Annotated in this window: 92 protein-coding genes and 11 pseudogenes (2 of these 103 running past the window's edge); 45 read left to right on the plus strand and 58 right to left on the minus strand. The window is 70.8% G+C overall.

Going from position 1 to position 114786, the window contains the following annotated elements; all coding sequences use genetic code 11:
• The 8 genes from pyk to Pflav_RS01835 form a co-directional block, all read left to right on the plus strand.
• On the plus strand, positions 1-915 hold the 3' portion of the coding sequence (gene pyk / locus Pflav_RS01800) for a pyruvate kinase (RefSeq protein ID WP_173033213.1). The gene continues 540 nt to the left of window position 1, outside the view; 915 of the gene's 1455 nt are visible here — the last part of the coding sequence; the start codon falls outside the window, past its left edge; its stop codon occupies positions 913-915.
• Positions 912-1790 carry an acyl-CoA thioesterase gene (locus Pflav_RS01805; protein ID WP_173033215.1) on the plus strand — a complete coding sequence of 293 codons (879 nt, stop codon included), beginning with the start codon at positions 912-914 and terminating at the stop codon, positions 1788-1790. Before pyk ends, Pflav_RS01805 begins: the two co-directional genes overlap by 4 nt.
• 49 nt (positions 1791-1839) lie before the next feature.
• Complete coding sequence (locus Pflav_RS01810) at positions 1840-2289, plus strand: RrF2 family transcriptional regulator (RefSeq protein WP_173033217.1); 450 nt, start codon at positions 1840-1842, stop codon at positions 2287-2289.
• 91 nt (positions 2290-2380) lie between these two features.
• Positions 2381-3295: a sulfite exporter TauE/SafE family protein gene (locus Pflav_RS01815; protein WP_173033219.1), complete on the plus strand. Its 915-nt coding sequence runs from the start codon at positions 2381-2383 to the stop codon at positions 3293-3295.
• Between the two features lie 633 nt (positions 3296-3928).
• Positions 3929-4270: an ArsR/SmtB family transcription factor gene (locus Pflav_RS01820; protein ID WP_173033221.1), complete on the plus strand. Its 342-nt coding sequence runs from the start codon at positions 3929-3931 to the stop codon at positions 4268-4270.
• Positions 4267-4542: a hypothetical protein gene (locus tag Pflav_RS01825; RefSeq protein ID WP_173033223.1), complete on the plus strand. Its 276-nt coding sequence runs from the start codon at positions 4267-4269 to the stop codon at positions 4540-4542. The genes Pflav_RS01820 and Pflav_RS01825 overlap by 4 nt, the downstream gene beginning before the upstream one ends.
• Positions 4530-5246, plus strand: coding sequence for an ABC transporter ATP-binding protein (locus Pflav_RS01830; RefSeq protein ID WP_173033225.1), 717 nt, complete (start codon positions 4530-4532; stop codon positions 5244-5246). The genes Pflav_RS01825 and Pflav_RS01830 overlap by 13 nt, the downstream gene beginning before the upstream one ends.
• Entirely contained in the window at positions 5243-5998 is a 756-nt protein-coding gene (locus Pflav_RS01835) for a hypothetical protein (protein WP_173033227.1), read from the plus strand. Before Pflav_RS01830 ends, Pflav_RS01835 begins: the two co-directional genes overlap by 4 nt.
• Before the next feature lie 266 nt (positions 5999-6264).
• Here the strand turns inward: Pflav_RS01835 and Pflav_RS01840 are convergent, their stop codons facing one another.
• From Pflav_RS01840 to Pflav_RS44620, 4 genes and pseudogenes are all read right to left on the minus strand, one after another.
• Positions 6265-7269 (minus strand): LacI family DNA-binding transcriptional regulator, encoded by a 1005-nt coding sequence (locus tag Pflav_RS01840; RefSeq protein WP_232070916.1) that lies wholly within the window; start codon positions 7267-7269, stop codon positions 6265-6267.
• On the minus strand, positions 7262-10114 hold the full coding sequence (locus Pflav_RS01845) for a glycoside hydrolase family 3 protein (RefSeq protein ID WP_232070917.1): 2853 nt from the start codon (positions 10112-10114) through the stop codon (positions 7262-7264). The genes Pflav_RS01840 and Pflav_RS01845 overlap by 8 nt, the downstream gene beginning before the upstream one ends.
• A gap of 414 nt (positions 10115-10528) precedes the next feature.
• Positions 10529-11656, minus strand: coding sequence for an ROK family protein (locus Pflav_RS47780; protein WP_332107850.1), 1128 nt, complete (start codon positions 11654-11656; stop codon positions 10529-10531).
• Positions 11602-11745 (minus strand): annotated as a pseudogene (locus Pflav_RS44620) (sugar kinase); the annotation flags it as partial. The pseudogene Pflav_RS44620 and the gene Pflav_RS47780, both read right to left, overlap by 55 nt.
• Positions 11746-11939: 194 nt before the next feature.
• Between Pflav_RS44620 and Pflav_RS01855 the strand changes: the two are divergent.
• From Pflav_RS01855 to Pflav_RS01865, 3 genes are all read left to right on the plus strand, one after another.
• Positions 11940-13598 (plus strand): extracellular solute-binding protein, encoded by a 1659-nt coding sequence (locus tag Pflav_RS01855; RefSeq protein WP_232070919.1) that lies wholly within the window; start codon positions 11940-11942, stop codon positions 13596-13598.
• Positions 13595-14617: an ABC transporter permease gene (locus tag Pflav_RS01860; RefSeq protein WP_173033231.1), complete on the plus strand. Its 1023-nt coding sequence runs from the start codon at positions 13595-13597 to the stop codon at positions 14615-14617. The genes Pflav_RS01855 and Pflav_RS01860 overlap by 4 nt, the downstream gene beginning before the upstream one ends.
• 67 nt (positions 14618-14684) lie before the next feature.
• Complete coding sequence (locus Pflav_RS01865; protein WP_173033233.1) at positions 14685-15572, plus strand: carbohydrate ABC transporter permease; 888 nt, start codon at positions 14685-14687, stop codon at positions 15570-15572.
• 845 nt (positions 15573-16417) lie between these two features.
• Here Pflav_RS01865 and Pflav_RS01870 read toward each other — a convergent pair.
• Positions 16418-17095, minus strand: coding sequence for a S1 family peptidase (locus Pflav_RS01870; RefSeq protein ID WP_173033235.1), 678 nt, complete (start codon positions 17093-17095; stop codon positions 16418-16420).
• 148 nt (positions 17096-17243) lie between these two features.
• A complete protein-coding gene (locus tag Pflav_RS01875) occupies positions 17244-19538 on the minus strand; it encodes a TIM-barrel domain-containing protein (protein WP_173033237.1) in 2295 nt (764 codons plus the stop codon).
• Positions 19539-19689: 151 nt separating this feature from the next.
• Here Pflav_RS01875 and Pflav_RS47785 point away from each other — a divergent pair.
• The 3 genes and pseudogenes from Pflav_RS47785 to Pflav_RS01885 all read left to right on the plus strand — a co-directional run.
• Positions 19690-20589, plus strand: a pseudogene (locus Pflav_RS47785) (beta-galactosidase); the annotation flags it as partial.
• A 185-nt stretch (positions 20590-20774) separates the two neighbouring features.
• On the plus strand, positions 20775-21494 hold the full coding sequence (locus Pflav_RS47790) for a beta-galactosidase (RefSeq protein WP_332107728.1): 720 nt from the start codon (positions 20775-20777) through the stop codon (positions 21492-21494).
• Positions 21495-21598: 104 nt separating this feature from the next.
• Entirely contained in the window at positions 21599-23830 is a 2232-nt protein-coding gene (locus tag Pflav_RS01885) for a rhamnogalacturonan lyase family protein (RefSeq protein WP_173033239.1), read from the plus strand.
• Between the two features lie 205 nt (positions 23831-24035).
• Here the strand turns inward: Pflav_RS01885 and Pflav_RS01890 are convergent, their stop codons facing one another.
• From Pflav_RS01890 to Pflav_RS01900, 3 genes are all read right to left on the minus strand, one after another.
• Complete coding sequence (locus tag Pflav_RS01890) at positions 24036-25031, minus strand: LLM class flavin-dependent oxidoreductase (protein ID WP_173033241.1); 996 nt, start codon at positions 25029-25031, stop codon at positions 24036-24038.
• Positions 25032-25212: 181 nt separating this feature from the next.
• Complete coding sequence (locus Pflav_RS01895; RefSeq protein WP_173033243.1) at positions 25213-25713, minus strand: hypothetical protein; 501 nt, start codon at positions 25711-25713, stop codon at positions 25213-25215.
• Complete coding sequence (locus Pflav_RS01900) at positions 25710-26195, minus strand: MarR family winged helix-turn-helix transcriptional regulator (protein ID WP_173033245.1); 486 nt, start codon at positions 26193-26195, stop codon at positions 25710-25712. Before Pflav_RS01900 ends, Pflav_RS01895 begins: the two co-directional genes overlap by 4 nt.
• A gap of 106 nt (positions 26196-26301) precedes the next feature.
• On the opposite strand from Pflav_RS01900, the gene Pflav_RS01905 reads away from it, so the two are divergent.
• Positions 26302-26877 (plus strand): class I SAM-dependent methyltransferase, encoded by a 576-nt coding sequence (locus Pflav_RS01905; protein ID WP_173033247.1) that lies wholly within the window; start codon positions 26302-26304, stop codon positions 26875-26877.
• A 14-nt stretch (positions 26878-26891) separates the two neighbouring features.
• Positions 26892-27431 carry an NUDIX hydrolase gene (locus Pflav_RS01910; RefSeq protein WP_232070920.1) on the plus strand — a complete coding sequence of 180 codons (540 nt, stop codon included), beginning with the start codon at positions 26892-26894 and terminating at the stop codon, positions 27429-27431.
• Here Pflav_RS01910 and Pflav_RS01915 read toward each other — a convergent pair.
• Genes Pflav_RS01915 through Pflav_RS01930 form a run of 4 tightly spaced genes read right to left on the minus strand, consistent with a single transcriptional unit; the run spans position 27420 to position 30285 of the window.
• Positions 27420-28364, minus strand: a complete 945-nt coding sequence (locus Pflav_RS01915; RefSeq protein WP_232070921.1) for an amidohydrolase family protein — start codon at positions 28362-28364, stop codon at positions 27420-27422. The two genes, Pflav_RS01910 and Pflav_RS01915, sit on opposite strands and share 12 nt — an antisense overlap.
• Positions 28333-28734: a RidA family protein gene (locus Pflav_RS01920; RefSeq protein ID WP_173033253.1), complete on the minus strand. Its 402-nt coding sequence runs from the start codon at positions 28732-28734 to the stop codon at positions 28333-28335. Before Pflav_RS01920 ends, Pflav_RS01915 begins: the two co-directional genes overlap by 32 nt.
• Position 28735: 1 nt before the next feature.
• On the minus strand, positions 28736-29191 hold the full coding sequence (locus Pflav_RS01925) for a cupin domain-containing protein (RefSeq protein ID WP_197937823.1): 456 nt from the start codon (positions 29189-29191) through the stop codon (positions 28736-28738).
• A complete protein-coding gene (locus Pflav_RS01930) occupies positions 29188-30285 on the minus strand; it encodes an Ldh family oxidoreductase (protein WP_173033255.1) in 1098 nt (365 codons plus the stop codon). Before Pflav_RS01930 ends, Pflav_RS01925 begins: the two co-directional genes overlap by 4 nt.
• Positions 30286-30449: 164 nt before the next feature.
• On the opposite strand from Pflav_RS01930, the gene Pflav_RS01935 reads away from it, so the two are divergent.
• A complete protein-coding gene (locus Pflav_RS01935) occupies positions 30450-31703 on the plus strand; it encodes an MFS transporter (protein ID WP_197937825.1) in 1254 nt (417 codons plus the stop codon).
• Here Pflav_RS01935 and Pflav_RS01940 read toward each other — a convergent pair.
• Positions 31687-31914 (minus strand): three-helix bundle dimerization domain-containing protein, encoded by a 228-nt coding sequence (locus Pflav_RS01940; RefSeq protein WP_173033259.1) that lies wholly within the window; start codon positions 31912-31914, stop codon positions 31687-31689. The genes Pflav_RS01935 and Pflav_RS01940 overlap by 17 nt on opposite strands.
• Before the next feature lie 276 nt (positions 31915-32190).
• On the opposite strand from Pflav_RS01940, the gene Pflav_RS01945 reads away from it, so the two are divergent.
• Positions 32191-33117 carry a diacylglycerol/lipid kinase family protein gene (locus Pflav_RS01945; RefSeq protein ID WP_173033262.1) on the plus strand — a complete coding sequence of 309 codons (927 nt, stop codon included), beginning with the start codon at positions 32191-32193 and terminating at the stop codon, positions 33115-33117.
• Positions 33118-34216: 1099 nt separating this feature from the next.
• Here the strand turns inward: Pflav_RS01945 and Pflav_RS01950 are convergent.
• The 4 genes from Pflav_RS01950 to Pflav_RS01965 are packed head-to-tail and all read right to left on the minus strand — an operon-like array spanning position 34217 to position 37110.
• Positions 34217-34495: a hypothetical protein gene (locus Pflav_RS01950; protein WP_173033264.1), complete on the minus strand. Its 279-nt coding sequence runs from the start codon at positions 34493-34495 to the stop codon at positions 34217-34219.
• Between the two features lie 42 nt (positions 34496-34537).
• Entirely contained in the window at positions 34538-35758 is a 1221-nt protein-coding gene (locus tag Pflav_RS01955; RefSeq protein ID WP_173033266.1) for an RNA polymerase sigma factor, read from the minus strand.
• A 15-nt stretch (positions 35759-35773) separates the two neighbouring features.
• Positions 35774-36124, minus strand: a complete 351-nt coding sequence (locus tag Pflav_RS01960) for a YciI family protein (protein ID WP_173033267.1) — start codon at positions 36122-36124, stop codon at positions 35774-35776.
• Between the two features lie 47 nt (positions 36125-36171).
• Positions 36172-37110 (minus strand): LysR family transcriptional regulator, encoded by a 939-nt coding sequence (locus Pflav_RS01965; protein ID WP_173033269.1) that lies wholly within the window; start codon positions 37108-37110, stop codon positions 36172-36174.
• A gap of 71 nt (positions 37111-37181) precedes the next feature.
• Here Pflav_RS01965 and Pflav_RS01970 point away from each other — a divergent pair, with 71 nt between their 5' ends.
• Positions 37182-38111, plus strand: coding sequence for a DMT family transporter (locus tag Pflav_RS01970; protein ID WP_197937827.1), 930 nt, complete (start codon positions 37182-37184; stop codon positions 38109-38111).
• 126 nt (positions 38112-38237) lie between these two features.
• On the opposite strand, the gene Pflav_RS01975 is transcribed toward Pflav_RS01970, so the two are convergent.
• The 10 genes from Pflav_RS01975 to Pflav_RS02020 form a co-directional block, all read right to left on the minus strand.
• Complete coding sequence (locus tag Pflav_RS01975) at positions 38238-39155, minus strand: PDDEXK family nuclease (protein ID WP_173033271.1); 918 nt, start codon at positions 39153-39155, stop codon at positions 38238-38240.
• A 106-nt stretch (positions 39156-39261) separates the two neighbouring features.
• Positions 39262-40287 (minus strand): ABC transporter permease, encoded by a 1026-nt coding sequence (locus Pflav_RS01980; protein WP_173033274.1) that lies wholly within the window; start codon positions 40285-40287, stop codon positions 39262-39264.
• A complete protein-coding gene (locus tag Pflav_RS01985) occupies positions 40284-41783 on the minus strand; it encodes a sugar ABC transporter ATP-binding protein (RefSeq protein WP_232070922.1) in 1500 nt (499 codons plus the stop codon). Before Pflav_RS01985 ends, Pflav_RS01980 begins: the two co-directional genes overlap by 4 nt.
• 50 nt (positions 41784-41833) lie before the next feature.
• A complete protein-coding gene (locus Pflav_RS01990; protein WP_173033278.1) occupies positions 41834-42889 on the minus strand; it encodes a sugar ABC transporter substrate-binding protein in 1056 nt (351 codons plus the stop codon).
• A 325-nt stretch (positions 42890-43214) separates the two neighbouring features.
• Positions 43215-44651: an RICIN domain-containing protein gene (locus Pflav_RS01995; RefSeq protein WP_197937829.1), complete on the minus strand. Its 1437-nt coding sequence runs from the start codon at positions 44649-44651 to the stop codon at positions 43215-43217.
• 47 nt (positions 44652-44698) lie between these two features.
• Complete coding sequence (locus tag Pflav_RS02000) at positions 44699-47527, minus strand: PQQ-dependent sugar dehydrogenase (protein WP_173033280.1); 2829 nt, start codon at positions 47525-47527, stop codon at positions 44699-44701.
• Positions 47528-47592: 65 nt separating this feature from the next.
• On the minus strand, positions 47593-49704 hold the full coding sequence (locus Pflav_RS02005; RefSeq protein WP_173033282.1) for a ThuA domain-containing protein: 2112 nt from the start codon (positions 49702-49704) through the stop codon (positions 47593-47595).
• Positions 49705-49784: 80 nt separating this feature from the next.
• Positions 49785-52634, minus strand: coding sequence for a ricin-type beta-trefoil lectin domain protein (locus Pflav_RS02010; protein ID WP_173033284.1), 2850 nt, complete (start codon positions 52632-52634; stop codon positions 49785-49787).
• Between the two features lie 84 nt (positions 52635-52718).
• The gene (locus Pflav_RS02015; RefSeq protein ID WP_232070923.1) at positions 52719-55511 is read right to left on the minus strand and encodes a glycosyl hydrolase family 95 catalytic domain-containing protein; all 2793 of its coding nucleotides are present in this window, start codon (positions 55509-55511) and stop codon (positions 52719-52721) included.
• Between the two features lie 309 nt (positions 55512-55820).
• On the minus strand, positions 55821-55988 hold the full coding sequence (locus Pflav_RS02020; protein WP_173033286.1) for a hypothetical protein: 168 nt from the start codon (positions 55986-55988) through the stop codon (positions 55821-55823).
• Positions 55989-56025: 37 nt separating this feature from the next.
• Here Pflav_RS02020 and Pflav_RS02025 point away from each other — a divergent pair.
• Positions 56026-56657 (plus strand): annotated as a pseudogene (locus tag Pflav_RS02025) (hypothetical protein).
• 854 nt (positions 56658-57511) lie between these two features.
• On the opposite strand, the gene Pflav_RS02030 reads toward Pflav_RS02025, so the two are convergent.
• From Pflav_RS02030 to Pflav_RS02045, 4 genes are read right to left on the minus strand one after another with little or no spacing between them, the layout of a single operon-like run.
• Positions 57512-58333, minus strand: a complete 822-nt coding sequence (locus Pflav_RS02030) for a PHP domain-containing protein (RefSeq protein ID WP_232070924.1) — start codon at positions 58331-58333, stop codon at positions 57512-57514.
• A 38-nt stretch (positions 58334-58371) separates the two neighbouring features.
• Entirely contained in the window at positions 58372-59484 is a 1113-nt protein-coding gene (locus tag Pflav_RS02035) for a hypothetical protein (RefSeq protein WP_180201253.1), read from the minus strand.
• A 51-nt stretch (positions 59485-59535) separates the two neighbouring features.
• On the minus strand, positions 59536-60567 hold the full coding sequence (locus Pflav_RS02040; protein ID WP_173033290.1) for a hypothetical protein: 1032 nt from the start codon (positions 60565-60567) through the stop codon (positions 59536-59538).
• Positions 60564-60941, minus strand: coding sequence for a PadR family transcriptional regulator (locus Pflav_RS02045; protein ID WP_197938900.1), 378 nt, complete (start codon positions 60939-60941; stop codon positions 60564-60566). The genes Pflav_RS02040 and Pflav_RS02045 overlap by 4 nt, the downstream gene beginning before the upstream one ends.
• A 106-nt stretch (positions 60942-61047) precedes the next feature.
• Between Pflav_RS02045 and Pflav_RS02050 the strand changes: the two genes are divergently transcribed.
• The gene (locus Pflav_RS02050; RefSeq protein WP_173033294.1) at positions 61048-61461 is read left to right on the plus strand and encodes a VOC family protein; all 414 of its coding nucleotides are present in this window, start codon (positions 61048-61050) and stop codon (positions 61459-61461) included.
• Between the two features lie 38 nt (positions 61462-61499).
• Here the strand turns inward: Pflav_RS02050 and Pflav_RS02055 are convergent, their stop codons facing one another.
• Together Pflav_RS02055 and Pflav_RS02060 are read right to left on the minus strand one after the other, a co-directional pair.
• Entirely contained in the window at positions 61500-62483 is a 984-nt protein-coding gene (locus tag Pflav_RS02055; protein WP_173033296.1) for a cellulose binding domain-containing protein, read from the minus strand.
• 66 nt (positions 62484-62549) lie between these two features.
• Entirely contained in the window at positions 62550-63242 is a 693-nt protein-coding gene (locus Pflav_RS02060; RefSeq protein ID WP_173033298.1) for a DUF4386 domain-containing protein, read from the minus strand.
• An 87-nt stretch (positions 63243-63329) separates the two neighbouring features.
• Between Pflav_RS02060 and Pflav_RS02065 the strand changes: the two genes are divergently transcribed.
• A complete protein-coding gene (locus Pflav_RS02065; RefSeq protein WP_232070925.1) occupies positions 63330-63881 on the plus strand; it encodes a TetR/AcrR family transcriptional regulator in 552 nt (183 codons plus the stop codon).
• A gap of 188 nt (positions 63882-64069) precedes the next feature.
• The gene (locus Pflav_RS02070; RefSeq protein WP_173033300.1) at positions 64070-64927 is read left to right on the plus strand and encodes a TIGR03619 family F420-dependent LLM class oxidoreductase; all 858 of its coding nucleotides are present in this window, start codon (positions 64070-64072) and stop codon (positions 64925-64927) included.
• Here Pflav_RS02070 and Pflav_RS02075 read toward each other — a convergent pair.
• Positions 64924-65556: a dihydrofolate reductase family protein gene (locus tag Pflav_RS02075; RefSeq protein WP_173033302.1), complete on the minus strand. Its 633-nt coding sequence runs from the start codon at positions 65554-65556 to the stop codon at positions 64924-64926. The genes Pflav_RS02070 and Pflav_RS02075 overlap by 4 nt on opposite strands.
• 2 nt (positions 65557-65558) lie before the next feature.
• Positions 65559-66110, minus strand: a complete 552-nt coding sequence (locus tag Pflav_RS02080) for a TIGR03086 family metal-binding protein (RefSeq protein WP_173033304.1) — start codon at positions 66108-66110, stop codon at positions 65559-65561.
• Between the two features lie 258 nt (positions 66111-66368).
• Between Pflav_RS02080 and Pflav_RS02085 the strand changes: the two genes are divergently transcribed.
• The 3 genes from Pflav_RS02085 to Pflav_RS02095 all read left to right on the plus strand — a co-directional run bounded on the left by Pflav_RS02085 (position 66369) and on the right by Pflav_RS02095 (position 71083).
• Positions 66369-68594: a peroxidase family protein gene (locus Pflav_RS02085; protein ID WP_232070926.1), complete on the plus strand. Its 2226-nt coding sequence runs from the start codon at positions 66369-66371 to the stop codon at positions 68592-68594.
• A gap of 33 nt (positions 68595-68627) precedes the next feature.
• Positions 68628-69851: a cytochrome P450 gene (locus Pflav_RS02090; protein ID WP_173033306.1), complete on the plus strand. Its 1224-nt coding sequence runs from the start codon at positions 68628-68630 to the stop codon at positions 69849-69851.
• Between the two features lie 98 nt (positions 69852-69949).
• Entirely contained in the window at positions 69950-71083 is a 1134-nt protein-coding gene (locus Pflav_RS02095) for an abortive infection protein (RefSeq protein ID WP_173033308.1), read from the plus strand.
• Between the two features lie 70 nt (positions 71084-71153).
• Here Pflav_RS02095 and Pflav_RS02100 read toward each other — a convergent pair whose 3' ends face one another.
• Positions 71154-72344 (minus strand): acyltransferase family protein, encoded by a 1191-nt coding sequence (locus Pflav_RS02100; protein ID WP_173033310.1) that lies wholly within the window; start codon positions 72342-72344, stop codon positions 71154-71156.
• A gap of 271 nt (positions 72345-72615) precedes the next feature.
• Between Pflav_RS02100 and Pflav_RS02105 the strand changes: the two genes are divergently transcribed.
• The 3 genes and pseudogenes from Pflav_RS02105 (at position 72616) to Pflav_RS02115 (ending at position 76812) form a co-directional block, all read left to right on the plus strand.
• Entirely contained in the window at positions 72616-73848 is a 1233-nt protein-coding gene (locus Pflav_RS02105; protein ID WP_173033311.1) for a cytochrome P450, read from the plus strand.
• Between the two features lie 19 nt (positions 73849-73867).
• Positions 73868-75087 (plus strand): annotated as a pseudogene (locus tag Pflav_RS47795) (cytochrome P450 family protein).
• A gap of 135 nt (positions 75088-75222) precedes the next feature.
• Positions 75223-76812 carry an MFS transporter gene (locus Pflav_RS02115; protein WP_173033313.1) on the plus strand — a complete coding sequence of 530 codons (1590 nt, stop codon included), beginning with the start codon at positions 75223-75225 and terminating at the stop codon, positions 76810-76812.
• A gap of 26 nt (positions 76813-76838) precedes the next feature.
• Here the strand turns inward: Pflav_RS02115 and Pflav_RS02120 are convergent.
• The 4 genes and pseudogenes from Pflav_RS02120 to Pflav_RS02135 form a co-directional block, all read right to left on the minus strand.
• Positions 76839-77860, minus strand: a pseudogene (locus Pflav_RS02120) (alcohol dehydrogenase catalytic domain-containing protein).
• Positions 77861-78049: 189 nt separating this feature from the next.
• Positions 78050-78595: a TIGR03086 family metal-binding protein gene (locus Pflav_RS02125; RefSeq protein ID WP_173033315.1), complete on the minus strand. Its 546-nt coding sequence runs from the start codon at positions 78593-78595 to the stop codon at positions 78050-78052.
• Positions 78596-78666: 71 nt separating this feature from the next.
• A pseudogene (locus Pflav_RS02130) lies at positions 78667-80051 on the minus strand (aminotransferase family protein).
• Positions 80052-80264: 213 nt separating this feature from the next.
• The gene (locus tag Pflav_RS02135; protein ID WP_173033317.1) at positions 80265-81632 is read right to left on the minus strand and encodes a cation:proton antiporter; all 1368 of its coding nucleotides are present in this window, start codon (positions 81630-81632) and stop codon (positions 80265-80267) included.
• Between the two features lie 248 nt (positions 81633-81880).
• On the opposite strand from Pflav_RS02135, the gene Pflav_RS02140 reads away from it, so the two are divergent.
• Complete coding sequence (locus Pflav_RS02140; protein WP_232070928.1) at positions 81881-82567, plus strand: O-methyltransferase; 687 nt, start codon at positions 81881-81883, stop codon at positions 82565-82567.
• 93 nt (positions 82568-82660) lie between these two features.
• Here the strand turns inward: Pflav_RS02140 and Pflav_RS02145 are convergent, their stop codons facing one another.
• Entirely contained in the window at positions 82661-82942 is a 282-nt protein-coding gene (locus Pflav_RS02145; RefSeq protein WP_173033319.1) for a phosphopantetheine-binding protein, read from the minus strand.
• A gap of 217 nt (positions 82943-83159) precedes the next feature.
• On the opposite strand from Pflav_RS02145, the gene Pflav_RS02150 reads away from it, so the two are divergent.
• The 6 genes and pseudogenes from Pflav_RS02150 (at position 83160) to Pflav_RS02175 (ending at position 93260) form a co-directional block, all read left to right on the plus strand.
• Positions 83160-86411, plus strand: a complete 3252-nt coding sequence (locus tag Pflav_RS02150) for a non-ribosomal peptide synthetase (protein WP_197939052.1) — start codon at positions 83160-83162, stop codon at positions 86409-86411.
• Between the two features lie 13 nt (positions 86412-86424).
• Positions 86425-88032 (plus strand): tyrosine 2,3-aminomutase, encoded by a 1608-nt coding sequence (gene cmdF, locus Pflav_RS02155; protein ID WP_173033321.1) that lies wholly within the window; start codon positions 86425-86427, stop codon positions 88030-88032.
• 45 nt (positions 88033-88077) lie between these two features.
• Positions 88078-89559: pseudogene (locus tag Pflav_RS02160) on the plus strand (tryptophan 7-halogenase); the annotation flags it as partial.
• 28 nt (positions 89560-89587) lie between these two features.
• Positions 89588-90946 (plus strand): condensation domain-containing protein, encoded by a 1359-nt coding sequence (locus Pflav_RS02165; protein ID WP_173033323.1) that lies wholly within the window; start codon positions 89588-89590, stop codon positions 90944-90946.
• 117 nt (positions 90947-91063) lie between these two features.
• Entirely contained in the window at positions 91064-91858 is a 795-nt protein-coding gene (locus tag Pflav_RS02170) for a hypothetical protein (RefSeq protein ID WP_173033325.1), read from the plus strand.
• Between the two features lie 46 nt (positions 91859-91904).
• Positions 91905-93260: an FAD-dependent oxidoreductase gene (locus Pflav_RS02175; RefSeq protein WP_173033327.1), complete on the plus strand. Its 1356-nt coding sequence runs from the start codon at positions 91905-91907 to the stop codon at positions 93258-93260.
• Between the two features lie 90 nt (positions 93261-93350).
• Here Pflav_RS02175 and Pflav_RS02180 read toward each other — a convergent pair whose 3' ends face one another.
• Positions 93351-94874 carry a 4-hydroxyphenylacetate 3-hydroxylase family protein gene (locus Pflav_RS02180; RefSeq protein ID WP_173033329.1) on the minus strand — a complete coding sequence of 508 codons (1524 nt, stop codon included), beginning with the start codon at positions 94872-94874 and terminating at the stop codon, positions 93351-93353.
• 329 nt (positions 94875-95203) lie between these two features.
• Here Pflav_RS02180 and Pflav_RS02185 point away from each other — a divergent pair, with 329 nt between their 5' ends.
• Positions 95204-96790: an MFS transporter gene (locus Pflav_RS02185; RefSeq protein ID WP_173033331.1), complete on the plus strand. Its 1587-nt coding sequence runs from the start codon at positions 95204-95206 to the stop codon at positions 96788-96790.
• A gap of 115 nt (positions 96791-96905) precedes the next feature.
• Here Pflav_RS02185 and Pflav_RS02190 read toward each other — a convergent pair.
• Positions 96906-98296: pseudogene (locus Pflav_RS02190) on the minus strand (FAD-dependent oxidoreductase).
• A 226-nt stretch (positions 98297-98522) separates the two neighbouring features.
• Here Pflav_RS02190 and Pflav_RS02195 point away from each other — a divergent pair.
• The 3 genes from Pflav_RS02195 (at position 98523) to Pflav_RS02205 (ending at position 101439) form a co-directional block, all read left to right on the plus strand.
• Complete coding sequence (locus tag Pflav_RS02195; protein ID WP_232070929.1) at positions 98523-99596, plus strand: RNA polymerase subunit sigma-70; 1074 nt, start codon at positions 98523-98525, stop codon at positions 99594-99596.
• Positions 99597-99795: 199 nt separating this feature from the next.
• Complete coding sequence (locus Pflav_RS02200) at positions 99796-100971, plus strand: acyl-CoA dehydrogenase family protein (protein WP_173042183.1); 1176 nt, start codon at positions 99796-99798, stop codon at positions 100969-100971.
• 39 nt (positions 100972-101010) lie between these two features.
• Positions 101011-101439 (plus strand): SgcJ/EcaC family oxidoreductase, encoded by a 429-nt coding sequence (locus tag Pflav_RS02205; RefSeq protein WP_173033333.1) that lies wholly within the window; start codon positions 101011-101013, stop codon positions 101437-101439.
• A gap of 69 nt (positions 101440-101508) precedes the next feature.
• On the opposite strand, the gene aroF is transcribed toward Pflav_RS02205, so the two are convergent.
• The 5 genes from aroF to Pflav_RS44630 all read right to left on the minus strand — a co-directional run bounded on the left by aroF (position 101509) and on the right by Pflav_RS44630 (position 104825).
• Positions 101509-102537 carry a 3-deoxy-7-phosphoheptulonate synthase gene (gene aroF / locus Pflav_RS02210; RefSeq protein ID WP_197937831.1) on the minus strand — a complete coding sequence of 343 codons (1029 nt, stop codon included), beginning with the start codon at positions 102535-102537 and terminating at the stop codon, positions 101509-101511.
• 60 nt (positions 102538-102597) lie between these two features.
• Positions 102598-102966: a chorismate mutase gene (gene aroH / locus Pflav_RS02215; RefSeq protein WP_173033337.1), complete on the minus strand. Its 369-nt coding sequence runs from the start codon at positions 102964-102966 to the stop codon at positions 102598-102600.
• Positions 102967-102978: 12 nt separating this feature from the next.
• Positions 102979-103782: a TIGR03084 family metal-binding protein gene (locus tag Pflav_RS02220; protein WP_173033339.1), complete on the minus strand. Its 804-nt coding sequence runs from the start codon at positions 103780-103782 to the stop codon at positions 102979-102981.
• 139 nt (positions 103783-103921) lie between these two features.
• Complete coding sequence (locus tag Pflav_RS02225) at positions 103922-104395, minus strand: SCP2 sterol-binding domain-containing protein (protein WP_173033340.1); 474 nt, start codon at positions 104393-104395, stop codon at positions 103922-103924.
• Positions 104396-104597: 202 nt separating this feature from the next.
• On the minus strand, positions 104598-104825 hold the full coding sequence (locus Pflav_RS44630) for a hypothetical protein (RefSeq protein ID WP_232072820.1): 228 nt from the start codon (positions 104823-104825) through the stop codon (positions 104598-104600).
• A 98-nt stretch (positions 104826-104923) separates the two neighbouring features.
• Between Pflav_RS44630 and Pflav_RS44635 the strand changes: the two genes are divergently transcribed.
• A complete protein-coding gene (locus Pflav_RS44635) occupies positions 104924-105166 on the plus strand; it encodes a hypothetical protein (protein ID WP_232072821.1) in 243 nt (80 codons plus the stop codon).
• On the opposite strand, the pseudogene Pflav_RS44640 reads toward Pflav_RS44635, so the two are convergent.
• The 4 genes and pseudogenes from Pflav_RS44640 to Pflav_RS02245 form a co-directional block, all read right to left on the minus strand.
• A pseudogene (locus Pflav_RS44640) lies at positions 105095-105241 on the minus strand (MerR family transcriptional regulator); the annotation flags it as partial. The gene Pflav_RS44635 and the pseudogene Pflav_RS44640 sit on opposite strands and share 72 nt — an antisense overlap.
• Positions 105242-105370: 129 nt before the next feature.
• A complete protein-coding gene (locus tag Pflav_RS02235; RefSeq protein WP_173033342.1) occupies positions 105371-106213 on the minus strand; it encodes a helix-turn-helix domain-containing protein in 843 nt (280 codons plus the stop codon).
• 412 nt (positions 106214-106625) lie between these two features.
• Complete coding sequence (locus tag Pflav_RS02240; protein ID WP_173033344.1) at positions 106626-108263, minus strand: FAD-dependent oxidoreductase; 1638 nt, start codon at positions 108261-108263, stop codon at positions 106626-106628.
• Positions 108260-108835, minus strand: a complete 576-nt coding sequence (locus tag Pflav_RS02245; RefSeq protein ID WP_377310875.1) for a DUF5987 family protein — start codon at positions 108833-108835, stop codon at positions 108260-108262. Before Pflav_RS02245 ends, Pflav_RS02240 begins: the two co-directional genes overlap by 4 nt.
• A 373-nt stretch (positions 108836-109208) precedes the next feature.
• On the opposite strand from Pflav_RS02245, the pseudogene Pflav_RS02250 reads away from it, so the two are divergent.
• Positions 109209-110200 (plus strand): annotated as a pseudogene (locus Pflav_RS02250) (DUF1702 family protein).
• Positions 110201-110231: 31 nt separating this feature from the next.
• Here the strand turns inward: Pflav_RS02250 and Pflav_RS02255 are convergent.
• The 5 genes and pseudogenes from Pflav_RS02255 to Pflav_RS02265 form a co-directional block, all read right to left on the minus strand.
• Positions 110232-110834, minus strand: a complete 603-nt coding sequence (locus tag Pflav_RS02255; protein WP_232070930.1) for a helix-turn-helix transcriptional regulator — start codon at positions 110832-110834, stop codon at positions 110232-110234.
• Positions 110762-110980, minus strand: a complete 219-nt coding sequence (locus Pflav_RS48335) for an AraC family transcriptional regulator (RefSeq protein WP_415624302.1) — start codon at positions 110978-110980, stop codon at positions 110762-110764. Before Pflav_RS48335 ends, Pflav_RS02255 begins: the two co-directional genes overlap by 73 nt.
• 240 nt (positions 110981-111220) lie before the next feature.
• A complete protein-coding gene (locus Pflav_RS44645) occupies positions 111221-111421 on the minus strand; it encodes a hypothetical protein (protein WP_232070931.1) in 201 nt (66 codons plus the stop codon).
• Positions 111422-111474: 53 nt separating this feature from the next.
• Positions 111475-111819, minus strand: a pseudogene (locus tag Pflav_RS48340) (copper resistance CopC family protein); the annotation flags it as partial.
• A gap of 1 nt (position 111820) precedes the next feature.
• The gene (locus tag Pflav_RS02265) at positions 111821-112414 is read right to left on the minus strand and encodes a hypothetical protein (protein WP_173033347.1); all 594 of its coding nucleotides are present in this window, start codon (positions 112412-112414) and stop codon (positions 111821-111823) included.
• Between the two features lie 202 nt (positions 112415-112616).
• On the opposite strand from Pflav_RS02265, the gene Pflav_RS02270 reads away from it, so the two are divergent.
• The 3 genes from Pflav_RS02270 to Pflav_RS44655 form a co-directional block, all read left to right on the plus strand.
• Complete coding sequence (locus Pflav_RS02270) at positions 112617-113744, plus strand: carboxymuconolactone decarboxylase family protein (protein ID WP_173033349.1); 1128 nt, start codon at positions 112617-112619, stop codon at positions 113742-113744.
• A 348-nt stretch (positions 113745-114092) separates the two neighbouring features.
• Complete coding sequence (locus tag Pflav_RS44650) at positions 114093-114389, plus strand: hypothetical protein (RefSeq protein WP_232070932.1); 297 nt, start codon at positions 114093-114095, stop codon at positions 114387-114389.
• Positions 114371-114786, plus strand: the 5' portion of a protein-coding gene (locus Pflav_RS44655; protein WP_232070933.1) for a hypothetical protein. It continues 46 nt past the right edge of the window; the window shows 416 of its 462 coding nt (coding positions 1-416); the start codon lies at positions 114371-114373; its stop codon lies beyond the right edge, outside the window. The genes Pflav_RS44650 and Pflav_RS44655 overlap by 19 nt, the downstream gene beginning before the upstream one ends.

The following is a 114786-nucleotide window of genomic DNA, read 5'->3' on the forward strand; positions in this document are numbered from 1 at the left end:
TTCGCGCTGGGCCTCGGTGTCGACATGGTGGCGCTCTCGTTCGTGCGCTCGCCCGAGGACATCAAGCTGGTCCACTCGATCATGGATGAGGAGGGCCTGCGTCGCCCGGTGCTCGCCAAGGTGGAAAAGCCGGAGGCGGTGACCCATCTGGAGGCGATCGTCGACGCGTTCGACGGCGTGATGGTGGCCCGTGGCGACCTCGGCGTGGAGCTGCCGCTCGACCAGGTGCCGCTGGTGCAGAAGCGGGCCGTGCAGCTCTGCCGGGAAAACGCGAAGCCGGTCATCGTCGCCACCCAGATGCTCGACTCGATGATCGAAAATTCGCGCCCCACCCGCGCCGAGGCCTCGGACGTGGCCAACGCGGTGCTCGACGGCGCCGACGCGGTCATGCTCTCCGGCGAGACGAGCGTGGGTAAGTACCCGGTGCTCACGGTCAGCACGATGGCCAAGATCGTGACGACCACCGAGTCCGGCTCGATCGCCGTGCCGCGCCTCCAGCACGACCCCCGCACCCACGGCGGCGCGCTCACCGTGGCCGCCTCGCAGATCGCCCGCAACATCGGGGCCAAGGCGCTCGTCGCGTTCTCGCAGACCGGCGACACCGTCCGCCGCCTCTCCCGGCTGCACTGCGAGCTGCCGCTGCTGGCCTTCACGCCGGTGCCCGAGGTGCGCAGCCAGCTTGCCCTCTCGTGGGGCGTGGAGACGTTCCTGGTGCCGTTCGTGCAGCACACCGACGACATGTTCCGGCAGGTCGACCTGGCCCTGCTGGGCATCGGCATGGCAAACCCGGGCGACTACGTGGTGGTCGTCGCGGGCAGCCCGCCCAACGCGCCCGGCTCGACCAACACGCTGCGGGTGCACCAGCTCGGCTCCCTCGTCGACGCCGCGACGGCGGCCCGAAGCAGCGGCCGGTGACGGAGCCCGTCGTCGGTCAGGCGGCGGTCGACCAGCTCCTTGAGGTGCTCGACCTGAAGGAGCTGGACCCGTTCAGGTTCCGTGGGGTCAGCCCGCGGGTCGGCCCCCAGCGGGTCTTCGGTGGCCAGGTGGCCGGTCAGGCGCTCGTCGCTGCCGGCCGCACGGTCGACCCGACCCGGCTGGTCCACTCGCTGCACGGCTATTTCGTGCGCCCGGGCGACCCGACCGAGCCGATCGAGTACCACGTGGAGAACATCCGCGACGGTCGCTCCTTCTCCGTCCGCCGCTCGGTGGCGCTACAGGGCGGCCGCACGATCTTCTTCATGTCGGCCTCGTTCCACCGGCAGGAGGAGGGGCTGGACCACCACGCGCCGGCCCCGCCCGGCGTGCCCGGCCCGGACGAGGTGCCGACGATGGCCGAGCGCCTCGCCCGGTACCCCGACCGCGCCGGCATCTGGGCGTCCATCCCGCGCCCGATCGACGTGCGCTACGTCGGCGAGCCGGGCTGGGTGCCGCCCGGCGACCGCCCCGCCGACCCGTACCAGCGGGTGTGGATGCGCATCGACGGCCGGCTTCCCGACGACCCGCTGCTGCACGCGTGCGCGCTGACGTACGCGTCGGACCTCACGCTCCTCGACTCCGTGCTCTCGGTACACGGCGAGGTGTGGGGGCCGGGCGGCGTCGTGGGGGCGAGCCTCGACCACGCGCTCTGGCTGCACCGGCCGTTCCGGGCCGACGAGTGGTTCCTGTACGACTGCTGGAGCCCGTCCGCCTCCGGCGCGCGCGGGTTGGCCACCGGTCGCATGTTCACCGAGGACGGGCGGCACGTCGCGACCGCCGTGCAGGAGGGTTTGCTCCGCCGCGTCGGTGCGTGACGCGCGGGTTGCGTCCCGGTCCGCATTCTCGACCGGGATAATGGGAATCATGCGATTGTCTGCCCGCGTCGACTACGCGCTGCGCGCCGTCGTCGAGCTCGCCACCGCCGTCGAGGGCCCGCTGACCGCCGAGCGGATCGCGAAGGCGCAGGAGATCCCGCCGAAGTTCCTCGAAAGCATCCTGCTCCAAATGCGCCGGGGCGGGGTGGTGCACGCCCAGCGTGGCCCGGAGGGCGGCTACTGGCTGGCCCGCCCGGCCGGCGAGATCACGCTCGCCGACGTCATCCGCATCATCGACGGGCCGCTCGCGCACGTGCGCGGCCAGCGTCCGGAGGACCTCGGATATCACGGCGCCGCCGTCGCCCTCCAGGAGGTGTGGATCGCGCTGCGGGCCAGTGAGCGGCAGATCCTCGAGTCCGTCACGGTGGCGGACGTGGCGACCGGCAAGCTTCCCGAGCGGGTCCGCGACCTCGTCGCCGATCCCAGCGCGTGGGCCTGACCAGGTCTCATTTTGCGGTACCGGCTTGACGCGGCCGGCCATCTCCCTGATTCTCGACTAAGTTGACCGGAATTACCGAGGAGGTGGACAAGTGCGGAAGCTGCTCGTCCTCGCCCTGGTCGGGCTCGCCGCACAGCTCGTCGACGGTGCGCTCGGTATGGCGTACGGGGTCACCTCCTCCTCGCTGCTCCTCGTCGCCGGCATCGCCCCCGCGTCCGCCTCGGCCTCGGTGCACCTCGCCGAGCTGGGCACCACCCTCGCCGCCGGCGCGGCACACTGGCGCTTCGGCAACGTCGACTGGCGGGTCGTACGCCGCATCGCCATCCCGGGCGGCATCGGCGCGTTCGCCGGCGCCACGTTCCTGAGCTCGATCGCCACCGACGCGGCCGCGCCGTGGATGGCCGGGATCCTGCTCGCCCTCGGCGTCTACCTGCTGATCCGCTTCACCCGCCCACTCGGCGAGCGCCGCTCCCGCCGCCCGCTGCGCACCCGCTTCCTGGCCCCGCTGGGCCTGGTGGCCGGCTTCGTCGACGCCACCGGCGGTGGCGGCTGGGGCCCGGTGGCCACGCCGTCGCTGCTGGTCTCCGGTCGCATGGAGCCGCGCAAGGTGATCGGGTCGGTGGACACGGCGGAGTTCGTGGTGGCGGGCGCGGCCAGCGCCGGCTTCCTGATCGGGCTGGGCTCCGAGGGCTTCCTGCTGCCGACCGTGGCCGCGCTGCTCGTGGGCGGCCTGATCGCCGCCCCGCTCGCCGCCTGGCTGGTGCGCATCGTGCCGGCCCAGCTGCTCGGCGCGGCGGTTGGCGGGCTGATCGTGCTGACCAACGCGCGCACCATCATGCGGGCGTTCGACGCGCCGGCTGACCTGCGCCCGGTCGTGTACCTGGCGATCGTGGCCGCCTGGGTCGCCGCGCTGTACCTGGCGGTGCGCGTGCTGCGCCGCACCCGCCGCGCCGCCGCGGCTTCTGTCGAAGCCGAAGAGCGGGTGCCGGCGCTCGACGCCGCCTGACGCCACCGCGCCGCCCGCCATGCGGGCGGGTAGAGCGCGCATCGCGGAGAGTGGGGCCGCGCGAGTGCCCCTGTGCGCCAAGGTCCCCGAATCGAGCGCGAGGCGCCCGACACCGATCCCGGACGCTGATCACGGGATCGGACCTCGATCCTGAAAGATCTGTAGATCCGTTTCAAGATATGGGTTTGCGCTGCCGCGATGTCCGCCGGGCACCGGACCGTCGCTCCCGCGGCCTCACCCTCCGCGGTTCACAGTCCAACCCCGGTCAGCCTGGCCGATGGCGAGGGCTGGGCGGGCCGCCCAGCCCTTGATCAGGGGGCGGCGCGCGGTTCGAGATGCGTCCGTGGCGAGAAATTGCCCCTGGAGGGGCTAGGGTCGCCACGGACGACGCGGGCCCGTCCGGAGCCGACCCGCGGTGCTCGGGGCGGGGCGCATCGGTGCGCCCAGCTTGAGAGCCCCGCGCAAAGCACGCCCTAGGCCTACCGGGCTGGTGCTGTTTGGTTGTGCGAACGCGGAGGGTGAGGCCGCGGGAGCAGCGGTCTGGACCACGACGGACATCGCGGTAGCTCAGAATTCGGTCTTTTGAATGGGGCCCTGGACACGCCGCGCTGAGGTACGTAAATTGTCATTGACATGGGTAACGAGACGTTGAACTTGACCGGCGACGAGCTGGTGCGGCTCCTGGCCGCACTGGCCAGTCCGCAGCGGCTGCGGATCCTCGCCGAGCTGGCCGGTGGGCGGCGATACGTCACCGAGCTGGCCCGGAAGGTCGGCCTCAGCCGCCCTCTCGTGCACGCCCACCTCGGCAAGCTGTCCGCGGCCGGGCTGGTGACAAGCCAGATGGAGCTGGCCGAGGAGGGGCACGCGATCCGCTACGTCGAGGCGACCCCGTTCGCGCTGCTGCTGACGCCGGACTCGATTGCCGCGGCGGTGCGGACGCTGACCATCCCAGACAACCCGAAGGAGTCGTCATGACCTGGCAGGAAGTGGTTATGGGGACCACGGCGATCCTGTTCACGCTGGTCATCGTCGTGGTAATGATCGTTCAGCTGGGCGCCACCTGGCGGGCGCGGCAGTCGGTGTCGCGCGAGGAGGCATACCGGCGCCTCGCCGAGGACGCCGCCACCGCCCAGCGGGACGTGGCGCAGCGGCTGGCCGCCGTGCAGGGCGAGCTGAGCGCGCTCCGGGAGCGTACGGATGCGCTGGAGCGCCTGCTCAAGGAGGTGGAGGAGCCGTGGACGCGGTGATCGAGGTCGACTCGCTGACAAAGCGGTTCGGCCGGACGGTCGCGGTCGACGGGCTGAGCTTCGCGGTGCCGCGAGGGAGCATCGTGGGGTTCCTAGGACCCAACGGGTCCGGAAAGACCACCACGCTCCGCACCGTGCTGGGGCTGACAGTGCCAACCGCCGGGCGGGCGATGGTGGAGGGCCGGCCGTACGCGGCACTGCCCGAGCCGGCCCGCGTGATCGGCGCGGTGCTCGACGCGGCACAGTTCCACCCGGGCCGCACCGGCCGCGACCACCTGCGGGTCTTCGCGAAGGCGGCGGGCGTCTCCCGGAGCCGCGTCGACGTGCTGCTGCGCCTGGTCGGGCTCGACGAGGCTGCGGGCCGGCGCGTGCGCGGGTATTCGCTGGGCATGCGGCAGCGCCTCAGCCTGGCGACCGCCCTGCTCGGCGACCCGCGCATCCTGATCCTCGACGAGCCGGCCAACGGTCTGGACCCGCAGGGCATCCGCTGGCTGCGCGACTTTCTGCGCGACCGCCGCGACGAGGGGCGTACGGTGCTCGTCTCCAGCCACGTCCTCTCCGAGGTCGCTCAGGTCGTCGACGAGGTGCTCGTGCTGCACCGGGGGCGGCTGGTGGCGCAGGGCCGGGTGGAGGAGCTGACGGCCCACCCGCGGCAGACGTTGGAGGACGTCTTCCTGGACCTGACGAGGGAGACCTCTCGATGAGCCGGCTGATCGCGGCGGAGCTGCTCAAGCTGCGCACCACCCGCGTCGTGCCGGGCCTGCTGGTCGCGTCGGTGGCGCTCAGCGTGCTGATGGCCGCCCTCATCGTGCTGCTCAGCTCCACATCGGACATCGGCGGCGGGACCGGCGGGCGCCTCGTGCTGTCGTCGGGCGGAATCGTCGCCGGGATCCTGGCGCTGCTGCTGGGCATCGTCACCACCGCCGGGGAGTACCGGCACGGCACCATCCTCCCCACCCTGCTCACCAACCCCGACCGGCTCCGGGTGACGGTCGCGCAGATCGTCGCCAACACCCTCGCCGGCGCGGTGCTGGGTCTGGCGAGCGTGGTGGGCACCGCCGCGGTGAGCTTCCCGCTGCTCGCCTCCCGAGACGTCGCCGTGGCGCTGTCGGCCGCGCAGGTGACCGGCATCTTCGTGGGCGGCGTGTGCTTCGCGGCGCTGTCCGGCACGCTGGGCGCGGCGTTCGGGGGGCTGATCCGCAACCAGGTGGTGGCGGTGTCGGCCGCGCTGCTCGTCCTCTTCGTCGTCGAGCCGCTCGTGACGAGCCTTGTCGACGGGTACCAGCGCTACTCCTTGACCGGCCTTCGGGTGGCGATCAGCGGGGGAGCGGCGGAGAGCGCGGGTGCCGCTTCGGGTGGGCTGCCTCCGGCGTGGCTGGCGGCGCTGCTCTGGACGGGGTACGCGCTGGCACTGGCCGTGGCGGCTGCCGCCGTGGGACGGCGCCGCGACATCTGAAACCCGGACGCGAGGGCCGCGGCGGTCCGGAGATCGAATCGCGGACCGCCGCGGCGGTGGGCAGGTGCGTTACCGGTCGCGCCTGACGGCTCTTCTCCAGCCAGAGGCCGCGTGGCCCGCCGTCGAACGGGCGTCGGCCATCACCCAATTAGAGAGCAGTATTCGCCCTGATTGCAGCCGAATCGCCGCACCTGCCGGTGCGGGTGTCTACGCCGTGGCGGGAGCGGCCGCGCCGGCCGAGGCAGAAGCTGTCGAGGCGCGCACCGTCAGGCGGGGGTCGAGCAGCGTGGCGGCCGGCACCTGCTGCCCTCGAGCTTGCGCATCAGCAGCGTGACCGCCTGGTGTCCCACGTCCTCGGCGGGGATGAGCACCGAGGTCAGCGCGGGGCTGGCCCGCTCGGCCACCTCGTCCGGGCAGATCGCGACCACCGAGATGTCGTGCGGCACCTGGCGGCCGAGCTGCGGGAGCGCGGCCAGCAGGTGGGCCACCGCCGCCTCGTTGTGCACCACCAGGCCGGTGAGGCCGGGGTGGCGGTCGAGCAGGCCGGCGAGCTCCTGCCGTACCGCGTCAAAGCTCTCCTCGCACGGCTGGGCGGTCGCCGCGATCCCGTACCGCTCGGCGGTTTCGGTGAAGCCCGCCCGGGTGCGGTGCGCGAAGCCGGTGTCCCGCTCGTACACCACCGCGGGCGCGCCGAGCAGCGCGATCTCGCGGTGGCCGAGCGCGGCGAGGTGGTCGACGCAGGCCGCGCCGGCGCGGTAGAAATCGAGGTCGACGCAGGTGAGGTTTTCCGCCTCGGCCGGGAAGCCGATCAGCACGCTGGGCCGCTCCAGGTCGCGCAGCAGCGGCACCCGCGGGTCGTACATCTCCACGTCCATCAGCACGATGCCGTCGACCATCGCGCTGGCCGCGATCCGGCGCAGCCCGTCCGGGCCCTCGTCGGCGGTCACCAGCAGCACGTCGTGGTCGAACTGTCTGGCCGTTGTCACCACCGCGGTCGCGAACTGCATCAGCACCGGCAGGTGCATGCCCGACCGCAGCGGCAGCACGAGCGCGATCACGTTGGCCCGCTTGCTCGCCAGCGCCCGCGCGCCCGCGTTCGGGTGGTAGCCGAGCGCCCGGATGCTCGCCAGCACGCGCTGGCGGGTGGTCGCGGAGATGGCCCGCTTGCCGCTCAACACATACGACACCGTGCTCACCGCGACGCCCGCGTGCCGCGCCACGTCCGTGATGGTGACCATGTCGGCACGCTTGGCGCCACCGTGTTCAGTCACTCGACGCCTCCATCCCGCCACTACTGAACGTCAGACAGCTCACCGTAGCGCCTGGCGCCTCGAACGACAGGTAAAGGTCCCGAACCCCGACCGCGCCGGTCACCGGGGCGCGCACCTCGGCCCAGTCCTGCCGGGCGTTGGCGGTCGGCACGACGATGATTCCGGCCACCGGCCCGGACAGCGGGTCGTCGAGGCGCAGCGTCACGCGGGCGCCGGCCGCTTCCCGGGTACGGCTGGTGACCCGGGCCGCCACCGCCGCCGCGCCCGCCCCGAAGTCCACCCGCCGAAACCCTATCCAGCCGGCCTGCTCGGCCGCGCCCACCGCGTCCGCCCGGCCCGGCTCGCCGTCCACCAGGACGGTGCCGGCGTAGTCGTCGTGGTCGATCGCCCACAAGGGACGGTCCAGTGGGCGGCGGGGGCCGACCTCCTCGCCGCGCACCGACAGCGTCGCGGTCAGCGCGATGTCCGAACTGGACCGTCCGATCTGGACGGTGTGGCGGGCGGTCTCGACCACCCTCGCGCCGCGGGTCACATCCCAGAACCAGAGGTCCGCGGCGCGCAAGGTGAACGTGACGGTCGCCCTCTCGCCGGGGTCCAGCGTGATTTTCCGGTACGCGCGAAGGCGGCGCAGCGGCTGCTTGACCGTGGACCGGCGCTGGCGCGTGTACAGCTGCACCACCTCCTCGCCGGCTCGACCGCCGGTGTTGGTGACGCTCACCGACACCTCGACCGTGCCGTCCGCGTCGACCTCCACAGTGGACAGCCGTAGGTCGTCGTACTCGAACGTCGTGTAGCTCAGCCCGTGCCCGAAGGGGTACAGCGGCGTGCCGCGGTAGTACTGGTACGTGGCGTCGCAGGCGATCACGTCGTAGTCGAGCAGGTCGGGCAGCTCGGCCGCGTCCCGGTACCAGGTCTGGGTGAGCCGCCCGCCCGGATCCGCCGTGCCGAGGAGCACGTCGGCGAGCGCGTTGCCGTACTCCTGGCCGCCGTGCGCCGACCACAGCACCGCCGGCACGTGCTCGTCCGCCCAGCCGATCCCGTACGGGTAGCCGCTGGTCACCACAAGTACCGTGCGCGGGTTCGCGGCGTGCACCGCGCGGATCAGTGCCTCCTGCGCGGGCGGCAGCGCGAGGCTGGCCCGGTCCTCGGTCTCCCGTCCGTTGATCATCGGGTGGTTGCCGACCACCACGACCGCCACGTCCGCGCCGGCGGCGGCCGCGGCGGCCTCCCGCGCGCCGTCCGCGACAAGCTCGACCGTGAACGGGGTGCCGCCCGCCACCTCCTCCGCGCTGGCCCGGAGCACACCGTCGGCGCCCGCGGCCACGTACCGGCCGGTGGCGAGGTGGTGGAGCACGACCTGCCCAGAGCCGTGCTCCACGAAGCGGAACGTCTCCCGCACCACCCAGCCGCCGGGCTGCGGGCGGTCGTCGACGAGTACCCCGTCGTCGTCCGCGCCCACGTGCATGGCGTTGGCCACGGCCCGCAGCGCGACCACGCCCTCGCCCCAGTCGAAGAGGTCGAAGTACGCCTGCCGGCCGGGCGCTGCGCCGTCCGCCCGCACCACCGCCCCGTCGTCCGCCCACGCGTACCCGTCCGGGCCGCGCAGCGCGATCCGGTCCACGCCCTCGTGGAAGGTGGCACGCACCCGCGCGGCCAGCCCGCCGTACGCGGTGACGGTGTAGGGCAGCGTGCCGCTGTACCAGTCTTCGTGCAGCGTGTCGGCGAGCGGCCCGATCACCGCGACCGTGCCTTCTCCGTCGAGGGGCAGCAGCCCGTCCGTGTTCTTCAGCATGACGATCGACTGCTGTGCCGCCTCCCGGGCCAGCTCCTGGTGCGCGGCGCAGTTGACGACGTCCGCGGTCACCGCCGCGTACGGGTTGCGCTCCGCCGGGTCGAACTCGCCGAGCCGGAACCGCGTGGTGAGCACCCGGCGTACGGCCCGGTCCACATCGGACTCGTCGAGCAGGCCGCGGTCGAGCGCCTCGGTGAGCCGCGCGACGGTGGGTGCCGAGTCGCCGTCGTCCTCGGTGAAGCTGTCGATGCCGGCCCGGACCGCCGCCGCGTACCCGGCCGCGTGGTCGGCGTGGTAGCCCTGGTCACCGGCGATGTTGGAGGCCGCGGCGGCGTCGCTGACCACCAGCACCTCGCCGCTGTCCCACCGGCGCAGCTCGTCGTTGATGAGTGGGCTGAGGTGGGCCGGCCGGCCGTTCACGAGGTTGTACGACGCCATCGCCGCCACCGCCGCGCCCGCCTCGATCGGCGCCCGGAACGCCGGCAGCTCGTACTCGTGCAGCACCCGCGGCGGCAGGTTGCTGGACGTGAGGTGCCGGTCGGTCTCGTTGTTGTACCCCAGGAAGTGCTTGAGCGTCGGCGCGGTGCGCAGGTAGGTGGGGTGGTCGCCGCGCAACCCGGACGCGTAGGCGGTGCCCATCACGCCGGTGAGCCAGGGGTCCTCGGCGTACCCCTCCTCGTTGCGGCCCCAGCGGGGGTCGCGCAGCGGGTTGACCACGGGCGCCCACACGTTGAGGCCGACCCGCGCCGGGTCCTTGTGGTGGAACCCGCGGACCTCGTCGCCCACGGCCGCGCCGACGGACCGGACCAGGTCCGGGTCCCACGTGCTGGCTAAGCCCAGGGCCTGGGGAAACACGGTGGCCGGGCCGACCCAGGCCAGGCCGTGCAGCGCCTCGGTGCCGGTACGAAAGGGGCCGACCCCCAGCCGGGGGACCGGCGGTTGGTGCTGGTGGAGCAGTGCGACCTTTTCGGCCAGGCTGAGGCGGCCCAGCAGGTCGGCCACCCGGTCGTCGAGTGGCCGGTCGGGGTCGCGAAACGCCTCTGTCATCGCCATCACCCGTCCTCTATGGATTTCGAAGCGCTTCGAGGAGCCAACGTCGCGGTGGGAGATCCGCGGAGGTCTGTCTGCTCGAAGCGCTTCGACAAGCCGTCGAAGAAAACTCCGCACGCGTTTCACGAGTGTTACGCCCGGAGCCATCTGAGACTCGCACCACACAATGGCCCAGGTCAATAGGAGCGCTCCCACGAAATCTGAGGAAAGCGCTAACCCGCAGCTCAGCCCCCGATGCGCGGCGCCGCTCCCGCTGCCACCCCGGAATCACGCAACTAGGGCAAATCGCGCACTCACGAAGGTCCCTTGGACCACAATGGACATCGCGGTAGCTCAATCCCAGATACGGGGTTGATCAGGGACTTTGTGGGGCGGCACGCCGGCGACACGCCCCGCAAACTCCCTGATCAACAGGGGCTAGGCGGGTAGGGGTGGGAGGTGGCCGGCGTCTACCGCGGCCAGGGCTCTCGCGGCGCCGCCGGTCGCCGCGGCGCCCGGGCCTAGCGCGGAGGCCACGAGCTTGCAGCCGCCGGCGTCTGGGGCTACGGCGCGGGCGGCCAGCTCGGACTCGGCGGCCGGGAGGAGCCAGGGGGACAGGGGGACGAAGTTGCCGCCCAGGACGACCACGTCCGGGTTGACCAGGTTTGCCAGGATGCTCACGCCGTGCCCGAGGTGCCGCCCGACCGCGGTGAGGGCGGCCAGCGTGGCGGCGTCGGCGCGTCGGGCGCGGCGCACGACCTCGTCGATCTCCGGCGCGAAGTCGGTCACCGGGCCGTCCGCCTCGGCGTCCGGCATTACCCGCGCGATGATCGCCCGTACGCCGGCCAGGGCCTCCAGGCAGCCGACCCGGCCGCAGGGACACAGTGGACCGGCCGGGTCGAGCTGGAGGTGCCCGATCTCGCCGCTGAACCCCCGCCCGCCCCGCAGCAGCCGCCCGTCGACCACCACGCCCGCGCCGATACCCAGCTCGCCGGTGAGGTAGACCAGGTTGGCCGTGCCGGCGTACGCCCCGTAGCGGTGCTCGGCCAGCGCGGACAGGTTGGCGTCGTTGTCGACCGCCACGTCGTACTTGGGGTCGCGCAGCGCGCGCACCAGGTCGGCGCGAAGCTCGACGTCGCGCCACCCGAGCCCGGGGAGAGCCGCACGGCGCCGTCGGCGTCGACAAGTCCCGGTATGCCCACGGTCAGGCCGAGCACCTGCCGGCCCTGGGCGGCGACGCGGGACGCGGCGCGGGAGGCGAGCGCGGCGATCGTGCTGACCGCCTTGCCGGCCGCCGTCTCCGTACCGGTGAAGGCGCGCCGCCAGGTGAGCAGCTGCTCCCCGGCGAGGTCGACCGCGACGGCGGTGAGGTGGTCCGCCGCCACCTCCATGCCGATCGCCGCGTACGGCTGGCCGTCCAGCACCAGCATCGTCGCCGGGCGCCCGATCCGGTGCTCGGCGAGCCCGGTCTCGCGCAGCAGCCGCCGCTCGATGAGGTCGGCGACAAGGCTCGAGACGGTGGCCTTGTTGAGCCCTGTCGCGGCCGCGATGTCGGCACGCGAGCACGGCGCGTGGGTGCGCACATGGCGCAGCACGACGGCGAGGTTGGTGGCTCGCACGTCGGCGAAGTCGGCCGGCTGCGGCCCGCTCTGCATCGTGATCAAAGTCAGCCCCGTTCCCGGCGTCGGTCAGGTGGTGCCCCGGGCTGGCCTGACCATCATGCCGTACCGGGCCCGCCCTTGTGGCGGCGGTCACCGTTGGTTTAGTTTGTCACTCGCGCGCCTTTGTTTAGTCGGCAGACTAACTAAGTACAGTCATACCACTTTCCGCCAGTAGAAGGGAGTGTGCCGTGGCCGACCGCAGAACGTTTCTCGGCCTCACGGGCCTCGGTGCCATGGCCATCGCCAGCGGTGGCCTGCTCAGCGCCTGCGGGGAAGGGGGCGGAAGCCAGGGCGCCGCGACCGATACCAACAAGGTCGCAGGAGTGCTGCCGGCGCAGGGCAAGCTCCCGGACGGCATCCCGCAGCCGGACATCGCGAGCACCCGGCCGATCCCGGACGGCTACAAGAAGTACCCCGCCAACCTCGTCGACGTGATCACCGACAAGCCGGGCAGCAGCGGCAAGGAGATCAGCGCGATGACCCCGGCGTGGGGCCCGGCCCCGCCCGGGCTGGGGCAGAACGCGTACCTCGCGGCGATCAACGAGGAGTTGGGCGTCCCGCTCAACTTTTCCATCCAGGACGGCCTCACCTACGCGGACAAGCTCAACGCGATGCTCGGCGCCCGCGACGTGCCCGAACTGCTCTGCGTCCCGCAGTGGGAGGTGGAGAAGCTGCCCCGCTTCGCAGACGCGGTCAAGGTGCTCTTCGAGGATCTCACCGACCACCTGTCCGGCGACAAGGTCAACGCGTACCCGATGCTCGCGACCTTCCCCACCGGCGCCTGGCAGAACGCGCTGTGGAACCAGCGCCTCATGGCCGTGCCCAACCCGACCGACGGCCCGTTTCCGTGGGGGCTCTTCTACCGCAAGGACCTGCTCGACGCGAAGGGGCTGACCTACCCCAAGTCCATCGACGAGCTGCTCGCGATCGGCAAGCAGGTGACCGACACCAGGGCCGGCGTGTGGGCGTTCAGCGACATCTTCGCGATGGTCCAGATGTTCCACAAATCGCCCGCCTCGGAGACCGGGTGGCGGCTCAAGGCGGACGGCACGCCGGAGCACAAGTACGAGACGCCCGAGTTCAAGCAGGCGCTCGAGGTGATGGCTCGGATCTACAAGGAGGGCCTGGTCCACCCCGACCTCGCGGCCAGCAAGGGCGGCGACGCGAAGAAGCTCATGGAGAGCGGCCGCATCCTCTTCATGCAGGACGGCATCGGCGCGTGGCAGGGCATGCAGGCGCAGCAGCAGAAGGTCACGCCCGGGTTCAACCTCCAGCCGGTGCCGGTCTTCTCGGCGACTGGCGGCGACCCGCTGGTGTGGGGCGACGACAAGCCGATCTCGTACACGTTCGTCAAGAAGGGCGTCGCCAAGGAGCGCGTCGAGGAGCTGCTTCGCGTGATCAACTGGTGCTCGGCGCCGTTCGGCACCAAGGAGTACCACTTCCGCGAGTACGGCATCGAGGGCAAGCACCACACGATGACCGCGGACGGCCCGGTCAAGACCGACCTGGGCTTCAAGGAGATAGCCAACCAGTACTTCTTCGTCAGCGGCCGCAGCCCGGTTGTGCAGCCCTGGCCGGAGACGCCGAACTACGTGGGTGACCTGCTGACCTACTCGAACGCGATGGTCAAGTTCATGGAGACCAACCCGTGGGACGGGATCAAGCTCGAGTTCCCGGCGACGTACAAGTCGCAGACGGTCCCGTTCGAGGACAAGATCACTGACATCGTGCGCGGGCGGCGGGCGCTGACCGAGTTCGACGGGCTCGTCAACGAATGGCGCTCGGCCGGCGGCGGCAACGAGGCCCGCGACTTCCTCGCCAAGGCGCGCAGCGACGCCGGGAAATGAGCACTGAAGTACCTGTGGCGGCCGGGCCGAGCGCAGAGCTCGCCCGGCCGCCGGCCCCGGAGCAGCCACCGGGGAAGCGGCGCCGGCCGCGGGTACCGCTGCGGGCCCGGCTCCGGCGCGACTGGCCGCTGCTGCTGATGACCGCGCCGGCCGCACTCCTGCTGCTGGTCTTCCACTACCTGCCCACGCTCGGCAACGTTGTCGCGTTCCAGGACTACAACCCGTACGCCGGCGACGGGCCGCTGTCCGCCTTCCTGGCCAGCGAGTGGATCGGTTTCGGCAACTTCGAGACGCTCTTCGGCGACCCGGCGTTCTGGGACGCGCTGTGGAACACGCTCAGCATCACCGCGTTCCAGCTGATCTTCTTCTTCCCGCTGCCGATCGCGCTCGCCATCCTGCTCAACAGCGTGATCTCCGGGAAGCTGCGCGGGTTCATCCAGACAGTCGTGTACCTGCCGCACTTCTTCAGCTGGGTGCTGGTGGTCACGTTCTTCGTGCAGATGCTGGGCGGGGCCGGGCTGCTCGCCCAGGAGCTGCGCCAGGCCGGCATCGAGCCGCCGAACATCATGACCAACCCGGACACGTTCATCGTTCTGGTCACGGCCGAGGCGGTGTGGAAGGACGCCGGCTGGGGGATGATCGTCTTCCTGGCAGCACTGGCGATGATCGACCCCAACCTGTACGAGCAGGCGGCGGTCGACGGTGCCGGCCGCTGGCGCCGGCTGTGGCACGTGACGCTCCCCGGGCTGCGGCCGGTCATCGTGCTGCTGCTCATCCTCCGCCTCGGCGACGCGCTCTCGGTCGGCTTCGAGCAGTTTCTGCTCCAGCGGGACGCGGTCGGCCGGGACGCCGCGGAGGTGCTCGACACGTACGTCTACTACCAGTCCATCACCACGGGCAACTTCGGCTTCGGCGCGGCCGCCGGCCTCTTCAAGGCCGCCGTCGGGCTGGTCCTGATCCTGGCCGCCAACCGGGTCGCCCACCTGATCGGCGAGCGGGGGTTGATCTCGCGGCAATGAGTGAGCGAATCATCGGGCGCAGCGCGTGTGGAGCCTCGTGGCCACCCGCAGCGGAGCGAGGACGGCCATGAGCGGCGCACGTCCCGTCTGGGAAGAGAAGCCGACGGCCGTAGGGCTGGCCGGCAAGGGCGCCGCCCTCACCGCGATGGCGCTGGTCGTATTGATTCCACTGTGGTCGGTGCTGGTCACAAGCCTCTCCTCGCGCCAGACCATCAACGCGGCCGGCGGCATGGTGATGGTGCCAAAGGGCATCGACGCCTCCGCGTACGTGACGATCTTCTCCGGCGGCATCGTCACCCGTGCACTGTGGGTGTCCACAATGGTCACCGTCGCCGGCACGGTGGTGAGCCTCACGCTGACCGTGCTCGCCGCGTACGGCCTGTCCCGCCCCGGCTCGGTCGGCCACCGTACGCTGCTGTTCTTCTTCCTGCTGACGTTCCTGATCTATCCGGGCCTGGTGCCCAGCTACCTCGTGGTCACCGGCGTCGGCCTCAAGGACAGCCTGTGGGCGCTGATCCTGCCGAGCGCGATCAGCGTCTTCAACCTCGTCGTGGTCCGCGGCTTCTTCCAGGGCCTGCCGCACGAACTGCTGGACAGCGCGCGCATCGACGGCGCGGGCGAGTTTCGCATCCTGTGGCGCATCGTGCTGCCGCTGAGCCGCCCGGTGATCGCGGTGGTCGGCCTCTTCTACGCGGTGGGCTACTGGAACGTCTGGTTCAACGCCCTGCTGTACATCGACAGCAACGACAAGTTTCCGATCCAGCGCATCCTGCAAAGCATGATCCTACAAGGCCAATCCCCCAGCTTTTCGGGCCAGTCGGTCGGCTCGCTCCCGCCCACCCAGGCCATCAAGATGGCGGTAGTGATGGTGACGGTAGCCCCGATCGTGCTGGTCTACCCGTTCATCCAGCGCCACTTCGTAAAGGGCGTAATCGTCGGCGCCATCAAGGGGTGACGGCGGGCGCCCGATCGGCCCCAGATCGCGAAACAAACAAAGAATCGAGCTACCGCGACGTCCGTGGTGGTCCGGACCGTCGCTCCCGCGGCCTCACCCTCCGTGCTTCACACCCCCACTGCCGACCTTGCGCCCGGCGGCGCGGACTTTCCTCGATCGACGCAAGCGGCGTTGTGTCGCGCTGCGATCGTGGCGAAAAGTTGCCTCTCCGGGGTCAATGAATCGCCACGGACGGCCAGAGCACGCACCGATCAAGGCCACGCCCCTTTCCGAGCGCCGGCTATCCACGGTGATCGCCTTGATCGGCGGGATGGGTCGGAGCGCGGAGCGATCGTGGTACAGATCTGCCCCCAGAGGGGCCGGTAAGTACCATGATCTGCCGGATTGCGTCCGGTCGCAGCGCTAGATCAAGGGATACAGGTGTTCGCGATTCGCCCGGCTTGGTGCGTCGCGGGACAGGCGGGCCGTGGCCGCACTGCGGGCCGGGCCGGCCAACTGCCGGCCGGGCCGGCCAGGGCTGGGGTTGTGAATCGCGGAGGGTGAGGCCGCGGGAGCAGCGGTCCGGACCACCGCGGACGTCGCGGTAGCTCACATCTTCATTGGGCAATGAATCTGCGGGTGACCATTGCGGACGGATCGCTGTGCTGGCGCATGAGCGGGCGTCAGAGCCAGCGGAAGGAGGCGTTGTCGTTCCGGGTCTGGACGAGGTTGCGCCAGCTGTACGGGCCGATCAGGTCGCGGGCCACGCCCGTGGTCGAGAAGAGCAGGGCGCCCACGACCTCCCCCGTGATGTCGCTTCGCGTTGTTGCGGCACCGCGGGGGAGGCATCAAGGTGCTTGCGGGCGTTAGACCCCTGCGACCGAGCGGATCCAAGCGCGGTTGGCGGCTACGCTGCCGTAGTTCTGGTACGTGGAGCCGTTGCCGGTCGAGCAGACGCCGACCTGCTGTCCATTGTAGAACTGCGGGCCGCCGGAGTCGCCGCGCCAGGCGACGCCGTTGCCGGGGGTGCTGCGGATGGCCGGGCCGCCGTACGCGTCCGTGGCGCTGAGGCTCGAAACCGTCACGGTGGCGGTCTTGAGCTGGCTGGAGGCGGGGCAGTTGGTGCAGGTGCGGCCCCAGCCGTAGATGCTGTTGGTCGAGCCGACCGGCGGGTTGCTGCTGGCCAGCGTCACGTACGTGGTCGAGACGCCAGAGCTGAGCCGGAGCAGCGCCAGGTCGTTCTGTGCCGAGGTAGAGCTGACGGTACGGGTCTGGCCGCCGGACGCGTAGTAGACGCTGCCGACGCGCACGGACATCGTGCCGCCCAGGCAGTGGCGGGCGGTGAGCACCCACTGGGACGCGATGATCGAGCCGGAGCAGGTGAACGAGCCGCCACTGAAGACGGCCGCGGCCCACGGGGCGGACGAGACGGTGCCGCCGCCGATGATGAAGGGCTGCGGCGTGGTGGCGGAGGCGGCGGCCGGGGCGACGAGCGCGCCGACGAGGGCGGTCGCGGCGGTGGCCAGAAGCAGACGGATGCGCACTGCGGGACTCCTTTTGGGAGGGCCGACGATGTGAGGCATCACGCTAGGCGGGTGCCATCGTATCCACAAATCCCGATTTGTTAATACCGGGCGGCTATGGGAGCGCAGGCGTGGCACCCCCACCATGGCACCACGCCTGCGCAAGCGATCAAGGCGTCAGTTCAATGTGCGGAACGCCCTGACCACGTCCAAACGCGAGGGTCGCGTCCCGTACCCGCAAAGGACCCGCACAGGTCACGCGGAGGGTGTCGCCCTCGCGGACGGCGACCACGACGGTGTCGCCATCCACGTCCCGCACGACGGTGCGGGCGTCCGTGCCGCCCCAGCTGACCAGCGTCACCCCGTCGAAGGGGCCGTCGCCGACGCTGTCCTGATCGGACAGTACCGGGATCAGCGCGCCGTGCCGCACGAAGAGCGGGATGCGTGAGAGCGGCGCCGCCACCCGCAGGTACCGCCCGCCCTCGTGGGTCTCGCCGGTCCAATGGTCCACCCACCGCCCGGCGGGCAGGTAGACGTCGCGCTCGCCGGACGGGTCGTGCATGGGCGCGACGAGCAGATCGGGGCCGAGCAGGTACTCAAGCTCGGCGCCCCACGCGGCCGGGTCGCCGGGTGAGTCGACGAGCAGCGCGCGCATCAACGGGATGCCGGTGCGGGCGGACTCGACGGCGGCGGAGTAGATGTACGGCAACAGCCGGTAGCGCAACCGCAGCGCCTCGACAACGAGCCGCTCGGCGCCGGCCGGGAAGTCCCACGGCAGCCGGCTCGTGGTGCCGTGGAAGCGGACCAGCGGGGAGAGCGCGGCGAACTGGGCCCACCGCACGTACAGGTCGGGCGCCGGCGTGCCGTGAAAGCCGCCCGCGTCGTGGCTCCAGAACGGTACGCCGGAGAGGCCGTGCGACAGGCCGCCGCGCAGTGTGCTGCCCATCGCCGGGTACGTGGCGTTGACGTCGCCGCCCCACTGGGCCGAGTGCCGCTGCCCGCCCAGGTACGACGAGCGGGCCCACACCAGCCCGTGCCCGGCGACCTCCCGGGTGACCGCCGAGACGGTGTCGTTGAAGAGCAGCGTGTACACGTTGTGCAGCTCGGCTCCGCTCATCCCGTTGTGTGCCACCGCGTCGGCCGGCACGCCCTCGGCGAAGTCCGTCTTGAACACGGCCACGCCCTGCTCCAGCAGCGGCCGCAGCAGCCCCACGAACCAGGCGACCGCGGCCGGGTTGGTGAAGTCGACGATCCCGGAGGCGGGGTGGGAACCGTGCCACACGTCCGCCACGTACGTCGAGCCGTCCGCCCGGCGCAGGAAGTAGCCGGCCTCGGCCGCCTCGGCGAAGGCGGGGGAGTGCTGGCTGACGTACGGGTTGGTCCAGAGGCACACCTTGAAGCCCTGGTCCCGCAGCACCCGCAGCATCCGCGCCGGGTCGGGGAAGTTGTCCGCGTCCCACCGCAGGTCGGACCAGTGCCCGGCCACCTGCCAGTAGCAGTCCAGGTGCAGCACGTCGGCGGGGATGCCGCGCTCGCGCAGCCGCCGGGCCCGCTCCAGCACCCGTTCCTCGGTGTCCACATAGAACCCCGACGACATCCACGCGCCGAACGCCCACTTCGGCGGCAGCAGCGGCCGGCAGGTGAGCCGGTTGTACCGATCGAGCACGTCCGCCGGCGCCGGCCCGGCGAGCACGTAGTAGTCGAGCACGTCGTCCGGCACCAGGATCTGCACGCAGCTGTGTGTGGACTGGCACATGTCGAACTCGACCGGCATCCCGCTGTCGACGAGCACCCCGTACCCGCGGCTGGAGATGTAGAGGGGCACGGTCTTGTGCGAGCGGTCGGACTCGGTGCCGAACGCGTCGAAGTTCCACATCAGGGCGCGCTGGCCGCGCTTGTCGAGCGGGGTGAACTTCTCCCCGAAGCCCACGAAGCGCTCGTCGGCGGGGGCGGTGAAGCTCTCGTGGTACGCCGCGACGGTGCCATCGGCCAGCGAGCGTCCGAAGGGGAGCGTGCGCATGCGGCCGCTGATGTCCCGCTCGCCCGGGTTTTCCTCCAGCAGCACGCGGCCGGCGGGGTCGACGAAGCGCAGGTGCCACGGGTCGAGCGTGAGCTCGGCGGTCACCGCGCCGGCGCTGACCCGCACGACCGGGCCGGCCACGGTGACGGTCGCCGGGTGCGCCTCGGGCCGTACCAGCGTGAGCGCGCGGGCCGCGCGGCCGCGTGCGTCGGGTGCCTCGCTCAGCCGTACCCGCAGGATGCCCTCGCCCGCCGCGCCGATCTGGATCGCGAGCGTCCCGCCGTCGGACGTCGTGGCCTTCACCGACACGCCGGAGGCGTCGGTGGTGACCAGCTCGGCCCTGGTCACGGCCGAGAGCCCCCGCTCGCCGGGGGAGCGGACGGGCAGGTCCGGCGGGTCGGCGACGAACGTCTCGTACGGCACGAGCGGCGGTCGGTAGGGCATGTGATTTAGTTTTTCTTCTAACCCAACAAACTGTCAACGCCTCGAGGAGCACCGGATGAAGTGGCCGCGCGGGGTCGACGGGCTGTGCTACGGCGGGGACTACAACCCGGAGCAGTGGCCCGAGGACGTCTGGCGGGAGGATGTCGCGCTGATGCGGCGGGCCGGCGTCAACCTGGTCAGCGTCGGTGTCTTCGCCTGGTCGCGGCTGGAGCCGGAGGAGGGGCGGTACACGTTCGACTGGCTGGACCGGGTGCTCGACCTGCTCGACGCCGGCGGGGTCAAGGTCGCGCTGGCCACGCCGACCGCCTCGCCGCCGCCGTGGTTCAGCCTGGCCCACCCCGACGCGCTCCCGGTACGCGCGGACGGCACCCGCCTCCTGCACGGCAGCCGGGACACGTACTGCGCCAGCGCCCCGGCCTATCGCGAGGCGTGCCGGCGGATCGCACGGGAGCTGGCCCGCCGGTACGCGGACCACCCGGCCGTCGCGCTCTGGCACGTGCACAACGAGTACGGGACGGTGTGCCACTGCGACCACGCGGCCGCCGCCTTCCGGGCCTGGCTGCGAGACCGCTACCGTACGCTCGACGCGCTCAACGACGCCTGGACCACGGCGTTCTGGAGCCAGCACTACGCCGACTGGGCGTACGTCTTCCCGCCCCGCGCCACGCAGTACCTGCCCAACCCGGGGCAGGTGCTCGACTTCCGGCGGTTCTGGTCGGACGAGCTGCTGGCCGCGTACGTCGAACAACGCGACGTGCTGCGCGCGGCCGGGCCGGACGTGCCGGTGACCACCAACTACGTCTTCGGCGCGTGGGTACCCGTCGACCACGCCCGCTGGGCCCGCGAGGTGGACCTCGTGGCGATCGACCACTACCCGTCCGACGCCGGGCCCGGGGCCGAGGAGGAGACCGCGTTCGCCGCCGACCTGGCCCGGTCGTGGGCCGGCGGGCGCCCGTGGCTGCTCATGGAGAGCGCGCCGAACCTCGTCTACACGGGCGGGCGCATGCACGCCAAGGAGCCCGGCCGGATGGCCCGGCACAGCCTGTCGCACGTGGCGCGCGGCTCGCGCGGCGCGATGTTCTTCCAGTGGCGGGCGCCGCGCGGCGGGCCGAACGCTTCCACTCGGCCCTCGTACCGCACGCCGGGCCGGACAGCCGGGTGTACCGGGAAGCCGTCGAACTGGGTGAGGCGCTCGGCGGCCTCTCCGAAGTGGACACCGGTGCGGTGGAGGCGTGCGTGGCCATCGCCTGGGGCGCCGCCTCGTGGTGGGCGCTGCAAGGGCCGGGACTGCCGTGGGACGGGATCGACTACCTGGCCGAGGTGCGGGCCGCGCACCGGGCCCTGTGGCGGGTGGGCATCACGGCCGACTTCGTGTCGCTGGACCGGGCCGGGCCGCTCCCGTACCAGCTGCTGGTCCTCCCCGCCCACTACCTGATGTCGGACGCGGCGGCCGCGGCGGTGCGGACCTATGTGGACGGTGGTGGGCGACTCGTCGCGACGTACCTCTCCGGGGTGGCCGACGAGTACGGGCGGGTGCGGCTCGGCGGCTACCCGGGCGCGCTGCGCGAGGTGCTGGGGGTACGGGTGGAGGAGTTCCGGCCGACGCCCGACGGGTGGGCCGAGGACGTGCACCTGGCCGGGGCGGTCGAAGTCCGTCCAGGCGTCACGCGGCACCGGTTCGGGGCGGGAACGGCCTGGTATGTGTCGAGCCCGCTCGGCGACGGGGTCTACGGGAAGCTGCTGGCCGAGGCGGCCGGGATACCGGTGCGCGAGGGCGCGGCCGAGCTGGAGCTGGTGCGGCGGCGGGACCGGCACGCGTCGTGGCTGTTCGCGTTCAACCACGGCACCTCGGCCCGCGAGGTCGAAGTTGCGGGGACCGACCTGATGACCGGGACGCCTGTCGAGGGCACCGTCGAGGTATCGGCCGGCGGGTGGGCGGTGATACGCGAGACCTAATTGTCTGGGGAAAGCCCTTGCCCTACGATCGGCGGTGACGCGGGGAGCCGACTCCTACCCCAGGTGGCGCTGGGCACGCCGCCCGCTCTCACTGGAGTCCTCGCATGCTCACTTCCAGGCGGCGCTTCGCGCTGCTCTCCTCCACGCTCGCCGGCACGGTGGCCGGCGCCGGCGTCCTCGCCGCCGTGGTCGCCACCGCCGCGTCCGCCGCCGCGGGCTGCCGGGTCGACTACGCCGTCACCAACCAGTGGCAAGGCGGCTTCGGCGCCAGCGTGACCATCACCAACCTCGGCGACCCGATCGACCGCTGGTCGCTGGTCTGGTCGTACACCGCCGGCCAGGCCGTCACCCAGGCATGGAACGCCACGGTCACCCAGAGCGGCGCCCAGGTCACCGCCGTCGACGCCGGCTACAACGGTGCGATCCCGACAAATGGCACCGCGTCGTTCGGTTTCAACGGCTCGTGGAACAACAGCTCCAATCCGGTACCCGCGTCGTTTGTCCTCAATGGAACAAGCTGCACCGGCGCGGTGGGCACGCCCACGACGGGCGCCCCGCCACCCACGACCACCGCGCCTCCGCCGCCGACCACCACGCCGCCGCCTCCGGCGGGGAATGCCAAGCAGATGGAGGACCTCAACCGCGGCCTCGTCAGCGTGCGCTCGGGGTCGGCCAACCTCGTGTCGTGGCGGCTGCTCGGCACCGAGGCGGCGAGCACCGGGTTCAACGTGTACCGGGGCGGCACAAAGGTGACCGCCACCCCGATCACCAACTCGACGAACTACCTGGACAGCGGCGCGGCGGCGAACGCCTCGTACACCGTGCGGGCGGTCGTGAACGGCACCGAGCAGGCCGCCTCCGAGGCGTCCCTCTCCTTCGCGAACGGGTACCTCGACGTGCCGATCCAGGCACCGGCCAGCGGGTACTCGGCGAACGACGCGTCCGTCGGCGACCTCGACGGCGACGGGCAGTACGAGATCGTGCTCAAGTGGGACCCGGACAACGCCAAGGACAACTCGCAGGCGGGCGTGACCGGCAACGTCTACGTCGACGCGTACCGGCTGGGCGGCTCCCGCCTGTGGCGGATCGACCTCGGCGTCAACATCCGCGCCGGCGCCCACTACACGCAGTTCCAGGTGTACGACTACGACGGTGACGGCGACGCCGAGGTGGCCATGAAGACCGCCGACGGTACCCGCTCCGGCACCGGCCAGGTGATCGGCAGCGGGTCGGCCAGCCACCGCAACTCCGACGGGTACATCCTGAGCGGTCCCGAGTTCCTCACGATGTTCGACGGGCGTACCGGCGCCGCGCTGTCCACTGTGAACTACGAGCCGCCGCGCGGGACCGTCTCGTCGTGGGGCGACTCGTACGGCAACCGCGTGGACCGCTTCCTCGCCGGCACCGCGTACCTGGACGGCCAGCGTCCCTCGCTCGTCATGGCCCGCGGCTACTACACCCGCGCGGTCGTCGTGGCGTGGGACTTCCGCAACGGCAGCCTGGTGCGGCGGTGGACGTACGACTCCGGCAACAGCAACAGCGGCGCCTACGGCCAGGGCAACCACAACCTGTCGATCGCGGACGTCGACAACGACGGCCGCCAGGAGGTCGTGTACGGGTCGGCGACGATCGACGACAACGGCGCGTTCATGTACCGCACCGGGTACGGGCACGGCGACGCGCTGCACGTCGGCGACCTCGTCCCGTCCCGGGCTGGTATCGAGGTCTTCACCGTCCACGAGTCGACCAGCCAGCCGGCGATGGACATCCACGCCGGTAACAACGGGCAGATCGTCTGGGCCGCGCCCTCCTGCGGCTGCGACAACGGCCGAGGGGTGGCCGGCGACGTCTACGCCGGCAACGCGGGCGCGGAGGTGTGGTCATCCGGCGTGGACGGGCTGCGCAGCACCAGCGGCGCCAACGTCGGGCGCAAGCCGTCCTCGGCGAACTTCCTGATCTGGTGGGACGCCGACCCGGTCCGCGAGCTGCTCGACCAGACCCGGATCGACAAGTACGGCACGTCGGCCGACACCCGGCTGCTCACCGCCTCGGGCGTGGCGTCGAACAACGGCACCAAGGCCACCCCGGCGCTCTCCGGCGACATCCTGGGCGACTGGCGGGAGGAGGTGATCTGGCGTACCTCCGACAACACCGCGCTGCGGATCTACGCCACCCCGACCGTCACCGACCGGCGGATCCACACGCTGATGCACGACGCGCAGTACCGGGTCGCGATCGCGTGGCAGAACACCGCGTACAACCAGCCGCCGCACCCGAGCTTCTTCATCGGGAACGGGATGGCCACGCCACCGCAGCCGAACGTCTACCTGCGGTAAACCGGGCATACAAAGTGCCGGCGGGGATGGGCACCTATCCCCGCCGGCACTGGCGGTGCTTTACGCACCGTGTTCGCGTATCGCCGGCCCCACGATTCCGGCGGCCCCGCGCCCACGTGTTCAAGAGTAGGGCCGTCCCTGGTGCGGGCCGGTGACGTATCGATGACGTTGTTGTTTCGGTGACGACCATCGTTGTCAAGGGCCGTCAGCTCTCGGTGATCGCCTTCTTCGCCAGCTCGAACGAGCGGATGCGGTCCTCCACGTCGTAGACCAGCGCGGTCAGCATCAGCTCATCGGCGTGCGTCTTTTCCTGGAGGTCCTCGAGCGCCCGGCGGACGGTCTCCGGCGACCCGATCGCCTGCCCCTCCCACCGCTCGGCCATGAATTCCCGCTCGATTTCGGTGTACGGGTACGCGGCCGCTTCCTCCGGCGTGGCGAGTGCCTGCGGGCGCCCCTGCCGCAGCCGCAGGAAGGAGAGCGCGCTCGGCCGGGCCAGCCACTGCGCCCGCTCGTCGGTGTCTGCACAGACGGTGGCGACCGCGACCATCGCGTACGGCTTGTCCAGCCAGCGCGAGGGGCGGAAGCTCTGCCGGTACAGGGCGAGGGCGGGGAGCGTGTTCGCGGCGCTGAAGTGGTGCGCGAACGAGAAGGGCAGCCCCAGCATCCCGGCCAGCTGCGCGCTGAACCCGCTCGACCCGAGCAGCCACACCACCGGGCTCTCGCCCAGGCCCGGCGTGGCCACGATCCGCCGCGGCTGCTCGCCGGTGAACATGTTCATCAGCTCGGCCAGCTCCTGCGGGAACTGCTCCGCCGAAAGCCCCTCGACCGTACGGCGCAGCGCCAGCGCGGTCGCCTGGTCGGTACCGGGCGCCCGCCCGATGCCGAGGTCGATCCGGCCGGGGTGGAGCGCGGAGAGCGTGCCGAACTGCTCGGCCACCACCAGCGGCGCGTGGTTGGGCAGCATCACGCCGCCCGAACCGATCCGCATCGTCGAGGTGGCGGCGGCGAGGTGGGCGATCAGCACGGCCGGCGCGGAACTCGCGATCGCCGGCATGTTGTGGTGTTCGGCCACCCAAAACCGCTGGTAGCCCATCCGCTCGACCGCGCGGGCAAGCTCGGTGGTGGCCCGCAGCGCGTCGCCGGAGGATGCGCCGGCGGCGACCGGCGCGACGTCGAGGACGGACAGAGGTACGTCGATCACAAGATCCTGTAACCCCGCCCGCCCCGCGTTTCTTCCAAGAAAAGATGTGAGCTACCGCGACGTCCGCGGTGGTCCAGACCGCCGCTCCCGCGGCCTCACCCTCCGCGTTCGCACAACCACACCCGCCTGCGGGGGTCCGGACCACCGCGGACGTCGCGGTAGCCCTGGTCTGAAGGGGTCTCTAGCTCTTGTAGGTCAGCCGCATCGTGTCGGTGTGGTCGGACCACTTGAGCTGGAGGTGCCAGCAGCCAGCCGTGGGCAGGTCGACGGTCGACGGGCCGGCGCCGCCGGAGATCTCGCGGGTTACGGGGTCGCCCTTGCCGTCGGGCCGCGCTTCGATGACGAGCGGGCTGGCCGGCTGCTGCGGCACCCGGGAGACCCACAGGATCTTGTTGCTGCGGTCGGGCAGGGTCGGCGCGTGCAGCGGGTAGCCGAAGATGATCGCCACGATGTCGCCCTGGTCGCCGAGCACGTGCGGAATCGAGGGTTCCGGGTCGCTGAACCCGGTCCGCGCCCACTCCGGCAGCACCCGGCTCGGCACGTCGGCCCCGCACCCGGGCTGCGCGGCGGCGGCCGGGGCTGCGGTGGCCGGCGCCGCGGGCTCGGCCGGTGCGGCGGCCTTGCCGGACTCGCAGGCCGCCAGCAGCAGGAGGGCGGCGGCGAGCGCCGCGATGCGTCTCATGTCCCGTCTGAGTCGTGCCCCCGGTCGTGGGTTCCCGCCCCGTCCCACGGCAGCGGACCGTCCCCCAGCACCCGGATGAACGCGGTCAGGCCGACGACGAGCGCCTCCCGCTCCGCCGGGGTCATCTCGCCGACCCACCGCACGTACTGGTCGTGGAACGCGCCGCGCATGCCGGCGTGCAGCGCCCGCCCGCGGTCGGTGAGGCGGAGCCGGTAGAGCCGCCGGTTGGTCGGGTCGCGCTCGCGGACCAGCCACCCTTTGCGCTCCATCTCGGACGCCAGCCGGCTGACCGAGCTCTTCTCCAGGCGGAGGCGCTCGGCGAGGTCGCGCTGGGAGAGGGGTGTCTCGGTGTCCAGCTCGTGCAGGGCGAACGCCTGGGACATCGAGATCGGATGGCCGGGGATCGTCTGGTCGGTCTGGAGCAGCCCACCGGTGCGGACGAGATCCATGAACAGCCCGTGCAGCCGCTCCGCCTCGTCCATACCACTCCAATGGTTGCGCCCTACAACTGTCCGAGCGTACCGTGGGCTGATAGTTGCAAGCTGCAACTGTGGGGAACGGGGGCCAACCATGAGCACGCACGGGCACATGCATCGGAACATGCCGCACGTCTTCGAGGGCCGGGGCAGCCGGTTGTACAACTTCGTCTCCCGGCGCGTGCTGCGCCGGATGTACCGGCGGCTGGCCAGGGACATCGCCGCCGCCGCACCCCAGGGCGCCGCGGTGCTCGACGTGGGGACCGGACCGGGGGTGCTGCTCCAGGAGCTGGCCCGCCTCCGCCCCGACCTGCGCCTGACCGGCGTCGACCTCTCCGCCGACATGGTCGCCAACGCCACCCGCAACCTGGCCGCCCACGACAACGCCACCGCGCAGGTCGGCGACGTGACCGCGCTGCCGTTCCCGGACGACTCGTTCGACCTGGTGGTCTCGTCGTTCAGCTCCCACCACTGGGACCACCCCGAGGCCGCGGTGCCCGAGCTGGCGCGGGTTCTCCGCCCGTCGGGGCGCGTCCGGGTGTACGACTTCCGCTTCGCCCCGTTCGACCAGCTCGCGACGACCGCCGGCGAGCGCGGCCTCTTCACCGCCGAGCCGCCCCGCCGCGACCCGGTGCCGACGGGGGTGCCGTTCTTCCGGCGCTGCACGCGGCTGGTGCTAGCCGCCTGACTAAGGTGGCGAGAGTGTTGGAGTCTCTCGCGGACGTCCTCGACCGCTACAAGCCGCGCACCGACGCCGAGGCCGCCGACGTGGCCCGCGTGCGTGACCTGCTCTCCGGTGACCCCTGGTCCAGGGCGACCCCGCTGCACGTCACCGCGTCCGCCGTCATCGTCCACCCGCCCACGCGCCGCGCGCTGCTGCGCTGGCACGCCCGCCAGCAGGCTTGGCTCCAGGTGGGCGGGCACGGCGACCCGGGCGAGACCGACCCGCTGGCGGTCGCGCTCCGCGAGGGTGAAGAGGAGACCGGCCTGGACGACCTCGTCCCGTGGCCCGACAGCCAGCTGGTGCACGTCGTGGTCGTGCCGGTCACCCCGTCCGCGACCGAGCCGGCGCACGAGCACGCCGACCTGCGCTTCGTGCTGGCCACCGGCACCCCGGACGCGGCCCGTCCGGAAAAGCCGGGCGCCGACCTGCGCTGGCTCTCCATCCCGGACGCCCAGCGGCTCGCCGGCCCGGACAACCTCCGCGAGACGCTGGCCCGCGTCGGGGAGCTACTCGCCTGACCAGCCGAAGGCCGCGGCCGCATTCGCGGTGGCGGCCTTCGCGGCGACGCTCGCGCCGGCGAGCGCCGGGCAGCCGTTGAGGGCGCCGGCCGGGTCGTCGGTGCCCATCGGGAAGGGCCAGTCGCTGCCCAGCAGGATCCGGTCGGCGCCGAAGAGCTCCACCAGGGCCCGGGCCATCATGGCGTCGTGGGTGAGGCCGTCGACCCAGAAGCGGCGCAGCGCGTCGCGGACGGCCAGCTCCTGCTCGGGTACGCCGGGCCGCGCGGTCTCCACGCCGCGGGCCCACCGGCCGGCCAGTGCGGGCACGACGCCGCCGCCGTGCACCAGGACCACCTTGAGGGCGGGGTGGCGGGCCAGGACGTTGCCGAAGACGAGCTGGGCGGCGGCCACTGCGGTCTCGACCGGGTTGCCCAGCAGGTTGTGCAGGTAGAAGTCGGCCAGGCGGTAGTCGGGCGACTGGGCCGGGTGCAGCATCAGCGCTCGGCCGTCCGCGTCGAGCGCCTGCCACAGCGGCTCGTAGCCCGGGTCGGCGAGGGACGGGCAGCGCCCGCCGGCGCCGGCCACCACGCCCACCCACTCGCCGTCGCCGATCGTCCGGTACACGCGCAGCGCCGCCGCGGGGTCGTGCAGTGGCAGGTAGGCCAGGGCGCGCAGGCGGGTGTGTCCCTTGATGCGGGAGGCGAGGCCGGTGTTGACCGCGGCGGCCCACTCCACGCCGTCGGCGCCCGTCAGGTCCTGGCGGTAGTACGGCGGGGGATCGAGACGATCGCGCCGGCCAGGCCGGCGGCGTCCAGGTGCGACTCCAGGCGGTCGGGATGGGCGAGGGCCGGCGGACCGTCCACCGTGTACACACGGTCGAGTGCCGGCGCCAGGTGCGTGTGGACGTCCACCCCACTGCCGGTCAAGCCCCACCCCCGAGCACGGCGATCGCATTGATCTCGATCAGGTAGTCGTCGTGTACGAACCTCGACACCTCGACCATTGTGGATGCTGGTGGCTCGCCCGTGAAGTACTGCCGTCGCACCTCGTGAATCGCGGCGAAATCGCGGATGTCGCGCACGTACACATCGACCCGGGCGATGTCGTCGAGCGTGCCGCCCGCCGCCTCGACCGCGGCGGCGAGGTTGCGGCACACCTGGTGGGTCTGCTCGGTGATGTCGCCGACGCCCGCGACCGTACCGTCCGCCCGGCGCGAGGTCATGCCGGAGATGAACACCATCCGGCCCGGCTCGGCCACCGTGGCCTGCGAGAAGTGGCCGTTGGGCGCGGCCAGGCCGGGCGCGACGAGCGGCTCCTTGGGCATGTCAGCGAGCGTCTTCTTCGCTCGTGTACCAGTCGGGCTGGGTCGGGTAGTGCGGCCCGTCGTAGACCTCGAGCAGCACCGACTCCTCCTCGGCCCGGGTCGGCCCGTGCACGCTCCCCTTCGGGTTCCAGTAGAACGAGCCGGGGGTGAGCGTGATGCCGGTGGGCTCGTACGTGTACCGGCCGCGCAGGCAGAACATGAACTGGTTGGAGGCGTGCGCGTGGGCGGACGGGATGCCCGCGCCCTTCTCGAAGCGGACCAGCGCGATCGAGGCGCCGCTCTCGTCGTCGCGCCACAGCATCTTGTGCGAGAGTCCCGCGAGCGTCTTGTCCACCCAGGACAGGTCGTCGGTCTGCACCATGATCTCGCGGAACCGGCGCAGCGCCCCGCCCTCGTCGCCGGCCACGGCCCGGTCCGGCAGCTCGCCCGAGTAGGCGGCGGGTTCGGAGAGGTTCACCTCGGCAGTCCTTCCGGTAAAGGAACGTCCAGGTCCGCCGCGAGGGCGCGCAGCCGGGCCAGCACACCCTGGTCCACCTCTACACCCCGCCGGGCGGCGTCGCGCAGCCGCTCGCCCGAGCGCTGTCCGGGCAGGAGCACCCGGTCCACGCCCGGCGCGTACGGCGGCGCGGTCACCGAGGCTTCCAGATCGGCCAGGCGGCTGGCAAACCCGTCCAGGTCGCCGAACGCCGCCACGTCCAGCGCGAGGAAGAAGTGCCCGCACTCGTTGGGTACGGCCGTGTCCGCGTACAGCCCGTTGACCCGCTCGCCGTAGCCGCCGCCGGCCAGCACGCCGGCGAGCACGTCGACCATGAGCGCCAGCCCGAACCCCTTGTGCCCGGCGGCCGGCAGCAGCATCCCGGCGAGCGCGGCGGCGGGGTCGGTGGTGGGGAGTCCCTCGGCGTCGGTGGCCCAGCCGTCCGGGATGCCGTTCCCGTTGCCGGCGGCGAGGCGGATGCGGCCGATGTTCACGGCGGAGAGGGCGATGTCGAGCACCAGCGGCTCCGGCCCGTCCGGGTCCGCGGTGTGCTCCTCGGATTGGGCGGCGCGCGGGCCGGGGACACCGATGGCGATCGGGTTGTTGCCGACCACTGGGTGGCCGCCGCCGGGCGCCGGCATCATCGGGCGGGTGTTGGCGGAGGCGATGCCGATGAAGCCTTCCCGTGCGGCGGCCCGCGCGTACCGGCCGGCGGCGCCGAAGTGGAACGCGTGCCGCACGGCGACCGCGCCGACCCCGTACTCACGGGCCTTGGCGATGGCGACCGCCATGGCCTGGTCGGCGGTGAGCACGCCGAGCGCGTGGCCGGCGTCGAGGACCGCGATGCCGCCGGCGTCGACCAGCACCTTCGGCTCGGTGCGGGTGCTCACCGAGCCCTGGCGGAGGCGCTCGACGTAGACCGGGACGAGGTGGCTGCCGTGTGAGGGGAGGCCGCGCAGGTCGGCCTCGACCAGGGCCTCGGCGACGGTGGCGGCGGCGTCCGCGGGCACGCCGGCGGCCTCGAAAAGTCTCGCCACCAGGGCGGACAGCGCCTCGGCGGGTACGAGGTCGGTCACGTCCTTCCCTCCATTGGGCGCTGGGCACGCTCGGCCGGTGGCTGGGTTCGCCGAGTAGTTCTATCAAATATCTGTTCTGCCGCGCCGGTCGGGCCCCCGGAGTGTGCTCATCGAGCAGATAGGGAGAAGCCAGTTTGACGGACCCCCGTGGTGAGGTAGGGGATGTGATCACGACGTCCACGGGTGTCCGCCGCACCTACTACGCCCTTGAGCTGGGCAATACGCTCGCCGCGTCGCTTATCTGGGGGATCAACACGATCTTCCTGCTTGACGCTGGTCTGTCGAACTTGGAGGCGTTCGCCGCCAATGCCTTCTTCACGGCTGGGATGGTGCTCTTCGAGGTGCCGACGGGTGTCGTCGCCGACCTGTGGGGGCGGCGCGCCTCGTTCCTGCTCGGCACGGTGACGCTGGCCGTCAGCACCGCGCTGTACGTGCTGCTGTGGCGGATCGAGGCGCCGTTCTGGCAGTGGGCGGTGGTGTCGCTGCTGATCGGCCTCGGCTTCACGTTCTTCTCCGGCGCGGTCGAGGCGTGGCTTGTCGACGCGCTCACCGCCACCGGATACGAGGGCCAGCTGGAGTCGGTCTTCGCCCGCGGCCAGGCGATCAGCGGTGCCGGCATGCTCGTCGGCTCGGTCGCCGGCGGCTACATCGCCCAGCTCGTCGACCTCGGCGCGCCGTTCGTGCTCCGGGCGGCGATCCTCGGGCTGATGTTCGTGGTGGCGGCGCTGCTCATGCGGGACATCGGCTTCACCCCGCGACGCGACGCCCGGCCGCTCGCCGAGATCCGCGAGATCGTGTCCAGCTCCGTCGAGTACGGCTGGCGCGTCCCCGCGGTGAAGTACCTGATGCTCGCGGCCCCGTTCAGCGGCGGCGTGGGTGTCTACGTCTTCTACGCGCTCCAGCCGCACCTGCTCGACCTGTACGGCGACCCGGGGGCGTACGGCGTCGCCGGCCTCGCCGCGGCGCTCGTGGCCGCCGCGCAGATCGTCGGCGGCCTGATCACGCCCAGCATCCGCCGCCTCTTCCACCGCCGCACCTCCGCCCTGATCGCGGTCGAGGCGGCCGGTACGGCGGTGATCCTGCTGCTCGGCCTGCTCGCGAGCTTCTGGGTCGCGCTCGTGCTGGTCGCCATCTGGGGCCTGCTCTTCGCCGCGGCGATGCCGATCCGGCAGGCGTACCTGAACGGGCTCATCCCGTCACAGCAGCGCGCCACGATCCTGTCGTTCGACTCGCTGATGTCGAACTCGGGCGGGATCGTGACGCAGCCGCTGCTGGGCCGGGCGGCGGACGTGTGGGGCTACCCGGCCTCGTTCGCGATCTCGTCGGTCGTGCAGGTGGCGGCGCTGCCCTTCGTGGCCCGCGCCCGGGCCGAGCGCGCGCCCGCCGACACGGACCTCGCCGCTACCCCGACTCCTTGAGGCGGTCGCGGGCGTCGCGCTCGACAAGGTTCGGCACGAAGTCCCGCACCGGGGCGTCCGCGTACTGCTCGCGCGCATCCTCGACGGCCTGCTCCACTTCGGTGGCCGGGTGGTCGTCGAAGTCGCTCGTGAGGGCCTGCTTCAGGTGGTCCACGGCGAACTGCTCGCGCAGCTCCTCGTCGATCAGGGGGCGGTCCTGCTCGCTCGTCATGCCCCCTGCTGTACCCAACCCGGACGGATTTCAAGTCGACTTTCGTAGGACGAGGGGTGAGCTTGCCCAACCGCGGAGGGCGAGGCCGCGGGAGCGACGGTCCGGACCACCGCGGACATCGCGGTAGCCCAACTTCCTTGAATTTGGATCTTTATCCGCGACGTGACACCGAGGCCACCCTGACTCCAAAAGCTCTCTGGACAGTCGACCGAAGACCTCCCGACCCCACCCGGTACCGTTGCGCAACGCAACCCGACACCCGACCGGCGGAAGCGCATGCGCAGCAAGACCGAGCTCCAGGAGGCGATCCGCCGCGACCGGCGTACCGTCCTCGTCGTCAACACGCACTCGCGGCGCGGTCGGCGGCTCTACGAGACGGTGCGCGCCCGGCTGGCGGCGGACGGATTCCACCTCCTCGAGACGTTTCCGATCGAGCGCCCCGACCAGCTGCCGGGGGTACTCGAGGCGGCGATCGCGCTGGGGCCCGACCTCCTCGTGGCCGGCGGCGGCGACGGCACGGTCAGCGAGGCGGCGCGGCACCTGGCGCACCGGGACATCGCGCTCGGCGTGCTGCCGCTCGGCACCACGAACAACTTCGCCCGCTCGCTCGCCGTCCCGCCCAACCCGGTCGGCGCGCTCGGCGTGCTCACCGGCGGCAAGGTGGCCGACGTCGACCTGGGGCAGGCCGGCGAGACGATCTTCGCGAACCACGCGAACGTCGGCCTCTCCGCCCAGGTGGGCCTGCGCGTGCCGGCCCGGCTGAAGCGGCACATCGGCAAGTCCGCGTACCCGTTGACGGCGGTCGCGCGGCTGGCGTGGCACCGGCCCTTCCGAGCCCGGATCACCTCGGCCGGCGGCGAGCTCGAGGTGGTCACCCACCAGCTGAACGTCGTCAACGGCCGCTTCCAGGCCGGGCAGCCGATCACCCGTGACGCCACTGTGGACGATCGCCTCCTGCACGTCTACCCGCTCGGCGGCCAGCGGCGGCGGCAGCTGCTCTCGGCGAGCCTGCGGCAGGCGCTCGCGGGGCGCCGCCGCCCCACCGCGCCACCGTTTCTGGCCACGGACGACCTGCTCGTGGAGACGGACCCGCCGCTGCCGCTGGACGTCGACGGCGAGGTGCACGGCCGCACCCCGGTCCGCATCCGCCTGCTGCCCAACGCGCTCCGCGTGCTCGCCGATCCGTCCTTCGTGGACAGCTGACGCCGGCGGTCAGCTAGAGACCCATTAGAGTCAGGGTCACAGTCGATTTCTTGAGTTGGGTATTTCCCCGGTCCGCGTCAGCGGCAGACCGTATGCGCGGGGTACCCGGGGAAACGTGGAGCGCAGCGGAGCGTTTTCTTGGGGTGCTTTCCCGCGGGCACCGCCCAGGTCGGCGGCTCGCTAGCGCTCCCCGACCCCCGATCTGCGCTGCCAGGTCCGCTGTCCAAGCCCAACCCCGCGTCGACCCGGGATCGCTGTCGGGCGAGGGTAAGAGGTGGGTGCGCAGCGGTCGGGTTGGTGCACGCGGCAGACGGCGTCCGCCGTAGCGCCGATCAAGGCAACGCGAGCGCCCCTTTGGGCGCGGGTCTGTCATGGATGGACCCCCGCCCAACCGCCGCGCTAGCTGGGCATTCTCCGAGGCCGCGGAGAGTGCCAGGTCCGGCCGGGTCCTTGAGGGCGTAGGGATTTCCTGCCGCCGTGGGGCGGCCCAGGGTGGGCCCGACCTTCATGATCGGCCTAAGCCGAGTGGCGTTGGTGTCCAGACCGTCGCTCCCGCAACCCCCACCCCTCCGCGCTTGACAACCCAGCACAACCCCAAGGTTTGTGAACGTTTCCTGCTGCTGGGGCAGCGGAAACCGTTCACAAAGGCAGAGGGGCCGCGCGGCTTTCTGGATCTAGTCGACTTTTTGTCGTCCTGGCGGCAGAAAGTCGACTAGATCCAGAGCTCTGCGGGGATGCCCGCGACGCGGGCGGCCGAAAATCGGGCCTGGATCGCCGGGTGCTGACACGCCGGGGCGACCACGCAGCGGCCCGGTCTGGCCAGGGGCCGGGTGAGTGGGCACCGCCGGGACCATCGGCGGGGCGCCCGCCCCCGGTCGGGGCGGGCACATCGGTGCGCCCAGCTCCAGAAGCCCGCCGACTGGCGGCCCGCCGCCGGTCGACCGGGCGCCCGCAGGCGGGGTGGGGTTGTGTGACGCGGAGGGTGAGGCCGCGGGAGCAGCGGTCTGGACCACGACGGGCGTCGCGGTAGCTCAATGTCCTTTGATTTGGATCTTTAGCCGCGACATGACGCCAAGGCCACCCCAACTCCCAAAGCTCTCTAGTTAGGCCCTAGCTCGGCGATGTGCCGCTGGATCAGCTCCTGGTCGGCGCCGGCCTCGATGAGCAGGTCGACGGCGACTATCGCGTACCAGTTGTCGGCCATCGCGTGTGCGGCCGCGGCCTCCGCCAGCAGGTCGGGATCGGACGAGGCGGTGGCCAGCTCGGCCAGGGCGTCCGCGCGGGTCAGGCCCGGCCGGTAGCCGCCGGCGTGATCGTCGGCGATGCGGTGCAGCCGGTCGACGGTGGCCTGCCGATTCTGGGTACGGGTATCGGGCACCCACTCACCCTATCGCACACGTGTTCGAATAACCGTCCCGACTCACCCGGGCAGCTCGGCCACCCGGCGGCGGAGGTGGGCCAGCTGCGGCTCGTTCAGGCCGAGCGTGATCGCCCGTTCGTACGCCGCCTTCGCCGCGTCCGGCCGGCCGTCGCGGCGCAGCAGCTCGGCGCGGGTGGCGTGCCACCACGGGTACCCGTCGAGCCCGCCGATGCCGTCGACGAGCGCGAGCCCGGCCGCCGGGCCGTCCCGCTCGGCCACCGCCACCGCGCGGTTGAGCCGCACGACCGGGCTGTCGCGCATGGTGAGCAGCACGTCGTACCAGGAGATGACGGCGTCCCAGTTGGTCTCGGCGTAGCTGGGCGCGAGCGCGTGGCAGGCGGCGATGGCGGCCTGCACCACGTACCCGTCGGGCCGGTCAGGGGTGCGGCGCAGCGCCCGGCCGACGAGCTCGACCCCCTCCTTGATCGCCCCCTGGTCCCACCGCGTGCGGTCCTGGTCGGCGAGCAGCACCTGGCCGCCCGCGCCGTCGAGGCGGGCGCCGCGGCGAGCGTCGTGCAGTAACAGCAGCGCGAGCAGCCCCAGCGCGGTCGGCTCGTCGGGCATCAGCTCGGCCAGCAGGCGGGCCAGGCGGACCGCCTCGGCGGTGAGCGCGACCCGCACGAGGTCGGCGCCGGCGCCGGCCGCGTACCCCTCGTTGAAGATGAGGTAGATCGTGGCGGCGACGCCGGTCAGCCGCGCGGGGAGCTGCTCCGCCGGCGGCACCCGGTAGGGGATGCCAGCCTGCGCGATCTTTTGCTTGGCGCGGGTGAGGCGCTTGGCCATCGTCGCCTCGGGCACGAGGAGGCCGCGCGCGACCTCCGCGGTGGACAACCCGCCGAGGGTACGGAGCGCGAGCGCGACCTGAGCCTCCAGCGAGAGCGCCGGGTGACAGCAGGTGAACACGAGCCGCAGCAGGTCGTCGCGCACCACCTCGGGCGGCTCGGGCTCGGCGCCAGCGAACATTGTCGCCTCGGCCTCCTTACCAGCGCGCCGCGCCTCCCGCCGGATGATGTCGACCGCCCGGCGCCGGGCGGTGAGTAGCAGCCAGGCGCGCGGATTCTCCGGCACGCCGTCGCGCGGCCACGTCTCGAGTGCCCGCACGACGGCGTCCTGTGCCGCGTCCTCGGCGAGGTCGATGCTGCCGGTGACGCGGGCGAGGGTGGCGAGGACGCGGGTGCCCTCCTCACGAACCAGCCGCGTGAGCGCGTCGTCCGCCACCATCGCCCGCCGCGCTCCCTAGGCGCCGAACTCGAGCACCGGACGCACCTCGACGGCGCCGTCCCAGGCCGCCGGGATCTTCGCCGCTACCGCCACGGCCTCGTCGAGGTCGGCGCACTCCATGACGTAGAAGCCGGTCAGGGCCTCCTTCGTCTCCGCGTACGGCCCGTCGGTGGTGACCACGTCGCCACCCTTGCCGCCGGTCACCCGGACGGTGGTAGCGCTGGACGTCGGGTACAGCACCTGGCCGCCGCGCAGCACCGCCGCGGCCGCCTCGCCGAACTCGGCGTAGTCATTCGTCGCCTCGGCGAACTCGGGCTGGCTCCAGTCGACGTCCGCGGAGTAGATGAGTGCGACATATTTCGGCATTGCTCGCTCCTACAGCTCTGTGCCGGCACTGCTCGCCGGCTTCCACTCTAGGGACGAACAGCCCCGCCGGGTTCTGGACAACCATCCGCGATCTTTTTCAGACCGTCTGGCCGAGGTCTGAGCGCCTCCACCAGGGCGCGCAGGGCGGGCTGGCCTGCGGCGGACTCGCGCACCGCGGCGTAGATGGCGCGCGACGGCTCCGGGCGGCGCAGGCGGCGGGCGACCACCGACGGGTGGCGGTTGCCCAGCCCGGTCTCCGGCATGACCGCGACCCCCAGCCCGGCCGCGACGAAGCCCTGCGCGGTGGCGTAGTCGTCGCTCTCCACCGCGACGCTCGGCGTGAACCCGGCCGCCGCGCACGCGTCGCGCACGATCTCGCGGCACGGGCCGGCCGGGCCCTCGCAGTCGACCCACGGCTCGGCGGCGAGGTCGGCCAGGTCGAGGACGCGCTTGGCGGCGAGCGGGTGACCCTTGGGGAGCACCGCGCGGTACGGGTCATCGAGCAGGTGCGTGAGGTGGACGCCCGGGCGCGGCACGGCGCGCACCACTATCGCGAGGTCGGCCTCGGCGCGCTCCACCTCGGGTAGCGGGTCGTCGGGGTCGGCGAGGCGCAGGTCGACGGTCACGCTCGGGTGCTCGCGGCGGAAGCGGGCCAGCGCGGGCGGCACGAGCGCGGCGCCGGCGGTGGCGAAGTACCGCACGACGAGCCGCCCGGTGCGCCCGGCCCGCAGGTCGGCCAGGGCGGTCTCGGCCTCGGCGACCCGCTCGCTGATCGTGCCCGCGGCCTCGGTCAGCAGCCGCCCGGCCGCCGTCGGGCGCACGCCACGCCCGACCCGCTCCAGCAGCGGCGTGCCGGCCTGCCGCTCCAGCGCCGCGACCTGCTGGCTCACCGCCGAGGGGGTGTAGCCGAGGTTGGCCGCGGCGGCGGTGACCGAGCCACTGGTGACCACGGCGCGGAGCACCTGCATGCGGCGTACGTCGAGCATGTAGTCCAGCTTAACGATGGGTACCGGTACTTTCACTTGTCCTGACAGGTCGGCGGCGGCACGGTGGGGGAGTGGTACGGATCGGCGTGCTCGCCCTCCTCTGGGGCTCGGGCTTCTTGTGGATCAAGGTGGCGCTCAACCATGGGCTGTCGCCGGTACAGATCACCGTCTCGCGGTGCGTGCTCGGCACGGCCGTGCTGATCGGACTGGCCCTGGCGGCCCGGCAACGACTCCCGCGCTCGGTCACCGTCTGGCGGCACCTGGCGGTGGCGGCACTGCTGTGCAACGCGCTGCCGTTCGCCCTCTTCGCGGTCGGCGAGCGTACCGTCGACTCGGGCCTGGCCGGCGTGCTGAACGCCACGACTCCCTTGTGGACACTCCTGATCGGGCTCGCGATCGGCGTCGAACGCTTCGCGGCCGCCCGGATCGCCGGACTGCTGCTCGGCTTCTGCGGCGTGCTGCTCATCTTCGCGCCGTGGCACGCCCACGCCTCCTGGGGTGCCTTCGCGTTGCTGGGGGCGGCGGCCAGCTACGGTGCCGGCTTCGTCTACATGGGACGGTGGCTGACCGGCCGCGGTACAGCACCGATCGCGCTCTCCGCGGCCCAGCTCATCGCCGCGACGGGCTGGAGCCTCGTCGCCCTGCCCGCGGCCGGCCCGGTCCGCGTCGACTCGACAGGCATGGCGGCCGTGGTGGTGCTCGGCGTCTTCTGTACCGGCGTGACGTTCTACCTCAGCTACCGCCTCATCGCCGACGAGGGCCCGACCAGCGCCGCGACGGTCGGCTACCTGCTCCCGGTGGTCTCGGTGGCCCTGGGCGCGGCGGTACTCGACGAGCGCCTGGGCGTACGCGTCCTGGCCGGCATGGCGGTCGTACTGCTAGCGGTCGCCCTCACCCGCCGCACCACCCCCGCTAGGCGGCTCGTCGCGCAGCAACTAGATCATGGTACGGATCGGCCCGTATGGAGCCTGTCGCAGAATCGCCAGATTCGCTTGAAATGAGGGTCTCGTTGACCCTCGCCGGCCGCCGTTCGGCGGCCAGCGGCGGACACAGCCGTGTTTTTCTCGACACACGCTGTAGTCGGGCAATTTTGCGACAGGCTCTATGAGGGCGGATCCGTACCACGATCAGCGGGTCCAGCCGGCCGCACGCAGCGCGGCACCCACCTGAGTCGCTACTTCGTCCGGGTTGTGTCTGATCAGCCATGCGGGGAAGCGCAACAGGATCTCGCCAGCGATGGCGATCTCGTTGTGGTGGCGCATGTCGGCATACCACGAGGGGATCTCCAGATGCTGGGCGCCGTCGATCTCCACGTGGACGCGCCACTGATCAAAGTAGACGTCGCGATATCGCCGCCGCCCTGCCGAGTCGACCCGTGCGACCTGCCGCGACGGCTCCGGCAACCGGTAGCGGCGACACAGGCGGGCGAAGTCCATCTCGGCGATCGACTCGGCACCACCGGCCGCGTCCCCCACCGCCTCGACGATCAGCCGCCGCCGCTTGACGTGCGTCATCCGTTCGAGCACCGGCGCCATGTCAACGGCGGCGACGAGCCGCTGCTGGAAACCGGCGGCGATTATCGCGGCGGCATCACGGTCCGAGCGAGCCCATTGGGCTGCGTCGACCAAGGATCGTGCCGGCATCGTGCACGGTGGTCGGCCCATGCGGTGCTGGTCCTCGATCGGCACGCGCTGGGTGCGGTGCACGACGACGCCAGGCGGAGGCCGCCGATGTTGTCGGCTCGCACCGATCAGCACATGGACTCGGTGGGTCTCCACGCCCCGCATGCCCAGCACAGCCAGGGCGGAAGGGCCGCCCAGCAAGGCCACGCGACCGTCACCCACTGCCAATGCGGCCACCCACCGGCGTTGGAGCACCGTCACCGGTCCGCTGTGCGTTAGATATATGCCTCGGTGGATGGGCTGCCAGCGCCCCGACGTGACGCGGTGCCGGATGGCCTTCTCGGTCAGATGCCGCAACGCTTGGCGCCGGCTGATCACACCGTCTTGAAGGAAGAGCAGGAAGTCGAGATCGGCGGAACCCACCCGCCAATCCTTGCCAAGCTGCCAAGGCGCGGAAAGTGGCTGTGGACAACGGCGGATCGTGGTACGGATCGGCCCCGGTGAGGGCGGATCCGTACCACGATCTCAGCTAATCCTGGGCCTTGCCGGACGTGACGCGGGCCAGGATCAGGGCGACCAGGATGATGCCGCCGTAGATGGCCTGGATCCACTGCGCGGACACGCCGCCCAGCGTGAGGATGTTGTTGATCAGGCCGAGCACGAGCACGCCGCACAGCGCACCGAAGAGCGTGCCCTTCCCGCCGTCCAGGGAAATACCGCCGATCACCGCGGCCGCGAAGACCGTGAAGATCATTCCGTCACCCTGGGCCGAGGCCACCGAGCCGAGCCGGCCGGTCATCAGCAGGCCGGCCAGCGCGGCGAGCAGACCGCCGATCATGAGGACGATCCACACCACGCGATCGGTACGGATACCGGCGGCGCGGGCGGCGTCGACGTTGCCGCCGATCGCGTACACCGAGCGGCCGTGCCTGAAGAAGCCCAGCGCCAGGATGCCGACGGCGAAGAGGCCGCCGCAGATCCAGATCGACGCGGGCAGGCCGAGCCAGACCGCGTTGCCCAGGTACAGCACGGACTGCGGGATGTCGAACAGGTTTTGCCCGCCGGTGATGCCGATCTGGAGTCCGCGGAGGACGATCAGCATGCCGAGCGTCACGATGAACGCGGACAGCTTGAAGCGCAGGATCAGCAGCCCGTTGAACGCGCCGATCGCGAGGCCGGTGAGCAGGCAGAGCGGGATCGCCAGGGCGACCGGCACCTCGGTGCCGAGGCCGTTGCTGGCGGCCGGGATGACCAGGGCGACCGCGAGCGCCGGGGCGAGGCCGATCGTCGACTCCAGCGACAGGTCGAACTTGCCCGCGATCAGGATGATCGCCTCGGCGAGCACCAGCAGGGAGAGCTCGGTCTGCTGCTGGAGGACGTTGGTGATATTGGCCTGGGTGAGGAAGACCGGGTCGATGATGGCCCCGACGATCACGAGCAGGATGATCGCCGGTACCAGCGCGAGGTCCCGGAACCTGGCCAGTTGCAGGCGGCGCGCGCCCGGCGCCGGTGGGACGACCGCCGGCGGCTTCGCCACGGTCTGTGAGCCTGTCACTGTACTTGTGCTCCTTCCACAGGCGCGTTTACACCCTCCACCGCCGCGATCAGGTCCGCGTCGGCCCAGCCGCGCGACACCTCGCGGACCACCCGTCCGTGAAACATGACCAGCACCCGATCACACGAGCGCAGGTCGTCGAGCTCGTCGGAGACCACCAGCACGCCGGTGCCCCCGGACGCGGCGGACGCCACCGCACCAAGCAGGGATTCCTTGGAACGTACGTCGACACCCGCGGTCGGGCTGACCATGACCAGCGCCTTCGGGTCGTTGCTGAGCGCCCTGGCCAGCACGACCTTCTGGGCGTTGCCGCCGGACAGCGCGTTCACCGGCTGGTCCGGCCCGGACGTCTTGATGTCGTACGCCTCGATCATGCGTTGCGCCGCCGCTCGGCGGCGCGCGGGCGCGATCACGCCCGCTGGACCAAGCTTTCCGGCGATCGGCAAGGTCGCATTTTCCGCCACCGACAGCAGGGGTACAAGGCCCTCGCGGTGCCGGTCCTGCGGCAGGTAGCCGAGGCCGGCGGCGAGTGCGGACGGGACGCTGCCGGGCTTGGGGCGGCTGCCGGCCACGGTGACCGTGCCGCCGTCCGCCTTGCGCAGCCCGGCGATCGTCTCGGCGAGTGCCACCTTGCCGCTGCTGCCCGACCCGATGAGTCCGACCATCTCACCGGCCCGCACCGAGAGGTCGACGCCCTCGTAGAAGCCGGCCAGCCGCAGGTCGTCCACCGCCAGTACGGTCGGCGCCTCCGACGAGACGGACGCCCGGGAGGCCCCGGAGGAGAGCAGCGCACCGGCGTCGCCGGTCATCGCGCCGACCAGCTCGTCATGCGGCAGGTCGGCGACCGGCGCGGTGAGCACGTGTCGCGCGTCCCGGAAGACCGTGACGGTCTGGCACACCTCGTACACCTCCTGGAGGTGGTGCGAGATGAACATGAACGTCACGCCACCGTCGCGCAGCTGCCGCATCCGGTCGAAGAGCCGCTCGATCGCCGCCGCGTCGAGCTGCGCGGTGGGCTCGTCGAGGATGATGAACCGCGCGCCGAACGAGAGCGCCCGCGCGATCTCCACGAGCTGCCGCTGCTCCACCGTCAGGTCGCCGGCCACCCGGGCCGGGTCGACGTCCACGCCGTACTCGTCGAGGAGGTCGGATGCGCGGCGCCGCAGCGACCGCCAGTTGATCAGGCCGCCACCCTGCCGGTTCAGGTAGAGGTTTTCCGCGACGGTCAGCGTGGGGATGATGGTCGACTTCTGGTACACGCACGCGACGTGCCGCCGCCACGCGTCCCGCTCGGAGAGCGCCGGTGCCGGCTCGCCGGCGAAGCGGACCTCGCCCGAGTCGGCCCGCTGGAGCCCGGTCAGGATCGAGACGAGTGTGGACTTGCCGGCGCCGTTGCGGCCGACGAGCGCGTGCGTCTCGCCCTGCGCGATGGTGATGCCGGCGTCCAGCAGCGCGGTGGTCGCGCCGTACCGCTTGGTGATGTCACGCGCCGCCACGGCCGGGAGGGGGGCTCCGGCCGTGGCGGCGGTTGGTGCGGGTGAGGTCATCACTTGCCGATCTGGTTGCCCCAGAGGGCCTGATCGTCCACGTTCTCCTTGGTGACGAGCGGCGCGGGCAGCTGGTCCTCCAGCGTGCCGCCACCGACGTCGAGGATGTTGCTGCCGTGGTCGGTCGGGCCGGGCTGGAACGTCTTGCCCTCGACGGCCGCCTTGGCGTAGAAGAGCGCGTACTTGGCGTACAGGTCGGCGGGCTGGGAGACCGTGGCGTCGATCTCGCCCTTGCGGATGGCCTCGAACTCCTGCGGGATGCCGTCGTTGGAGACGATGAAGATGTGCTTCGGGTCCTCCGGCGGCACGAGCAGGTTCTTCGACTTCAGTACCTGCAGGGTCGGGGCGAGGAAGACGCCGCCGGCCTGCATGTAGACACCCTTGATGTCCGGGTGCTGGGCGAGCCGGGTCTGGAGCGCGGCAGCGGCCTTGGTGCCCTCCCACTCGGTGGGCTCCTCGAAGACCGTGATCCCGGGGAACTTGCTCTTCATGCACTCGATGAAGGCCTCGGACCGGTCACGACCGTTGACCGAGGAGAGCGAGCCCTGGAACTCGATCACCTTGCCCTTGCCGCCCAGCTTCTCGCCGAGGAACTCGCAGGCCTTCGTCCCGTACGCCCGGTTGTCCGCGCGCACCACCATGAAGACCTTGCCCTTGTCGGGCCGGGTGTCCACGGTGATCACCGGGATCTTCTTCGACTCCAGCGTCGTGAGCGTGGAGGCGATGGCGCCGGTGTCCTGCGGGGCCATCACGATCGCCTTGGCGCCCTGGCTCTGGAGCGCCTGCGCGTTGGCGACGAGCTTGGCCACGTCGTTCTGCGAGTTCGTGGGGGTCATCAGGTTGATGCCGAGCTCGGTGGCGTACTGGGGCACGTACTTGGAGTACGAATTCCAGAAGTCCGAGTCGGCGCGGGGCAGGTCGATGCCGATCTGGGCGCTGCCCGACCCGCTGTCCGTGCCGGTACCGCTGCCGGCGTCGTCGCCGCACGCGGTCATGCCGGCCGCGAGCGCGGCGGCCATCAGGATGGCCGTGGCTGGTCTGCTGATATGTCTCATCGATGCCCTCGATTCAGGTGGGGTGTCGCGGGCGTTGACGGTTGGACCCGGGCGTCGCCGGAGAGACGTCACGCATCCGATGTTTGTCGTGAGGTTACGGCCGACGCTGCCCGGAAACAAGACCATCCCGGCCCGTCAACCCCAAGAACATCGGATGTTTCGGTTTCTCGTGATGCTCTCGTGACTGTCTCGTTATGGTCCGGTCCGAAGCCTTTCCGCCGAAAGGGAACAAGTGCCGCAAAGATCGGAGGTATTTTAGCCCGTCTCCCATGAACAAGGGACCCCCCACATCGCTGTGGGAGGCCCCTCGATCATGGGGGTGCGACTAGCTCGTGACCAGGTTGAACCTCTCCCACGGGCCGATCGCGGTCCGGTTGGCGATCAGCGGCGCGGCGCCCGCGTTGTCCGCCACCACATATCGGTTGTTGACCGCGGCCCGGAAGCTCACGGTGCCGTCCGAGTTACGGACCATCGTGAAGCGCTCCCATGCCCCGATCGAGGTGCGGTTGGCGACGAGCGGTGCGGCACCGGCGTTCTCGGCGGCGACGTACCGGCCGTTCAGCTTGGCCCGCAGCGCCACCTGGCCACCGCCCGCGTCCACCACGTCGAACCGCTGCCCCGCCCCGATCGCGGTCGAGTTGGCGATCAGCGGCGCGGTGTCCGAGGCCGTGACGTAGCGGCTGTTGACGGTCGCCCGCAGGCTCGTACCCGGGTCGGCCTGGGTCGGGTTGAAGCGGTCGGCCCAGTAGCGGGTGCGGTCCAGGTACGCGGTCTCCGCCGCCGCGCCGGTGAGCCCGTACGCGCCGTTGAAGGTCTGGTACCCGTGCCCGCCCGGCGGGGTGGAGCTCGCCGGCTCGATCACCGAGCCTTCGTGCCACTCGTTGAACGACGTGATCGACACCCAGGTCGGCGGGCCGCCGGTGGCCGTGCCGAGGGCGTTGTTCCACTGCCGGTCGTACGCGGCACCGTTGTCCCGGGTCACCGTCGGCGTGGTGTTGCCCGGCACCGCCCGGTCGTCGATGTACCCGGGCGCGATCGAGGGCGCCCACACGAGGCCGTTCGCCTTGCAGAACGCGCTCGCGTTGGCCCACCCCGGCGCGGTGGCCCCGGCGATGCCGTCGTACGTGTACATGCCGCCGAAGTTGGCCACCTTTGTCGTGTCGGTGGTCTGCGCGAGCACGATATTGCCGGCCCGCACCTGCTCCAGGGCGCTCCAGTCGGTGACGCGCAGGCTCTCGAAGACGTAGAACGCCGCCCGGTTGCCGTGCGCCGCGTCCCGGTAGTAGGCCGGGTGGCCGCCGTACCGGCTGTTGATGTAGTTGATGTCGGAGACCGTGGAGGCCGCGGTGCGGGTGCCGTACGGCTCCAGGTGCCAGGCCACCCTGATGCCGTACCTGGCGGCGGCGTCCATGACCCGGGTGACGAGCGTGTCCTCGTACGAGCCCTGGCCCCACCAGCTGTACACGAGTACGCCCACCCCGGCCCGGGCGATCCAGGCCATGTGCTGGTCGATCACCCGGGTGTCGCCGGAGTCGTACGCGCCGAGGACGGGGTAGAGGTCGGCGCCGACGGCTTGGGGTGGGGTGTGCCCGCCCTGCTGCCAGTGCCGGTAGCTGCCGTTGACGGCGGGGCTGCCGTACCAGGGGTAGTAGAAGATGTGGACATTGCTGGCGAGCGCGCCGGGCGGGAGCGCGGCCTGCGCGACTTGTGCGGCCTGCGCGGGCGGCGGGGTCGCCGCCCACGCCGCCGCCACCATGAGCATGGCGGCGACGGCGGAACGGATAAACTGTATTTTCCTCAACAAGATGATCAAGCTCCTATCAGCTCGAACCTTTCCCAGGCGCCGATCGCCGCGCGGTTCGCGATCAGCGGTGCGGCGCCGGCGTTCTCGGCGACCACGTACATGTTGTTGACCGTGGCCCGCAGGCTCTCGGTGCCGTCCGCGTTGCGGACCAGCGTGAACGTCTCCCACGGCCCGACCGAGGTGCGGTTGGCGATGAGCGGGTTGGCGCCGGCGTTGTCCGCGCAGACGTAGAGCCCGTTCGCCCGGGACCGTAGTGCCACGCTGCTGCCGCCGAGGTTGACCAGGTCGAACTGCTCCGACGTGCCGATCGTCGTCCGGTTGGCGATGAGCGGCTGGGCGCCCGCGTTGGCGGCGCTGACGTACTGGTTGTTGGCCAGCGCGCGCAGGCTCACCAGCGTGCCGCCGCCACCGGTGCCGGTGTTGAGCGTGAACGAGTCGAGGTCGAAGAGGTTGCCCGCGCCGCCCTTGAAGACCAGGTACAGCGAGGTCGCCGCCGCCGGGCCCGCGGTCAGGGTCGCCGTGACGTTGGTGTACGTCTCCCAGCCACCGGTCGCGGGTACGGCGACGCTGCCCAGCAGCGTGCCGGTGGCCGAACCGGTGCGCACCTCGATCGTGCCGCCGGTGGTCCCGGAGGCGACCCGGGCGGTGATCCCGTTGACGTTCGACAGGTTGTACGGCGTGTACGAGATCCAGTCATTGTTGTCGATGAATCCGGCGGTGCGCCCGCCCTCTGCCCCCGCGTGGGTGGCGATCTCGACGCCCCCGGACTGGGCACCGAAGTGCTCACCCTGCCGGTGCCGCGGCTGGAGCGTGCGGAGGCTGTGCGAGGTCAGGCCGCCACGGTCGGTGTACGCCGCGTCGAAGACCCCGTAGATGTTCGCCGCCGCGTCGTGCTCACCGTCGACCGGGATCGTGATCTGCCCGGTGCAGCCGGTCGAGGAGGTGATCTGGTGCGAGTGGCTGTCGTGGCCCAGCAGGTACGTGACGCTGACCCGCGAGCAGTCGATCGTGCCGTCCTCCGGGTCGCTGACCGTCACCTGGAAGGGAACGGTGTCGCCGAAGTTGAACAGCCGCCCGTCGCCGGGCGTGGTGAGCGTGACCGTCGGCGCGCTGTTGCCCACGTTGACCACCAGGCTGGCCGTACCGGTGAGCCCGGTCGGGTCGGTGACCCGCAGCGTCGGCGTGTACGTGCCGTTCGTCGTGTAGGTCTTCGTCGGGTTCGCCGCCGTCGACGTGGTGCCGTCGCCGAACGTCCACAGGTAGCTCAGCGCCCCGCCCTCGGGGTCGGCTGAGCCGGCCGAGGAGAAGTTGATGGTCAGTGGCGCCGGGCCGGAGGTGCGGTTGGCGGACGCCTGGGCCACCGGGTTGCGGTTGCCGCCGCCGATGTACTCCACCCGGACCAGGGCCTGGTTGTTCGCGTTGGTGCCGTAGTCGAGCACGTACAGCGCGCCGTCCGGCCCGAACGCCATGTCCATCACCTGCGTGCCGGTCCACGGGAAGTTCGAGATCTCACCGCGGGAGCCGTCCCCGTTCACCGCGATCGCCTTGATCCAGCGGCGGCCGTACTCGCCGGCGAAGAACTGCCCGTTGAGCACCGCCGGGAACTTGACGGGCGACGTGTTCGCCGCGTCGTACCGGTACACCGGGCCGCCCATCGGCGACTCGGAGCCGCCGCCGAACTCCGGTGGGGAGCCGGCGTCGCCGTACTTGATCCAGGCGGTCCGCGCCGCCGGCAGCGTGCCCTGGCCGGTGTTGCGGAACGAGTTGTTCGTCGGCCCGCCCGCGCAGTTGTACTTAGGCCCGGTCGCCCCGGTGGCGAAGTTCCACTCGTTGTACGTCTCGCTCGTGGTGTTCGAGCCCGTGCAGTACGGCCAGCCGTAGTTGCCCGCCGACGTGACCCGGTCGAACTCGACCTGCCCGCCCGGCCCGCGGTTGGCGTCGGTGACGCCCGCGTCCGGACCGTAGTCGCCGACGTAGACCACGCCGGTCGCCTTGTCCACGCTCATCCGGAACGGGTTGCGGAAGCCCATCGCGTAGATCTCCGGCCGCGTGTTCGCGGTACCGGGTGCGAAGAGGTTGCCGGACGGGATCGAGTACGACCCGTCCGCGTTCACCTTGATGCGCAGGATCTTGCCGCGCAGGTCGTTGGTGTTGCCGGAGGAGCGCTGCGCGTCGTACGAGGGGTTGCGGTTGGTGCGCTCGTCGATCGGGGAGTAACCGGCCGACTCGAACGGGTTGGTGTCGTCTCCTGTGGACAGGTAGAGGTTGCCGGCCGCGTCGAAGTCGATGTCGCCACCGACGTGGCAGCACATACCCCGGTCGTTGTTGACCTGGAGCACGATCCGCTCGCTGGCCAGGTTGAGCGTGTTGTTGGTGTTGAGCGTGAACCGGGACAGCCGCAGGTGCCCCTGCCAGGTCGTCCACGTCGCGGCCGTGCCGGTCGCCGGCGCGTCCCCGCCCGGCGTGCTCAGCGCCGGCGAGTAGTAGAGGTAGACGAAGCGGTTGCTGGCGAAGCTCGGGTCGACCGCGACGCCCTGCAAACCCTCCTCGTCGTGTGTGTACACCGAGAGCTTGCCGGCGTTCGTGGTGTTGCCGGCCACGTCGGTGACCCGGACTGTTCCGTCGCGGGCGGTGTGGATGACCGAGCGGTTGGGCATGACCGCCAGGGACATCGCCTCGCCGAGTTCGGCGCCGCCGGTGGCGAGTACCACCGTCTGGTAGTCCGAGGCGGGGATGATGATCGCCTCGGCGGGGGCGCCGGCGAGCACCGGGAGGGTGGCGCCGACGAGGGCCGCGGCGAGCAGCCCGGCTCCTCTTCGCACTCTTCGTCGCATCGTGGGGTCCTTCCAGGAGGTGGAAAGGCCCCGGCGCGGGTGCGCGCCGGGGCCAGGTCAGGGGGTCAGGTGCCGTATATGTCCAACTCCCAGAGGGAGTAGCCATAGGGGGTGAGGGCGCGCTGGGTGCCGAGCACCCGCACGTACCGGCCGGTGCCGGTCACCGCGACGTCGTCGGTGCCGCCGTCGCCGGTGGTGGTGGAGTAGACGTTGGTCCAGGCGTTGCCGTCCGGCGAGGTCTGGATCTGGTACGCCCGCGCGTAGGCGGCCTCCCACACCAGCCGTACCCGGGTCACCGCCCGGCTCGCGCCCAGGTCGACGGTTATCCACTGTGGATCGGCGTAGGCGCTGCCCCAGCGCGTCGCGGTGTTGCCGTCGACGGCGTTGGCCCCGACGTGCGGGCTGCCCGTCTCCACACTGGACACCGTGACCGGGCGGCCACGGGACAGCAGCGTCGGCGTCGTGCCCGACGGGGTGCCGAACACGTTCAGGTCCCACAGTGAGTAGCTCCACTGGGTGGCGCGCTGCGTGCCGAGGACCCGTACGTACCGCCCGGTGCCGGAGAGCGTGACGTCGTCGGTGCCGCCGTCGCCGGTGGTGGTGGAGTAGACGTTCGTCCAGGTGCTGCCGTTCGGCGAGGTCTGGATCTGGTACGCCCGCGCGTACGCGGTCTCCCACACCAGCCGCACCCGGTTCAGCGCGTAGGTGGCGCCGAGGTCCACGGAAATCCACTGTGGATCGGAGGACGCGCTGGCCCAGCGGGTGGCCGCGTTGCCGTCGACCGCGTTCGCCGCGACGTGCGGGCTGCCGGCCTCCACACTGGATGCCGTCACCGGCCGGCCGCGGGCGAGGTCCGTGGCCGGCGGCGGGCCACCCTCCGCCTTGATCCGGATGTTGCGGTAGTTGATGTCGAGGCCGGCACCGTCGTTCTGCACGCCGATGTAGCCGTTCGCGATGGCTCGGGTGCTCGTGTAGTCGTTGATCTTCACGCCGTTGAGCCAGATCTCGACCCGCTGGCCGGTCACCTTGATCTCGTACGCGTTCCACGAACCGGGCGGGTTGAGCGCGGCGTCGCGCAGCGCGGTGTCCGGCCCCTTGAAGCTGTACACGCTGCCGGTGGTCCGGGTTGGGTCGGCGTCCGTGGCGTCGATCTGGATCTCGTGCCCGGTGTCCACCGGCCGCCACGGGTCGCCCTGCGGGTCGGGGAAGCCGATGAAGACGCCGCCGTTGTCGTCGCCCGGCATCATCCAGTCGAGCTTCAGCGAGTAGTTCGAGAAGGTGCGGACCGGGTACCAGAGCAGGCCCATCCCGCCGAACGAGGTGAGCGTGCCGTTCGCGAGCGTGAACCCGCCCGGACCGGCCTGCCGCCACTGGTTGAGGCTGGCCTGGGTACCGTCGAAGAGCGGCGTGTAGCCGGTCTCCGCACGGCAGTCGGCGGGCCGGTTGCCGGCCGCGATCTGGATGCCGCCGAGCAGCATGCGGGTGAAGTTTGAGTCCGAGTAGGACTCGTCGGTGTGACCCAGCCCGGTGTACCAGGACCGTCCATTGCCGACGGTCTTGCACCAGGTGATCGGGTGGTCGCCGCCCATCGAGCCGCCGCTGTACGTCGACTCGTCGAGGCTGGCCAGCACCTTGGCCGTGGAGCGTGGGTTGGTGCGGTAGTTGTACCACTCGTCGAGGCGGCTCCAGGTCGGCGGCAGGTGCGCCGTGGAGGCGTTGCCCCGGTCCTCGACCTTGATGGTGGCGGTCTGGTTGGCCGGGTGCGAGGCGAAGTACGCGCCGACCAGGTCGCCGTACCAGGCCCAGTCGTACTCGGTGTCGGCGGCCGCGTGCACACCGACGTACCCGCCGCCGCCCGAGATGTACGACTGGAACGCGGTCTGCTGGGCGGCGTTGAGTACGTCGCCGGTCGTGGAAAGCCAGACGACGGCCTGGTACTGGGCGAGGTTGGCGGTGGTGAACTGGGCCGCGTCCTCGGTGGCGGTGACGGCGAAGCCGTTCGCGGTACCGAGCTGCTGGATCGCGGCGATGCCGTACGGGATGGAGGAGTGCCGGAAGCCGGCGGTCTTGGAGAAGACCAGCACGCGGTTCAGCGGTGCGGCCTCCGCCGGCGCGGGTGCGACGACCGCAGCGCCGGCGACGAGTGCGAACAGCGCGGTGAGCGCTCTTATACGCATGGGAGTAGCTCCTTGCGAGAGAAGCGGAGGCGTGGGGCCCGCCGTGCCATTGGACGGGCCCCACGGGTCATCCGGACGGGTCAGGGCAGCGTCCAGGTCTGCGCCCCGGTCCCGTTGCAGTCGTAGATCTGCAGCTGGTTTCCGTTGGCGACGTTCGAGGCGGGGATGTCCAGGCAACGCCCGGATGCCGGGTTGCGGAGCGCGCCGTTCGGCTGGACCGTCCACTGTTGAGCGCCGGTGCCGTTGCAGGTCCACAGGTGGATCTTGGTGCCGTTGGCCGTGCCGCTCGCCTGTACGTCCATGCACTTGCCGAGCGCGCGGATCGTGCCGTCGGTGCCGACCGTCCAGTTCTGCTGCGTACTGCCGTTGCAGTCCCAGATCTGGACGCGGGTACCGTCCGCGGTCGCCGCGCCGTTGACGTCCGCGCACTTGCCGAGCGCCCGGATCGGGCCGGTGCGCGGGCCGCTCGGCGTGCCGGGCGTGCCGACGCCGGGCCCGACGAACGTGTAGCTGTCCAGGTCCAGGAACGCGGCGCCGGCCGGCCCGTTGAAGACGATGTACAGGTCGTGCGTGTTGTCGTCCGGCTTGGTGACGTTGGCGGTGATGTCCCGGTAGGTGTCCCAGCCGCCGGTGTTCGGCACGGTCACCCGGGCCACCTCGGTACCGGTCGGCGAGTCGAGGCGGAACGAGATCGTGCCGCCCGTGTCACCCGATGACACGCGCGCCCGCACCTGGTTGATGCCCTTGAGGCTGACGCCGTGGTGCCGCACGTACTCGCCGTTCTGGATGTCACCGAGCCGGAAGCCGCCCTCGGCGCCGCCGGCCGCGATCACCTGCGGGCCGTTCAGCGTGACGTAGTGCTCGGCCTGCCACTGCTTGGGCCACAGCGTGATCTCCCGCTCGCCGGTGAGCGGTGTGGATCCGGTCGCGCCCCGGTCGGTGTAGCTGCCCCGGATCACGAAGAAGAGCACCGAGTCCGGGCCGGCGTGCACGGGGCCGGTGTTGAACGTGGCCCCGCAGCCGGTGCCCTCACCCTCCTCGTGCGCGTGCTCCTGGTGGCCGAGCGCGGCCCGGACGACGACGCTGCCGCAGGGGATCGTGCCGTCCTGCGGGTCGGTCGCCGACGCCGTGACGGCCAGGTTGTCCTCCCAGGAGAAGAGGCCGCCGTTGGGCAGACCGCCGATCGTCACCGTGGGCCGGGTGTTGCCGACGACGATCGGCAGCGTGGCCGTACCGGAGCGGCCGGTGCCGTCGCTCACCGTCAGCCGGGCCAGGAAGGAGCCGTTCGACGGGTACGTGAACGTGGGGTTGGCCGCGGTGGAGTCGACGCTGCCGTTGTCGGTGAAGTCCCACGCGTACGTGAGCGGGTTGCCGTCCGGGTCGCTGCTGCCGGCGCTTCCGAAGCTCACCTGGAGCGGTGCGGTGCCGTTGTCCCGGTTCGCGGTTATCTTCGCGACCGGGGAGCGGCCGCCGGAGATGTAGTTGATTTTGTACAGCCCCGCGTCCGCCGCGCCGGAGAAGTAGCCGCTGCCGTACTCCAGCATGTAGAGCGAGCCGTCCGGGCCGAACTCCCAGTCGATCGGGTGCACGAAGTTCATCCCGGCGAGCACCGGCTCGATCACCGTGGGCGTACCGGTGGCCGGGTTGCCGTTGTTGAACTGGACCTCCTTGACCCAGTTGCGGCAGTACTCGGAGATCAGCCACTTGTTGTCGTAGTACTGCGGCCACTTCACGTCGGAGACGAGGTTGGGGTCGTAGTGGTACACCTCGACGTGGTTGGGCGAGCCGCAGCCGCCCGGGTTGTCCAGCTGGGGCCACTCGCGGCTGCCGCCGTGCTGCTCCCACACCAGCGCCGGCCTCGTGGGCGGCAGCTGCTGGAGGCCGGTGTTGCGGGGCGAGTTGTTGACCGGGCCGGTCGTCCCTCCACAGGGGAACCAGCCGCGCGGCGCGTTGGCCGCGAAGTCCCAGTCGTTGTACGCCACGTTCGGCCCGCCGCAGTACGGCCAGCCGTAGTTGCCCGGTGCGGTCGCGCGGTTGAACTCGTCGTAGGCCGCCGGCCCCCGGTTGGCGATCGTCGCGCCGGCGTCGGGGCCGACCTCGCCCCAGTAGAGGGTGTTGCCGGCCTTGCGGTCCACGAAGATGCGGTACGGGTTGCGCACGCCCATCACGTAGATCTCGGGGCGGGTGTTGGCGGTGCCCTGCGGGAAGAGGTTGCCGGCCGGGATCGTGTACGTGCCGTTCGCCTCCGGGTGGATCCGGTTGATCTTCCCGCGCAGGTCGTTGGTGTTGCCCGAGGTGCGCTGCGCGTCGTACTGCGCGTCCCGGCTCGTGCGCTCGTCGATCGGCGCCATGCCGGCCGAGTCGCCGCCGGAGTTGGTGTTGTCACCGACCGCGAAGTACAGGTTGTTGCTGCTGTCCCAGCTCATCGAGCCGGCTGAGTGGCAGCACAGCCGCCGCTCGGTCGGCCACTCGATGATCATGTCCTCGGCGCCGAGCGTGTTCGTGCTCGGGTTGAAGGTGAACCGGGAGATCCGGTTGACCAGCGGCGTCGCCACGGGGGAGTAGAAGATGTAGACGAAGCGGTTCGTGGCGAACTGCGGGTGGATCGTGATGCCGATCAGGCCGTCCTCGAAGCGGGCGTCCAGCTGGAGCGTGAGCGCGACGCTCGTGGTGCGGGTGGCCGGGTTGTAGAGGCGCACCTGGCCGCCGCCGGCGCTGGTACCGCGGTTGATGTAGAGGACCTTGTGGTCGGGCAGGACGGCGAGCTCGATCGGCTCGCCCATCGAGAGGCCGCCGTCGAGACGTACCTTTTCGAAGCCGCTCGTGGGCGGTGGCGCCGCCTGCGCGGGCTGGGCCGGTGCCACGGCCAGGGTCGTGAGTGCGGTGACGGCGGCGACCACGAGGGCGCGCCATCGACGGGTACGAGGCATAGCTCACTCCAGGGGCATGGAGGGGTGGCCGTCCGGCCGGCCGGACACAGTGGACCGGCCGGCCGGACGTGTGGGGTGCGGTGGCTAGCTCGTGATGAGGTCGAACTTCTCCCACGGACCGATGGACGCGCGGTTGGCGATGAGCGGCGCCGCGCCGGCGTTCTCGGCGACCACGTACATGCCGTTGACCTGGGCTCGCAGGCTCACGGTGCCGTCCGAGTTACGGATCAGGGCGAACGTCTCCCACGGCCCGACGGACGTGCGGTTGGCGATGAGCGGAGCGGCGCCCGCCTGGTCGGCGGAGACGAGCAGGCTGTTGACCCGGGCCCGGAGCGCGATGTTGCCGCCGCCGAGGTCCATCATGTCGAACTGCTCCCAGAGTCCGATCCCGGTCACGCTGGCCTGGAGCGGGCCGGCGCCGCCGTTGGACGCCTGCACGTACATGTTGTTGGCCCGCGACCGGAGGCTGACCTGAGTGGACGGTCCGGGGCCGCCGCCGCCCGGGGTGCCGATGCCCAAAGTGGACGCGGTACCGCTGAGCGACTTGACGCCCTGGTTGGCCGAGCCGGTGAGCGTGGTGGCCGAGTAGTTGGTCAGCGGCTTGGCCGTGCGCTCGACCACGTACACGCTGCCGGCGGCCGTCGCGAACGTGACCTCGGCAGCCGTGGTGGTGGCCAGGATCGCGTTGTCCGACGTGCGGCGCACCCGGATCTGCTGGGTACCCCACGGGTTGACCACCCGGGCCTGCTTGCCGTGCAGGCTGCGCAGACCGACGTACTTGGTCTCGCTGGCCTCCCGCTCCGAGCTGACGACGAAGCCGTCCTTGGCCAGGAGCGTGAACTTGCCGTTGAACGAGGAGTCGCTCGGGATCGCGGGGAAGACCCGGATCTTGTCGTTGTACGACTGCATCAGCGACTCGTTCATCGCGGCGAGGTGGATGCCCAGGTACTCGAAGACCCCGTTGGTGTTGTTGGTCATGCCGTTGGGGTAGTTCTGGTACTTCTGGAGCATCGTCTTCATGCCCGCGAACGCCTGCTGGCCCATGCCCAGCCGGGCGGCGTGCACGTGGTCGTTGGCCCACACGTTGCCGTACGGGTGCGGCCGCACGTTCCAGGTGTTCACCGCGGTCTGGTAGTCGGGGTAGCCGATGCCGGTCTGGTCGTACGGCCACACGAGCTCCAGCGCCACGTTCTCACCGTTTCGGGTGGGCGAGGTGGGCGGGTCGTGCGGCAGGTACGCGCCGTTGGAGATCTGGTACGGGGCGAGGTTGTTCACCACGTTCTGCCAGCCGGCCCGCAGTCCACTGTCGAGCCCGAGCTGGGTGCTCACCTGGATGGTCAGCGGGAAGAGCAGCCGCACCGCGGCGAGGTCGGTGATCGCGTTGCGCACGTCCCAGTACGTCTCGTGCGCGTTGGAGCTGGCCATGTAGTACTGGCCGTTCGCGGCGACGGAGAGCTTGCGCTGGTAGAACTTCACCGCCTCGCGCATGTACGGGTACGCCACGTCACGCAGGTAGGTGGTGTCGTTCGTGTAGCGGTACTGGAGGTACATGTTGTACGCGGCCTCGGTGCCGGTCGACATCGTGTCGTTGACGTAGTCGCTGTTGATGGTGCCGCGGGCGTTGCCGTCCCAGCCCATCGTCTCCGGCACCCACAGCCCGTCGATGCCGTATCTCGTCTGCGTGTACGCCTTGATCGCGTTGTAGTTGCGGCTGTAGAGGCGGTTGAACGTGGATATGAGGTCGACGTGGTTGGAGGCCAGGAAGGAGTTGTACACGTCCCGTTGGTTCCAGTACCAGTACCCGTTGCTCCACTTGGAGTTGTCCTGCGTGGCCCGGAAGACGCCGTTGATGAAGTGCACCGGGTAGTTGCCGTAGCCACCCGCCGCGATCATGTACGTCGCCAGGTAATAGGCGTTCTCCAGGTAGTCGGCGTCACCGGCCGAGTTGGAGTACTGCACGAAGGACTTCGCCCAGAAGTCGTGCCACCAGTTGCGGTAGTTGTTGAACGTCGTGTTGTACCCGGTGCTCTTGACCGCGGCGAGCTGGTTGCGGGCCTGGGTCACCGAGTTGAGGCCGGGGGAGTTGATCCGGCTGGCCGCGGTGAACCAGATCGTGTAGCTCGACGTGGGCGTGATGTTCAGCCGCACGCGGGTGCCGTTGACGACCTGCGAGGTGTAGCTGGCACCCTCCACAGTGGCCGCCAACGTGTACCCGAAGTTGTTGGGGTCGGCCTGCCCGCGGCTGAGCCCGACGCCCGCCGAGTCGGCGAACGTGCTGACCGTGCGCCAGGTCTGGAGGTTGGGCACGTCGGCGATGTTCTGCACGGTGTTGGGGTCCCACAGGCTCAGGTCCAGGCCGACGCTGCTCACGCCCGGGCGCGTGTCCTCGACGTGGATGCCCATCACCTCGGAGTTGGGCGAGCCCATGACGGTCACCGTGCGGTTGTTGTCGTACTTGGTGGTCAGCGTGCCGTCGTAGAGGGACAGGCGCTGCTGGTACGTGGTGTAGCCGGTGTCCATCTGCGGGTTGCTGAAGAGGTTGACGATGCCCGCCGCGTACGTGGACTGCTGCGCGAGGTCCACACCGGACACCTGCATCGACAGCCCGTTCTGCTGCCACACCATGGCGCCGGTGCGGCCGTTGCCGACGGTCAGCCCGTGCAGCGGGTTCGTGTTCGGCCGGTTGTAGACGATGTCGTGCTTCGACATGTAGCCGGCGTAGTTGACGTTGAGCGCACCGGTGCCGTTGTTGAACGCGGCGTCCGTCGGTGCGGCCGAGGCGGGGGCGGAGGGCCCCACGACGGCGAGCAGCGAGGTGGAGAGCAGGACGGCTGCGGCGCCTGCGACGCCGCGCAGGCTTCGGCGGATGGGTCTCATGGGCACGATCCCCTCTGGATCGGGTTGAGCGGCACCCATCCGCCGAAAATGGGCACCGTGACGAGAGTGTTTCGAACGTGGATCGATATCGATCCACGTTGTGATGTGCAGTTAACATTGGATGTCTTCGTGCGTCAAGACCCCGTTCCGCATTCTCGAAAGCGTAAGGATGCCGCAAACATCGGAGGTGTATCGGGCGTAGAGCCGCCCTACGAGACGCCGCAGCGGGCAGTCATGATCGACTCGGTGGGGAAAGCGTTTGCGAGCAGCGCGCCGCCTCAGGCGCACCCCTGGGTGCGTACCGGGGGCTCAGGCGCGCTCAGGGTCCTCGGTGGACGATGCCACGCGGTCGCGCAGGCGGGTGCGGATCTCCTCGGGCGTGTAGGCGCGGCGGCGGCGCTCCGCGCGGACGACCACGGCGCCGGTCGCGGCGACGCCGACGAACGCGGCCAGACCCAGGACCTTCCACCAACGCATCCGCACAGCGTAACCGTCTGCGGCTAAGGTGTTGGCCGTGCCCAGCCTTGGCCTCGACGAAGCGGTGGACCTGACGCGCACCGGTGACCTGTGGCTCTTCCGCGGGCGCTCGAAGGCCGACCGGGCGATCCAGGTGACCACCAACAGCCCGGTCAACCATGTCGGCATGGCCGTGGCATCGAGGACATGCCGCCGATGATGTGGCACGCCGAGCTGGGCCGGTCGCTGCCGGACCTGTGGGCCGGCGGCCATCACCGGGGCGTCCAGCTGCACGACCTGCGGGCCGCGGTGCTGGTGTGGGCCCGGCGGTACGGGCAGCGGGCCTGGCTGCGCCAGCTTGAGCCGCCGCCGACCAAGGCGCAGGAGGACGCGGTGCTGCGGACCGTCGCGCGGCTGGACGGCACCCCGTTCCCGTCGAGCGCCCAGCTCGCCATGCGCTGGGCGCGCGGGCGGGTGCCGCTGCGGTCGCGGCGGCTGCGGCAGGAAGGGCTGGAGAGCGCCTACTGCGCCGAGGTCGTGGCGGTCACGTACGAGGCGATGGGGCTGCTGCCGGCCGGCCGCGACCCGAACTGGTACGACCCCGGCCGCTTCTGGAGCGGCGACGACCTGGCGCTCTCCGGCGGCTTCACGCTCGGCACCGAGATCTCCGTCGAGATCCCGCAGGACTAGGAGATTCTCCGGGCTCGGGTATTTGCCCCGGTCCGCGTCAGTCGCTGACCGTATGCTCCCGCGGGCACCGCTGCGGTCGGCGGCTCGCTGCGCTCGCCGAAATCCCCGACCTCCGCTGCCACGTCCGCGGCCCAAGCCCAGCCCCCAACCCCGATCCGGCCCGGGATCGTCGTCGGACGAGGAGCAAGGAGGTGGGTGCGCGCGCATTCGCTCTGCTTGTCTAGGTGGCCGCGCCGGCGATCAAAGGCGACCTTGCCGCCAGGCGGGTCCTGTGGTCCTGGTGATGCTGATCCCGCAGCGACCGCGCGGACCCGCTTCCTTGATCGGCGGGGCGGGTTGGTGCGCGAGAGATCGTGGTACCCAATTGCCCCCAGAGAGCCTGTCGCAGAATCGCCAGATTCGCTTGAAATGAGGGTCTCGTTGACCCTCGCTGGCCGCCGTTCGGCGGCCAGCGGCGGACACAGCCGTGTTTTTCTCGACACACGCTGTAGTCGGGCAATTTTGCGACAGGCTCCAGAGGGCAGTTCGATACCACGATCTGCCAGCCCGGCGGCCCGCCGTAGCGTCGATCAAGGCAAACCGAGCGCCCTTTTGGGCGCTGCCCGCCCTTTGGACGGACCGCCCGCCCAACCGCCGAGCTGGGTCAAGGTTGAGCCGGAGCGCGGACCCGGCAGCGAAGGTTGCGGTCGGCCGACCACGACCCCGGGGTGAGCTTGGCCAACAGCGAAGGGTGAGGCCGCGGGAGCGACGGTCTGGACCACGACGAACGTCGCGGTAGCTCGATTTCCTTGGTTTTGGATCTTCATCCGCGACGAGGCGCCGAGGCCGCGCTGAGCCCAAAGATCTCTAGAGTCCTAGCGGCGCCAGAAGTCGTATGGGTCGCGGCCGTGGGTGAAGCCGGCCGAGGCGGCCACGTCGACCGCCAGGTCGAACTTGTCGCCGACGATCCAGGGCACGTGGGCGTCGCTGCCGAACGAGACGGCGCGGCCGCCCTCCTCCCGCCACCAGCGCAGCAGGTCGACGGAGGCCAGCGGGCTGCGAGTGTTGATCTCCAGGACCCGGTCGGAGCCGGCCAGTGCGCGCAGCACGGCCCGGTACCCCTCCTCGTAGTCCGCCTCCCGGTAGGGCGGCGCGTCCGCGGGCCAGTACCGCCGTGGGTAGTCCAGGTGCGCCAGCACCTCGAAGACGTCGCTCTCCTTGATCATGCGGACCATCTCGGTGAAGTACCGCCGCATCACCTCGCTGGTGCCCAGCGTGTGGAAGAGCTTGTCCGGCGCGATGAGCCGACCCTCGTGCGGGATCGCGTGCAGCGAGCCCAGCACCCGCTCGATCGGCCCGCTCGCCAGCACTCCCGCCACGCTCGCCCCGAACATGTGCGGCTCGCCCGCCTCGACGCCGGTGCGGATGCGCAGCCCGGGGAAGCGCTCGCGGCACTCCGCGACGCACGCCAGGTAGCCGGTGAGGTCGATCGGCCGGATCAGCGCCCACCAGCCGATCGCGAGGCCGTCGACCGCGATCGCGTCACCCTCGACCCAGTCGGTGAACTCCAGATGCTCGGTGAAGGCGATCGCCGGCACGCCCACCTCGACGGCCCGCGCACACGCCCCGACCATCGACGCCTGTGGACCCGTGTCGAACGACCACTCTGAATGCACATGGTTGTCGGCGGGCAGCACCTTCACGATTCTGCCAGCCCGGCCGGGCCCACCCAAGATCATGTGATCCGGGCAACCCCATCCGGCTGTGCCGTGGCGGTGGCGTGCGGTCGATGCCCGGCGGTCAGCAGCAGGGCCACGAGCAGCGCGAGCAGCGACTGGACGACGGGCAGCCCGGTGTACAGCTCGACCACCCCGGTCATCTCGGTGACCGTGCCGTCCGGGCCGAGGAAGCGGGGCTGGCCGCTGGCCACGTACGCGGTCACGACGTAGACGGTCCAGATGAGAAGCGGGGCGAGCGCGGCGAACACACGGACCCGTACCGGCCGCTCCGGGCCGGGGCGGAGCCAGGCGGCGAGCAGATCGATGCCCACGCCGGCGCCGACGAGGCCGAGGACCAGCGCGACATTCTCGAAGCCGGTCACCGCCGCGGAGAGGACGCCGGCACAGAGGTACAGGATCGTGGCGGCGCCGGGCGGGACGACCCAGCGCCGGGCGAGCGCGAGCAGTGGCACCACGAGGACGAGGTTGGTCACCAGGATCGCGGAGGACAGCTCGGCGGTGAGGTCTTCGTCCAAATTGGACAGTCCGAACACGACATCCGTCGTGACGTACGAGAATGCGTTGGCGTACTGGAGGAAGAGCAGCACGAGCGTGCCGGCGAAGGCGACCGAGAGCACGGCGGGCAGTAGCCGGCGCAGGCCGGGCGCGGCGGGCTGGTCCGGCGCCGCCCACGCGGTGCGCAGCGGCGTGGTGATGATGACCAGCATCGCGGCGGCCAGGGCGAGGTGGCTGGGGCTGAAGAGGATGTCGATGTCCTGCTCGATGCCGAACGCGGTGTGCCAGCTGAAGTCGGCGATACCGGCCAGGGCGAAGCCGGCCACCGCGAAGACCGCCGGCGTGTACCCGGCCGGGAGCGCGGAGAGGTCCGGGCGGCCGGAGCGGAGCGCGTGCCGGCAGGTCCACCCGATCCACGCGGCGGTGGCGATGAAGCCCCAGTAGAAGACCGCGTGCCACGGGGTGAAGAAGGTCTCCAGCTCGGGCACGTTGTTGTGCGCCCAGGCGTCGAGCAGCAACCCGATCGTGAACCACCCGCTCAGCAGGGCGGTGACCAGATCGGTGCGGTATGTCGTAGCCGGCCGGGTGGGCGCGGCGGCGGTCAAGGCTGTCATGCGGGGCCCCTGGGAAATGTGGAGCGAAGCGGTGCGTCTTCTTGGGGTGCTTCACGCGGGCACGCCCCTGGGGAGGCCGCGGGCGGCGAGGACGGCCAGTGGCGCGCCCACGGCGAGCAGCGCGACCGCCTCGGCGGCGCCGGCGGCGAGCCAGGCGTGGCCGGACGCGGGGTCGAGCAGGGCGTAGTCGACCAGTGTGACGAGCCGCAGCCCGAGCGTGGACGCGGCGAGCACCAGCAGCGCGAGGGACCACTCCGGCGTCGGGCCGGCCAGGCGGAGGGCGGCCCCGCCGAGGTACGCGAGCGCGGCGGCCACGACAAGCACCGCGTACAGCCCGGCGAGGTCGAGCAGCATGGCGGTGACGCTGCCGGCGAACGCGAAGGCGGCCATCGCGGCGGTGCCGACCGGCAGGGCCCAGAGCCACGGCCGGATCCGCTCCGGCCCGGTGCCGCCCGGCTGGAACGCGGTGGTCGCGAGCAGCAGCACCCCGTCGGCGAGCAGGAACACCCAGGACGCGATGGCGGCTTCGGGTGGCCCACCGACAATGTCTACTGTGGATAGCACGGCGGCAATGGCGCCGGGCACCATCGCGAGACCGATGAGCGCACGCCCGGCCGCCCGGTGTCCGAAGAGGAATGACAGGTACGCGGCGAGCCACACGAGTCCACTTAGGTCGGCCGCGACGGACCAGAAGCCGGACGGCGTCGGGGCCGTCCAGGCGCCCGGCGGCTCGGGCAGCCAGGGGAGCGCGCCGGCCAGCCAGAGCCGCAGGCCGGCGCCCACCGTGCCGGCCACCGCGTGGGCGAGCAGCGCCATCAGCACCGCCAGCCGGACGGCCGCGCCCCAGGTCAGCGAGCGGGGCGTGCCGGCGCCGCCGAGCCGCAGCCGCAGCGCGAGGGCGGCCACGCTGCCCACCTCGGACCAGCTGGGACGGCCGTAGTCGCGGACGAACTCGGCCTCCTCCGGGTCGTCGCGCTCCATGCTCTCCAGCAACACGGCGACCATCTCGTTCTCCCACCGTGCCCGATACCCGGCGGGAAGCAGCCGCAGCACCGTGCGGTAGCGCTCCTCCAGTCTGCTCACGCCGTTTCGGCCTTCGCGGGCTGGAACATCCGCAGGCGGTCGGTGGCGATCCGGGAGTTGGCCGCCTGCCGCTCCGCCTCGGCGGACAGCTCGTGTCGGCCCGCCCCGGTCAGCCGGTAGTAGCGCCGCAGCCGGCCGCGCTCGGCCTCCTCACGGTCGAGCTCGACAAGCCCGTCGCCGACCAGGCGGTCGAGCACGCCGTAGAGCGTCCCGATCTTGAGCTGGACCCGGCCGCGCGACAGCTCGGCCACCTCGCCCACGATCCCGTAGCCGTGGCGAGGCCCCCCGACCAGCGCGGTGAGGATGAAGAAGGCTGGCTCAGTCACCGCCACAATATACTGGTACACAAGATATCCTGCCAGTCCGACGCACATTTCCGTCACGGATGACGATCCGGGCCGCACGCTGCTGGTTCCCCACCCGCGGCGGGTGAAGAGGGCTAGCCTGCTCTCGTCCAGTCCTTTCGCATGGGAGCGAACGATGGCCTCTCGACTCAACCCGTACATCAACTTCGACGGCACGGCGCGGCAGGCGATGGAGTTCTACAAGGACGTCTTCGGCGGTGACCTGGTCCTGAACACGTTCGGGCAGTTTCCGGACGCCGACCCGGCCAGCGTAGACAAGATCATGCACGGCCAGCTGGAGACCCCGAACGGGTTCACCCTGATGGCCTCCGACCCGCCGCCGGAGCTGGGGATCAAGCCCGGCAACAACATCGCCATCAGCCTGAGCGGCGTGGACGGCGACGAACTGCACGGCTACTGGGACAAGCTCTCCGACGGCGGTACGGTCGTCATCCCGCTGGAGAAGCAGATGTGGGGCGACGAGTTCGGCCAGGTTGTCGACAAGTTCGGCATCTCCTGGATGGTCAACATCGTCCAGCCGCAGGCCTGACCGGCCGCGACGCCGCCGGAGTGCTCTCCCAGGCAGGCTCAGCGCGCCGGCGGCGTCGTCGGGGGTGGCGGGGGCGGCGGGTCGACCGCGAGGCCCCCTTGGGCGTACGGGCCGAAGTTGCCCGAGCTGTCCCAGGCACGCACCCGCACCATGTACACCCCGTAACCGCGGTACGGCACGTACGCGGTGGTGCCGCTGGTCTTGCTGGTCAGCACGCCGTTCACGTAGACCTCGTACCCGACCAGGAACGTCTCGTCCGTCGCGGGGTCCCAGCGCGCGATGAGGTGGTTCTGGAACATGCCGCTGACCCGCACGTTCGCCGGGGTGGTCGGCGGGGTCGAGTCCGGTAGCTGTCCGAAGTGGATCGGCGCGAACGGGGAGAGGTTGCCGGCCGCGTCCACCGCGCGGACTCCGTAGGTCGTGATCATCGGCGGCGGCGTGGGGATCGACAGGCTCGTGGCCGTCGTGGTGGCGATCTGTGTCGTGCGGTGGAAGATCTGGTACTCGACCACACCGGTGTCGTCGGTGGCCGCGTCCCAGCTGAGGGTCGTGGTGGTGCCGGCGGTGTAGCGGGCGTTGGCCGGCGCGGAGGGCGGGGTCACGTCGGCGCCGGGCGGGGTGCCGGTGCAGGGCGACCCGTTGACCGTGCAGCCCTGCGGCTCACCGCTCCCGCTCGCCACCCATCCGAAGCTTGTCGAGGCGCCGGCCGCGATCGTGCCGTTCCACGGCATGTTGGTGAAGACGAACCGGCTGCCGACGCGGGTCATCGACGCGCTCCAGTACGAGCCGAGCGTGGTACCGGCCGGCAGGTCGAACTCGACCCGCCACGAGGTGATCGCGGTGGTGGTGTCGTTGCGGACGGTCATCTTGCCGACGTAGCCGGTGGACCACTGGCTTTCCTTGGCGAAAGTCGCGGTCGCCGCGTGCGCCGGAGCGGGCAGGACGGTGATCGCTCCCAGGCCCACGAGGACCGCCGCGGCGAGCCGGGCGGTCCGGGGTAGGGAAGCGGTGGAGAGTCTCATGTCAATGGATGGTAGAGATGTCGATCGATCGCTTGCATCGTCCGACCGCGGGATTCGGTGGCCCGCTCACCGGGTGGTAGCGGCCAGGGCTGGCGCGGGTGCGGTGGCGGGCGGCCGGGGCGTGCGGACGCCCTTGGCGAGCAGCCACGCGCCGATCGCCACCTCGAAGACGATGCCCGGCGCCCAAGCGGCCATCAGCGCGTCCTTGTGCTCCGGGAGCAGCAGGCCGGCGGCGGCGCCCACCAGCATCAGCGCGAACGCCCCGACGCCGAGCCCGGAGAGGGCCCGCGGGATGAGCCGCGCGCGGTACAGCAGCGCGCAGTTGAGGATCGTGCCGAGGCAGAGGAAGACGATCGTCACGTCGAAGCCGGTGTCGCGGGCGGTCAGCATGGCATCCACGAGGGCGGGGTCGGCGTCCGGCTCGGCGGCCAGGAGCGCGGCCAGTACGCCGAAGAGGATGGTCACCGCGCCGACGACCGCCTCGGCCATCCGCCACAGCAGGGCCAGTAGCGCGAGGTCGCGGTGGACCGTGCGCAGGATGACGAAGAGCGACCAGGCCAGCGCCACCACGCTCGCGAACATCGCCAGGTCGTAGACGAGGCCCGCGCGGTAGAGCAGGTCACTGTCCGCGATCCGGCGGGCGGTCTCGGCCCGGTCACCGGCCACGACGAGGCGGGACTCGACCGCGAGCAGCGAGAGCAGGGACGTGACGATGATCGTCAGGTACAGGAATCCGGCGATCCGGGCATAGCGCTGCATGGCGGTCTCCGTCCGCGGGCTTGGCTTACGATGTAAGCTTACGGCGTAAGCCAGACCTGTCAAGGAGCCCTCTTGTACGGTCACGAGATGCCGCGTACCCGCGAGCCGCTGAGCACCGAGCGCGTGCTCCGGGCCGCCCTCGCGCTCGCCGACGCCGGCGGCACCGACGCGCTCTCCATGCGACGGCTCGGCCAGGATCTCGGCGTCGAGGCGATGTCGCTGTACAAGCACGTGGCCAACAAGGACGCGATCCTGGACGGCATCGCCGACCTCGTCGTGTCGGAGATCGCCCTGCCCGAGCCCGGCGACGGCTGGAAGGCCGCGATGCGCGAGCGCGGCATCTCCGCGCACGAGGTGCTGCTCCGCCACCCGTGGGCCTGCGCGCTGCTGATGTCCCGCCCGAATGTGGGACCCGCGATGCTCCGCTACGCCAACTCCACGCTCGGCACCCTCCGCGGGGCCGGCTTCTCGGTGCGCCTCGCCGACCACGCGTGGAACGCGATGGACAGCCACATCTACGGGTACACGCTCCAGAAGCTCAACTTCCCGTTCGACCCCGGCCAGTACGCGGAGGCGGCCGGCACGTACCTGCCGCGGCTGCCGGACGGTGCCTACCCCACCTCGCCGAGATGGCGGTGACGGTGATGGAGGGCGGGTACGACGGGGTGGTCGGCTTCACGTTCGGCCTCGACCTGATCCTGGACGGCCTCGAACGGCTGCTCGCGGCCGAGCTTTGACGGATCCAGGTCACATCTTCCGCGCCTTGCCCTCACGTCGGCGGCAAGGTTTAGCGTTGGGCGCATGAGAACGGGCGAGGGTCGGGCGCGTTGAGGTTCGCGATCAGCTACAGTCCGCCGTTCCACGGCGTCGACCCGGAGATCGTGGTGGGGTACGCGCGGCACGCGGAGCAGTGCGGCTTCGAGGCCATCTACCTGCCCGAACACATCGTGCTGTACCCCGGCGCGGCGCTCGGCCAGGTGCCGATCCCGCCCACGCTCGACTACCCCGACCCGCTCGACACACTCGCTTTTGTGGCGGCGGCGACCTCGCGGATCCTGCTCGGCACCGGCGTGCTGCTGCTGCCGTACCACCACCCGGTCGTGCTCGCCAAGCGCCTGGCCACCATCGACGTGCTCTCGCGCGGCCGGATGCGGCTGCTCACCGTGGGCCTCGGCACGCTGCCCCGCGAGGCGAGCGCGACCGGCGTCGACTTCGCCACCCGCGGCCGCCGCGCCGACGAGGCGATCGACGTGCTGCGCCTGCTGTGGGGCGGCGGCGAGGAGGGGGTCAGCTTCCACGGCGAGTTCTTCGACTTCGAGGACCTGACCTGCTACCCCAAGCCGTACGGAGTCACCCACCTCCCGATCCACATCGGAGGGTCGAGCCGCGCGGCCGCCCGCCGGGCCGGTCGGCGCGGCGACGGCTGGTTTCCCGGCGGCCTGCTCTCCCCGGACGAGCGCCGCGCCCAGCTCGACCTGGCCCACGCGACCGCGGTCGAGGCCGGCCGCGACCCGGCGGCGCTCGAGCACACCCGCTGGGCCTCGATCGAGGTCACCGCGGAACGGGTCGAGGCGCTCGCCGCCGAGGGCGTGACCCGGATCGTCGTCGGCGCGTCGGCCGAGGACCCGGCGGAGCAGCGCGCCCAGATGGACGCCTTCGCCGAGCGCTTCCAACTAGCCGTTTAAGGCGCTGCTTCCGCGGTGCCGTCGACGAACGAGCCGTACGCCGGCCGGCCCGCCGGGCGGTAGGTGGCCACCGTGGCTCCCGTGCTGGTCGTCCGGACGTCCAGCAGCTCCAGCGTCTGGGGCGGTACGCCGTCCTCGAACAGGCGTTGCCCCTCACCCAGCACCACCGGGTAGGTCCACAGCCGGTACTCGTCGATCAGATCGTGTCGCATGAGAAAGCGTGCCAGCGCGCCGCTGCCGTGGACCTGGAGCTCGCGCCCCGGCTGGAGCTTCAGCTTCTCGACCGCCGCGGCCACGTCTCCCCGGATGATCGTGGTGTTGACCCAGTCCGCCGCGGCCATCGTTGTCGAGACGACGTACTTGGGCAACCGGTTGAGCTGGGTGGCGACCAGGTCGTCCGGATCGGTCACCAACGGCCAGTAGCCGGCGAACATCTCGTAGGTGCGGCGCCCGAGCAGGACGCTGTCCGCCATGGCGTAGCCGTCGCCGATGTAGCGCACCATGTCCTCGTCGGCGTGCGGGAAAAGCCAGCCGCCCTTGTCGAAGCCGCCGCCGCGGTCCTCGTCCGGCGTACCGGGCGACTGCATGACGCCGTCCAAGGTCATAAACGTCGTGAGCACCAGTCGCATCTCTACACCCGCCGTCCCAGGTACGCCAGCAGCCGGGCCTGCTCGTCGGCGCCGTCGGCCGGGGTGACGGTGCCGCGGAAGGCGTCACCGTAGCGAAGGTTCTTCTCTCCGGCCAGCTCGACCGCCTCCCACAGCCGCGCCACCTCGGAAGGCTCGATCCGCTCGTCCTGGCCCGTGGCGCGGGCCAGGTCCCAGCCGTGGATCGCCAGCTCGAAGCAGATGAAGCGGTCGATGGCGTACGCGTACGTGCACCAGCCCAGCGGACCGTCGAACTCGACCTCGGCTTGGGCCGGGTCGTCGAGGTCCGCCTGCACGTGGTCGCGGACGCTGCTGAAGGCGCCGGACGGGTCGTCGTCGACCCCCGGCCCGGTGGGCGGCGGGCGGCCGATCCGTCGGGAGTGGACGCCGTTCATCTCCACGACGTGCCGCACCAGATCACGCACGGACCAGTCGGTGCACGGCGTCTGCGCCGCCCACATATTGGGTGGAACAGCCTCGATCTTGGCAGTGAAAGCGGACGACAGCCGCCGGTAGCGCTCGGAGGCATCGCTCATGCCGGCAATCTATCGAACCGCGTCCGCGCTGTGGGCCACTACGTGCGGATCTCCGCACGCAGTGAGAAGTACGGCCCGGACCGAGGTGCCAGACTTCCGTGCAGCCGGGGTGTTCCGGGACGAGGGTGGCGGGGCCTGGCCGCGTTCCACTGTTCGGCGCTCGTGTGCGAGCCGCCCTCGACCGCCTGTACGCGCGACGGCTGCGGCGGCACCGGAGTCTCCCGTTCGTCAATGACACCACGACAGAAGGAGTTCACCATGCGCGCATCGGGGCGCCCCGGTCGCCACCGGACCCGGCGGGGCAGAGCGCTGCGTGCCGCGCTCGTGATGGTCGTAGTCGCGAGCGGGCTCGGGACGGCGAGCCCAGCCGGCGCCCAGGACGGCGGCACTTCCGACCGTCCCATTCTCGGCATCTGGGAGGTGCAGAGCCTCAACGGGGCGAACAACAACCGGAGCAACCCGACCTGGGGGATGGTCGACACCATCTACCCACGGGTGGGCCCGGCGCGCTATGTGGACGGTCGCAGCGTGCCGTTCGAGGGGCCTCAACCGCGGTACATCAGCAACCGCATCTTCAACGACAGCAACCAGAACCTGTACTCGCAGCGGAACGTCAGCCAATGGGCTTTCGTGTGGGGTCAATTCACCGACCACACGATCGCCCAGCGCCTGGGCCGGCGGATGGTCACCGACCCGGGTGAGACGGCCAACATCGTGATGGACAACTCCGATCCCCTGGAGTCGTTCCCCAGCGCCTTCGGCATCATCCCGTTCGACCGCTCGCGACCGGCACCGGACACCGGTGTGACCAACCCACGCGAGCAGGTGAACACGCTCAACTCGTACCTCGACGCGGAAACCGTGTACGGCAACACCGACGACCGCCTCGACTGGATCCGCGCGGGCACAGTGGACGGCAACCCGGACAACAACCAGGCCGCGCTGCTCCTGGCCGACGGCTACCTGCCGAGGCGGGACAGCCGGGGCGACGCGGCGACCGCGCCGAACATGGTCGCCGGCGGTCACCTCGCCATGACCCCGCACAAGGCCGCGGTGGCCGGTGACCCCCGGGCGAACGAGAACCCCTCGCTGCTGGGCACGCACACGCTTTTCGCCCGCGAACACAACCGGATCGTGTCGCAGCTGCCGCGCTGGATGTCGCAGCAGGACAAGTTCCAGATCGCCCGCGCGGTCGTCATCGCGGAGCAGCAGTACATCACGTACAACGACTTCCTGCCCGCGCTCGGTGTGAACCTCCCGACCTACCGCGGCTACAAGCCCAATGTGGACGTTTCCGTCTCCAACGAGTTCGCCACCGTGGGTTTCCGCGCGCACAGCCAGATCCGTGGCGACTTCCGGCTGGAGGCCGAGGTCGGCCGGTACAGCCAGGAGACGCTGGACCGGCTGGCGGACATGGGCATCGAGGTGACGACCACCGGCAACAAGGTCCACCTGATGATCCCGCTGGGCGAGGACGCGTTTTTCAACCCTGACCTGCTCGAGCTTGTCGAGCTGGGGCCGCTGCTGCAGGGCATCGGCGAGCGCCCGCAGAACAGGAACGACGAGCAGATCAGCAACATGCTGCGCAGCTTCCCCTTCGTGGTGCCGGTGGAGGGCAACCCGACCTGTAGCGACGACCCCGCGCTGCCCAGCTGCATCCCCGGCGTGAACGACCTCGGCGCGATCGACATCGCCCGCGGTCGCGACCACGGCATGCCCACCTACAACGAGCTGCGCCGCACGTACGGGCTGCCGGCGAAGAAGTCGTTCAAGGCGCTCACCGGCGAGTCGTCCGAGGCCTTCCCGGCCGACCCGCAGCTGACCCGGGGCGACGAGATCAACGACCCGGACAGCCTCGACTTCACCAAGCTGTACGACATCAACGGGAAGCGGACGACGCCCGAGGCGGACAATGCCACCCGGGGCGTGCGCCGTACGCCCGTGGCCGCCCGGCTCAAGGGCGTGTACGGCAACGTGAACAACGTCGACGCGTTTATCGGCATGATGTCCGAGCCGCACCTGCCCGGCCGGGACTTCGGCGAGCTCCAGCTGGCCATCTGGCAGAAGCAGTTCCAGGCGATGCGGGACGGCGACCGGTTCTTCTACGCCAACGACCCGCTGCTGCCGTTCGTCCGCAAGGCCTTCGGGATCGACTACCGCAAGAACCTCGGCGACATCATCGCCCTGAACACGGACATCCCGCGGCGCGACATGGCCCGCAACGTGTTCCTCGCCGGCGACGACCACCACCGCGCCGGGGACCACCGCGGCCCGGCGCTCGAGGAGCCGAAGGCGCCCGCCGGTCCGAACACCCGGGCGGGGAGCAGCCGCGCGGCCACGTTCCACCCGGCGGAGCGGCCCGTCGCCCTGTGGCTGCCCGGCACCGCGCCGGCGATCTCCGCCAGCCGCTCGGCGAGCGGCCGGAACCGGCGTAGCCGGCGGGCCCGCAATCGAGGAGATGTGAGTGGGGAAGCAGCGGTATGACGATGAACCTCACCGAGTAGTAAGGGCGGTTCAATGACCACGTCACCCGAACAAACGGACCTGCCGGTCTACCCCGTCGCGCGACCGTCGAAGTGTCCATACCGGCCGGCGGCCGAGCACGTCCAGATGCGGGAGCCCGGGCCGATGACGAAAGTCCGGCTCTACAACGGCCGGACCGCCTGGTTGGTGACGGGTGGGGCGCAGGCGCGGAATGTGCTCTCCGACTATCGCAGGGTCTCCATCCGTCCGTACCACGGCAACTATCCGCTGCTGAACGAGGAGTTCGAGAAGGTCGTCGACAGCGGCTACGCCGATGTGCTGTTCGGCGTGGATCCGCCGGAGCACACCCGCCAACGGCAAATGATCATGCCTAGCTTCACGCTCCGGCGGACCGCCAAGCTGCGCGCTGACATCCAGCGGATCGTCGACGAGAAGCTGGACGACGTCGAGCGCAACGGGCAGCCGGCCGACCTCGTCAAGCTGTTCGCCCAGCCGGTGCCGTCCATGGTGATGAGCCTGCTGCTGGGCGTGCCGTACGAGGACCACGAGGAGTTCGAGACGCCGGCGCACAAGCTGTTCGTGCCGGAGCTAGCCGAGCAGGCCACGGTCGAGCTGGGGGAGTACCTGGATCGCCTGATCCAGAAGAAGGAGAACAGCCCCGGCACCGGCATCACCGGGCTCCTGGACGACCTGATCGTCGACTACCTCCACAAGGACGCGCTCACCCGGTCCGAGCTCGTGCACATCGCGATGGCGATGCTTGTCGCGGGCACGGACACCACCACCAACGTGATCTCACTCGGCACGCTGGCGCTGCTGGACAACCCGGAGCAGTGGGAGGCGCTGCGCGACGACCTGAGCCTGGTGCCGGCAGCGGTCGAGGAGATCCTGCGGTACGTGTCCCTGGTCGAAGCGTTCGCCCGCGTGGCGGTGGGCGACATCGACCTCGGCGGGCACCAGATCAAGGAGGGTGAGGGCATCCTCATCAGCTGCGCCGGGGTCAACTTCGACCCGGCGACCACGCCCGACCCCGACAAGTTCGACATCCGCCGGCCCGCCAAGCCGAGCTTCTCCTTCAGCCACGGCATCCACCGGTGCCCCGGTGACAACCTGGCGCGGCTGGAGCTGGAGATCGCCTTCCGGACGCTGGTCCAGCGGTTCCCCAACCTACGCCCGGCCATCCCGGTCGAGGAGATGGGGAGCAACAACAACGACGGCACCCTTCAGCGGCTCTACGAGTTTCCGGTGGTGTGGTAGCGGCCGTCGGTGCGACAGATGGCGGTGGCCGGCGTCCGAGGCGCCGGCCACCGTGCTGACCCCGGATTTACCCGACCAGGGAAGGAGAGCGGAGGCAGATGACACAGGACAGCACCGACCACATCGGATCGAACGGCACGGCCGCGGGCGGAGAAGGGCCCGGCATCGCGTACCGCGGTGTCGCCTACGACACCGGGACGAACTTCGCGACCGGTCAGGGCTCGTTGTCCCGGATGGCGTGGAGCACGCCGCAGATGCTGTCGGAGATCAGCCTGATCAGCGACCAGCTCAACTGCAACTCCGTCACCATCTACGGCAGCGACCTGGACCGGCTCGCCGAGACGGCCAACGCGGCCGCCGACCGCGACCTGCACGTGTGGCTCCAGCCGCGGCTGGTCGACCGCCCGCAGCAGGAGATCCTCGATCACCTCGCGGAGGCGGCGCGCCTCGCGGAGTCGCTGCGCGAGCAGGACGCCCGGGTCACCCTGACCGTCGGCGCGGTACACCTCGTCTTCACGCCCGGCATCATCGGCGGCGACCAGTACCACGAGCGGATGGCGAACGTGTACGCCGACGCCGACCACTTCCTGCTCAAGCCGACCGAGGCCGTCGACGTGGCGGCCGCCGCGCCCCGACTCAACGAGTTCCTCGGCCAGGCCAGCAAGGTGGCCAGGAGCAACTTCAGCGGCGACCTCGGCTACTCCGCGGCGCCGTTCGAGGACGTCGACTGGCGACTGTTCGACTCCATCGGAATCATGTACCAGTACGTGCCGAAGTACCGGACCCGTGCGGAGCACCTCGCGGACCTCGCGCGGTACCGCCACTGGGACAAGCCGGTGGTCGTCGCCGAGTTCGGGACCGCGACATACCAGGGCGCTGCGCAGAAGGCGTTCTTCTTCTGGGACATCGTGGACCGCAGCGGTGCGGTGCCGACGATCCTGGATGGCTACGTCCGGGACGAGAGCGCCCAGGCGGCCTACCACCTCGACATGTTCTCCGTGTTCGAGGAGGCGGGCGTCAGCGGCGTCGGCGTGTCCGAGCTGATCCACCCGACCCACCCGCACTCGGACGACCCCCACCTCGACCTGGACATGGCGAGCATGGCGATCGTGAAGACCATCCGGGACGACTTCTCCGACCCCGCCTCGACCTACCGGTGGGAGCCGAAGGAGTCGTTCCACGCTATCGCCGACTACTACGCGCACGTCGGCTTCCAGGCGGCGATGCGGTAGCCGTCGGTGTCGTGTCTACATACGACAGAGGGCCAGGCAGATGCCTGGCCCTCTGTTCGTGCCGCAGCCGTTACGGTGCCGGCTGCGCGTCGGCCGCCGTCCGGCGCTGCCGGGACCGGGACCAGTTACGCATGATGGGCTGCTCCACGAGCGCGTACAGCAGCCAGGCCACGACGACGCTGGCGAGGTAGACGCCGACCAGGAGCGCGATGCCGCCGAGCACCCCGAACTGCTCCGGCTTGTAGGCGCCGCGGACGCCGAACTGGCCACCGAACGCGGCGTGGATGAGGAACAGGACGTGTACGTGCACCAGGAAGAACGCGTACGAAATCTGCCCCAGCCAGACCATGGCCGGGCGGGTCAGCACACCGGTGCGACCGGCGACGTCCGAGGACGCGACGGCCGCGATCAGCAGTGCCATCGGCGCGAGCAGCAGCCCGTGCCAGCCGTCGATCAGGTCGATGCCCATCGTGGCCGCGTACACGGCGAGCAGCAGCAGGGTGGCCAGAATCGGGCGCAGTCCGATCCAGCGTCCAGACAGGACGATCCTCGCCATGATCATGCCGACCACGAACTCGAATATCCGGATGGGCGGGAAGAAGTACACGAACCACTGCTGCGGCCAGGACAGCGTGGTGGAGAGCATGCTCGGCGGCTGTTCCGGCAGGAACAGTCGGGCGACCACCGGCATGAGCAGACCGCCCACGGTCACCACGCCGGCCCAGAGCCACAGCCGCTGCGCCGGGATCTTCAGGATCAGCGGGAGCAGCAACGGGAAGGCCGCGTAGAACAGCAGCTCCACCGAGAGCGACCACGTCGGGCCGTTCACCGCGAAGAGGTGGTACGTCGCTTCGGGGAACCACCCCTGGAGCAGCGGGAGGCTCCACAGTGTCGGGCCCCACATGATCGGTAGGCCGGCGACGCCCATCATGGCGAGGACGGCGAGCCACACCACGACGTGGTTCGGGAAGATCTTGAGGAACCGCCGCCGCCAGAAGCCCAGCGTGGTGTCGTTGGGCTTCGCCGACCAGGTCAGCACGAAACCACTGAGGATGAAGAAGAACGACACGCCCACGGTGCCCGTGTTGTGGCCAATGAGCTTGTAGGCGTCGTTCAGATCGGCGTTGGTGAATAGTGGGTAGATTAGTCCATGGTTGATGAACACCAGGCTCGCGGCGATGATGCGCAAAGACGTCAGAGATGGAAGCCTTGTCCGGGCCGCCTCTCGCGCACCTGTCACCGCCTCTTTCGTGGTCGTCATGAGCGGTCGTCCTTTCGTGGCGCCATGATGTGTCGACCCGTGCCTCGCGACGGTCAGATGGACCTGTGCTGAGGAGTGAAGTTAGCAACGTCAGCGGTGAATGGCTTATCTCCTGTTGCTGAGTTGGATCGGGTCCGCCCCGGGCCGCACCGGAGGCCCGGCAACCGCAGTCCAGAAGATGCCCGGCCGGTCCGGCCGCGCCCATGATGATGGGGCGGCTACGGCTGAGTACCGGCTCAAAAGCTTCCGACACCTAGCGCAAGAGGTGGTCATGACCGCGTCAGCTACGAGATCCACGGACTTGCCGGCCTACCCCGTCCGGCGGGTGTGCCCGTACCACCCGGCGGCGGGGCACGCGGAGCTCCGCGAGGTAGGGCCGATGCGCCGGGTGCGGCTCTACGACGGGCGGACGACCTGGCTGGTGACCGGGCCCGCCGAGGGCCGCGCCCTGCTGGCCGACAAGCGCCTGTCCAACCGCGCCGACTTCCCGGACTACCCGGTGATGGACGAGAGCCACAAGCACATGCGCGCCACGCGCGAGATGGCGGCCGAGGAAGAGGGCGGCTTCGCCGGCGCACTGTTCGGTGTGGACCCACCGGAGCACACCCGCCAGCGGCAGATGCTCATCCCCAAGTTCACCGTCCGGCGCGTCGCGGAGCACCGGCCGGCGATCCAGCGCATCGTGGACGAGAGGCTGGCCGCGATGCTGCGCGAGCCGGCGCCGGCCGACTTCGTGTCCGCGTTCGCCACGCCGGTGCCGATGATGGTGGTCTGCGAGTTCCTGGGGATTCCGTTCGAGGATCGCCAGCAGTTCGAGGGCCCGGCCTGGGGGCTGTTCGAGCCGGAGGGTGCCGACGATTCCGCCGCGGCGCTCACCGCCTACATCGAGCGCCTCGTCGAGGCCAAGGCGGCCGCCCCGGGCAAGGGCCTGATCGACGACCTCGTCGCCGGCCAGCTGCGCACGGGCGAACTCACCGTCTCCGAGCTGGCCCAATTCGCCCAGGCGATCCTGGTCGCCGGCACGGTCACCACCTCCAGCATCATCGGGCTGGGGACGCTGGCCTTGCTGGAAAACCCGGCCCAGTACGCCGCGCTGCGCGACAACCCGGATCTGGTGCCGGGCGCCGTCGAGGAGCTCCTGCGGCACATCTCGCTGGTCGAGCAGCTGGCCCGGGTCGCCACCGAGGACATCGAGATCGCCGGTGAGGTCATCAAGGCCGGCGACGGCCTCCTGGTCAGCTTCGCCGCCGCCAATCTCGACCCGAGCGTGACGGACCACCCCGGCGAGCTCGACGTCACGCGCCCGCCCACCAACCACCTCGCCTTCAGCTTCGGCATCCACCACTGCCTGGGCCACAACCTCGCCCGCCTCGAGCTGGAGATCGTTTTCCGCGCCCTGGTCGAGCGGGCGCCCGTGCTGCGGTCGGTCATGCCCACCGACCAGATTCCCACGACTCTGGCCGGTGACGTCACGCGCCTGTTGTGCTTCCCGGTCATCTGGTAGACGAGCTGCGAGGATCCACATGACGAATCAAGACGGCAGGGTGGCGCTGGCCACCGAGGTGTTCGCCAACCCGCGGGAACTCCTGGCCAAGCTGGGGGCGCCGCACCCGATCAAGCGGGTGACACTGCCGGACGGTATGCCGACGGTGCTGGTCACGGGCAACCGCGAGGCGCGCGAGGCGCTGTCCGACCCGCGGCTGGTCCGGAGCGTCCAGGCCGCCGCGCCGGAGCTGCACAAGTACCATCCGATGGCCAGCGACGACTACGCACTGTCGCAGCACATGCTCTTCGCGGACCCGCCCAACCACGCCCGGATGCGCCGGCTTGTGTCGAAGGCGTTCACCCGACGGCGGGTGGAGGAGATGCGGCCGAGGATCCAGCAGATCACCGACCGGCTGGTCGACGCCATCGCACCCGCCGGGTCGGCCGACCTGATCCAGGCGCTGGCCCTGCCGCTGCCGATCGCGGTGATCAGCGAGATGCTCGGCATCCCCTTCGAGGACCGGGCCGAATTCGAGCAGCACGCGGAGACCCTCACCGGGATCAACGCCTCGTCCAGCTTCGACGACATCATCGCGGCCGGGCGCTGGTTCGACAAGTACCTCACGGACCTGGTCGAGGGCCGGCGGACCAAGCCGGGCGACGACCTCGTCTCGGCGATGCTGGCGGCGCAGGTGCAGGACGACAAGCTCACCGACCTCGAGCTGCGGTCGAACGTGTTGCTGCTGCTGAGCGCCGGTTTCGAGACCACCGTCAACCTCGTCGCCAACGGCATCCTCGCGCTCCTGCGGCACCCGGACGCGATGGCCGTGCTGCGCGCCGAGCCCGAGCTCATGCCGAACGCCGTCGAGGAGCTGCTCCGGTACGACAGCCCGGTGTCCTGCATTACGTACCACTTCGCGCGGGAGCCGGTGGAGATCGCCGGCTTCCAGATCCAGCCGGGGAGCACGTGGTCATCGCGTCCGCGGCCGCCAACCACGACCCGACGATCTTCGACGACCCCGCGCGCCTGGACCTGCGGCGGGACACCGCGGGGCAGGTCCTCAGCTTCAGCCACGGCATCCACTTCTGCCTGGGCGCGCCGCTCGCGCGGCTGGAGGGGGAGATCGCCTTCGGCACCGTGCTCCGGCGGCTCGACAGCCTGCGCCTGGCCATACCCACGGAGTCGTTGAACTGGAAGCCGAGCTTCGTCCTGCACCGGCTGGAGAAGCTGCCGGTGACCTTCACGCCGGCTCCGTAGTCCGCTGATCATCGCCCGAAGCTTCCGGCCGGGGTGGCTCCACATGCCACCCCGGCCGAGCAGTTTCCGGCCGATCTGCCGTCTCAACAAGTAGAGGCGTCACGACCGGTGCCGCCCGACGAGGAGGACCCGGGGATGACGACTGTCGACGTGCCCGCCAAGGCGGGCCGGCGGGAGTGGCTGGCGCTGGCCCTGCTGTGCCTGCCGACCATGCTGACGACCATCGACATCAACGTCATGTTCTTGGCGTTGCCGCAGGTGAGCGAGGACCTGGGCGCTAACAGTACGGAGCAGCTGTGGATCACTGACATCTACGGCTTCCTGATCAGCGGTTTCCTGATCACGATGGGGACGCTGGGCGACCGGATCGGGCGGCGCCGGCTGCTGTATCTCGGCGGCGTGGGGTTCATCGTCGCGTCGCTGCTGGCCGCCTACTCGACTTCGACCGAGATGCTGATCGCCTCCCGGGCGCTGCTCGGCATCGCGGGTGCCACCGTCATGCCGTCGGTGCTGGCGCTGATCCGTACCCTCTTCCGCGATCCGAAGCAGATGGGCGCCGCGATGGGCCTGTGGGGGACCGCGCTCACCGTCGGTGTGGTGCTGGGCCCGGTGGTCGGCGGCCTGCTGTTGGGCGCGTTCTGGTGGGGTTCGATCTTCTTGATGGCGGTGCCGATCATGGCGCTGCTGTTGATCGCCGGGCCGTTGCTGCTGCCGGAGTCGCGCAACCCGGACGCCGGCCGGCTGGACGTGCTCAGCATGGTGCTCTCGCTGGGCGGGATCCTGCCGGTCATCTACGGCCTCAAGGAGCTGGCCTCCGGCGGCTGGGAGCCGGTCCCCGCCGGGTGGATCCTCGTCGGGCTGGTCTTCCTGCTGGCGTTCGTGCGGCGGCAGCGCAGGATCAGCAGCCCGTTGCTCGACCTGACGCTGCTCGGCAACCGCACGCTCGGCGCCGGCCTGACGTTCGCGATGTTCTTCGCGTTCGTGTCGGGTGGACTCGGCCTTGTGGCGACGCTGTTCATGCAGATGGTGGAGGGGTTGAGCCCGTTCCGGGCGGGGCTGTGGATGCTGTTGCCAGCCATCGCCATGATCATCGTCGGCAACATCGCGCCGATGGTCGCCCGGAAGGTCCGCCCCGCGTACATCCTGGCCAGCGGCGCGGTGCTCGGCGGAGTGGGCATGGTGATGATCACGCAGGTGGACGCGGAGACCGGGCTGGCGACGCTCGTGGCCGGTCTCGTCGTCGTCTACATCGGCGGTGCGCCGATCGGCGCCCTGATCCCGTTCCTCGTCATGTCGTCGGCGCCACCGGAGAAGGCCGGCTCGGCGGGGTCGCTGCCCGGCGCGGTGGGGGAGTTCGGGGTCGCCCTTGGCGTGGCGGTGCTGGGCGTGGTGGGCACGTCGGTGTACCGCTCGGAGGTCGACGTGCCGGCGGGTGTCCCCGCGGCGGCGGCGGACGCGGCGCGGGAGAGCATCGCCGGCGCGGTTCCGGCGGCGTCGCAGCTGGGTGGTCCGGCGGGCGCGGAGTTGCTGTCGTCAGCGCGTGCGGCGTTCACCGAAGGGCTGAACGTGGTGGCGGTGGTGACCGCGGTGCTGTTCGCGCTGTTGGCGGTGTTGGCGCTGCTGGGTCTGCGGCACGTGCCGCCAACGGCCGCCATGGCGATGCCGGATGGGCCCTCGCCGGTGGAGGAGCAGGCGCCGGAGTCCGGCGTCCGGGCGGCCGGCTGACCGGCCGCCCGGGGTGCGCCCTGGACTCAGTAGGTGATGACCGCGCGGAATCGCACGTCGCCCTTGGCGACCTTCTCCACGGCCTCGGCCACCCGCTCCGCGGGGTACGCCTCGACCCGCGGGGTGACCTTTCCGCTGGCGACGAGCTCCAGCGCCTCCCGCAGGTATCGCGGGCCGCCGTGCGTCGCGCCGAGCACCTTCTGCCCTTGGGCGAAGAACGGGTACGCCATGACGGGCGGGATGGTGAACGGCTCGGCCGGATCGAGGCCGGCCAGCACCACGCGCCCGTTGACCCGCAGGCCCTGCAACAGGTCGGACGCGGCCCGGTAGGACGGCCCGGTCACCAGGATGACGTCGGCGCCGCCGGCCTCGCGCAGCTGGGCGCCATCGGCGACCACGACGTCGGCGCCGAGCTCCTTCGCGGGGGCGTGCTTGTCGGCGCTGCGGGTGACGGCGATCGTCTCGAACCCGCAGGCACGGGAGAACTGGAGGGCGAAGTGGCCCAGGCCGCCGATGCCCAGCACGGCCACCCGCTCGGCCGGCTGCGGCTCCGCGGCGCGCAGCGCCGACCAGGCGGTGTAACCGGAGCAGAGCACCGGCGCGGCGAGCTCAGGCGCCAGCCCATCGGGAATCAGGACCGTCTCGGCGGCCGCCGCGACAAGGTACTCGGCGTGCCCACCCTGCACGGAGAAGCCGGTGGCGGTCGGCGCCGGGCAGTTCATCGCGGTCTGCCCCCGACCGGTAGCCCCAGCCGGCAGTAGTCGCACCGCCCGCATCCAGCACGGACCCAGGTGGCGCCGACGAGGTCGCCCACCTGCCGGGCGGTGACGCCGGCGCCCACCTCGACGACCTCACCGACCGGCTCGTGCCCGGTGATCGCGGGCTCGAAAGCGGGGAACGGGATGGCGCCCATCGTGGCGAGAATGTCGTTGTAACAGACTCCGGACGCGCGCACCCGCACCAACACCTCGCCGGGGCCCGGCCGCGGGGTCGGCACCTCGCGCAGCTCCCATACTCCATTTACCTCGGGGATGACGGCTGCCTTCACGATTCATCACCTCACTGCGACGGGAACGGTCAGCGGGCCCGCAGGTCGGTGGTCGCCTTGGTGCTGGCGTATCGCACACACCGACGACGGCGATTTCCGCACATGTATCGTCGCGTGGCGCCGCCGGCGGCACACCTCTCTGCTTGCTGTCCCTCCGCCCGCCACAGTGGACGGTGAGTGTGAAACCGCCTAGGCCCTGCGCCCGAGGTAAGCGAGCAGACGGGTCTGCTCGTCCGCGTCAGCTGGCGGATCGAGCGCAGGGCCGAAGCCGAACCGGATCCCCTCCTCGCCGATCGACTCGATCGAGCGCCAGAGATACGGCAGGACGTCAGGATCGATGCTGTCGTCCTGCCCGGTCGCCTGCGACAGGTCCCAGCCGTGGACGGCGAGATCGACGCACATGCCGCGGTCGATAGCCTGTGCGAAGCTCCACCGGCCGAAGCGGCTGTCGAACTCGACCGCCGCTTTGGCCGGATCCTCGAGGTCCTCCTGCGCCTGGTCACGGGTGGTCAGGAAGGCACCCAGCGGATCCTCGTCGACGGTGGGCCCGCGTCGGGGCTTGCGGCCAACCAGGCCGAGGTGAATTTGGTTCATCTCGACGACATGGCCGATCAGATCTCGCACATTCCAATCTGGACAGGGAGTAATCGCGTCCCAGCCATCGGGCGCGACGGCCTCAATCCTGCTGGCGAACACGTCGGACAAACGTCGATAGCGATCGGCGACCTCAGCCATGCGCCCGAGTATAGGTGAGCGACCGGCCGTGTATCAGCCCGTCGCTCGACCCGTCACCAATGGTGGATTTCTCAGCGCGGATTGATCTTGCCCGCCTTGGCGTCCAGCCGTCCCAGCACATCCACGATCGCCGAGGTCGCCCGATCCGTCTCCTGCTCGGTCAGCACCAGCGGCGGCGAAAGCACCAGGACATGAGCGTAGTTACGGGTGATCACCCCGTGCGTGTCGTACAGCTCGTCGGCCACCGCGAGAGCCAGGTCGGGCGAGAGCGGCTCGCGCGTCTCCTGGTCGGTGACCAGCTCGATGCCCACCGTGGCGCCCGCGACGCGGATGTCGCCCACGGCCGGCAGGCTCGACGCCGGCGCCAGCCCGGCGCGGAACCAGTCGCCGATCGCCAGTGACTGGCTCAGCAGGCCTTCCTGCTCCATCAGGTCGAGGTTGGCCAATCCCACCGCACAGCCGACCGGGTGACCGGAGTACGTGTAGCCGTGGAAGAAGCTGCCCTCGCCGTCGGTCAGGACCGACGCGATCTCCTCCCGCAGGAGCACGGCACCGAGCGGCACGTACCCGCTGGTGATTCCCTTGGCCGTGACCATGATGTCCGGCCGCATGCCGCGCGGGCCGAGTCGAACCACGCACCGGTCCGGCCGAACGCGGTGATGACCTCGTCGGCGATCAGCAGGATGCCGTGCGTGCTCAGCAACTGGCGCACGCGCGGCCAGTAGTCCTCCGGCGGGATCACCACGCCGCCACCGCCGAGGATGGGCTCACCGATCATCGCGGCGATGTTTTCCGGGCCGATCCGGGTGATGGTCTGCTCCAGCTCCGCCAGCAGGAAGTCGGTCGGGTCCTGCCCGCCGTAGAACTCCTTCCGGTACGGGTACGGCGGCATGAGCTTCTCGATGTGCGGCAGGTTCGGGCCCACCGCGTGCTGCATGTCCGGGATGCCCGTGGCGGTGCCGCTGCCGTACGTCGCGCCGTGGTAGCCGTAGTGGCGGGCGAGGATCCAGTTGCGGTCCGGCTGGCCGCGGTGGTGGTGGAACAACCGGGCCACCTTGATGGCCGTGTCGACGCCCTCGGAGCCGCCACAGGTGAAGAACACCCGGTTGAAGTCGTCCGGCGCCAGGCTCGCCAGCCGGTCGGCGAGCAGGACCGTCTTGTCGTTCGCGAACTCGAAGAAGCCGGTGTAGTGCGCCAGCTCCGACATCTGCCGGCTGGCCGCCTCGGCCAGCTCCCGGCGCCCGTGGCCGACCTGAGCCACCCAGATCCCGCCGCCGAGGAGGTCGAGGAGCTCCCTGCCCGTGGCATCCCACACCGTGGAACGCTCGCCACGGACCATGACGCGCCGGAAGGTGCGCTGGCTGCGCTGGTGGGGGTGAATGAGATGGCGCCGGTCCAGAGTCTCCAGCTCGGCCGCGGAGAGGTTGTGCGTCGGTCTGGTGGTTGAGATCGTCACGTGTCCACTCCTAAGTGTTCGGTGCGGGGCGGAGTCGGCGCGGGACCGGCGATCGGGCGCGGAGTCTCACAGCTATGTCCTATGAGGACACCGCGAGCGAGAGGTGGTTCCGGCGATCCGTCGCGCATCCGCCGCAGTGGCGGTTTCTCCGAAACAATGACACCGGGTGGCGGCGGGCACACCTCCGAATGTGCGCACCTCAGCTCGGGTGTTTCACGCGTCGGGGCGCCCTTGGGCGGGCGGCTCCGCACGGTCCGGCGCCGGCCTTTCGGGTACTGTCGCGTGCCACGTTTCGTGGTCGATCCGGCGCAACCGTTCGTCCTCGCCGTACTCCACCCGGGCCATCGACAGCCGCAGCAGGGGCGGCGCCATCACCGACGTCACGATGGCGACCAGGACGATGATCGTGTACGCGGCGGTGTTCAGGACACCGAGTCGTAGGCCGGTCAGGGCCACGACCACCTCGACGACGCCACGGGCATTCATACCGGCGCCGAGCGCGAGAGCCTCCCACCGGGTGAGGCGGCTGAGTCGTGCGCCCAGGTACGCCCCGGCGAACTTGCCGGCGATGGCCACCAGCACGACGGCCACCGCGGTCAGCGCGACCGCCGGCCGCGCCAGCGCGGTCAGATCCATGCGCAGCCCGGCCGTGGCGATGAACAGCGGGGCGAGCACCGACATGACGATGGTCCGCAATGGCGCCAGGCGTACCTGCGCCGCGCGCGAGGAGGTGAGGAGGATGCCGGCGACGAACGCGCCGAAGATCGGTTCCAGGCGGAGCGAATGGGTGATGACCGCGCCGAGCAGGATGATGATGACGGCTGCCGCGACTGTCGGGCCGGACTCGTCGGACCGGGTCGTCAGCACCATGGTGCGTCGCACCAGGACCCGCCCGACCGTGGCGGACAGCAGCACGAAGGCGATCAGGTACACCACCGAGAGCGTGACCCCGCTGGCGCTGACACCGACCGTCGCGGCCGCGGATACGACGGAGAGCAGCAGCCAGCCCACGGCGTCGTCGACCATGCCGGCCGCGAGCGTGAGCTGGCCGATGTTCCGGTGCAGCAGGCGCATGTCGGACAGCGTCTTGGCGATGACCGGGATGGCCGAGACGCACATCGCCACGCCGAGGTACAGCGCGAAGACCCCGCGGTCGGAGTCTCCGCCGACGACCGTGGCGGGCAGGACGAGGCCGAGGGCGACGCCGGACACAAGGGGTATCACCAGACCGGTCCCGCTGATCGTGGCCGCGGCGAGGCCGCGGCGGCGCAAACCCGGGATGTCCAGGTGGGTGCCGGTGATCCCGACCAGCAGCAGCACGCCGAGCTGGGCGACCGCGTCCAGCAGGTGAATCTGCTCGGGGCCCTTCAGCAGCCAGCTCCAGAAGCCGGGTGCGACCTGCCCGAGCAGCGATGGCCCCAGTAGCACGCCGGCGAGGAGCTCGCCGACGATCGCCGGCAGTCCGAGGCGCTCGGCGAGCCGCCCCAACACGCGGGCGACCAGCAGCAGGAGCACCACCGCCACGAGGAAGGCGAGCAGCGTCCCGGGTGCCAGCTGCGCCAGCGGAGCCGAACCGTCCATCGCTAGACCTCCTAGGCGGTTACCACGCCACGCCATCGTCCGGCCAGGCGTGCCGCGGTGCCCTCTCCTGAGGTGCGCTCTGCCGCCGCACGCCCACCTCTGGCGGCGTCCGGAACAGCACCTTTGGGAAGACGGCATCCTGGAGGAAAGCGCCGGCCGGACGATGGATCCACGATGGACGTGACTGGTGGCCGGTCGCCGTACCGCGGCCGCGGTAGGGGGCAGCCACCGTGCGCAGGGGAGGGGACATGGGGTATCCGATGATGGCCGAGGTGAAGCACGTTCCGGTGAATCAGGCCATGCGGGACTACCTGGTCCGCTCCAGCACCCCGCCCGACCCGGTGCTGAGCAAGCTGGCCGAGCGCACCGCGTCGATCGGCGAGGCGGCCGGCATGATGGTCCCGCTCGAGCAGGCGGCGTTGCTGACGCTGTTGACCAGGCTGCTGGGCGTCAGGACGGCGGTCGACGTCGGCACGTTCACCGGGCTGTCCGCGTTGGCGATCGCCGGCGGTCTGGCTCCGGGGGGACGGGTCATCAGCTGCGACGTGTCCGACGCGTGGCTGGACCTGGCGCGGGAGCACTGGGAGAGCGCCGGCGTCGCGGACCGTATCGAGTTTCGCCGGGGAGCGGCCCACCACACGCTCGCCGAGCTGGCGCCGGGCACGGTCGATCTCGTCTTCGTCGACGCCGACAAGATGAACTACCCCAAGTACCACCGGCTCGCGGTGCCGCTGCTGCGGCCCGGCGGCCTGCTGTTGGTGGACAACGTGTTGCTCGACGGGTACGTCCTGGATCCGGAGCTGGCCGCGCCGGGGCTGCCGCGCCGGTGCGCCGAGACACTGCGGGCGTTCAACGCCATGCTCGCGGCCGACGACCGGCTGGACGCGGTGATGCTTCCTATCGCCGACGGCCTCACGATCGCCCGGAAGAGGTGAGCGGGCGGGAGGCTGGCGGGCCGGTACGGCTCCGGGTCACGGGCCCGGAGCCGTACCGGTTGGTGCTTTCCGTCAAACCGTAACGGCGGTGGGCTAGGCCTTGCCGGCCCTCTCGTCCGCCTGCTGGGCCGCGACGACCGCTCGCGTGAACGTCGCCAGGTCGGGATCGTCGAAGAGAATGCCGACGTCCACCTGGATGCCGAGTTCGTCCTCGATCCGGGCGATGATGCGCACCGCCGAGATGGACTGGCCTTGCAGCTCGAGAAATGTGGCGTCCTGGCGGCCTTCCGGCATCCTGAGGACACTGCGCCAGATCTCCTCCACCGACTTCTCGACCGCCGACGAGCTGAGCGCGGACGGGTGGCTTTCCGCCATAGGATGTGCTCCTTCCACTGTGGACCCGTGGTCACCCGGTCGACCGACGGGTACACACGGCGGCCTGGGCGTTCCGTGCGCCCACGGCTCATTTTCGGCACACCGCGCGGCGGCCGCATCCTCGCGATTGCGGTTCGTACGAACGGCTTCTGACCACTGTCGATCCGGCGCACGTGACGAGAAGCACCACGCGTCGTGTGCGTGTGACGATGTGGCCGTGGCAGGGCGAACGGACTTGGAGCTGCCTGGTGACCCGCGATTCGGCGAGGCCCAGGCGGTGACTTCTCGTGCGCAGGAACGGATGTGGTTTCTCGACCGGCTGACGCCGGGCGGTGCGGGGTACCGGATCTGCCGCGGCTACGAGGTCTCCGGCTGGTTTGAGGTGGAGGCGCTGCGGGCCGCGTGGCAGGCGACCGTGGCGCGGCATGAGGCGCTGCGGACCACGCTCGTGGCGACCGGCGGCGGTCCGGTGCAGCGGGTAGCCACCGAGCCCGGTGCGTCGTTCAGGTTGGTGGATCTGAGCCACGTTCCCGCCGCCGACCGGTGCGCCGAGGCCGACCGCTGGTGCGCCGAGGTCGCCGCCGAGCCGATCGACATCACCGAAGGCCCGCTCACGCACTTGGCCGTCGCGCGGCTGGGCAGCGCCGTCCACCGCGTGGTCCTCGTGCTGCACCGCGCGATCGCGGACGAGCGGTCGCTGTCCGTCGTCCTCGGCGAGCTGTCCCTCCAGTACACCTGGGCGCTGACCGAGGTCGGGGGCACACCGGCCGCGACCACCGCACCGGTCCGGTACGCCGACTACGCCCGCTGGCAGCGCGCCCAGGAGGAGGCCCCGCTGTCCCAGCGGCGCCTGGACTGGTGGGCCTCGACGCTGACGCCGGCGCCGCCTCCGGTCACGCTGCCGGCGGACCGTGGCGCGCGGCCGCCTTCGGTCAGCGGTGGCGTGCTTCGCTTCGACTGGGATGGCGAGATCGGCGAGCGGCTCGGCAATCTGTCCCAAGTGGACGGCGTGACGCCATCCGCCGTTCTGCTCGCGGCGTACCAGGCGGTGCTGCACCGGTACGGCGGCGAGGACCGCGTGCCGGTGGGCGTGCCTGCCGAGGTGCTGCCGCCGGAGTTCGCCGGCATGGTCGGCCCCGCGGACAACCCGCTGGTGCTGTGTGGTGAATTCGGCGGCTCACCCACGTTCCGCGAGCTTGTCGCCCAGGCCGGCCGGACGGCGCGGGACGCGTACGTACGCCGCGACGTGCCGTTCGACCTCGTGGTCCGGGCGCTCGACGTCGACCGAGACGCCCGCCGCACCCCGCTGTTCGACGCCGTGCTCGTCGTGCGGGACGAGCCGGAGACGCCACTGCGGCTGCTGGGGGCGGATGTCCGGCGGCACGAGGTGGACACCGGCGTAGCCGACGCGGACCTGGCCCTCACGGTGGACCGGGTCACGCCGTCGATCGCCGGTCATCTCGCGTACCGGGGCGGCGACGCCGAGCGGGCGTGGGCGGCGGTCCTGCTCGACCAACTGCGCACGCTGCTGACCGCCGGTCTGACCACCCCCGACGCTCCGGTGGCCGAGCTGCCGTTGGACCGCCCCGAGCGGCTGGTCCTCGGGCGCCAGTCGGCGCACCGGGTACTCCCCGCCGAACCGGTGCACCAGACCGCACGTCGGCACGCGGTCCATACGCCTACCGCCGTCGCCGTGGCCTCGGCCGGCAGCACAGTCGACTACGGCGAGCTTGAGCTGCGGGTGGCCCGGATCGCCGGGCACCTGACCCGGATCGGCGCCGCCGGCTCGGCCGTGGCGGTGCGGATGGCCCCCGGCGCGTGGCAGCTGGCCGCGTCGCTCGCGGTGCTCCGGTCCGGCGGGCACATCGTCTGGTTCGGCACCTCGGACGTGGGCGAGCGCGGCCGGACCGTACTCGCCGAGCTCCGCCCCGCCTGCCTGCTGCGGGTGGGAAGCGCGGCGGGCGACAAGCTCGCGAGCTGGTACCGCGACGAGCTCGGCGGCACCGTACTGGACGTCGCCGCTCTGGACGGCCACGACGCCGTGCCGCCGCCCGGCGAGGTGGGGCACGACGACCCGGTGTACGTCGCCTACACCTCGGGCTCCACCGGAAAGCCGAAGGGGATCGTCCAGTCACACGGCGCGTTCGCGCAGTTCGTCACGTGGATGGCCGAGGCGCTCCACATAGGAGCGGGCAGCCGCGTGGCGCAATGGGTGGCGCCGGAACACGACCCGAGCCTGTGCGAGGCGTTCGCGACGGTGGTCGCCGGCGGAACGCTGTGCCCGGTACCCGATCGGATCCGGGCGCACCCCGAGAAGTTCGTCGACTGGCTCGTCGCGGAGCGCGTCACGTTCCTTCAGACGGTGCCCAGCTTCGCGCGGGAGGTCCTGAAGGTCCTCGTGGACCGCGGCCCCGCCGGCCGCCCGCCCGCACTCCAGAGCCTGGTCCTGATGGGTGAGGCGCTGCCGGGGGCCGTGGTCGACGGGTTCCGCGAAGCCCTGCCCGGGGTGCGGTTGCTCAACGTCTACGGCCCCACCGAAACGATCGCGGCCACCTGGTACGAGGTGTCCGGTCCGGTGGCCGGCTCGGTGCCGATCGGCTGGGCCATCCCGGGCCGGGAGGTCCTGGTGCTGGACGGCGCCGACCGACCGTGCCCCACCGGCGTGACCGGGGAGATCGTCATCCGGAGCCGTTACGTCGCGCGGGGCTACGTCGGCGATCCGGCCGGCGGCCGGGCGTTCGAGCCGATCCGCGGCGTCGCCGCGGACGGCGTCCGGTCCTACCGGACCGGCGATCTGGCCCGGAAGCGGTGGGACGGGGCCTTGGAGTTCCGGGGCCGGCGGGACCAGCAGGTCAAGCTCTACGGCAACCGGATCGAACTGGGCGAGGTCGAGGCCGTGTTGGCCGAGCACGCTTCCGTCGCCGAGTGCGCGGTCGTCCCGGTCACCGACTCGGCGGGCCTGGTGACCCGGCTGGTGGCGTACGTCGTGCCGCGGCCCACCCCGGCGGGCGGCGCCACAGCCGGCGCCGACGTGTGGCGGGCGCACCTGCGACGCCGCTTCGGCGTCTCGGTGACGCTCGTGACGTTCGAGGTTATGGATGGCCGCCTGCCCCGCAACGCCGGGGGCAAGGTCGATCGCCGCCGCCTGCCGGCGCCACATGCGCTGGCGAGCGTCGCCCGGGCGCCGCGGACCCGGGTGGAGCGGGAACTGGCCGAGATCTGGTCCCAGCTGGGTGTCCGCCCGGTCGGGGCCGAGGAGGGGTTCTTCGCGGCCGGCGGGCACTCGCTGCTGGTCCCACAACTGGTCGACCGGATCCAGCGGCGGTTCGGCGTCGAGATCTCCCTCTGGGAGTGCTTCACCCACAGCACGTTGGCCGGCATGGCCGCCTTGATCGAGGCCGCGAGCACGCGTGGCGACACGGCCGCATCACCGTACCCGGCAGACATGGAGCTGTCACCGAGCCGATGATGGAGTGAGAGAGTTGACCCTGGTCGAGAGTGCGCAGCCGGTTGTCCTCAACGGCGAGACCCTGGATATCCCCGACGTTCGGCGCGTGGCCGAAGAGCGGGCGCAGTGCCGGGTGGACCCGTCTGCGCTGGCGAAGGCGGCGAAGAGCCGAATCCTGTTCGAGGACATCGTCCGGCAGGACATCCCCGTCTACGGCGTAACCACCGGTTACGGCGAAATGATCTACATGCTTGTCGATCCCACCAACGAGGTGGAGCTACAGACCAACCTGGTCCGCAGCCACAGCGCGGGCGTCGGCCCTCTGTTCGCCGAGGACGAGGCGCGGGCCATCGTCCTCGCCCGGCTGAACGCACTGGCCAAGGGGCACTCCGCGGTGCGTCCCGAGCTGCTGGAGCGGCTCGCGCTCTACCTCAACCTCGGCATCACGCCGGCCATCCCGGAGCTCGGGTCGCTGGGCGCGAGTGGTGACCTGGCCCCGCTGTCGCACATCGCGAGCACGATTATCGGCGAGGGGTACCTGCTCCAGGACGGTGCGCGCGTCGCCACCGGCCCGGCGCTTCGGGAGCTCGGCATCGAGCCGATGGAGCTGCGTTTCAAGGAGGGGCTCGCGCTGATCAACGGCACCTCCGCGATGACCGGGCTCGGCGCGCTCGTCGTCGGCCGGGCGATGGATCAGGTACGGCAGGCGGAGATCTGCACCGCCCTGGTCATCGAGGCGCTCAAGGGCTCGCGTAGCCCGTTCCTGGCGGAGGGGCACGACATCGCCCGGCCGCACCGGGGGCAGATCGACACCGCGGCGAACATGCGGGCGCTGATGCGGGGCAGCGAGCTGACTGTCGAGCACTCGCAGCTGCGGCAACAGCTCAAGGACTCGCGCGGGGCGAGCGGCAGCGTGCACCGCACGGACGTGTACATGCAGAAGGCGTACTCCCTGCGCGCCATCCCCCAGGTGCTCGGCTCGGTGCGGGACACCCTGTACCACGCCAACACCAAGCTCGACATCGAGCTCAACTCCGCCAACGACAACCCGCTGTTCTTCGAAGGCCAAGAGGTCTTCCACGGGGCGAACTTCCACGGCCAGCCCATCGCCTTCGCGATGGACTTCGTGACGATCGCGCTCACCCAGCTCGGCGTGCTCTCCGAGCGGCAGACCAACCGGGTGCTCAACCGGCACCTCAGCTACGGCCTGCCGGAGTTTCTCGTGAAGGGCGACCCGGGGCTCAACAGCGGCTTCGCGGGTGCGCAGTACCCGGCGACCGCGCTGGTCGCCGAGAACCGGACCATCGGCCCGGCGAGCACGCAGAGCGTGCCGTCCAACGGGGACAACCAGGACGTCGTCAGCATGGGCCTCATCTCCGCCCGCAACGCCCGCCGGGTGCTCGTCAACAACGAGAAGATCCTGGCTGTCGAGTTCCTCGTCGGGGCCCAGGCGGTGGACATCGCCGGCCGGTACGACGGGCTCAGCCCGGCGGCGAAGGCCGCGTACCAGGTGGTGCGGTCGCTCGCCCCGACCCTGGAACGGGATCGCTACATGGCCGACGAGATCGAGCTGGTAGCCGGCGCGATCTCCCGTGGCGAGTTCGTGAAGGCCGTCGCGGCGACCGGTGTCGAGCTGAGCTGAGCGCCGGGTCGGCGAGCGAGGCGAGGACGAGGGAGGACCAAACTGATGACCGGAACCAACCATGAGGTCGACGTCGTGGTGGTCGGCGGCGGACCGTGCGGCTCGACCATCTCGACGCTCCTGGCGATGCAGGGCCACCGCGTGCTGCTGCTGGAGAAGGAGCGGTTTCCGCGGTACCAGATCGGGGAGTCGCTGCTCCCGTCGACCGTGCACGGCATCTGCCGGCTCCTCGGCGTGACCGAGGAGCTGGAGAAGGCCAACTTCATGATCAAACGGGGCGGCTCGTTCCGGTGGGGGAAGAACCCCGAGCCGTGGACGTTCTCGTTCGCCATCTCGTCCCGCTTCGCCGGCGACGCCTCGACGGCGTACCAGGTCGAGCGGATGCGGTTCGACAAGGTCCTGCTCGACAACGCCCGCGAAAAGGGGGTGGACGTCCGGGAGGAGTCGTCGGTCCTGGACGTGGTCTTCGAGGACGGCCGGGCCGTCGGCGTGGTGTACACGGACGTGGCCGGCGCGCGCCGCGAGGTCCGCGCCCGCTACGTGGTCGACGCCTCCGGCAACAAGAGCCGCATCCACACCCGGGTCGGTGGCGCCCGGCGCTACTCGGAGTTCTTCCGCAACCTGGCGCTGTTCGGCTACTTCGAGGGCGGCAAGCGGCTGCCCGCGCCGAACCAGGGCAACATCCTCGCCGCCGCGTTCGACGCCGGCTGGTTCTGGTACATCCCGCTGACCCCGGAGCTGACCAGCGTCGGCGCCGTGGTGCTCCCCGAGCACCTGGAGCGGGTGCAGGCCGGCGACCGGGAGCAGGCGCTGCTCGACCTCATCCAGGACTGCCCGCTGATCGCCGACTACCTGTCGGACGCACGGCGGGTCACGTCCGGGCCGTACGGGGAAATCCGTGTGCGCAAGGACTACTCGTACATCAAGGAGGGGTTCTGGGCGCCGGGCATGGTGCTCGTGGGCGACGCGGCCTGCTTCATCGACCCGGTCTTCTCCTCCGGCGTGCACCTGGCGACGTACAGCGCGCTGCTGGCCGCCCGTTCCATCAACACGAGCCTGCGCGGCGACATCGACGAGACGACCTGCTTCGAGGAGTTCGAGGCGCGGTACCGCAAGGAGTACGCGCGCTTCCACGACTTCCTGGTCGCCTTCTACGACATGCACCAGGACGAGAACTCGTACTTCTGGAAGGCGAAGAAGGTCACCCAGAACGTCCTGCCCGAGCTGGAGTCCTTTGTGGAGCTTGTGGGAGGCGGCGCCTCGCACGAGGACGCGCTCGTCGATCCGGAGTCCTATCTGGACCGTCGTGGGGCGGCGTTCCGCGAGCTGACCGAGGTCGTGGAGGGGCCGATCCAGGAGGCCGGCGAGGACCGCGACCTGCTCCAGACGTCGCTGGCCCGGGCGGTCTCCCGGGAGGGCACCCGGATCCAGATCCAGGCGGCCCTCGGGCAGAACGACGAGCAGACGCCGGTGCGTCCGGGCGGCCTGGTGCCGTCCGCGGACGGTATGCACTGGACCTCACCGGAGCGCCGGCTGAGTGAGGGAGCACCCCGAAATGACCAGCACGTCGGTGTCGACCGGCATCCCGGTGGGTACCAGCCCGCTGTCGCTTCAGCAGGAGTTCCTGCACATGATCGACCACGGCGACGAGGCCGGCCCGTTCGGCCCCCGGTACACCATCGTCGGCGGCTGGCGGCTGACGGGGGAGCTGGACCTCGGCGCCCTCCAAGGCGCTCTCGACGACGTGGTGGTCCGGCACGAGACGCTGCGCACCTCGATCGTGCGAAGTGGCGACACCCCGTACCAGATGGTGCTGCCGCCCGCGCCGGTGCGGCTCGAGGTGCGGCGGCTCGAGGCCGCGAGCCCCGCCGACCGCGACCGGGTCGCCGAGGAGTTCCTCAACGACCTGGAGGCCGGCAAGTTCGCCATCGAGGAGGTGCCGATCCTGCGCGCCTTCCTCGGCCGGTTCGACGAACGCGACGCCGTGCTGGTCCTCGGCGGGCACCACACCGCGATCGACGGCTGGTCGGTGCACTGCCTCATGCGCGACATCGCCGCCTACTACGCCGCCCGGCGCGAGCGGCGCGCGCCCGACCTGCCCGAGATCCGGCAGTACCGGGAGTACGTCGCCTGGCAGCGGGCGAACGTGGACAGTCCGGCGGTGGTCGCGGCGCGGGCGTACTGGCGCGAGAACCTGGCCGGCGCGCAGGTGGTGCCGATCCCGACCGACAAGCCGCGCACCGAGGAGACGTTCTTCACCGCGTGGCACCGCTTCCTGTTCGACGACGGGTTGCGGTCGGGGACGGCGGCGTGGGCCGCGCGGACGGCCAGTTCGCCGTTCATGGTGCTGCTCGGCGCGTACCTGATGTACCTGCGCGAACAGACCGGCGAATCCGAGCTGGTGGTGCCGACGTTCACGCCCGGACGGCAACTCGCGTGGATCCAGGACACGGTCGGCTCGTTCTACAACTTCCTGCCGCTGCGCACCGACATCACCGGCTGCGCGACCCTGCCGGAGGTGGTGCGGCGGGTACGGGCCACGTGCCTGGCCGCGTACCAGCACGAGATCCCGTTCGCGTCCCTGCTCCAGGAGGCGCCCACCGTGATGGACGCCGCGGTCTCCGGCAACTTCGCCGCGTGCGTCTTCCAGGTCACGCAGTCGCCCGACATGATGTACGGCGGGCAGGCGGGCGGGCTCCGCATCGCCGCGATGCGCCGGCGTGTGCTGTCCGCCCCGGTGGGCTCGCAGATACCCGACGGTGTGCTCTTCGGGCTGGAGGTCGATCCGGCCGGCGGAATTATCGGCAGCGTCGGATACACAACCAACCTTTTCGTGGAAAGTGGCATCGTTCGGATGATTTCCGATTTCGAACGAGTGCTGCACGACACCGTCGGCCAGCCCGTATCGGCGTAAAGAGAGCACCGTCAGAGACGACCGGCGCGGGCCGAGTTGGTTAGCGTACGCCATTGGACGATGTCCGTACGCGAGGCGGAGGAATAGATGTCGAAGAACGGCGCAAGGATGGCACGGATGGTCGCCGCGGCAGCGGTGGCGGCATTGGCGATGGCGAGCACGGCCTGCGGGTCGGACGAGCCCGCGCCGGCCCAGGCGGATCCCAAGCCCGAAGCCACCACCGCCGGGCCGAAGGACCTGAGCGGGCTGCTGGCCAACCCGCACGACGACCCGTCGCAGGACGAGGTCATGGACGCCGACTTCACGCAGGTGGCGGCGAAGGGCCTGCTGGGCGTGCCGAAGGGCATGACCTTCGCGCCTGACACCTGCGTCAACTACGTCCGGCTGGGCGACGCGGCCGGTACGCCGCTCCAGACCGCCCCGGCCGAGCAGATGGGCAAGCTCAACGGGTGGATGCAGTTCAACGCGGCCAGCCCGGTCGGCAAGGACCACAACCTGGGGCACGACAACTTCTTCGCCCACTACGTGGTGGAGCTGTCCGGGTTGGACGTCAAGAAGATGGGCGACGAAGCCATCTCGACGTGCTCGGACGGCACCGTGACGCTGGACGGCAAGCTGACCGGTGAGCTGGTGAACACCACGCTCGACGCGCCGGTGGTCCCCGGTGCCACCGCCACGTTCGCCATCAAGCAGCGGCTTCAGTTCGCTCCGGCGAAGACCCCGGCGGACGGGGAAATCCTGAAGAAGTACTACGGAAAGCTCGACCCGAACGGCGGCATGATGCGGCAGAAGTACATCACAATGGTCGCCTTCGGTGATGTGCTGTATTTCGGAATCGTCGGTGAGCCGCAGTATGTCACCAAGATGGCCGACAATTTCGGCAAGCGAGCCAGCCAAAAGGGACTGGCTTAGTCATAGCTGACGCTGTGCATTTCTCGTATTAGGCAGGGAGATCGCCGTGGGTACCTTAGTCGGAGATCGTGTCGTGGTGCTCGGCGGGAGCGTCACCGGAATGTACGCCACCAGCGCGCTGGCCTCGAGCTACCGCGAGGTAGTCATCGTGGACCGCGACAAGCTGGTCGGCGTCCGGGAGGCGCGACGGGGCGCACCCCAGGCACGTCACATCAACGGCCTGCTGGCCGCCGGGGCACGGGCGCAGGAAGACCTCTTCCCGGAGATCACGTCTCAGATGATCTCCGCCGGCTGCCCGATGACGGATCTGGCGGGCACCGTGCGCTGGTACTTCAATGGCCAGCGGCTCCGGCAGACCCGCGCCGGGCTGACGAACGTCGCGGCCCGTCGCCCGATCATGGAGGCGCACCTCCGCGAGCGGGTGCAGGCCCTGGGCAACGTGCGGTTCGTGGAGGAGCACGACATCACCGGGCTGACCACGCTTCCCGACCGCTCGCGGGTGACCGGGGTCAAGGTGCAGCGGCACGGCGAAGGCGGCGAGGAAGAGGTGATCTCGGCCGACCTCGTCATCGACGCCACCGGCCGGGGCTCGCGTACGCCGGTGTGGCTGGTGGAGATGGGTTACGAGCGGGTCCCCGAGGAGGGGACGAAGATGGGGCTGGGCTACGCGACGCGGCACTTCCGCTTGGGCCGGGTCGACCCGTTCGGCAAGGACCACTCGATCGTGTGTGTGGCCAACCCCGACCTGCCGCGTGGCTGCATCTTCACCAAGACCGACGGCGGCACCGTCGAGCTCACCACGTACGGCATCCTCGGCGATCACCCGCCGACCGACCCCGAGGGCTTCACCGCGTTCATCAAGACGCTCGCGGCCCCGGAGATCTACGAGGCGATCATCGAGGCGGAGGCGCTGAACGACCCGGTGCTGTTCCGCTTCCCGACCACCCTGCGGCGCCGGTACGAGTCGCTGACCAGGTTTCCCGAGCGGCTGCTCGTGATGGGAGACGCGGTCTGCACGCCCAACCCGGTGTTCGCCCAGGCGCAGACCCTCGCCGCGCTCGAGGCGGTGGCTCTGCGCGACATGTTGCGCCGGGGCATCGCACCGGACCCGCTGGAGTTCAACCGCGCCGTGGGCCGCATCGTCGACCCGGCGTGGGAGATGACCGAGGGGGTCAACCTGAGCTTCCCCGGCGTCGAGGGGCGGCGCACCCTGAAGCTGAAGCTGTTCCTGGCTTACATGAAGCGGCTTCAGGTGGCGGCGACCCGGGACGCCAGCATCACCGAGGCGTTCATGCGGTCGGCCGGCCTGGTCGACCCGCCCACCGCGCTCATGCGGCCCAGCATGATCCGGCGCGTGCTGCGTAACTCGCGGCCGGTGCCGGCCACCTCGTCGCGCGGCTGAGCGACGAAAAGCGCCGCGCCCGCCGGCCTCCTCACCCCCGTGGGGAGGCCGTAGCGGGCGCGGCGCTCGTCGTTGGCCGCGCCCTCGGCGTCACTCCATGAGAAGGTCGTTGCGGGCGCGGCGCAGCTCGTCGAACGAGGACAGGTCCGGCACCCGCCAGCCGTCCAGGTCGTACTCGCGCAGGCACTCGTCGACGAAAGCCTTGTAGCTGTCCAGCTCCCCGCCGAGGATCTGCGCGGACAGCAGCTCGACGCGGGTGTTCTCGTGGTTGCCGGCGTAGTTGCGCTCGTACAGCTCGTGCCGCCCGCCGAACTCCGAGCCGACCGCGTCCCACAGCAGCTTCATCAGCTTGACCCGCTCGACCGACTCGACACCCTGCGAGCCGCGCAGGTACTTGTCCAGGTACGGCCGGACGTCCGGGTTGGCGAAGTCGTCCGCGCTGGAGTTGACGTAGATGAGCCCGCTGGCCACGTCCTGGAGCACGATCTCGCGGATCCGCGGGTAGCCGATCTGCATGAACCACCGGTACGCCATCCCGTACTGGGGGTTGGGCAGCACGGCGCCGTCCTTCCAGGGCACCGGGTTGCGCGCGCTGGCGTCGGACAGGCCCCAGAAGAGGTTGCGCCACGCGAGCACCTCGCCGAGGCGGGTCTGCACGCCCCGGAAGTCGGCCGTGCCGGTCATCTCCACCGCCTTGGCCAGCAGCCCGGCCAGGAACTCGAGCTTGACCGCGAGCCGGGTACAGCCGTGGAACGTGAAGCGCTCGGTGAAACCCGACTGCCCGGCGAACGTCTGCGTCTTGGCCAGGTCGCCGTAGACGAACACGTTCTCCCACGGGATGAAGACCTTGTCGAGCACGAGGATCGTGTCGTTCTCGTCCAGCCGGGACGACAGCGGGTAGTCGAACGGGCTGCCCATGACGGCGGCCGCCGCGGTGTAGGAGGGGCGGCAGATCAGCTTCATCCCCGGCGTGCCCATCGGGACGGTTGCGACGAGGGCGAACTCCCGCTTGCGGATCGGCAGCCCGTAGTGCGCGAGGAAGTTGTAGTGGGTCAGCGCGGACGCGGTGGCGACCACCTTGGCGCCACTGACCACGAGCCCGCCGTCGGTCTCCTTCTCCACATGGACGAAGACGTCGGCCACCTCGTCCGCCGGGCGGGACCGGTCTACCGGCGGGTGCACGATGGCGTGGTTCCAGTACAGGACCTTCTCCTGCGACTCCCGGTACCAGCGCCGGGCGTTGTCGGCGAACGGCGCGTAGAAGTCCGCGTTCGCGCCGAGCGTGCCCAGCAGGGACGCCTTGTAGTCCGGGCTGCGCCCCATCCAGCCGTAGCTCATGCGCGCCCACGCGGCGATGGCGCGCTGGTCCGCGACAAGGTCGTCGGCGCTGCGCGGCGTGGTGAAGAAGGGGTGCGTGTAGCCGTCGCTGCCGGTGTCGGTCGGCCGGGTGAGGACGTCGCGGGTCTTCGGGTCGTGCAACGCGTCGTACAGCCTGGCGATCATCCTGGCCGGGTTGCGGAACGCCGGGTGCCGGGCGACGTCCTTCACCCGGTCGCCGTACAGGTAGATCTCGCGTTCGTCGCCCAGCGACTCGAGGTACTCGTCGCCCGTCATTGGGCGGGTGATCCGCCGGGCGGGGCAGGGTTGGCTCCGGGATCCGGATGGTCGGTCATCGGGGTGCCTTTCTCCGGGCCGCTGAATCGGTCCAGCCTGGCCGGCACAGGCTCCTGAGAAAGGGCGATCGGCCAGGTCGAAACTTCAGCATGTCGGCCCCGCGCGGGGCGGGACAAGGCCGCCCGCCGCACAGCGCAATCCGCAAGTCGTGGCGGCCCCGGCACGCCCGTCGAGCGCGGCTGGCTGGGTGGCCGATGAGTTTTCCGCGGCGTCGCCGTCACACATGGTAGGCCGCTGCCATCGTGCGGCCCGATGAGGAGGACCTAGGGATGACGAATGTCGACGCTCCCGCCAAGGCGGGCCGGCGGGAGTGGCTCGCGCTGGCGGTGCTCTGCCTGCCCACCATGCTGGCGGCCGTGGACATCAACGTGATGTTCCTGGCGTTGCCGCATGTGAGCGAGGACCTGGGCGCTAACAGTACGGAGCAGCTGTGGATCACTGACATCTACGGCTTCCTGATCAGCGGTTTCCTGATCACGATGGGGACGCTGGGCGACCGGATCGGGCGGCGCCGGGTGCTGCTCATGGGCGGTGCCGCGTTCATCGTCGCGTCGCTGCTGGCCGCCTACTCGACCTCGACGGAGATGCTGATCGCCTCCCGCGCCGTGCTCGGTATCGCGGGTGCCGCGGTGACCCCGTCGGTGCTGGCGCTGATCCGCACCATGTTCCGCGACCCCAAGCAGATGGGCGCCGCGATGGGCCTGTGGGGCACCTCGCTCATGAGCGGCATCGTGCTCGGCCCGGTGGTCGGTGGCCTCCTGCTGGGCGCGTTCTGGTGGGGCTCGATCTTCTTGATGGCAGTGCCGATCATGGCGGTGCTGCTGATCGCCGGCCCGCTGCTGCTCCCTGAGTCGCGCAACCCCGACGCCGGCCGGATCGACCTGGTGAGCGTGGTCCTGTCGCTGGCGGCGATCCTGCCGGTCATCTACGGCCTCAAGGACGCTTCCCGAAACGGGTGGGGCGTGGTCCCGATCGCGATCATCCTGATCGGCCTGCTGTCGGGCGTGCTCTTCGTGTACCGGCAGGGGCGGATCAGCAACCCGCTGCTCGACCTGACCCTGTTCAACCAAAAGGCCCTCTCCGTGGCCGTGGTGCTGGCGCTGTGCGCGCCGATGTTCTCCGGTGGCGCCTCGCTGATGTCCACTCTGTACTTCCAGACGGTGGAAGGGCTCACGCCGTTCAGGGTCGCGCTCTGGATGCTGGTGCCCTCGATCGCCATGATCGTGGTCGGCAACGCCGCAGCCGGCGCCTCGCGCAAGATCCTGCCGGCCTTCGTGCTGGCCGGCGGCGGGGTGCTCGCCGCGGTGGGCATGCTGCTGATCTCGCAGGTCGACTCCGGGATCGGCATGCTGCTCGTCGGCCTCACCATGGCGTTCGTCGGCGGCGGCGCGGTCGGCATCCTGAGCGCCACGCTCATCATGTCGTCGGCGCCGCCGGAGAAGGCCGGCTCGGCGGGTGCCCTCTCGGGCATGCTCGGCGAGTTCGGCACCGCCCTGGGCGTGGCCGTGCTGGGCGTGGTGGGCACCTCGGTGTACCGGTCGGAGGTCGACATACCCGGGAGCGTGCCCGCCGAGGCGGCCGACGCGGCGCGGGAGAGCATCGCCGGCGCGCTGCCGGTGGCCGCACAGCTCGGCAGTCCGGTGGGAGTCGAGCTGCTGGAGTCGGCGCGTGCGGCGTTCACCCAAGGGATGAACGTCGTGGCGCTTGTGGCGGCGGTGTTGTTCGCGGTGCTGGCCGTGGTGGCGGTGCTGGGGTTGCGGCAGGTGCCGCCGACCAGCGGAATGCCGATGCCGGGTGGGCCGCCGCCCAGCGAAGAGGAGCAGGCGCCGGAGGCGGGCGTGCGGGCGGCCAGCTGACCGGCGACCCACCGTCCACAGGCGACACTGCTCAAAGAGACCACTAACCCGTAACACCCGTACGCCCGGCGAGGTTCCCCCGTCCTCGCCGGGCGTACGTTTTCGGTGCGGGCGCTCAGACGGTGGGCCGTTCCGCCGCGCCCGTGGTGTCCTTGCCCGCGAGCCACGACTCGCCGGCCGCCGGCCGGCGTACGGCGTGCCGGAGCACCCGCAGCAGCATCGCCGGACGCATGAGCGCCTGCGGCGGGTCCATGAGCCCGGCCACTCGCATGAAGCCGTCGGTGACCCGGGCGTCCTTGGTCGCGGCGTATTGCAACCGGGCCATGTAGGCGTTGCCCATGCGCACCTTGAATGTGCGCTCACCCACCACGCCGGGGAAGTCGAGGTCGCCGCCGGCGGAGATCTCCCAGGGAGTGTCGATGATCTTGGCGATGTCGGCGAGGAACTGGCGCGGCGGGGCGCAGAGCCCTCCCGCAGGCGCTGGCGCAGCGTGAGTGCCTCGATCGAGGCCACGCTCATGCCTTGGCCGTAGACGGGGTTGAAGCTGCACGCGGCGTCGCCCATCACGAGCAGCCGGTCGGGAAAGCGGGTGAGCCGTTCGTAGCGGCGCCGCACGCTCGCCGGGAAGCGGAAGGAGACCGGGCTGTCCAGCGGTTCGGCGTCGCGGACCGCCTCGTACACGTCCGGCACCGGCAGCGTGCGCACGAAATCCAGGAACGCCTCCGGCTCCGTCGGCGGATGGTCGCCGAGGACGCCGGTGAGCGACAGGATGCACAGGCCGGGGCCGACCTGGCCGAAGAACGCGCCGCGCGGGTGCGCGGGGGAGGCCACCGGGTTGATCGACTGCACGCCGTCGAACCACTCCGGACGGCTCTGGTAGTGGCACGTCGTGTACGCCAGGCCGACCTTGACCCGCTCCTCCTCGGGGCGCTCGTAGCCGAGCTCCTCCAGCCACGCCGGCGTACGCGAGCCGCGCCCGGTGGCGTCGACCACCAGGTCCGCCTCCAGCACCTCCGGCTCGGCGTCCCCGGACCGGCGCTCGACCCGTACGCCGACGACCCGCGTGCGGTCCGCCGTGGTGACCGGGCCGAGGATGTCCCAGCCCTCCAGGAAGGTCACGTTGGGCAGGGCGGCCACGCGCTCGCGGACGTGGTACTCCAGCACGGGGCGGGGAGCGGTGACGGAGATCAGCCCGGTGCGGGCCGGCTGGAGCCGGCGGCCGTTGAAGTACCACCGCATCTCGCCCAGGTCTCCGGTCGGGATGCCGGCCGCACTCAGCTCCGCGGTGATACCCGGGAAGAGTTCTTCCATGATCAGATGGCCGCGCGCGTGCAACCCGTGCGCGTGGACTGTGTGTGGAGCCCCGCGGCGCGGCTCACGTACGCCGAGCACGGTATCCCGGTCGACCACCGTCACCTGCCGGTAGAACTCGGCGAGCACGCGGGCGGCCAGGACGCCCGCCATGCTTCCGCCCAGCACGACGGCACGATCCCCGATTTCGTTCATTCCGCCACCTCCCTTACCTCGGGGCCCGCCCGCCGCGCAGCCGCCGCCGGGCCCGCCGGCCACACAGTCAGGGTCGTGTCGGTCGCGTCCCGCCGCACCTTCCGGATTGCTGATCTCTCCGCGACGTCCCGATCACCCGCGCGACCTGGGCCGCCCGGGGTCCCGCTCGTGGTAGTTTGGGACGACCGACGTCGACAAATGGGCGTACGAGAGCGGGGCGCGTTTCGTGATCCGTGTCAATGTCGAGCCCGAGCGTTACGCGGCGGGGTCCGGGAGCGTGGCCGCACCGGCGCGGACCTTCGACGAGGCGACGTTCGCGGGCCTGGTGGAGGGGCACCGCCACGAGCTCCAGGTGCACTGCTACCGGATGCTCGGGTCGCTGGACGACGCCGAGGACCTGGTGCAGGAGACCTTCCTGCGGGCGTGGCGCAAGCGTGACACGTTCCAGGGCAGGTCCACCTTCCGCGCCTGGCTCTACCGCATCGCGACGAACGCGTGCCTCGACTTCCTCGAGCGCAACCCCCGCCAGCCGCGCCCGCGTCCCGGCACGCCCGACGCCGCCGCGCCGACCTCGCCCGACAATGTCGCCTGGCTCCAGCCGTTTCCCGACCGGATGATCGAGCCGGCGGTGCCGAGCGAGGCCGAGCCGGACGCCGCGGTCGTCGCCAAGGAGACGATCGAGCTGGCGTTCCTGGTCGCCATCCAGCACCTGCCGGCCAAGCAGCGGGCCGTGCTGATCATGCGAGACGTGCTCGGCTGGCCGGCCAGCGAGGCGTCGGCCGTGCTCGGGCTGACCGTCGCCTCGGTCAACAGCGCGTTGCAGCGGGCCCGCGCGACGCTCAAGGAGCACCTGCCGCCGCACCGGCTCGAGTGGGCGCCGTCCCAGGATCCGACCAAGGCCGAGCGGACGCTGTTGCAGCGGTACATGGGGGTCTTCGAGCGGGCCGACGCCCGGGCGATGGCCGAGCTGCTGCACGAGGACGTCCGGGTGACGATGCCGATGCTGATCGCCTGCACGCCCGGCGCGCCGGATCCGCTGTGGCTCGGGCGGGATCCGTTCGTGACCGCCCTGGGGCGGGTGTTCGACCCGTCCACGTCCGAGTACATCGGGCAGTGGCGCAGCCTACCGACGCGGGCCAACCGGCAGCCGGCTGTCGCGCACTACGTGCGCCGGCCGGGCGGCACGGAGCACCAGGCCCAGATCCTCGACGTGCTGCGTGTCGTCGAGGGCCGGATCGTCGAGATCACCACCTTCGGCCCTGAGCGGTTCCCGGCCTTCGGTCTGCCGCCGAGCCTCTGACCGCGCTAGCCCGCTGAGGGCACCCGACTCTCCGTCCACATAGCTGTGGCCGCATGCCGCCCGTACGCGTGCGGCGGGGCCGGCGAGAACGCACGAGGGAAGATGCCTGCTCCGGCCACCCGTGCGATTGTCGGGTGACCGGTGTGGACGGTGGGTGCGATCTGGTCGCCTGCCTCGACCAGGCAAGGAGAATGTGGTGCTGACTACCGATGTTCAGACGCGGGAACAACTCGTTCGGCGCGCCGCCGATCTCGTGCCGCTCCTGCGGAAGAACGCGGCCTGGGCCGAGGAGAACCGCCGCATCCACGAAGAGTCCATCGAGGCGATGGCGGATGCCGGAGTCTTCAAGATGCGCGTCCCGACCAGGTACGGCGGCTACGAGGCGGACGCCCGCACGCTTGTGGAGGTGGGCGCGGCGCTGGGCCGGGGAGACGGGTCCACCGCCTGGATCGCCTCGGTGTATTGGATTCCAACGTGGATGGTCGGGCTCTTCCCGGACGCGGTGCAGGACGAGGTCTTCGCCACCGCTGACGTACGGGTCTGCGGCACGCTCAGTCCTACGGGGACGGCCACGCCCGCCGACGGTGGCGTCGTCCTCAATGGAAAGTGGGGTTTCCAGAGCGGCGCCCTGCACAGCCACTGGCAGGAGATCGTGGCGATCCAGATGGGTCCGGGCGAGCCGATGCCGATCGTGGCGCTGGTCCCGATTTCCGACATGACGATTATCGACGACTGGCACACCTCCGGGCTCAAGGGCACCGGCAGTGTCAGTACCGTCGCGGACGGGGTCTTCGTCCCCAGCGAGCGCGTGCTGCCGCTGCCCGCGATCCTTCAGGGCCAGGGCGCGTCGGCGGCCAACGCCAACTCGCCGATCTACCGCGCGCCGCTGCTGCCGGTGGCTTCCGCGTCGTCCGTCGGCACCGTGCTCGGCATGGCGAAGGCGGCCCGCGAGGTGTTCTTCGAGCGGCTGCCCGACCGGAAGATCACCTACACCGGCTACGCCCACCAGAACGAGGCGGCGCTGACCCACCTCCAGGTCGCCGACGCCACCAACAAGATCGACGAGGCCGAGTTCCACGCCACGCGCCTCGCCACCCTCCTCGACGACAAGTGCGCCAGCGGCGCGCCGTGGACGCTCGAGGAGCGGGTGCGGGCGCGCGGTGACCTCGGCGCCGTGTGCGGGCTGGCCCGGCAGGCGGTGGACATCCTCGCCACGGCGAGCGGTGGCTCCTCCATCTACCTCGACGTACCGACGCAGCGGATCGCCCGGGACGTCCAGGCGGCCACCATGCACGCCCTGATGCACCCCAACACCAACGCCGAGCTGTACGGGCGGGTCCTTTGTGGACTCGAGCCCGACACGCTCTACATCTGACCTCCGGCCCAGCGCCTCCCAGCGAGAGGAACCTCAACCGTGACCGCCAACAGTCCCTCTCCCACCGTCTCCGAGTCTCCCGCGGCCGAGCAGGCCGCCATCGCCGCCGTCTCGCAGCGTGTCGTGGCGGCCTGGGCCAACCAGGACGCCGACGCGTTCGCCGACGTGTTCACCCCCGACGGGACGTTGATCCTGCCCGGCCTGTTCCTGGACGGCCGGGACGCCATCCGCTCGTACATGGCGGCCGGGTTCGACGGCCCGTACAAGGGCACCCGGGTGACCGGGCAGCCCATCAAGATCAAGTTCCTTGACGCGGGCGCCGCCGTACTGATCACGCAGGGCGGCGTGCTCGCTCCCGGCGAGACCGAGGTGTCCGACGCGCGCGCCATCCGCGCCTCCTGGATCGTCGTCAAGGAGGAGGACGGCTGGCGGCTGGCGGCGTACCAGAACAGCCCCCGCGACGCCTGAGGCACCCATAGACAAAGCTCCTCTCAGGCCGTGGGAAGGCGGCCTGGGAGGAGCTTTTCCATGCGCGGTTTAGCCGGCCACCAGCTCGGGGCGCACCGCAATATCCCGGGACATGTACCGGGCGAGATCGGCCACCGCCCCGGCCAGCTCGTGCAGGTCCTCGTCGACCAGCGCCTGTGGCCCGTCGCAGAGCGCGATCTCCGGCCGCGGGTGGACGTCGACGATGACACCGTCGGCGCCGGCCACGATCGCCGCCCGGCTCAGCGGCAGGACGAGCTCCCGCCGGCCGCCGGAGTGCGACGGGTCGACGATCACGGGAAGGTGCGAGAGGCGCTGCGCCACCGGTACCGCGGAGATGTCCAGCGTGTTCCGCGTGGCCGTCTCGAACGTCCGGATGCCGCGCTCGCACAGCACGATGTCGAGGTTGCCGCGTTGGGCGATGTACTCGGCGGCCATCAGCCACTCTTCGATCGTGGCGTTCATGCCGCGCTTGAGCAGCACCGGCTTGCCGGCGGCGCCCACCGCCTGTAGAAGGGGGAAGTTCTGCATGTTCCGGGTGCCGATCTGGAGCATGTCGGCGCAGGCGGCGACGGCGTCGACGTGCTCCGTGCTGACCACCTCGGTCACCACCGGCATGCCGATCTCGTCCCGTACCTCGGCGAGGATCCGCAGGCCGCGTTCGCCCAGCCCCTGGAAGGCGTAGGGCGAGGTGCGTGGCTTGTAGGCGCCGCCGCGCATGAGGGCCGCTCCGGCCGCCCGTGCCATCTGGGCGGCCTGGAGCGTCTGTTCGGGGGTCTCCACCGCGCAGGGGCCGGCGATCAGCGTGACCGTCTGCGGGCCGATCGGCACCCCGCGCACCTCGACGACCGAGCGCTCCCGCCGGTGCTCGCGGCTGACCAGCTTGTACCGCGCCGAGATCCGGGTCACCTCCCGGACCCCGGCCATGCCCTCGAGGTTGAGCGTGGCGAACTGCTCGATGTCGCCGACCAGCCCGATGACCACGCGACTGACGCCGCGGCTGACGAACGCCTCACCGCCGGCGGACTCCACCAGCGTGACGATCGCCTGGATGTCCGCCGGCGTGGCTTCCGCCGACATTACGATGACCATGTTTCGGGTGCCCTTCGTTCATGTCCCGTCCCGCGAGCCGGTCGCGGGTCACTGTCCTGCGTCGAGGTCGGGCCGCAGGCGGGCGGCGCCACGCAGGTACACGTGGGCGACCGCCGCCGGCGACCGTTCGGTGTGGATGTGGGCGAGCACCCTGATCACCATCGGCATCGCGTCCGGTACGTCGATCTCGGTCGCGCACAGCAGCGGGACCGTGACGAGCCCGAGCTCCCGCGCCGCCGGGGCGGGGAAGCCGCTGCTGAGGTCGGGTGTCATGGTGAACAGGACGCTGATGATGTCCTCGACCGCCAGGCCGTTGCGGTGGATGATCTCCGACAGCAGCTCGCGGGTGCCGCCGAGGATGGCGTCGGGATCGTCGCGCTCGACCTGGGTCGCGCCGCGCACCGCGCGGACGACCATCAACGCCGCCCGCTATCGCGGCAGCATGGCGAACTGGCCAGGGGAGCGGCCCGGTCCCGCCGGGCCTCGGTACGCCTGGGCGATGTCGAGCCAGCTGGTGGCCTCGTCGCCGGTGGCCACGAGGTCCAGGTCGGCGTGGTGCCGCCGCCGGGTCACCAGCAGGCAGAAGTCGACCGCCGGCCCGGTGACCCGCTGCGGGGAGTCGGCCGGGCCGAACTCCCACATCTCGCCGGAGGGAGCGGTGAGCTCGTACCGGAACGTCACGTCCGGCGCCGTCAGGCCGCGCGCGAGGTACCCGAAGTCCCAGACCCGGACGGCGAACTCCACCAGGTGCCGGATCCGGTCGGTGCGCTCCCGGCGTACCCGCAGCGCGTCGGCGATGTCCTGCCCGTGCGCGAACAGCTCCATGTAGCCGGCCGCCGCGAGCACCGGCGCGGGAAGCGGGCGGACCAGCCAGGGCACCAGCTGGCCGGCGGGCACGGCGGCGATCGCCTTCTCGGCGGCCGCGCGCTCGGCGCGCCAGCGGCTGAGCAGTGTCTCCGGCGGGTCGGCCAGGTACTCGCCGAGCCCGCGCTCCACGTTCGCGGAGAAGTCGTCGCTGAGCTTTGACAGCAGCGACTTGAACGCCTCCGGCTGCGCCGCAGCCAGGGAAGCGAGCTTGAACGTCGCCGCGAGGTGGGCGACCTGGTGCGCGATCGTCCAGCCCTCGGCGGGGGTGGAAAGCTGCCACTGGGACGCGTCGATGCCGGCCACCAGGCCGTCGATGTCGTCGCCTTCCGCCGCCAGGGCGGCATGCACGTCCTGCTGCTCGGTCACGCGTCTGTCCTTTCGTTAGGGCTGCTCGGCGCGGTGCCGGGCCTGGCGGGCCGCGAACGTCGCGGCGACATCGCCATGTCCAGCGTCGGTGCGGCGTGATCGGGCTGTCATCTCCGCGTGTGCTGCCGACGCGGTCAGGTCACGCGCTCCCGGCCGCCGGGCGGCCAGCCCTCGGAATGTCGAACAGGCTGGGAAACTTCGCGGTCAGTGCGAGGTCGCCCTTCGTCCGCATCTTGCCGCGCATGACCAGCGCCAGCGCGTGCGCGTTGCCCGTGACGAGCTGGAGGAAGTCGACCGCGCCGAGCGTCAGCGTCAGCCCTGGCTCGCGGTCGGGCCGGGCGGAGATCGCGCAGCGGCCGCCGCTGATGACGAGCTCGTAGACGTCCGTCCCGCCGTCCGGCCGGTCACCGACGTTCCAGTGGACCACCGCTTCGAGCCCTCGTGCCCGCTCGGCCCGGAACACGGACGGCATCCGGGCGAACAGTTCGTCGAGCACGGCCGTGCGCTTCTCGCCGCGCATCATCCGCCGCAGCTCGCTGGTCGGGGTGTTCTTGACGAGCAGGGCGAACTCGCGCGGCTCCATCGTGGCCGGGTTGGCGTCGTCGGCAGGCATCGAAATCCTCCGAGGGGTCTCGCGACGCCTCGTCGTGGGCGGTGAGATACCGCGGAGGCCCGCGTCGGTCCAGGTGAGTCCATTGTGGGCGGCGCGGCGATCGGCGGCCTTCTCCGAGGTTGCGCCGTGCCTCCGGCGTGCGAGGCGGTGATGCCGTACGGCCTCCGCACGAGGACGTGAGCCGGGCCGCGGCCCGGATCCGTCAGGCCGGCTCCTGCCCGGCGCCGAACCGCTGCGCGACGAGGTGCTCGTGGGCCAACCGGCGCAGAGCCGTGAACGCCACCTCGAGCAGGACCGCGCGCACGACCGCGGGTGCCCGGTCGGCGTGGTCGCTGCCGCCGTCGGGCAGCAGGTCGAGCTCGAGAAGCGTGAGGCGCTCGGCCGCCTCCGCGTACGGCACGAAGTACTCGACGCCACACTCGCACTCCAACCGCTGGAGCGCGGCGAGGACGTCGGCCAGCTGCTTTCGGCCCGCGGCGTCGGGGGCAGCCGCCAGCCGAGCGACACCAGGAAAGCGTCCACGTCGGCATGGGCCTGCGCGACGCCCTCTGTCTCGGGCATGGCCGGCTCGTCCGGCAGCATGGCGTGGTTGACCACGCCGTACAGGTCGCCGATCGGTATCCGGTCGTCTTCGATGCTCGTGAGCAACTCGCGCACCGTGGACAGGTCGAGGCGGGCGATGTTGGTGAACGCCCGGATCAGCCGGAGGCGCCGCAGGTGTGCCTCGCCGTACTCCGCCTGGTTGCGACCGATGGGCTTGCCGGGTGGTAGGAGCCGGTCCCGGAGGTAGAACTTGATCGTGGCCACCGGCACGCCGGTCCGTCTGCTCAGGTCGGATATTCGCATCGAGCACCCCGTAGCCCCGCCGAAATGTCAGGTGGTCGATCAACGACCCCGTCCAGGCCAGAACCGTGGTGCTGCCCAACGCGGCCGCCCCCGCAGACGTCGACTCATGTCATTGTAAGTTGCCGGGCGTCAGGCGGCTGGGCGCTGAAGCGCCCTCTCGTGAGGGCTCCGCGCACTGCTGACCAGCATGGACGGTGCCGCGCCCTCGGTACGCTCCGCCGCCGTGGCCAGCGCCAGCTCCCGCGCGTCCGTCAGCGCCAGCAACACCGGTGGGTCCAGGTCACGTGCCGGCTTGAGGGTCAGGTCGGCCCGGACCGTGTCCCGCCGGACCGTGATCGGGCCGTACGTGGCGACGGACACCCTGCCTTCGGCGTCGGCCGGGTCGAGCGGTGGCGTCTGCCAGTCGCCGGAGACCGACTGGGCCAGCAGGTACCACGTGCCGGGCGGCACGGTGTCGAACGAGTACGGCCCCGGGGCGGGGAGGATCGTGCAGCGAGCCGGCCGGCCCTCCGGGATGCGGTCGGGGAACAGCCCGATGAAGACCGGTCCGCTCGCCCCGAGCTGCGACAGCCGGGCGTTGCCGTACAGGCGCGCGGTGGAGGCGACCCGGTGCGCGGGGACGGTCGGGATCTGCTCGGCGAATCCCGAACAGCGCCGGTACGTCGTCGGCGACATGCCGACGCTCTTGCTGAAGCGGGAGCTGAATGTGCCGACGCTGTTGTATCCCACGCGCAGGCAAATGTCCGCGACATTCAAGGATGTCGACACCAATAGGTGTTTCGCATACTGGAGTCGCAAAGCCGACAGAAACCGGCCGGGTGAAAGGCCGGTGGCCCGCTGAAAGATCCGACTAAAATGAAATTTACTGAACATCGCCGCACGAGCCATGTCGTCAACCGTGAGCTGTTCGCCCAGGCCCTCGCGCATCGCGACAATAGCGCGAGCGGCGGCCCTTTCGATCGATTCCTCCACCATGCCTCCCCGTCGAATCCGGGTGGCGGATGAATTGATTGTTAACTTCAGCGCCATGGATCCTCGTCGCTGAGATTTTATCAACCTCGAGGCCACCCTTTGGCACTGAAATCCCCCGTGCCCGCCACGGTGTCGAGATTAGTCGAGGGGGCCGCGAGAGGCAATGCGGAGGATGATCGTGGGATCACGGATAGCAATCGTGAAGAGATGGTGACGGCCCCGGACAGGGCCTGCGACCTGCGGTGGAGCGGGTAGTGGTACACGCTACTCTGGATAGTGGTGGTAGCCATCAGTCGCTACATATTGCCCCATTCGTGGCACAAGGAATGCGCCGGCAGATGCCGGCGCATTTCAGTGGGCGAGCAATCAACGTAGCGAGTCGTACGATTCTGGTCGGGCCGGAGCCCAGGGGTCAGGCGCTGCTTGGCATCGCGTCGCGCGCCGTGACAGCACCGTCCGGCGCCGGCGCGCCGTACGTCACGTCGACGCCGCGGAGCCGGGCGGCCTCGACGATGCCCGGCATGGCGCGTTCGGCGAGCGCGGCGATGGTGAGGGCCGGGTTGACCGTCAGCGCCCCCGGTACCGCCGACCCGTCGGTGACGAAGATGCCCGGGTGGTCGCGCAGCTCGTGCCGGTCGTCGAGGGCGGACGTGGCCGGGTCGTCGCCGATGCGGCACGACGCCAGTGGATGCACCGTGTACGCGCCGACCAGGTCATTGGTCCACGGCCGCACGCGGGCCAGCCCGTCCCGCTCGAGGATGTCCTTGACCGCCGCGTCGGACAGCGACCAGCCGCGCCAGGTGTTGGCGGTCGGCTCGTACCGCAGCGGCCCGTTGCCGAGCATCTGCTGGGACAGGCGGTTGGCGTTGCCGGTCTCCGGAGGCGGGCCGAAGACTCCCTCGTTGTCGTCCTCCGACATGGTGAAGATGGTCAGCCACGACTGCCAGCGGCTCAGCATCTCCTTCTTCTCCACGCCGAACCAGGTGGGTCCGGTCGCGTCCGGCACCTGGGCGAGGATGGTCCCGAGCCCCGGCGGGAAGTACAGCTGCTCGAGCGAGAAGCGCTCGTGCTCGGGGAGGCTGCCGTCGAGGCGGTCCCAGCTGGCGACGGTGGGGCCGCGGCCGATCTGGTACGCCCCGTAGGCGAGCCCGCCCTCCCGGGACAGGCCGAGCACGTCACGCACCCGGTCCTCGTCGAAGACCGCGGTGTTGAGGCGCTCCCCGTTGCCGGAGAAGTACCTGCCCACCGCGTGCGGCATGGTCCCGAGCTCCGGCTCGGAGCGGCGCAGGATCACCGGTGTCGCCCCGGCGCCGGCCGCGAGGATGACGATCTTGGCGTCGATCGCGTCCGCGTCGTGCAGGATCCGGTAGTCCTCGTCGTCGACGACCCGGTAGTGCACCCGGTAGCCGCCGTCGTCGTTCCGCGACAGGCGCTGGACCTCGTGCATGGGCCGGATCTCGGCACCGTGCGCCAGCGCCGCGGGCAGGTAGTTCAGCAGCAGGGACCGCTTGGCGTCGAACCGGCAGCCGGCCATCATCCAGTTGCAGTTCGTGCACATGTCCACGTCTACCGCCGACGGCGCCGGGTTGGCCGTGCGGCCCGCGTGCGCGCAGGCCGCCGCGAACAGGCCGCCGGCGTACGGCACCTTGTCCCAGGTCTGCTGGGTGACCGGCAGCGCCTCGGCGACCCGGTCGTACCACGGGTCGAGGGTGTCCCGGTTGATCGACGCCGGCCACATCCGGCGGCCGATGCTCCCGTGCCGCTCGAACGCGAACCGTGGCGCCCGCGGCATGGTGGCGAAGTACACCATGCTGCCGCCGCCGACGCAGTTGCCGCTGAGCACGCTCATGCCGTCACCCACGACGAAGTCGAAGATGCGCGTGTAGGAGGAGCCGAGGAGGAAGTCGTGGTCGAACTCCTCCGCGTTGAGCCACGGACCGCGCTCCAATACGACGACCCGGGCGCCGCCGGCGGCGAGGTGATAAGCCGCGATCGCGCCGCCGAAGCCGCTGCCTATTACGAGGACGTCGGTCGACTCTGTGGTCGTCATGCCGGGCTTCCCGTCGCTGTCGTGTTTGGGTGAATGGGGGCCAGTTGTCGGCCGTAGGAGAAATGCGAGAAGCGGTAGTAACCGTCGCTGTCGGGCGGGAAATAACCCATCAGCCGCAATCCCGGGTGGCCGGTGGCGAATGCGTCGGCGGTGCTCATGTGCGCCGCGCTGTCGAAGGCCATGTTGCTGAATAGCGCCAGCCCTACCCACATCGCCTTTTCCGGGTGGTCGGGTGCGGTGAGGATCTGCACAAGTGCGGTGCGGTGCTCGAACGGCAGCGCGACGAACTCGGGCACTTCGTCGTCGAGCGCCAGGCCGCGCTCGGCGGCGTACTCCCTGGCGTGGTCGTTGAGCGCCCAGGTGAGCGAGTCCAGCGCGCCGGCCAGCCCGCCGCCCGGCTGCTCCAGCAGCTCCACCGCGCCCGCCGCCGCCGCGCCCGGCCCCGGGGCCGCGCCCGCCACCGCGCGGTCACCCGGCCAGCGTTTCTCGCCGGGGATGATGGTATCGGCGAACGCTTCGATGGTGATCGTCCGGGCCGGGTCGGCCTCTGGGGAGTCGGATCCCAATTTCATGCCTCCTGTCCATGGGTTCGCGCCACGACCGGAGCGGACCTCAGCGTGATGCGCGGCGATCCGGAAATGGCCGGTAACACGATTCCCGTCCGTTTCCTTTGTTGCGCCGTTCACGATGTCGGGCCATTCCATCCGATGCGGATTCATCGTCCCGGGATAATCGCCATGGCGCATCTCCTGCATTGCCGGCCGGCGTGTGGGCGTAAAAGGACTTTCGAGCATCATCGGACACTGCCGCCGGGTACACGTTCTCGCTGCGTGCGAAGTATCGACGACCCCGTTGCTAATATCGCGCACGGGCGGTCAAGGTAGAGGTGCGCGCGGCCGGACAGGTCGCGGGGCGCCCTTCGCCAACCCGCAGGGAGTTCACAAAATGCCGACCGTACTGGGCTCGCTCCGCCGGCTAGCGTTGACGCCGTCGTTCGCCGATGTGACATTCGCCCGCCGGGGTTTCCGGTCGAAGAGACGGACGCCACCCGTCGTCTGGAGGCCATTCCGCAGTCGGTGATCTGCGGATTCGAATGGGGTATCGAGGTGCGCGACCCATGGGAGGTCGAGCGCCGCCTGGAGCTGGTCGAGGCGGAGATGCGCGGATTCGCGTACGAGGGGGCCACGATGGCCTTCACGGTCCGCGACGCGATGGCGGCCGGCCGCGGCCACCGGACCCGCGACCTGCTGCGTGGGCCGGCCGTGCCGCACACGTTCCTCACGTACATCGGCATCGGCTTCGCCATGGCCCGGCTGCCCCGTCCACTGTGGAAGAACGTGCTGCCGGACCTGACCGGCACGCCGTACTACCCCACGATGAGCTGGCTGGCCGTGGACGGGTACGGCTTCGACCGCGCGTACTTCCAGACCGACAAATGGGTCACCCGGCAGGAGCGGCCCGCGGACTATCCGTGGGAGGGCCGTCCCGAGTACTTCGGGCGCGCCGTCGACCAGGGCATCGGCCGGGCGCTGTGGTTCATCCACGGTGGACAGCCGGCCGCCGCCGCCGCGGCCGTCGACCGCTTCGCGGCGGAACGGCGCGCGGATCTGTGGAGCGGTGTCGGCCTCGCCGCCACGTTCGCGGGCGGGTGTGACGCCGCCGGCCTCGACCTGCTGCGCCGGGCCGCGGGTGAACACCGCGCGCACCTGGCACAGGGCGCGGTCTTCGCGGCCAAGGCCCGGGCCTTCTCCGGCTGCACGCCGGAGCACACCGAGGTGGCGGTGGGGGTACTGGCCCGGATGCCGGTCGCGGTGGCGTCCACGCTCGCCGACGACGTCGCGGTCGCCGGACTGGTCTCGGCGACCGTCCCGGACTACGAGGTCTGGCGCGAGAGGGTACGGGCCCGCTGCGCTGACCAGCTGGACGCCCGCGCCTGACCGGCCGGGCACCGGCGCGGGAGCCGACCGCTCAGGCCGACCCGTCGAGCATCGCGAGCAGCACCGGCGGATCGACCGGCCGGATCGGGGCCAGCCGCAGGTCGGCCGGGCGGACCCCGGTCCGCGGCCGGATGACGATCGGCCCGTGACTGCCGACGCAGAGCTCCCGTTCGCCGGCGTCCAGCACGTGGGTGGTGTTCTTGTGCTCGGCGGCGACCGAGTGCGCGAGCAGGTACCAGGTGCCGGGCGGGGCGTTCTCCAGCACGAAGGGGCCTGGCCCGGTCAGCACCGTGCAGGTGACCGGGAGGCTCTCGGGGATCCGCCCGGGGAACAGGCCCACGAAGACGAGCCCGGGGTCGTCGGTATGCGGTGCCCAGACGTCGCCGCGGATCGTCGCCATGGCCTCGACCGGGGTGTGCCGGCGCCGCCCGGTCGGGATGTGCGAGACCTTCCCGCCCAGCCGCCGGAAGCGGATGGGGGAGACGCCCACGGAGTTGCTGAAGCGGGTGCTGAAGGTGCCGACGCTGGCGTAGCCCACCTCGTGGCTGATGTCCGCGACATTCAGCGAGGTGGAGACGAGAAGCTCCTTGGCCCGCTGGATGCGCAGCGCGGACAGGAAGCGTCCAGGTGACACCCGGTGACCCGCTGGAAAATCCGGGTGAAGTGAAACTTGCTGAACATGGCCGTGCGGGCCATTTCCTCGACCGTGAGCGGCGCGGCCAGATTCTCGTGCATTCGCTCGATGGCTCTGTGGACCGCCTTCTCGATGACGTCGCTCATTCGCGGCTCCCCCCCGGGTTGGCATGGATTTCGTGCGTGTTAACAGCGGTCACGGCCTACTCCAGCCCGCGGCTCCGGGGGTCGATTGTGGGTACGGCGAAGCTACGGCTGCATCGCCGTCATCGTTTCTTGACCGCTACAAAAAAAGCCGAGGCCAGCGCCTCGCATGGGCTAGTCCCCCGTCTAGCCGCGCTAGCCCGTGAAATTGATGTTAAACGATGATGCGCCGAGCGGCTACGACTAATTCTCGTCAAGCCGCCAACGCAGATTTGATTTTTTATCCGGCGGCAGATCGGTGTCCAGCCCGGCTCGGCGCGGCGGTCTCCGCAGCCAAAGCAGCGCGATGACGACGGCGACCACGACACCGTCGACGACGAGAAGGATCGCGCTGAGCGCGTCGATCTGATGCTGGTGGGCGTCGATGGCGTCGGCGGTGGCCAACCGGATCGCCTCGTCCGGGGGCCGGGCGGCACGCCCGTGGCCACGCTGAAGCGGAGGCTGCCCGTGGCCTGGCCGCCCTCGGTGAACTCCACGTGGTACGCGATCGTGTAGTCGCCGCGCCCGCCGTCCGTGACCGGCTGGCGCAGGGTGCGGTCCCTGAGTGAGGCCGGCCCCGAGTTCACCGTCCGCCCCGCACCGTCCAGGACGGACACGTGGGACTCGCCGTCGAGGGGCGTAGCCGAGAACGTCAGCTCCACCGCCGCGGGCGTCGCGGGCAGGGCGGCCTGCGCCGGGGGTGTGCTCGCCGTGAGCCCACCGAGCGCCGGCGCGGCCGTGGGGGTCCACAGGCACGCGCCGGCGAGGGTGAGGATCAGCGAGGCCCTACCGAGCCGTCGCACGTCACGCGGGGGACGTCGCCGGCGACCCGGCCGGACGGGATTCGTACCTCGGTGCGCAGTTGCACGACATGGCCTGCATCTCCGCCCGGTTCGGCCGCAGGTGGAAGTACATCGCGATCATCATCGGGATGAAGACCACGGAGTTGTAGAACAGGTGCAGCTCCACCCGCGTGATGACGAGCTGGAGGATGCTGGTCGGTACGGCCTGGCCGAAGAAGTTCGTGCCGGCCTGCACCTGGATGAGCAGCAGCAGGTGCTCGATGTGGTGCCAGAACTGGATCGCGAGCGCCACGGTCCACCAGAACTTCGCCCGACCGGTGAAGCCAGGGCGGAGCAGGAAGAGGCCGACCAGCATCAGGATCGCGTAGCCGTAGTGCAGCCACTCCGACGTGACGAGCCAAGGGAAGTACTGGCCGAGGACGCCGCGGGCTTTCGGGCGCGCCATGCCCATCGCCCAGATCTGGTACGCCTGGACCAGGTGCTCGGCCCAGTGAGCGATGACCACCACCAGGTAGCCGGTGAGTGCGGCGCGGTGGTAGCGCCCGTTGATAGCCGCCAGGAAACCTGGCGCGGAGCTGGCCCGAGAGGTCGCCACGTGGTTCTCCAATCCGCTGGTCAGACCCGCCGTGCCGAGGCTAACGGCGCGTTCCGGCCCGTAGTTCTTCTGGATTGCTCTCTGTCGTCCAACCGCTTGCTCTCGGTTACATGTGGCGGTCAGCACGCTCGGAGAACGGCGCGGCGGTCCGCTGCCCGCATCCTGTGGTCGTGCCGCACGTCCGCAGGATCGAGGGGCGAACATGGGCTTGATCATGATTCGAGGCACCCGCCGGGCGCTGCCTATCCAGCTACGCCACGTCGCCCCGGTACGCCTGGAGGCGGCGCGCGGGCTGGTGGCCCGGGTGTACGAGCAGGTCGAACGGGACTTCGGCATGCTCGCGCCACCCATCAGCCTGCACGCTCCCGCCCCGGAGCCGCTGGCCGCCAGCTGGCTGCTCGTACGGGAGACACTGCTCGCCGCCGGTGCCGTCGACCGGGTCACCCGGGAGGTCGTGGCGACGGCGGTGTCGTCCGGCAACGCCTGCCCGTACTGCGTCGACGTGCACGGCGCGACACTGCACGGGCTCGCCCAGGGCCCGTACGCGGTGGCGCTCATCGCCGGCCGCCCCGAGGCGATCCCCGACCCGGGCGTGCGGGACCTCGCCGCGTGGGCGCGGACCACCGGCCTGCGGCGGGTCGCCGCCGGGCGGCCCATGCCGTTTCCCGCCGAGGTCGCGCCCGACGTCGTGGGCGTGGCCGTCGCCTTCCACTACCTCAACCGCATGGTGAACGTGTTCCTCGCCGAGTCGCCGTTCCCGCCCAGCCTGCCCGATGGGGCTCGGGGCGTGGTCCGGCGGGTGTTCGGGCGGCTCCTGGCGCCGATGGCCCGCGGTGACAAGACGCCCGGCCGCTCGCTGGAGCTCCTGCCGGCCGCGCCGCTGCCGGTGGACCTGTCGTGGGCGGCCGGGAGCCCGAAGGTGGCGCAGGCGTTCGCGCGGGCGGCGGCGGCCGTCGACGCGGCGGGCGAGCGGTCGGTGCCGGACACCGTACGGGACCTCGTCGCGGCGCGGCTGTCCAGTTGGGACGGTGAAGCGCCGGGACTGACCCGAGGCTGGCTCGACGGCGCGGTGTCCGGCCTGCCCGCCGCGGACCGTCCCGCCGGTCGGCTGGCGCTGCTGATCGTCGAGGCCTCGTACCGGGTGACCGAGGCGGACGTGGCGGACTTCCGGACCGCCCGGCCGGACGACCGGTCGCTGGTGGAGCTCGCCTCGTGGGCGAGCCTCGCCGCGGCCCGGAGAGTCGGCACCTGGCAGCGCGGCGACCAGCCGGACGCCCTGCCGTCCGTCGCGCACGAACCACCGACGGAAACACCGACAGTTATCAATTGAGCACGTTCAGATATTAACGTCGTGGCCCGACGCGCGCATGCTGACCAAGGCGCGCGCCGGACAGCCGCGCGCCGGACGCCGTCCCCGAGGGAGGACCCCGATGGCGCAACCCCGTACCACTCGCGTGCGGTCGACCGGACCCGACCTCGTCCAGGTCGAGCCGCGCGCCACCTCGACGTTCGTCAACGGGCAGTTCCCGCGGCGGCGCGGGTTGATCGTGGTGCTGAGCGTGCTCGCCGGCTTCCTGCTCACGGTGGTCTGGTCGGCGGAGTTCGTCGACAGCACGATCGGCGACAACGTGGCGAACACGCTGTTGGGGCACGACGCCAAGGAGACCCCATCGCCGGTGTGCTCGCCGGCATCGCGTTCGCCTTCGTCTCCGGCCTGGCCGGCACGTTCACCGCCTGCAACATCGCGGCGTTCGGCGCGGTGGCCCCGATGCTGGGCGAGGGTGGGCGGTGGAGCCGGCTGGCACAGATCCTCAAGCCGCTGGCGTGGCTGTCGGTGGGCATGATCGCGGTGTCCGCCGTCTACGGCGCGATCGTCGGGTTCGTGGGCACCTCCATGCCGCAGTTCTCCACCGCGGCGAACACGCCCGGCACCCTCTCCCCCGGAGCATCCAGTCCATGGTGGTGTTCGGGCTGATCGGGCTGGCGATGTGCTACATCGGGCTGGCGGCCTTGGGGCTGGTACCCGACCCGTTCGCCCGCATAGCGCGCCGCTTCCCGAACGCACCGATGGTGTTCATGGGCGTCCTGATCGGCGGGTTCCTGGTAGGACGGCCGTTCGCGCTGTTCCGGCAGATGTTCCGGGACGCCGCGGAGAGCGGCAACCCGCTCTACGGCGCGGCGGCGTTCACGCTTCAGTCGCTCGGCAACATCGTCGTGATGGCCGTGCTCTTCCTGATCTTGAGTGCCGTCGCCGGCAGCGGGGTGCGCCGGTGGCTGGCCGCGCGGCCGGCCCGGATCGCGGTGCTGACGGCCGTGGCGTTGCTGGTGGCCGGCGCCTTCACATTCCTGTACTGGGACGTGCGGCTGCTGGC

Source organism: Phytohabitans flavus (assembly GCF_011764545.1).
GTDB lineage: Bacteria > Actinomycetota > Actinomycetes > Mycobacteriales > Micromonosporaceae > Phytohabitans > Phytohabitans flavus.

Bases quoted from the DNA above. Each gene is read 5' to 3' on its own strand.
- Pflav_RS02010 (WP_173033284.1), bottom strand. From the start codon at position 52,634: ATGCCTCGTACCCGTCGATGGCGCGCCCTCGTGGTCGCCGCCGTCACC.
- Pflav_RS02035 (WP_180201253.1), bottom strand. From the start codon at position 59,484: ATGACAGCCTTGACCGCCGCCGCGCCCACCCGGCCGGCTACGACATAC.
- Pflav_RS01915 (WP_232070921.1), bottom strand. From the start codon at position 28,364: ATGCGATCGCCGTGCTCGGGGGTGGGGCTTGACCGGCAGTGGGGTGGA.
- Pflav_RS01940 (WP_173033259.1), bottom strand. From the start codon at position 31,914: ATGACGAGCGAGCAGGACCGCCCCCTGATCGACGAGGAGCTGCGCGAG.
- Pflav_RS02270 (WP_173033349.1), top strand. From the start codon at position 112,617: ATGGGCTTGATCATGATTCGAGGCACCCGCCGGGCGCTGCCTATCCAG.
- Pflav_RS01860 (WP_173033231.1), top strand. From the start codon at position 13,595: ATGAGCACTGAAGTACCTGTGGCGGCCGGGCCGAGCGCAGAGCTCGCC.
- Pflav_RS02060 (WP_173033298.1), bottom strand. From the start codon at position 63,242: ATGCAGCGCTATGCCCGGATCGCCGGATTCCTGTACCTGACGATCATC.
- Pflav_RS01990 (WP_173033278.1), bottom strand. From the start codon at position 42,889: ATGAGACATATCAGCAGACCAGCCACGGCCATCCTGATGGCCGCCGCG.
- Pflav_RS02095 (WP_173033308.1), top strand. From the start codon at position 69,950: ATGACACAGGACAGCACCGACCACATCGGATCGAACGGCACGGCCGCG.
- Pflav_RS02055 (WP_173033296.1), bottom strand. From the start codon at position 62,483: ATGAGACTCTCCACCGCTTCCCTACCCCGGACCGCCCGGCTCGCCGCG.
- aroF (WP_197937831.1), bottom strand. From the start codon at position 102,537: ATGTCGGCGGAAGCCACGCCGGCGGACATCCAGGCGATCGTCACGCTG.
- Pflav_RS02115 (WP_173033313.1), top strand. From the start codon at position 75,223: ATGACGACTGTCGACGTGCCCGCCAAGGCGGGCCGGCGGGAGTGGCTG.
- Pflav_RS02080 (WP_173033304.1), bottom strand. From the start codon at position 66,110: ATGAGCGATGCCTCCGAGCGCTACCGGCGGCTGTCGTCCGCTTTCACT.
- Pflav_RS02245 (WP_377310875.1), bottom strand. From the start codon at position 108,835: ATGAAATTGGGATCCGACTCCCCAGAGGCCGACCCGGCCCGGACGATC.
- Pflav_RS02180 (WP_173033329.1), bottom strand. From the start codon at position 94,874: ATGACGGGCGACGAGTACCTCGAGTCGCTGGGCGACGAACGCGAGATC.
- Pflav_RS02135 (WP_173033317.1), bottom strand. From the start codon at position 81,632: ATGGACGGTTCGGCTCCGCTGGCGCAGCTGGCACCCGGGACGCTGCTC.
- Pflav_RS02125 (WP_173033315.1), bottom strand. From the start codon at position 78,595: ATGGCTGAGGTCGCCGATCGCTATCGACGTTTGTCCGACGTGTTCGCC.
- Pflav_RS02100 (WP_173033310.1), bottom strand. From the start codon at position 72,344: ATGACGACCACGAAAGAGGCGGTGACAGGTGCGCGAGAGGCGGCCCGG.
- Pflav_RS01905 (WP_173033247.1), top strand. From the start codon at position 26,302: ATGCATCGGAACATGCCGCACGTCTTCGAGGGCCGGGGCAGCCGGTTG.
- Pflav_RS01810 (WP_173033217.1), top strand. From the start codon at position 1,840: ATGCGATTGTCTGCCCGCGTCGACTACGCGCTGCGCGCCGTCGTCGAG.
- Pflav_RS02015 (WP_232070923.1), bottom strand. From the start codon at position 55,511: ATGAGACCCATCCGCCGAAGCCTGCGCGGCGTCGCAGGCGCCGCAGCC.
- Pflav_RS02225 (WP_173033340.1), bottom strand. From the start codon at position 104,395: ATGCCTGCCGACGACGCCAACCCGGCCACGATGGAGCCGCGCGAGTTC.
- Pflav_RS01835 (WP_173033227.1), top strand. From the start codon at position 5,243: ATGAGCCGGCTGATCGCGGCGGAGCTGCTCAAGCTGCGCACCACCCGC.
- Pflav_RS02140 (WP_232070928.1), top strand. From the start codon at position 81,881: ATGGGGTATCCGATGATGGCCGAGGTGAAGCACGTTCCGGTGAATCAG.
- Pflav_RS01920 (WP_173033253.1), bottom strand. From the start codon at position 28,734: ATGCCCAAGGAGCCGCTCGTCGCGCCCGGCCTGGCCGCGCCCAACGGC.
- Pflav_RS01845 (WP_232070917.1), bottom strand. From the start codon at position 10,114: ATGGCGATGACAGAGGCGTTTCGCGACCCCGACCGGCCACTCGACGAC.
- Pflav_RS02085 (WP_232070926.1), top strand. From the start codon at position 66,369: ATGCGCGCATCGGGGCGCCCCGGTCGCCACCGGACCCGGCGGGGCAGA.
- Pflav_RS02090 (WP_173033306.1), top strand. From the start codon at position 68,628: ATGACCACGTCACCCGAACAAACGGACCTGCCGGTCTACCCCGTCGCG.
- Pflav_RS01875 (WP_173033237.1), bottom strand. From the start codon at position 19,538: ATGCCCTACCGACCGCCGCTCGTGCCGTACGAGACGTTCGTCGCCGAC.
- Pflav_RS01995 (WP_197937829.1), bottom strand. From the start codon at position 44,651: ATGCTCATGGTGGCGGCGGCGTGGGCGGCGACCCCGCCGCCCGCGCAG.
- Pflav_RS02075 (WP_173033302.1), bottom strand. From the start codon at position 65,556: ATGCGACTGGTGCTCACGACGTTTATGACCTTGGACGGCGTCATGCAG.
- Pflav_RS02145 (WP_173033319.1), bottom strand. From the start codon at position 82,942: ATGGCGGAAAGCCACCCGTCCGCGCTCAGCTCGTCGGCGGTCGAGAAG.
- Pflav_RS02185 (WP_173033331.1), top strand. From the start codon at position 95,204: ATGACGAATGTCGACGCTCCCGCCAAGGCGGGCCGGCGGGAGTGGCTC.
- Pflav_RS01895 (WP_173033243.1), bottom strand. From the start codon at position 25,713: ATGAGACGCATCGCGGCGCTCGCCGCCGCCCTCCTGCTGCTGGCGGCC.
- Pflav_RS02045 (WP_197938900.1), bottom strand. From the start codon at position 60,941: ATGTGCGTCGGACTGGCAGGATATCTTGTGTACCAGTATATTGTGGCG.
- Pflav_RS01965 (WP_173033269.1), bottom strand. From the start codon at position 37,110: ATGCTCGACGTACGCCGCATGCAGGTGCTCCGCGCCGTGGTCACCAGT.
- Pflav_RS02050 (WP_173033294.1), top strand. From the start codon at position 61,048: ATGGCCTCTCGACTCAACCCGTACATCAACTTCGACGGCACGGCGCGG.
- Pflav_RS02105 (WP_173033311.1), top strand. From the start codon at position 72,616: ATGACCGCGTCAGCTACGAGATCCACGGACTTGCCGGCCTACCCCGTC.
- Pflav_RS01885 (WP_173033239.1), top strand. From the start codon at position 21,599: ATGCTCACTTCCAGGCGGCGCTTCGCGCTGCTCTCCTCCACGCTCGCC.
- Pflav_RS02065 (WP_232070925.1), top strand. From the start codon at position 63,330: ATGCCGCGTACCCGCGAGCCGCTGAGCACCGAGCGCGTGCTCCGGGCC.
- Pflav_RS02165 (WP_173033323.1), top strand. From the start codon at position 89,588: ATGACCAGCACGTCGGTGTCGACCGGCATCCCGGTGGGTACCAGCCCG.
- Pflav_RS02240 (WP_173033344.1), bottom strand. From the start codon at position 108,263: ATGACGACCACAGAGTCGACCGACGTCCTCGTAATAGGCAGCGGCTTC.
- Pflav_RS01825 (WP_173033223.1), top strand. From the start codon at position 4,267: ATGACCTGGCAGGAAGTGGTTATGGGGACCACGGCGATCCTGTTCACG.
- Pflav_RS02005 (WP_173033282.1), bottom strand. From the start codon at position 49,704: ATGCGTATAAGAGCGCTCACCGCGCTGTTCGCACTCGTCGCCGGCGCT.
- Pflav_RS01900 (WP_173033245.1), bottom strand. From the start codon at position 26,195: ATGGACGAGGCGGAGCGGCTGCACGGGCTGTTCATGGATCTCGTCCGC.
- Pflav_RS44635 (WP_232072821.1), top strand. From the start codon at position 104,924: ATGGGCCTGCGCGACGCCCTCTGTCTCGGGCATGGCCGGCTCGTCCGG.
- Pflav_RS01960 (WP_173033267.1), bottom strand. From the start codon at position 36,124: ATGCCGAAATATGTCGCACTCATCTACTCCGCGGACGTCGACTGGAGC.
- Pflav_RS02000 (WP_173033280.1), bottom strand. From the start codon at position 47,527: ATGCGACGAAGAGTGCGAAGAGGAGCCGGGCTGCTCGCCGCGGCCCTC.
- Pflav_RS01865 (WP_173033233.1), top strand. From the start codon at position 14,685: ATGAGCGGCGCACGTCCCGTCTGGGAAGAGAAGCCGACGGCCGTAGGG.
- Pflav_RS01955 (WP_173033266.1), bottom strand. From the start codon at position 35,758: ATGGTGGCGGACGACGCGCTCACGCGGCTGGTTCGTGAGGAGGGCACC.
- Pflav_RS48335 (WP_415624302.1), bottom strand. From the start codon at position 110,980: ATGAGCGACGTCATCGAGAAGGCGGTCCACAGAGCCATCGAGCGAATG.
- Pflav_RS01945 (WP_173033262.1), top strand. From the start codon at position 32,191: ATGCGCAGCAAGACCGAGCTCCAGGAGGCGATCCGCCGCGACCGGCGT.
- Pflav_RS01820 (WP_173033221.1), top strand. From the start codon at position 3,929: ATGGGTAACGAGACGTTGAACTTGACCGGCGACGAGCTGGTGCGGCTC.
- aroH (WP_173033337.1), bottom strand. From the start codon at position 102,966: ATGGTCGTCCGCGCGGTGCGCGGCGCGACCCAGGTCGAGCGCGACGAT.
- Pflav_RS02020 (WP_173033286.1), bottom strand. From the start codon at position 55,988: ATGCGTTGGTGGAAGGTCCTGGGTCTGGCCGCGTTCGTCGGCGTCGCC.
- Pflav_RS02170 (WP_173033325.1), top strand. From the start codon at position 91,064: ATGGTCGCCGCGGCAGCGGTGGCGGCATTGGCGATGGCGAGCACGGCC.